Below are 111,089 nucleotides of genomic sequence, written 5' to 3'. Positions count from 1 at the left end.
GAGGGCGAGCGCTACAGCGCCACCCCCGACCTGGGCATCTTCCACGCCGTCACCGGCATGCACGGGGACATCCTGGTCCCCGAGGACCGGCTGCGGGCCGCCCTGGCGCGCTCCGCGCAGAGCGGCACCCCGCTGGAGGCCGAGATCGCCGGACTCCTCGGCAAGCCCTGGGACGACGAGCTGGAGCCCTTCCGGTACGCGGGCGAGGGCGCTCCGGTCCGCTGGCTCCACCAGGTCGTCTGAACGGCCCGCAGACGCGCGTGAGGCCCGTCCCCGTGGCGGGGGCGGGCCTCAGGCGGACGACGCGGCTCAGACCGTGCGGAACGCCAGGACCACGTTGTGGCCGCCGAAGCCGAACGAGTTGTTGATCGCGGCGATCGTGCCCTGCGGCAGCTCGCGCGGCTCGTCGCGGACGATGTCCGCCCCGACCTCCGGGTCGAGGTCGTCGATGTTGATCGTCGGCGGGGCGAGCCGGTGGTGGAGCGCCAGGACCGTCGCGACGGTCTCGATGCCGCCCGCACCGCCCAGGAGGTGACCGGTCATCGACTTCGTCGCGGAGATCGCGACGTGGTCCAGGTCGTCGCCCAGGACGCTCCGCAGCGCCTTGATCTCGGCGACGTCGCCCTGCGGCGTCGACGTGGCGTGCGCGTTCAGGTGGACGACCTCGGCCGGCTTGAGGTCCGTCGAGTCCAGCAGGTACCGCAGTGCGGCGGAGATGCCCCGGCCGGTCGGCTCGGGCTGCGCGATGTGGTGGGCGTCGGACGACACGCCCTGGCCGAGGACCTCGCAGTAGACCCGCGCGCCGCGCGCCCGCGCGTGCTCCTCGGACTCCAGGATCACGACGCCCGCGCCCTCGCCGAGCACGAAGCCGTCCCGGCCCGTGTCGTACGGACGCGACGCCTTCTCCGGCTCGTCGTTGTTCTTCGACATCGCCATCATGTTGGCGAAGGCGGCGATCGGCAGCGGGTGGATCGCCGCCTCGGTGCCGCCGGCGACGACCACGTCGGCACGGCCGGTGCGGATCATCTCGACGGCGTAGCCGATCGCCTCGGCGCCCGACGCGCACGCGGAGACGGGGGTGTGGACGCCCGCCCGGGCGTTCACCTCCAGACTCACGTTGGCGGAGGGGCTGTTGGGCATGAGCATGGGCACGGTGTGCGGGGAGACGCGGCGGACGCCCTTCTCCTTCAGCACGTCGTACTGGTCGAGCAGCGTGATGACGCCGCCGATGCCGGAGGCGATGACGGAACCGAGCCGCTCGGGCGCGATCTTCTCGTCCTCGCCGGCCGGGGCGGTGTAGCCCGCGTCGGCCCACGCCTCGCGGGCCGCGATCAGGGCGAACTGCGCCGAGCGGTCCAGCTTGCGGGCGAGCGGGCGGGGCAGGACGTCACCGGGGTCGACGGCGGCCGTCGCGGCGATCCGGACGGGCAGTTCGGCGAAACGTTCTCCCTCGAGGGGACGGACGCCGGAGCGCCCCGCGATCAGACCTTCCCAGGTCGATGCGGAGTCGCCACCCAGCGGTGTGGTTGCGCCGATACCGGTGACGACCACGGTGCGATTGGTCGAGCTCACAGGAATTCTTTCTCCATGTGTGTGATGGTCGAAATACGGCGCCACCGCCGGGTGGCTGACCGGGTCAGCGAGGGCTGATCAGCCCTGGTGCTTCACGATGTAGTCGACGGCGTCGCCCACGGTCTTGAGGTTCTTGACGTCCTCGTCCGGGATCTTGACGTCGAAACGCTCTTCGGCGGCGACGACGACCTCGACCATGGACAGCGAGTCGACGTCCAGGTCGTCGGTGAAGGACTTGTCCAGCTGGACGTCCTCGGTCGGGATGCCGGCGATCTCGTTGACGATCTCGGCGAGACCTTCGACGATCTGCTCCTGGGTGAAGGCCATGGTGGCGCTCCTTCTGTGATTGCTTCGGTGAGGGGCTTCCGGGAGATCCGGGTGCCTAGGGGAGGGTAACGACCGTCGCGGCGTAGACGAGACCCGCCCCGAAGCCGATGACGAGCGCGGTGTCGCCGCTCTTCGCCTCCCCGGTCGCCAGGAGCCGCTCCATCGCGAGCGGGATCGAGGCGGCCGAGGTGTTGCCGGTGGTCTCCACGTCACGGGCGACCGTGACGTGCTCCGGCAGCTTCAGCGTCTTCACCATCGAGTCGATGATCCGCATGTTGGCCTGGTGCGGGATGAAGACGTCCAGGTCGTCCGCCGTGATGCCGGCGGCGTCCAGGGCCTGCTGGGCGACCTTCGCCATCTCGAAGACGGCCCAGCGGAAGACCGCCTGGCCCTCCTGCGTGATGGCCGGGAACTTGATCGCGCCCTGCTTGTCGAGCGGGAGGTTCGAGGCGTCGCCGCCGTGGAACGCGTCCCACGGCACGGTCTGCCGGATCGTCGTCGCCTTGTCGCCCTCGGAACCCCAGACCGTGGGGCCGATGTGCGGCTCGTCGGACGGGCCGACGACCACGGCGCCGGCGCCGTCGCCGAACAGGAAGGCCGTCGCGCGGTCCTCCAGGTCCGTCAGGTCGCTGAGCCGCTCGACGCCGATGACGAGCACGTACTCCGCCGAACCCTCGACGATCATGCCCTTGGCGAGGGTCAGGCCGTAGCCGAAGCCCGCGCAGCCGGCGGAGATGTCGAACGCGGCGGGCTTGCCCGCGCCGATCCGGTCCGCGATCTCCGTGGCGATGGCCGGGGTCTGGTGGAAGTGCGAGACCGTGGAGACGACCACGGCGCCGATCTGCTCCGGGGAGATCCCGGCGTTCGCGATGGCCTTGCCCGACGCCTCCACCGACATCGCGGCGACGGTCTCCTCCGGGGAGGCCCAGTGCCGGGTGGTGATGCCGGAGCGCGAGCGGATCCACTCGTCGGACGAGTCGATCTTCTCGAGGATCACCTCGTTCGGCACGACCCGGGTGGGACGGTAACCGCCGACACCGAGGACGCGGGCGTACGGGGCGCCCCTGCTGGGCTTGATCTTCGACATGCTTCTCGACACTCCTTGTCAGACGGCCGCGTGCTCGGCGACGAGCGTACGGGCCGCGTCCAGGTCGTCGGGAGTCTTCAGGGCGACCGTGGCCACGCCCGGCAGGGCCCGCTTGGCGAGGCCGGTCAGGGTGCCGCCGGGGCACACCTCGATCAGCGCGGTCGCGCCCAGGTCCTTGAAGGTCTCCATGCACAGGTCCCAGCGGACCGGGTTGGCGACCTGGCCGACCAGGCGGGCCAGGACCTCGGCGCCGTCCATGACGACCTGCCCGTCCCTGTTGGAGACGTAGCGGGTGGTCGGGGCGGCCGGGGACAGCAGCTCCGCCGCCTCCTCCAGCTTCGCCACGGCCGGGGCCATGTGGTGCGTGTGGAACGCGCCGGCGACCTTGAGGGCGACGACCCGGCGCACGCCCTCGGGCTTGTCCGCCTCCAGGGCGGCGAGCTGCTCCAGGGTGCCCGCGGCCACGATCTGGCCCGCGCCGTTCACGTTGGCCGGGGTCAGGCCGAGCTTCTCCAGGTGCGGGACGGTCACCTCGGGGTCGCCGCCGAGCAGCGCCGACATGCCGGTCGGGGCGATCGCGGCGGCCTCGGCCATCGCGAGCCCGCGGGTCCGGACCAGACGCAGCGCGGCGGTGTCGTCCAGCACACCGGCGAACGCGGCGGCGGTGAACTCGCCGACGCTGTGGCCGGCGACGATGCCGGGCGCGAGGTCGTCACCGAGCGCGGCGGCCGAGAGCAGGCCGGCGGCGACGAGCAGGGGCTGTGCCACGGCGGTGTCGCGGATCTCGTCCGCGTCCGCCTTCGTGCCGTAGTGGGCGAGGTCGAGCCCGATGGCGTCGGACCAGGCCGCGATGCGGTCGGCGGCGCCGGGGAGTTCGAGCCAGGGGGTCAGGAAGCCGGGCGTCTGGGCGCCTTGGCCGGGAGCGACGAGTACGAGCACCCTCACACTCTCTCTTGGGGACGGCTCCGAGCGCCCGTGGGGACAAGGACGAAGAACCGTCGGGGGAATTGTCGGTGTTCGACAAAAGTCTAGGACTGCGTGTCCCCGTCGGCCAAGCGCCCGAGGATGAGCGCGATCCGCAGGGTGAAGGCGGAGCGGACGTCGGAGGGTGACCAGCCGGTGACGTCGGTCACACGTCGGAGCCGGTAGCGCACGGTGTTCGGGTGGACGAAGAGCATGCGCGCCGCGCCTTCCAGGCTGCTCGCCTGTTCCAGGTAGACACTGAGCGTTTCCAGGAGCGCCGAGCCCGCTTCCTCCAGCGGTCTGTAGATCTCCTCCACCAACTGCTCGCGCGCCGACGGGTCGGAGGCGATGGCGCGCTCCGGCAGGAGGTCGTCCGCGAGGACCGGGCGGGGCGCGTCCTGCCAGGCCGAGCACGCCTTGAGGCCGGCCGCGGCGGCCTGCGCGGAGCGGGTCGCGGCCAGCAGGTCGGGGACCACGGGACCGGCCACCACCGGGCCCGGCGCGTACGGCCCGATCAGGGCCTTCGCCACCGCCAGGGGGTTGTCGCTGCCGCCCGCGATGACGACGAGCCGGTTCCCGAGGACGCCGGTGAGGACCTGGAGCTTGGCGTGCCGGGCGGCCCGGCGGATCGCCTCCACCGTCAGTTCGCTGTCCCCGTCGGGGGCCGTGCCGAGGAGCACGCACACGTGCTCCGGGGAGCTCCAGCCGAGCGCGGCGGCCCGCGACACGGCGCCCTCGTCGGCCTCGCCGGAGAGCACGGCGTTCACCACGAGCGACTCCAGGCGGGCGTCCCACGCGCCCCGCGCCTCGGCCGCCTGCGCGTACACCTGCGCCGTGGCGAAGGCGATCTCCCGGGCGTAGACGAGCAGCGCCTCCCGGAGCACCGACTCGTCGCCGGGGGCGGCGACCTCCTCGATCGCGGACTCCATGACCTCGATCGTGGTCCGGACCATCTCCACGGTCTGGCGCAGGGTGATCGCCCGGGTCAGCTCGCGCGGCGCGGTGCCGAAGACGTCCGTCGAGATCGCCTGCGGGGTCTCGGGGTGCCGGAACCACTCGGTGAACGCGGCGATGCCGGCCTGGGCGACCAGACCGATCCACGACCGGTTCTCGGGCGGCATCGCGCGGTACCACGGCAGCGTCTCGTCCATGCGGGCGATGGCGCCGGCGGCGAGCCGCCCGGAGGACTGTTCGAGGCGTTTCAGGGTCGCGGCGTGCGGATGGGGGCGGTTCACGGGTTCAGGCACGGGGACAAGACTGCCTTATCGGGGCGTCGGCGTGCGGGGTCGGGGCGGGTTCGCCCCCGGCGGGGGGTACGGCGGGACGGTCGCGACGGGACGGCCCCGGAGCGCGGGCCCCGGCTACGGTGGGCCCCGTGATACGCATCCAGCGCGCGGCCGGACGGTACCCCGGGGGCGACCCGGCGGCCGGGATCGGAACGAGGCACGCCTTCTCCTTCGGGCCGCACTACGACCCCGACAACCTCCGCTTCGGTTCGCTGATCGCCTGCAACGAGGAGCGACTGGCGCCGGGGGCCGGTTTCGACGAGCACCCGCACCGCCACACCGAGATCGTCACCTGGGTGGTGGAGGGCGAACTCACCCACCGCGACTCGACGGGACGCGCCACGGCCGTCCGCGCGGGCGACCTCCAGCACCTGAGTGCGGCGGCGGGGGTCCGGCACGTGGAGCGCAACGACGCCGACGTGCCGCTGGTCTTCGTGCAGATGTGGCTCGCGCCGCTGTCGTTCGACGGGGAGCCGTCGTACGGGGTGGTGCGGGGGCTCGGGGACGCGGCCCCGTACGAGGTGGCGGCGGCGGGCGCGACCCTGCGCGTCCACCGCCCGGCGAAGGGCGGGCGGGTGCCGCTCCCGGACGTTGACTTCGTGTACGCGCACGTGGTGCGCGGCACGGTGCGCGTCGGCGACGAGGAGCTGGCGCCCGGCGACGCGGCCCGCGTCACCGACGCGAAGGGCCTGGCCCTGCTCGCGACCCGCGACGCGGAGGTGCTGGTGTGGGAGATGCGGCGGGCGTTCTGACCGGTCGTCCCGGAATCCCCGCGGGGCATCGCGTACGTGCTGCGCGAGGACGCGGGCCGAAGAGAAGGATCCGCCGAGCGGACCGGGGCGGCGGCCTGGCGGCGCCATCCGCTCGGGGCGACCCCGGACCCCTTCCGAAACGATCGCTTGGACTTGCTGTCCACTTCTGGATGATCCGTCTAGCATGGGAGGGCGGGCGCCGCCGGGCCGCGAGACCCGGCGGCACGACAGCGTGTCGAGCGAGGAGAAGCCGGAGCCGCCCATGAACGCCGAACAGCACTCGGCCGTCGCCACCCCCGGCCTCTACGACCGGTCCGGAAGGCGCTACTCCCTGGACGACCCCCGCTGGCGGGGCGAGGACGGCGGCCCCCTCGCCGTCAGCGCGCTGCCGGGCCTGCGGCCCGAGCAGATCGACACCGCCGAACGGTCCCTGTGGCGCTATCACGCGGCCCTGCCCGTCGAGGCCGCCCGCCGGGTGAGCCTGGGCGAAGGGTGCACGCCGATGGTCCCGGTCGACTGGGCAGGCCGACGCGTCCACTTCAAGCTGGAGTGGTTCAACCCGACCTCCAGCTTCAAGGACCGGGGCGTATCGGTGATGATGTCCCACCTCGTGGCACACGGTGCCGACCGCGTGCTGGAGGACAGTTCGGGCAACGGCGGTGCCGCGGTGGCCGCCTACGCCGCCGCCGCCGGCGTCCGCGCCAGGATCATCGTCCCCGCCGCCACCTCGGAGGCCAAGATCCTCCAGGCCCGCGCCTACGGAGCGGAGGTCGAACTCGTGGGGGGCACCCGCGACGAGGTCTCGGAGGAGGCGATCCGCCAGTCGGAGCGGATCCCCTACGCGAGTCACAACTGGCACCCCATGTTCATCCAGGGCACCAAGACCATCGCCTACGAGATGTGGGAGTCGCTCGGCTTCACCGCGCCCGACAACGTGGTCCTCGTGGCCGGGGCCGGCAGCAACGTCATCGGGTGCGACCTCGCGTTCGGCGAACTGCTCGCCGCCGGACAGATCGACAGGCGCCCGCGCCTGTTCGTCGGGCAGCCCGAGCACTGGGCGACCATCGCCGACACGTTCAACGGCATCGACCCGGCCGGCCGCGGCGAGCGGGTGCCGACGATCGCCGAGGGCGCGTCCATCGCCCACCCGGTCCGGCTGCCCGAGGCGGTGGAGGCCGTCCGCCGCTGTGACGGCGCCGCCTACGCGGTCCCCGAGGCGGAGATCCACGCGGCGGTCCGCGCCCTGAGCGCGCGCGGCCTGTACGCGGAGCCGACCAGCAGCGTCGCCGCGGCGACCCTCGACCACTTCATCGCGACCGGAGAGATCGCCCCGGACGAGACGACCGTGGTCGTGCTCACCGGCGCGGGGCTGAAGTCCGCCGAGACCATGGCCGCGGTGTTCGCCGGACCCGGTGATGGAGCGCGGGAACCGAGCGGCACCCGATGACCCGCCCCACCGGCCGACCGGATGACGAACGCGCCGACCGGACCGCCGTACCGGAAGACGAGCACCTCGTACGGGAAGCCGAGCGCATCGCCGTCGCGGTCGGCCGCATGTTCCCCGGTCTGTGCGAGGTCGTCCTGCACGACCTGCGCCGCCCCGACAACGCCATCCGCGTCATCGAGAACAACCTGTCCGGACGGCGGGTCGGCGACTCCGCCACCGAACTGGGCCTGCGCCGCATCGCGGACCCCGACTATCCCGGCGTCGTCCAGAACTACGGCAACCGGTTCCCCGACGGGCGTCCGGCCAAGAGCACCTCGATCGGCATCAAGAACGCCGAGGGACGTTACATCGCGGCCCTGTGCCTGAACCTGGACGTCAGCACGCTGTCCCCGCTGGCCCTGACCCTCGCCAACCTCGTCACCACGGATGTCCCGCACCAGGACGAGCCCCTGGAGACACTGCGCGACCGCACCGGACGCGAACTCCGTTCGGCCATCGACTCCTTCGCGGCGGAGCGCTCCAGCACACCGCGGGGCCTCAACCGCGATCAGAAGCGCGAGCTGGTCCGTCGACTGCACGGCGAGGGCTTCTTCGAGGCCCGGAGCTCCGCACAACTCATCGCCGACCAGCTCGGCATCTCCCGGGCGACCGTCTACAACTACACGAAGCGGCCACACCGGTGAACGCCCGCAGGAACCACGCCTCGTGCGGCCGGTTTCGGCGGGCTGATGACCGTGCTGCGGCGCCAGGGGGCGGACGCGGTCCGCAGGGGCCGACCGTGGAGCCTGCCGCTGGAGGGCCGGGCCCTGCCGGTGTCCGCGTACGGGCGCACGAAGCGGGTCACACGGCGGCCCACCACGCCCGAGGCGATCAGGAGATCGTTTACGGGACAGTCCTCAACGGAGCCCGTCCACGAACGCCTGCCACGCTCCGGCGCCGACGACCAGGGCCGGGCCGGTGGGGTTCTTGCTGTCGCGGACCGGGACGGTGCCGGGGAAGTGGTCGGCCACCTCGACGCACTCGCCGCCGTTGGTGCCGCTGTACGACGACTTCCGCCACCGCGCTCCGGTCAGGTCAGGACGGGTCTCCATGGCGTTCCTCCATCACACGGATGATTCAGTGCCTGGGTATGCGCGGCGGGCGCCCTAGCGGAGCCCGTCCACGAACGCCTGCCACGCCCCGGCGCCGATGATCAGGGCCGGGCCGGTGGGGTTCTTGCTGTCGCGGACCGGGACGGTGCCGGGGAAGTGGTCGGCCACCTCGACGCAGTCACCGCCGCTGGGGCCGCTGTACGACGACTTCCGCCACCGCGCTCCGGTCAGGTCAGGACGGGTCTCCATAGCGTTCCTCCATCACACGAGTGATCAGTGCTGCCGAGTCCTCGGGGGAGAGGGCCGTGGCTTGCAGCCGAGCGTAGCCGACCGAACGCTCCTTGATCACGGAAGGATTGGCGGTCATGTGCCCTTGGTCGTAGCTCTCGACGTAAAAGATGTCGGGGTCGTCGTCGAACCTGAGGATATTGAACGACCCCATCAATCCCGTGTGTTCCCCGGCGGAGAACGGAAGCACCTGAATGTGCACCCACGGGTTGTCGCGGAAGGCCAACAGGTGCGCCAGTTGCTCGCGCATGACCTCACGGCTGCTCACCTCCTGCAGTAGTGCGGCCTCGCTCATCACGACCCAGAGGGCCGGCGGCTCGGAACGCTCCAGGATGCGCTGGCGTTCGAGTCGGGCCGCCAGAAGTTCCTCGATCTCGTCCGCGTGGTCGATGGCGAGCATGGCCCGCGCGTACTCCGGCGTCTGCAGCAGGCCGTACACGACCTGTGTTTGGAACGCGGAGATGTAGGTGGCACGCGCCTCCAGGTCCGCGTACGGCTGGAACCACGACGGCAACCGGCTGCGCAGCACCAGGCCGATCAGTCGGGAGAACGTCCCGCCCGTGCCGAGCGCCGCGTCCACCCGCTCCGAGAACTCACGGGTGGGAAGCTTCCTCGCTGTTTCGATCTGGCCGACCAGGGAGCCCGTGCAGAAGATGACGTCCCCGAGTTGCTGTTGCGTGAGTGTGTGCGCCTCGCGCTGGCGGCGGAGTTCCCAGCCGTAGTAGTCCAGAGGGGAAGCGTTGGGGTCGAGTTGCTGAATGTTGACCATGGTCGGTACCTCCGGCCTGCGACGCGCGGCGTTCTTGTCGCCGAGCGTAATCAGGGGAATGCGGGCCGGAGGGGGGAATCGTCCAAACCACCCCTGGGGGTGGGCCCGGTGGAGACCGGTTCCCGGGCTCAGCCCAGCGCGCTCTTCGCCCGCCACCGCGTCCAGTCCACGTTCCACGCCCCGTAGCCGTTGCCCTCCGCTACCGTGCCCTTCGTGTCGCGGCCCGTGATCTCGAAGGGGTCTCCGACGTTCACCAGGGCGTAGAAGGACGCCGCGTCGGCGTCGCTCATGCCGATGCAACCGGAGCTCTTGTTCGCCCGCCCGAAGTACGCCGCGTTCCACGGCGCCGCGTGGGCGTACATGCCCGACCAGGTCAGGCGCATCGAGTGGTCGACCATCTTGTCGTAGGCGTCGCCCAGGCCCACCGTCTCCGAGTTCATGTTGATGGTGCCCTCCTTCGCCATCAGGACGGCCGTGCCCCGCCAGGAGCGCTTGTCGCCGCCGGGGGTGCCGCCGGAGACCGGGATCGTACGGACCGTCCTTCCGTCCTTCTCCAGGGTCAGGCGGTGCCGGTCCAGGTCGACCCGGACCACCTGCGCGGCGCCGACCGTGAAGCCCGTGCGGTAGTCCCGTATGAACCAACCCCCTCCCGAGTCCGTGCCGTTCAGGTCCGCCTCCAGGGTGACCTTCGTGCCGGGCTTCCAGTACTCCTTCGGCCGCCAGTCGGCCCGGTCCCGGCCCGACCAGTCCCTGACCCAGCCCCAGGAGCCCTCGGTGGCGTTCGAGGTCGTCACCCTGAGCTGCTTCTCGACGTCCGCCTTCTTCGTCACCGGGAGGTCGAAGACGATCGAGAGGGGGTGCCCGATGCCCACGGTGGTGTTCTTGCCGGGGGCCAGGGTCAGCTTGTTGACCTTCGCGGGGGCCGGGGTGGAGAAGGGCGAACGGGCCGTCGTCTCCTTGCCGTCGGCGGCGCGGGTGGTCGTCTCCACCGTGTACGAGGCGCCCGGGGCCGCCTTGCGGTCCGACGTCCAGCGCGTACCGCCCCCGTCCGCGCGGCCGGTGAGGACCGTGCCGTCCGCCGCCGTGACCTTCACGGCGACCAGCGTGCCGTTCGCGGCCGTCACCGTCACCGGCCGGCCCGCCGTCCGGTCCGCGACCGTCACCTTCGCCGGGGGCGCGGCCGGGGCCCGGTCCTCCGCCGGGCCCTCGTCCACCGCCTGTGCGGTGCAGGCCGTGAGGGAGACGGCCAGGGCGGCGGCCGCGAGGGCGGGACGGGGGGTGCGCATGGGCGGCACGGAAGCCTCCGCGTGGTGGGAAAAGGGGTGGGATGTCCTGGACTGTAGGGCCGGCCGGACGGGCACGGGCCCGTGTGACGGGGGCTGCGGCGGAACGGTCACCGTCCGGTCACACACGCCGTGCGGCTCCGTCGCATTCGGCTGTGAGCCTGCTGGGCGCCCCACCACCGAGGGGCGGAACCAGGAGGCCCCCGTTGTGTCAGCGTCGCTCGTGACCGCCGCACCCGCCGACCGCCGCGCCCCCACGGACCGCCGCGCCCCCGCCCGGCCGGTCCGGCTCGGTCCCGTCACCCCCGGGGCGTACCACGCCTTCCTCGCGTCCCGCTCCGGCGCGGACGGCCCCAGCTTCCTCCAGCTCCCCTCGTGGGCCGGGGTGAAGGAGGGGTGGGGCCACCAGCTCGTGGGGTGGGGGCCGGAGGGCGGCGACCTGACGGGTGTCGCGCTCGTGCTGCTGCGGACCTTCCCCGGGACCCGGAAGTACTTCGCCTACCTGCCCGAGGGGCCCGTCGCCGACTGGGCCGATCCCGGGGTGGACGACTGGCTCGACCCGCTCCTCGGCCATCTGCGCGCCTCCGGCGCCTTCGCCGTGCGCATCGGGCCCGGCCCCGCCCACCGCCGCTGGAACGCCGCCACCGTCAAGGCCGCCGCCGGACCCGGCCGGCGCCTCGCCGACGTCCTCGCCGACGAGGTCGATCCCCTCGGCACCGTCGTCGCCGAACGCCTCCGGGCCCGGGGCTGGCGCCGCTGCGGCGGCGACTCCGAGGACGGCGCCGACGCCCAGCCCCGGCACGTCTTCCAGGTCCCGCTCGCCGGCCGCAGCGCCGACGACCTGTGGTCCGGCCTCAACCAGGAGTGGCGGCGCAACGTCCGCAGGGCCCGCAAGGCCGGCGTCGAGGTCACCGTCGGGACCGCCGCCGACCTGCCCGAGTTCTACCGGCTGCTCGGGATCACCGAGGAGCGCGACGGCTTCCGGCTCGGCCGCTCCCTCGCGTACTACGAGCGCCAGTACGCGGTCCTCAACGCCGAGGAGCCCGGCCGGATGAGGCTCTACCTCGCCCGCCACGGGGGCGAGGTCCTCGCCGCCCACACCATGATCACCGTCGGCGGGCGCGTCTGGTACCAGACCGGCGCCTCCGCCGACCACCGCCGCGAGGTCCGCCCCTCCAACGCCCTCCAGTGGCGCATGCTGCTCGACGCCCACGCCCTCGGCGCCGCCGTCTACGACCTGCGCGGGGTACCCTCCACCCTCGACCCGGACGACCGCGCCCACGGCCTCCTCCGCTGGAAGCTCGGCACGGGCGGCCAGGTCGTCGAGACGCTGGGGGAGTGGGAGATTCCGATGCGGGGCACGACCAACCAGGCGCTGTACCGCGCCTTCCAGGCGTACCTGGCCCGCCGGTGACGGCCACCCTCGCCGCGCCGGGACGGAAGGCCGCGGCCCCGTCCGCCCTCCGCAGCGGCGCCCTCATGGCCGCCGGATCGCTCGTCTCCCGCGCCACCGGCTTCGTCCGCGCCTCCGTCGTCGCCGCCGCGCTCGGCGCGGCCACCGTCGCCGACGGCTACGCGGTCGGCAACTCCGTCCCCACCATCGTCTACACCCTGCTCCTCGGCGGCGCCCTCAACGCGGTCTTCGTCCCCGAACTGGTCAAGGCGGCCAAGGAACACGAGGACGGCGGCGTCGCCTACACCGACCGCCTCCTCACCCTCTGCGTGCTCGCCCTCGCCGTCCTCACCGCCGCCGCCGTCCTCGCCGCGCCGCCGATCGTCGACGCGTACACCGACTACACGGGCGACCAGCGGGAGATGACCGTCGCCTTCGCCCGCACCTGCCTTCCGCAGATCTTCTTCCTCGGCCTCTTCACGCTCCTCGGCCAGGTCCTCAACGCCCGGGGCCGGTTCGGCGCCATGATGTGGACGCCCGTCCTCAACAACGTCGTCGTCGTCGCCGTCTTCGGCCTCTTCCTGGTGGTGGGCGACGGGGGCGCGCTCACCCCGGGCGAGACCGCGCTCCTCGGCTGGGGCACCACCGCCGGCATCGCGCTCCAGGCCCTCGCGCTCGTTCCCCCGCTGCGCGCCGCCGGCTTCCGCTGGCGGCCCCGTTTCGACTGGCGCGGCAGCGGCCTCGCGGCCCCGCTGCGGTCGGCCGGCTGGCTGGTGCTGCTCGTCCTCACCAACCAGGGCGCGTACTGGGTGACCACCTGGGTCGCCACCTCGGCGGGCGACGCGGCGGCCGGCGGCGGCGCGGGCCTCGCCGCGTACAACAACGCCTACCTGCTGTGGACCGTCCCGCACGGCATCGTCACCGTCTCCCTCGTCACCGCCCTGCTGCCCCGGATGAGCGGCGCGGCGGCCGACGGCGACCTCGCGGGGGTCCGGCGGGACGTCTCGTACGCGCTGCGGACCAGCGCCGCCGCCGTCGTCCCCGCCGCCTGCGCGCTGTTCGCGCTCGCCGTGCCCCTGATGACCGTGGTCTTCCGGTACGGGGCGACGGACGACGACGACGTCCGCGCGATGTCCTGGATCCTGATGGCCCTCGCGCCCGGACTGGTCGCCCTCTCCGGGCAGTACGTGTGCACCCGCGCCTTCTACGCCCTGCGCGACACGCGCACCCCGTTCCTGCTCAACCTGGTGATCGCGGGGCTCAACGCGGGCCTCTCCCTCGCCGCGTACCGGCTCCTCCCCGACCGCTGGACCGTCGCGGGCATGGCGGCGGCGTACTCCCTCGCCCTGTGGGCGGGCTGGGGCGTCACGGCGTACGTGCTGCGGCGCGGGCTGCGGGGCGGCACCGCGCCGCCGGAGGGTCCCGGCGGCGCGTCCTCCGGGGACGGCCCGGTCCTCCCGGACGGGGGCGCCGTCTCCGGCGGCGCGGTGCCCGCCCTCGCACGGATGCTCGTCGCCGCCGTCCCGGCCACCGGGTACGGCCTCCTCGCCGCCGGCGCCGCGGGGCCGGCGGGGCCCGTCGCCTCCGGGCTCGCCGGGGCCCTCGCGATCCTCGCCGTCTTCGCCCTGCTCGCCCGCCCCCTCCGCCTCACCGAGGTGCGGAACCTCCTCGCGGCCGGGGGCGCCCGCCTCCGCGCCCTCACCCGCCGTGCGTGACCCCGCCCCGGGGAAGCCCCGCCCCGACGACCTTGGGATACTCCGCAGATGCCCCGCGTGCTCCTGATAGAAGACGACCCGTCCGTCCGCGAGGGCGTCGAACTCGGGCTCCGGCGGCGCGGACACGAGGTGCGGGCCGCCCCCACCGGGGAGGCGGGGCTCGCCGCGCTCGGGGAGTTCCGGCCGGACCTGCTCCTGCTCGACCTGATGCTGCCCGGCATGAACGGCGTCCAGGTCTGCCGCCGGGTCCGGGAGGACAGCCAGCTCCCGATCATCATGCTCACCGCCCGGGGCGACGACTTCGACATCGTCGTCGGCCTGGAGGCCGGGGCGGACGACTACATCGTCAAGCCCGCCCGCACCGAGGTCATCGAGGCACGGATACGGGCCGTGCTCCGCCGCATCGAGGAGCCCGGCGGCGCGCGGCCCGCCGTCGAGTTCCACGGCGAACTGGCCGTCGACCGGGCCGGGCTCACCGTCGCCAAGGCGGGTGAACGGATCGCCCTCGCCCCCTCCGAGATGAAGCTGCTGCTCCACCTCACCGCCGCCCCCGAGCAGGTCTTCAGCCGGCAGCAGCTCCTCGAACACGTCTGGGAGCACAGCTACCACGGGGACGCGCGGCTGGTCGACGCCTGTGTCCGCCGGCTCCGGAACAAGATCGAGGACGTCCCGGGCGAACCCCGCTACATCCAGACCCTGCGGGGCTTCGGCTACCGCTTCGGTCCGCTGTGAAGGCGTGCGTGCGGCCCGGGGCGACCGACCCCGGGGACGACGGGCCCCACGACCGGGCGTCCGGCCCCGGGACCGGTGGGCCCCACGACCGGGCGTCCGGCCCCGGGACCGGTGGGCCCCACGACCGGGCGTCCGCCCCGGACGGCGACGGGCCCCACGACCGCGCCTCCGCCCCGGAGAAGGCGGGGGCCCGCCGGAAGGCACGCCCCCCGCGCCTGCGCCCGCACCCCTTCGGCCTGCGCACCCGGCTCGTCCTGGCCTTCCTGCTCGTCGCGGCCGTCGGCTGCGGCACCACCGCCGCCCTCACCTACCGGGCCGCCCGCAACGCCATCCTGGAGCAGACCCAGAACACCGCCGTCTCCGCCTTCCGCGAGCAGGTCGACGAACTCGCCATCACCCTGCCCGTCGACACCGACAACCTGCGGGACGCGCTCCTCCGGATCGCCCGCCAGGGCAAGCCCCGTCCCTGGCGCGTCTACGCCGAGTACGGCACCGCCCGCGTCTCCTCCACCGACCGCCCCACCTCCTCCGTCGTCACCCCCGAACTCAGGGCCCGCGCCCGGGCCCGCGCCGCCACCCCGCACGGCAGCTTCCAGCGCGTGGTGAAGGACGGCGTCCCGTACCTGACCATCGCCGTCCCCGCCGTCTTCCGCACCCACGCGACCGAGGGCACCGCCCAGCACACCGGCCTCGTCCTCTACGCCGTCATGGAGCTGAACGAGGAGGAGGCCGGCATCGAGGCCATGGTCACCGCCGCCCGCGACGGGGCCCTCCCCGCCCTCGCCGTCGCCCTGATCCCCGCGCTCCTCGCCGCCCGGGGCGTGCTCCGCCCCGTACGGGAACTGCGGCGCGCCGCCCACAGCATGGGGCGCGGCCGCCTCGACACCCGCATCCACGCCAAGGGGAGCGACGAACTCGCGGGCCTCGCCCGCACGTTCAACGAGTCCGCCGCCCGGCTCGAACGCTCCGTCGCCGAACTCCGCGACGCCGAGGCCCGCGCCCGCCGCTTCGCCTCCGACGTCTCGCACGAACTGCGCACCCCGCTCGCCGGGATGCTCGCCGTCACCGAGGTCCTGGACGAGGACGCCGGGAGCCTCGACAGCGACACCGCCCGCGCGGTCCGCCTGATCAGCACCGAGACCGGCAAGCTCGCCCTCCTGGTCGAGGACCTGATGGAGATCTCCCGCTTCGACGCCCGCGCCGCCGAGCTGCACACGGACGAGGTCGACGCCGCCGACTGCGTCCGCAAGACCCTCCAGCACCGGCACTGGACCGACCCGGAGCAGGTCGTCCCGCACCTCGCGGAGGGGATCAGGACCCGGCTCGACCCGCGCCGCTTCGACGTCGTCGTGGCCAACCTCGTCGGCAACGCGCTGCGGCACGGGGAGGCACCGGTCACGGTCCGGCTGTACGCGGAGGGGCACGTGCTCGTGACGGAGGTCGCCGACCGGGGGCCCGGCATCGACCCGGAGGTCCTGCCGCACGTCTTCGACCGCTTCTACAAGGCGGACCGGGCCAGGGCCCGTTCGGCGGGCAGCGGCCTCGGCCTCGCGATCACCCTGGAGAACGTCCGGCTCCACGGCGGCACCGTCGCGGCGGCCAACCGGCCCGGGGGCGGAGCCGTGTTCACCGTGCGGATGCCGCGGTGAGGCGCCGGGCGGGCGCCGTCGCGGAGGGCCGCCACGCGGGCGGTCCCGCCGGGCGCCGCCGTACGGCCGCCGCGCTCCTCTCCGGCCTGGCCGCCCTGGTCGCCCTGGCCGGCTGCGGCATACGGGAGAGCGACGTCGTGGAGGCGGGCGGCGCCGCGACCGTCATCGTCGGACCGGTGCCCGAGGACCGGATGGTGCTCTACTTCCTCGGCCCCGACGGCCGCACGATGCCGGTGGTCCGCGACGTCGGCCGCTCCGGCCTCCCGCCGGTCGGGCCGGGGGACGGGCGGGCCCGGTACGACAGGTCCGGGCCCGGGTACGAGGGTCCCACCGCCTCCCCGGGCCCCGGGCGGATCCTCACGGACAAGACCCTCGCCGCGCTCCTCGCCGGCCCGCGGGACACGGAGACCGCGGCGGGCGTCACCACCGCCCTGCCGGGGGGCGGCACCCGGGCGCCGCGCGTGGAGGCGGACCCGGCCGGGTCCGCCTCGGCGCGTCTGCTCCGGACCCCCTTCGCCGTGCGGGGCCTTTCGGAGGGCGCCGTCCTCCAGCTGGTCTGCACGACGGCCTACGCGGAGCACCCGGCGGGCCGGATCGAGGTGACGGTCAGCGGCCCGGACGGCACGCTGCCCGCCGCCCGCTGCGAGGAGTGAGCGACGACGGCGTCCGCCGCGACGGGCCGGGGACGGGGGCGTCCGCCACTACGGACCGGGGGCGACGGCTTCCGCCGCGACGGGCCGGGGGCGAGGGCGTCCGCGGCTACCGGCCGGGCACGAGGACGTCCGCCGTGCGGAACCCCGGCGCCTAGCCCGCCGCCCGCAGGTCCGCCAGGACCGCGTCCGTGAACGCCGGCCAGGTCTCGACCGCCCACGGTCCGAAGGGCCGGTCGGTGAGCGCCACGCACGCGGCCCGCGCGTCCGGGTCGATCCACAGGAAGGTGCCGGACTGGCCGAAGTGCCCGAAGGCGCGCGGCGAGGAGCCGGCGCCCGTCCAGTGCGGGGACTTGCCGTCGCGGATCTCGAAGCCCAGTCCCCAGTCGTTCGGCCGCTGGTGCCCGTAGCCGGGCAGGATGCCGGTCAGGCCCGGGTACGCCACGGTCATCGCGTCCAGGACGGTCCGGGCGTCGAGCAGCCGGGGCGCCTGGACCTCGGCGGCGAACCGCGCCAGGTCGTCCACGGTGGACACGCCGTCCTTGGCGGGCGAGCCGTCGAGGGTCGTGGACACCATGCCCAGCGGCTCCAGGACGGCCTGGCGCAGGTACTCGGCGAAGGGGATGCCGGTGGCCCCGGTGACGTGGTCGCCCAGCACCTCGAAACCGGCGTTGGAGTAGATCCGGCGGGTGCCCGGCGCGGCCGTGACCCGGTGCTCGTCGAAGGCGAGCCCCGAGGTGTGGGCGAGGAGGTGACGGACGGTCGATCCCTCGGGACCGGCCGGCTCGTCCAGGTCGATCGCCCCCTCCTCGTACGCGACGAGGACCGCGTACGCCGCGAGCGGCTTGGTCACCGAGGCGAGCGGGAAGCGCCGCCCGGTGGGACCGTGGGCCCCGGCCCGGGTGCCGTCCGCGCGGACCACGGCGGCGGCCGCGGTGGGGACGGGCCAGTTCTCGATCGACGCCAGGCTCGGCAGGCCGTTTTCCACGTTGCTCTCCACGGGACTCTCCATGCGGCCGAGCCTACTTCCCGCCCGGGAACGGGCTTGCTTCGAGTGCGCTCCAACCCCCTAGCGTGGGGGCATGAGCGTGATCGCGAGCACGAGCGGTACGACCGGGGGCGACAGCCGGACGCACCACACCATCAGCGAGGTCGCCGCCCTCACGGGGCTCTCGGCGCACACCCTGCGCTGGTACGAGCGGATCGGCCTCATGCCGCACGTCGACCGCTCGCACACCGGGCAGCGCCGCTTCACCGCCCGCGACCTCGACTGGCTCGCCTTCGTCGGCAAGCTGCGGCTGACCGGGATGCCGGTCGCCGACATGGTCAGGTACGCCGAGCTGGTGCGCGAGGGCGACCACACCCGCGGGGAACGGCGCGCCCTCCTGGAGGCCACCCGCCGGGACGTCCTCGCCCGGATCACCGAGCTCCAGGACACGCTCGCCGTGCTCGACATCAAGATCGGCCACTACGGGACCGCATGCGGAGGAACCCCTTCATGACCAGCGCGACCAGGATCGACACCGTACGACTCGGCGGGCAGGACGGACCGGAGACCGGCGTCCAGGGCTTCGGCGCCATGGGCATCAGCGAGTTCTACGGCGACACCGACGAGGCCGCCGCCCGCGACACCCTCGACGCGGCCCTGGAGGCCGGCGTCACCCTGATCGACACCGCCGACATCTACGGCGGCGGTGCCAACGAGGAGTTCCTCGCCCCCTTCCTCGCCGCCCACCGCGACGAGGTCGTCCTCGCCACCAAGTTCGCCATAGAGCGGCGCGCGGACGACCCCGCGTACCGGGGCGTCCGCAACGACCCGGCGTACGTCAGGAGCGCCGTCGAGGCCAGCCTGCGCCGTCTCGGCGTCGAGACCATCGACCTCTTTTACATGCACCGCCGCGACCCGGCGGTCCCGTTCGCGGAGTCCGTCGGCGCGATGGCCGAACTCGTCCGGGAGGGCAAGGTCCGCTTCCTGGGCCTGAGCGAGGTCACCGGGCCCGAACTGCGCGAGGCCCACGCCGTGCACCCGATCACCGCCCTCCAGTCGGAGTGGTCGCTCTTCTCCCGGGACGTGGAGCGCAGCGCGGTCCCGGCCGCCGCCGACCTCGGCGTGACCGTCGTGCCGTACTCGCCGCTCGGCCGGGGCTTCCTGACCGGGGCGTTCACGGACGCCTCCAAGGAGCTGTCGGGCGACGACTTCCGTGCCCGGCAGCCCCGGTTCACCGGGGAGAACGCCGCGCGGAACGCCGCCCTCCTCGACCCGGTCCGGAAGATCGCCGCCGCCCACGGGGCCACCCCGGCGCAGATCGCCCTCGCCTGGGTCCAGCAGCGGGCCGCCGTCCACGGCCTCACGGTCGTCCCGATCCCCGGCACCCGCAGGCGCTCCCGCCTCCTGGAGAACGCCGCCGCCACCCGCATCACCCTCACCGGCGCCGAACTGGCCGAACTGGAGCCGATCGCCGGACGGGTGGCGGGCGACCGCTACCCGGACATGAGCTTCACGTCGGTGGGCCGGGAGGTCTGAGCGGACCGCCGGAGGACTCACACCGGCCCCAGGGCGAAGACCGCGAACCCCGCCGCGAGCAGTCCCGCCAGGACGCGGCGGGCCGGACCGGCCTTCGTCCACGGGGACTCGAATCCCCGGGCGTACCGGCCGATCAGGACGAGGAGCCCGGCGAAGACCGGCATCCAGGCGAGCCGGGCCAGGACCCATCCCGCCGAGTCGGGCGCGCCGACCAGGCCCGGGACCTCCCCGGCGTACGAGGCGGGGACCGCGGCGGCGAGCATCGCCGTCTGGTGCCAGCACAGGACCGTCATCGCGGAGAGGTTGACGACCACGACCGGCGCCCAGAGCGCGGGCCGCCGCAGGAGCGCGCCGAACCGGTCGCGGAGCAGGATCGCGGCGCCGCTCTGCGCGGCGGCGAGGGCGAGGACGAGCAGCGACGGCGGGTGCGAGTTGGTGCGGGCCTCGCCGGGGACGCCGACCATCGACGCCGGGTAGCCGAAGGCGAGCAGCAGCACGGCGAACAGGGCGGCCCCGCCGGCGAGGAGGACCCACGCGTGCCGCCGGGTGACCCGGCCCTCGCCCCACGAGACGCCGAGCTGGTAGGCGAAGAGCCAGCCGGGCAGGATGTTCAGCAGGCTCAGCCAGGACGGCACGGCGTCGGCCCAGGGCCCGTACCGCAGGAGGTCGACGACGGCGACCGAGCCGAGCAGCGGGGCCGCCGCCCACACCCCGAGGCGGCGGGCGGCCCGCACGCAGTACGGGGTGAGCGCGGTGACCACCGTGTAGACCCCGACGAACCAGAGCGGCTGGACCACCAGCGTGGACGCCGTCCGCAGGGTGTCCACGGGGACCCCGGGCCCGAAGCGGAGGAGGGGCAGGAGCACCGCCCACACGGCGGTGACCCCGAGCACCGGCCGTCCGAGCCGGGCGAGCCGCCCCTTGAGCCAGTCGCCCGTGGAGCCCTTCCGGCGCCGGTACGACAGGACGGAGGCGTAGCCGCCGACCAGGAAGAAGATCCCCAGCATCTGGAGGACCCAGCTGACCGGCGCGAGCCCGGCGAAGGTGCCCAGGGGGCTGGCGTTGTGGATCGCCCCGTCGGAGGAGAGGGTGAACCCGCCGAGCAGCCAGTGCCCGGTCGGCACGGCGAGCAGGGCGAGGGCCCGCAGCCCGTCGACCGCCCGGTCGCGGTGGGCGGGGGTGCCCGACTCGATCCGCCGGACCGTGCGCTTCACGAGGGCGGGGGCGCTCATCGCGCGTCCCCCTCGGCGATCGCGGCGAACGCGCGGAGCGAGGAGGTCCCGGCCGCGAAGTAGCCCCCGTGCCCGGTGGCGTCCCCGGCCGGGACGCGGCGCGCGCCGAAGGACGGCTCCGCCGGGTCGGCGCCGTGCCCGAGCCCCGCGAACGAGACGTTCGGCACCCGGTCGATCCAGTCGGTGGGGTCCTTCGCCGCCCAGACCCGGGCGGAGGTGCCGAGTTCGGAGACGTTCCCGGCGCGCATCCCCGGCGAGCCGAGGACCACCAGGTCCTTCGCCTTCAGCTCGCGGGCGGCGAGCCCGCAGACCACCGAGCCGTAGCTGTGGCAGAACACCGAGGGCTCGGCCGCCCCGACGGCCGCGAGCCCCTCCGTGAAGCGGGCGAGCCGCTCCGCCCCCGCCCCGGCGAGCCGGCCGGTGGCCGCGTCCAGGCCGACGCCGACGGGGGTGGTGTACCCGGCCCAGGCGACGACCGCCGTGCGGTTCCCGGTCGCCCGGCGCAGCGCGGTCGTCATGTCCACGAGCGGCCGGACGTGCCCGGCGTCCACGTCGGAGCCGGGGACGATCACCGCGACGTGCGCGGCCCGCGCCAGGTCCCCGTAGACCAGGACCACCTGGCCCCGGCCGCGCGGATCGTACGCGAGCACCCGCGCGTCCCCGAACCGCCCTCCCGCGGTGAGGGCGTTGGCCTCGTACCGCAGCTCCGGAGGAGCCCCGTCCAGATTCCCGACGACCGTGGGATGGGCGCGGGCCAGTTCCCTCCGTCGTACGGGACCGAGTCCCGCGAAGAACCGCGCGGTCCCGGCCGGCCCCATCCGCTCCGGGTCCGGCAGCCCCGCACCCCGCCAGGCCCCCGTCCCGGCCGGCGCTCCGGTCACGGCCTCCTGCGCGTCCCCGGCCGCCCACCCGGTCGTCCCTGAGACCACGCAGGCCACCAGCGCGGCGGTGATCAGGGTCCTCGTCGTACGGCGCATGCGGCCGCCCTCCCTCTCCGGTCCTCACTCGTCCGCCGTGCGTCCGGCGACGGGAGGAAGGTAGGAAGAGGAGGGGTGGCGGCACGTCACACCGGGGAGCCAACTCCCTTCCGATACCGGGGTAGGGGGTGGAGGAGCGGTGGGCCCCAGGACGGGGGTGGGGTTTCCCCCAGGGGGTGGCTTTTCCCGGGGTGGGGATGTCCCGGGGAACGGCTTTCCCCGGGGGTGGGGATCTTCCGGGGGCGGTTTTCCCCAGGGGCGGGGACCTTCCGGGGAGGTCCCCTGCGGCGCGGGTCGCCCCGGGGCCGTACCCGGGTCAGGCCGTGCCGGGCGTCACGAGCCCCGACTCGTACGCGAAGACCACCGCCTGGGCCCGGTCGCGCAGGTCCAGTTTGGCGAGGACCCGGCCGATGTGGGTCTTCACCGTCTGCTCGGCGAGGACGAGGCCGTCCGCGATCTCCTGGTTGGACAGGCCCCGGGCGATCAGCTCCAGGACCTCCGTCTCGCGCGGGGTGAGGCCGTTGAGGCGCAGGGCCGCGGTGTCCCGGCGCGGGGCCGGACGGGAGGCGGCGAAGTCGGCGATCAGACGGCGGGTCACGGAGGGCGCGAGCAGCGCCTCGCCCGCCGCCACCACCCGTACCGCCGCGATCAGGTCGGCCGGCGGCGCGTCCTTGAGGAGGAAGCCGGACGCGCCCGCGCGCAGCGCCTCGTACACGTAGTCGTCCACGTCGAAGGTGGTCAGCATCAGCACCTTCGGCCGGTGCGTGACCCCGGCCGGCGGACGCAGGATCTCGCGCGCCGCCGCGAGCCCGTCCAGCTCCGGCATCCGCACGTCCATCAGGACCACGTCCGGGTGCGCCGACCGCGCCACCTCCACGCCCAGCCGTCCGTCCGGGGCCTCCCCGACGACGTCGATGTCGGGCTGCGCGGCGAGCAGCGCGGCGAAACCGGCCCGCACCATGGCCTGGTCGTCGACGATGATCACGCGGATGGTCACTCGGGGTCCTTCGTACGCAGGGGGAGCCGGGCCGCGACCCGGAAGCCGCCGTCCGGCAGCGGCCCGGTGTCCAGCGTGCCGCCGGTCAACCGTACGCGCTCCCGCATGCCGACGAGCCCGTGCCCGGTCCCGGGGGCGCCCCGCTCGACGGAGGAACGACCTTCCAGGGAAGGTCCGTTGACGACGAGGACCGTCAGCCATCCGTCGTCGGCCCGGACCGAGACCCGGGTCGGGGCGCCCGGCGCGTGCCGGACGACGTTGGCGAGGGCCTCCTGCGCGATCCGGTACGCGGAGAGGTCCACGGCCTGCGGCACGTCCCCGAGACCCGCGGCGAGCCGCAGCTCGGCGGGCACCCCGGCCCGCACCGTCGCCTCCACCAGCTGCTGGAGCCGGTCGAGCCCCGGCTGCGGGGCCCGCTCGTCCTCGCCGCCGTCGCTGCGCAGGACGGAGAGCAGCCGGCGCATCTCCGCCAGCGACTCGCGCGCGCTCGCCGCGATGGAGACGAACTCCTCGCGGGCCGCCTCGGGGAGGTCCGGGACGCGGTACGGGGCGGAGTCCGCCTGCACGGTGATCACGGACATGTGGTGGGCCACGATGTCGTGCAGCTCGCGCGCGATCCTGGCCCGCTCCTCCAGGAGCGTGCGGCGGGCCCGTTCGGCCTCGCTGATGGTCTCCTGCTCCACGAGCCGCCGCTGTGCGTCGCCCCGGGCGCGGACGGCCGAGGTGAGCAGCAGCAGTACCCCGCTCAGGACGAGCAGCAGGGTGTGGACGCCGACCTGCCCGGCGGGCCGGAAGGCCCCCAGGAGGTACCCGGCCGCGCCGGTCGTCAGCCACACGCCGAACAGGACCCGCCGGGACTCGCGGAGGCCGAGCGCGAGCATCAGCGCGCAGTAGCCGATGACCGCCGGCGGCGTCCAGGGCCAGAGCCGCGCCGGGGGCAGGTCCGCGCCGAGCGTCGCGAGCGCGCCGAGCACGTCGGCGGCGAAGACGATCCACCACGCCTGGAGGGGGCGGACGACGGCGAGCAGCAGCGGCGCCGCCTGGGCGGTGCCGATCGCCCCGGCGAGGGCGCCGTTGAGCCCGTAGTCGTGGATGAGGAGGTGGATGGTGGTGGGGACGAGCGAGGCGGCGAACGCGAGGGCGACGGCGTACGGCAGCAGCCGCACCCACCGCGAGGAGGCGTCGGCGAGCAGCGGCGCGCCGGGTTCGGCGGGGGTGGTGAACGCGGCGCCGAGCCCCTGGAACATCCCGCTCGCCCGGACGGCCGACAGCGTGCCGGCGAGGGACCGGCGACCGGCGCGCGGGGGGACGACGGGCGGGGGGAGGGCGGGCGGTCCGGAGGGAGGAGGCGGCCCGGGCGGTGGGGCGGTGGGCGGTCCGGAGGGGACGGGTGGTTCGGGCCGGGCGGCCGTGGGCGGTCCGGTGCGAGGAGCGGGCGGCCCGGCCGGTGGGGCGGCGGGCGGTTCGGGCCGGGCGGCGGGCGGCTCGGGCCGCGGTTCGGTAGCCATGACCCGCTCAGGGTAGGCAGCGGTTCCGGGCCCCGACGTCATACCCGGGACCGGGATGCGGCCTGGTACCGGGGTATGACCCGGGAGGCGGGAAGCTCCCCGGGCCGACACCCCGGTCGTCGGTTTTCCGGCCTTCGTCGCCTCCGGCCGTCGGACTTCCTTTCCTGCCCCGGTCGTCGGCCACCCGACCCGGTCCCCGGCCGTCAGAGCTCCGCCAGCAGCTCGGCCTTCTTCGCGGAGAACTCCTCGTCCGTCACCAGACCGGCTCGGTGCAGTTCTCCCAAGTGCCGAATCCTTTCGGCCACCACTTCGGGGGTACGGGCCCCCACGGGCACGGGGGTGCGGTCGGAGGCCCGGATCGCCGCGAGGACCGCCGCCGCGAAGGGGAGGGACTCGTGGACCGGCCCGTAGCCGAGGCCGAAGACGACGGACGCCGGGTCGTGGTCGGGCCTGGCGGCCGGGGGCTCGCCGGACCGGGGGACGAGCCGCAGGTATCCGTCGAAGACGTCGGGCGTCCGCCACTCGACCCCGCACAGGCTCCGCACCGGGAAGGTCTGGTCGCCCGCCTTCCACTTGGCCGAGGACGCCCCCGTCGAGGACCAGCGGAACGTGACCTCGGAGCCGCCGTCGAAGCTCGCCCTCCCGTCGTACGCCTTGAAGGACATCGGCCCGGACGGCGGCGCCACGAGGAACCGGTCGGCGGGCGTCACGGCCCCGGCGCACCCGCCGGCCCCCTCGTCCGCCGTCCGGCCGGGTCCGTCGATTCCGCCGATCCCGTCGATCTCGTCGATCCCGTCGGGCGGACCGAACCCGCCGGACGGGCCGTGCCGCGCGTCACCGCCGGGGCCGTGGGCCCCCGCGACCCCCGGCTCCGGCGGCAGGATCGCCCGCAACGCGTCCCGGTAGTACTCGGCCCGCGTCTCCCGGTCCGCCGGGAGCACCAGCCGGTACGGGTCGCAGCTCTCCTTGAGCTGCCCCGCGGCCGCCTCCATCAGCGGATCGGCGCCCGGCCTCGGCGCGGCGTGCAGCACGACGGTGCCCCGCTTGCCGGGCGTGAGCGCCACGGACGCCAACGCCTCGTACGGTATGCGTCGTTCGCGCAAGGTCTGGAAGAGCTTCGGCGTTCGGATCCCCCGTTCGAAGCGGATGACGAGGGCGTCGCTCTCGAACTCCCAGGTGGCATGAATTCCGGCCAGCACATCACCCATGCGCCTCATCGTAAGCGGCGTCCGCTCCGGCGTCGCCCCTGTGAAAGGTCCGGACATCACGGGATCTCCGCGCGTCAGGACCCCTCCGTACCGGAAATTCCTTCGCGACAGGGGCTGTCGGCACGGACGCAGACCAGTCGCGGGTAGGCGCCGACGCCCAGTGCGGCGAGGTTGCCGAGGCTCACCGTCCCCGGCTCGAAATAGCCGCTGTGCCCGACGGCCCCGCCCGCCGAGAGCAGCCGCGCGCCGAACCCGGGTTCCACCGGGTCCGCGCCGTGCCCGATCCCGCCCACCTCCACGTGCGGCACGTCCGCTATCCAGTCGTCCGCGTCCCGCATCGCCCATATCCGGGCCGGGGCGGCGAGGTCGGCGGCCCGTTCCACCCGCATCCCGGGGCTTCCGGCCACGGCCACGTCCGTCACCCGGGCGGGCAGCCGGGGCGCGGCGGCCCCGCAGAGCACGGAGCCGTAGCTGTGGCAGAAGAGCGTCACCCGGGCGTCCCCGGGCAGCGCCTCGGTCAGCCCCACGAGCCGCACGGCGCCCGACGCGGCGAGACGGCCGGTCAGCGCGTCGATGCCCATTCCGGAGGGGGCGGTGTAGTCGGCCCAGGCGATCACCGCGACCCGGGCGCCGGGCGCGGTCCGCCGCTCGGCGTCGTAGAGGGCCCGTGCCATGCCGGCCGGGGCCCCGTACCGGCCGTGGGTCTTCTGGAAGGTGAGGAGGTTGGTGTCGACGCCGGGCACGACCACCGAGACGCGCCGGGCCCGCTCCAGGTCCCCGAACACCTCGGCGACCCGGCCCGTGCCCGTCGGGTCGAAGGCGAGGACCTGGCGGTCGGGCCGCAGCAGCGCGGCGAAGCGGTCGATCCGCCGCCGCGCCTCGTGACGGCCCTCGGGGGAGAGGCGGGGGTCGTCGGCCCTGCCGTGCTCGGCGGCGTACGCCCGCGCGAGCGCGATCCGGTTGGCGCGGTAGCGCAGGGCCACGGGAGCGCCGTCGAGGTTGCCGACGACGAGCGGATGCCGCTCGGCGAGCCGGACCCCGCCCGCCGGGCCGAGCCCGGCGAAGAAAGCGGCGACGGTACGGGCGGGGGCGCCCGGGGCGGGCGGCGGGCGGTGGCCGGTCCGGGCGTGCGTCCAGGCGGCGAGCGCGGCCTCGCGGGGGGTCCCCGGCGCCGGCCGGTGCCGGGGCGCGGTCCACCCGGTGGTCGTCAGGAGCACGAACACGACGAGCAGCGCGAACAGGGCGCGTGCGACGGGAAGGGCGGACGGGACGCCGGCGGGGATCACGGGCCGCCACCCTACGGGGCGGCACACCTCGCGAGACGGCCGGGGCGGGTCCGGTACGGGAGGCCGGGAGGCCGGGAGGGCGGGAGGGCGCGGTACGGGGGACGGGGACGGCCCGGTACGGGGACGGCCCGGTACCGGGACGGGGACGGCCTGGGACGGGGCCGGTCCGGTACGGGGCGCGGGGGCTACGCGCCGGCGTCGGCCCCGGTTCCGGGCAGGGACCCGGCATCGGTCCCGAACCCGGTCCCGTTCCCCCTCCCCCTCCCCTTCCCGTTCCCGGACGCGAGCCCGGCATCGGCTCCGCTCCCGCCTCCGTCCCGCCAGCGCGGTGTCAGCGCCGGGCCGAGGTGGTCGAGGTACTCCTCGGTGAGCGCCCGGATGGCCCCCAGGCTCTGGTCCGTCCCCCGGCCCCACATCTGGCCGGTCACCCGCATCACCCCGCTGAACGCCGCCACCACGATGCGGGGGCGGGGGTCCTCGTCCACGTCGACGCCCTCGCGCCCGGCGATGATCCGGGCGATGGTCTCCTCCATCTCGGTGGAGCGGCGCAGATGGACGGCGAGCAGCGCGGGCGTCGACTCGATGAGCCGGAAGGTGCGCAGGTACAACGCGACCGGGACGACCTCGATGATGGCGTCGCCGATGGTGTCCCAGGCGCAGAGGACGGCGTTGCGCATCGCGTCGAGGGGCCCCTCGGTCGGGGGCCGCTGTTCAAGGGCGCGAACGAAACGTTCCTCCACCATCTGCTGGACGGCGAAGGCGACCTCCTCCTTGGAGGAGAAGTAGCGGAAGAAGGTGCGCTGGGAGACCTCGACGGCCTCCGCGATCTCGTCGACCGTGGTCCGCTCGTACCCGTGGGCGGTGAAGAGTTCCAGGGCCACCCGGATCAACGCGTCGCGCGTACGCTGCTTCTTCCGCTCGCGCAGTCCGGGCAGGGTCACCTCGGGGTCCTCTTCTCACACGTGCCACAGGCGTTTTGCAAGCATTTGCTCCAGATCAGAGTACCTGTGAGCTACGTGACAGTTACCGGCGCGTGAATCGCTTTGTCAATTGTCAGCGACTGACATTAGCCTCGCTCGTATGACTAGTCAGACCACCGTGAAAAAGGCCCCGCAGGGTCAGGGGGACGCCCCGGGAGCCGTTCCGGCCCCGGCGAATGGACTGCGCGGCCATCCGTGGCTGACCTTGTTCGCCGTCGCCGTGGGCGTGATGATGGTCGCGCTCGACGGCACGATCGTCGCGATCGCCAACCCCGCCATCAAGGAGGACCTCGGCGCCACGCTCGCCCAGGTCCAGTGGATCACCAACGGCTACCTGCTCGCGCTCGCCGTCGCCCTGATCACCGCAGGCAAGCTCGGTGACCGCTTCGGCCACCGGCAGACCTTCCTCATAGGCATCACCGGCTTCGCCGCCGCCTCGGGCGCCATCGGCCTCTCCCACTCCATCGGGGCCGTGATCGCCTTCCGTGTCCTCCAGGGGCTCTTCGGCGCCCTGCTGATGCCGGCCGCGCTCGGCCTGCTGCGCGCCACCTTCCCCGCCGAGAAGCTGAACATGGCCATCGGCATCTGGGGCATGGTCATCGGCGCCTCGACGGCCGGCGGCCCGATCGTCGGCGGTCTGCTCGTCGAACACGTCAGCTGGCAGTCCGTCTTCTTCATCAACGTGCCGGTCGGCGTCGTCGCGCTCGTCCTCGGCCTGGTGATCCTCAGGGACCACCGCGCGGAGAACGCGCCGCGCTCCTTCGACATCCTCGGCATCGTGCTGCTCTCCGGCGCCATGGCCTCCCTGGTCTGGAGCCTCATCAAGGCCGGCGAGTCCTGGGGCTGGGGCAGCGGCAAGACCTGGGGCGGTCTGATCGGCGCGCTGGTGCTCTTCGCGGTCTTCGCCTTCTGGGAGACCAAGGTCAAGGAGCCGCTGATCCCGCTGGCCATGTTCCGCTCCGTGCCGCTCTCGGCCGGTGTGGTCCTGATGGTCCTCATGGCCTTCGCCTTCATGGGCGGCCTGTTCTTCGTGACCTTCTACCTCCAGGGCGTGAAGGGGCTCAGCCCGGTGGACAGCGGACTGCGCCTGCTGCCGCTGACCGCGATGATGATCGTCTCCTCGCCGCTGGCCGGCGTGCTGATCACCAAGTTCGGTCCGCGCGTGCCGCTCGTCGGCGGCATGGTCTGCACGGCCGTCGCGATGTTCGGCATGATCACGCTCTCCTCCGGCACCGGCCCCCTCGCCATGTCCCTCTGGTTCGCCCTCCTCGGCCTCGGGCTCGCCCCGGTCATGGTCGGCGCCACCGAGGTCATCGTCGGCAACGCGCCGCTGGAGCTCTCCGGCGTGGCCGGCGGTCTGCAGCAGGCCGCCATGCAGGTCGGCGGCGCCCTCGGCACGGCGGTCCTCGGTGCCGTCATGTCCTCCAAGGTCTCCGCCGTCTTCGCGGACAACTGGAAGGCGGCCGGCATCCCGACCCCGCCCAACCCGGCGCTGGAGCAGGCCGCCGAGTTCGGCATGGTCCCGGTGCAGCTGGCCCGGACGCCGGGGATGACCCCGGACCTCCTCGACCGGATCACCGGCGTCATCCACGACACCTTCCTGGACGGCATGGGCCTGGCCTTCACCGTCGCCGGTGTCGTCGCGGTCGTCGCGGCGCTCGTCGCCACGCTCACCAAGCGCGGTGCGAACGCGGAGGCGGGCATGGGCGGCGCCCACATCTGAGGGCCGCTCCTCGTTTCTCGGCCCCCCGCTGCCCGACTGCCCTGCCTTCCCGCTTCCTCGCACGGCCCCCTCCGGACCCGGTCCGGAGGGGGCCGTCGCCCGTTCGGGTGAAGAAGCTTTGGCCCCCTTCTCAACGGGTGGTGACGTCCGGCAGAGTTCTGGTGACAGAGAGTAACGAAAACGGGGGTTCAGCGCCATGCGTGACCTGTATACGAAGCGACTGCCGGCGACCGCCGCCCTGGCGGTCCTCCTTCTCGCCGTCCTGCCGGCCGCGGCCACCGCCGGAGCGCCGACCGGACCACCGGCCGGCGGCGGGGGCGCGGTCGCGGCCCCGGGGGCGAAGCTCGGCCCCTGCGGCCCCGGCCGGCTCTGCCTCTGGTCCAAGCCCGATTTCAAGGGCAGGACGCAGAGCCACGAGCTGGCCACGACCGACATCGACAGCTGCGTCGCCCTGCCGACCGGCACCTCGGCCCAGTCCCTCGCCAACCGCACCGGGAGGCCGGTCACCACCTACCAGTCCGCCGAGTGCGGGGAGACGGGGGAGTTCGAGACCTATCCGGGCAAGGGGACCTGGGTGCCGCAGACGCCGTACGAGGTCAGAGCGTTCAAGATCTGGGAGCGGTAGGGGCGCTCCGGGGAAGACGCGGGTCCCGGGAGCGGTGGGGGCCCCGGGACGCGGCGAGGGGCGGCGGGACCGCCGGTCCCACCACCCCTCGCCTCCCTCACGGGCTGCGGCGCCTCACGAGCCGCGATGCCTCACGGGCTACGCGTCGCCGCCTGCCGCGCCCGGGTCCGCCGCCGCCACGTCGAGCAGCTGGTAGCGGTCCACGGCCTGCTTCAGGGCCGACCGCTCGACCTTGCCCTCGCGGGCCAGCTCGGTCAGCACCGCCAGCACGATCGACTGGGCGTCGATGTGGAAGTGGCGCCGTGCCGCGCCGCGCGTGTCCGCGAAGCCGAAGCCGTCCGCGCCCAGCGAGGTGTACGGCCCCGGCACCCAGCGGGAGATCTGGTCCGGCACCGCGCGCATCCAGTCCGAGACCGCCACGAACGGACCCTCGGCGCCCTGGAGCTTGCGCGTCACGTACGGGACGCGCTGCTCCTCGTCCGGGTGGAGCAGGTTGTGCTCCTCGACGGCCACGGCCTCGCGGCGCAGCTCGGTCCAGGAGGTGGCGGACCAGACGTCGGCCCGCACGTTCCACTCCTCGGCGAGGATGCGCTGCGCCTCGATCGCCCACGGCACACCGACGCCGGAGGCCATGATCTGCGCCGGGATCGTGCCCGCCTCGGCCGGCTTGAAGCGGTGGATGCCCTGGAGGATGCCCTCCACGTCCACGCCCTCCGGCTCGGCCGGGTGCTGGATCGGCTCGTTGTAGACGGTCAGGTAGTAGAAGACGTCCTCGGCCTCGGGCCCGTACATCCGGCGCAGACCGTCCTTGACGATGTGCGCGATCTCGAAGCCGAACGCCGGGTCGTAGGCGATGCAGGCCGGGTTGGTCGAGGCGAGGAGGTGCGAGTGCCCGTCCGCGTGCTGGAGTCCCTCACCGGTCAGCGTCGTGCGGCCGGCGGTCGCGCCCAGCACGAAGCCGCGCGCCAGCTGGTCGGCCATCTGCCAGAACTGGTCGCCGGTCCGCTGGAAACCGAACATCGAGTAGAAGACGTACACCGGGATCAGCGGCTCGCCGTGCGTGGCGTACGCGGAGCCGGCGGCGATCAGCGAGGCCGTGCAGCCGGCCTCGGAGATGCCGTCGTGCAGCATCTGGCCGGTCGGCGACTCCTTGTAGGCGAGGAGGAGCTCGCGGTCCACCGCCTCGTACTGCTGCCCCAGCGGGTTGTAGATCTTGGCGCTCGGGAAGAAGGCGTCCATGCCGAAGGTGCGGTACTCGTCGGGGGCGATCAGCACGAAGCGCTTGCCGATCTCCTTGTCCCGCATGAGGTCCTTCAGGATGCGGACGAACGCCATGGTGGTGGCGATCGACTGCTGGCCCGAGCCCTTCCTGGCCGCCGCGTAGGTCTTGTCGTCCGGGAGGGCCAGCGGCTTCGCCCGCACGACCCGGGTCGGGACGTACCCGCCCAGCGCCTCGCGGCGGTCGTGCATGTACTGGATCTCCTCGGAGTCCCGGCCCGGGTGGTAGTACGGGGGCAGGCCCTCCTCCAGCTGCTTGTCCGTGACCGGGATGTGCAGCCGGTCACGGAAGCGCTTGAGGTCGTCGACCGTCAGCTTCTTCATCTGGTGGGTCGCGTTGCGGCCCTCGAAGTTCGGGCCGAGCGCCCAGCCCTTGACGGTCTGCGCGAGGATCACGGTCGGCTGGCCGGTGTGGGCCTTGGCCGCCGCGTAGGCCGCGTAGATCTTCCGGTGGTCGTGACCGCCCCGGCCCAGGTGCAGGATCTGCTGGTCGGACATGCCCTCGACCATGGCCCGCAGCCGGTGGTCGCCGCCGAAGAAGTGGTCCCGGATGTAGCCGCCGGTCTCCGTGGCGTACGTCTGGAACTGCCCGTCCGGAGTGGTGTTCAGCTTGTTGACCAGGATGCCGTCCCGGTCCTGCGCGAGCAGCGGGTCCCAGGAACGGTCCCAGATCAGCTTGATGACGTTCCAGCCGTTGCCCCGGAAGATCGACTCCAGCTCCTGGATGATCTTGCCGTTGCCGCGCACCGGGCCGTCGAGCCGCTGGAGGTTGCAGTTGACGACGAAGGTGAGGTTGTCCAGACCCTCGCGGGCGGCGATGGAGAGCTGACCGAGGGACTCGACCTCGTCCATCTCGCCGTCGCCGAGGAACGCCCAGACGTGCGACCTGGAGGTGTCGGCGATGCCGCGCGCCTCCATGTACCGGTTCATCCGGGCCTGGTAGATCGCGCCGAGCGGGCCGAGGCCCATCGACACGGTCGGGAACTCCCAGAAGTCCGGCATCAGCCGCGGGTGCGGGTAGGAGGAGAGGCCGTTCGGGAACTTCGAGCGCTCCTGGCGGAAGCCGTCGAGCTGGGCGTCGTTCAGCCGGTCGAGCAGGTACGCGCGGGCGTAGATGCCGGGGGAGGCGTGCCCCTGGAAGAAGATCTGGTCGCCGCCGTCGCCCTCGTCCTTGCCGCGGAAGAAGTGGTTGAAGCCGACGTCGTAGAGGGAGGCCGAGGAGGCGAAGGTCGCGATGTGACCGCCGACGCCGATGCCCGGACGCTGGGCGCGCGAGACCATCACGGCCGCGTTCCAGCGGGTGGCGTTGAGGACCTTGCGCTCGATCTCCTCGTTGCCGGGGAAGAAGGGCTCGTCCTTGGTGGCGATGGTGTTGACGTAGTCCGTGCTGCGCATCTCGGGCACGGCCACGCGCTTCTCGCGGGCCCGCTCGATCAGGCGGAGCATGAGGTAGCGGGCCCTCTCCCGGCCCCGCTCGTCGACGGCGGCGTCGAGGGAGTCGAGCCATTCCTGGGTCTCTTCCGGGTCGAAGTCCGGGACCTGGCTGGGAAGGCCGCCAATGATGATCGGGTTGCGATCTGATCCGGGAGCCACGCTCTTCCTTAGCTGTTCGGGGTGCCCACGGGGCCACGGGGTGGTCGGGATCTCCATCGTGTACCCCGCCGGCGCCAGACGTCATCTTTACCGAGAGGTAACCCTCGGGGGCGACCTCCCGCGTGCCTGGTTACGGTCAAATCGCAACCTTACGCCCAACCCGCGCATGCGTTCCGTCCGGGCGTTCGGCAGACTGAGGAGTCAGAAGTCCTCGAAAGCAGGACGAATCGCTCGCACCCGGTCGCGGAGGAGGACCGGAGGTGCCGGAAGTTGCGGCGAGACGGCCCCAAACGTCACCGTTTCGGCGGTCTCCGGGGCCGGGTACTTGCGCGATCCGCCCCGGCACGTGTGGACTACGGCCAGCGCCGCGCGCATACGCGTGGCCCACAGCATTTTCCGAATGAGCAGGAGGCAAGCCGTGAGCGCGACCGCGGACCACGCGGAGGAGCGGACCAACCCGGCAGCGAGGCTGGGGTTCGAGCCCGGACAGGTGGTCCAGGAGATCGGCTACGACGACGACGTCGCCGAGGATCTCCGTGAAGGCATCGAGTCCATCATCGGGGCCGATCTCGTGGACGAGGAGTACGACGACGTCGCCGACGCCGTCGTGCTGTGGTTCCGCGACGAGGACGGCGATCTCACCGACGCCCTGGTGGACGCCATCGGTCTTCTGGAGGACGGCGGCATGATCTGGCTGCTGACTCCGAAGACCGGCCGCGACGGCTACATCGAGCCGAGCGACATCAACGATGCCGCGCAGACCGCTGGTCTCTCCCAGACCAAGAGCATCAGCCTGGCAAAGGACTGGACGGGCACCCGTCTGGCCACCCCCAAGCGCTGATCACCGCACTGCGACGAGCCCCCGCCGGACCCGGTCCGGCGGGGGCTTTTCGCCCACGGGCGTAGGGTGGGGTCCACCGTTTCGGCCCACGCCCCGGTTCCGTCGACCGGGGGACCGGGCCCCGTCGAGAGGGACGCGCACGCGATGGCGATCGAGGTCGGCACCGAGGCCCCGGATTTCGAGCTCAAGGACAACCACGGGCGCACCGTCCGGCTCGCCGGCTTCCGCGGCGAGAAGAACGTGCTGCTGTTCTTCTACCCCTTCGCCTTCACCGGCGTCTGCACCGGCGAGCTGCGCGAGCTGCGCGACGACCTGCCGGCCTTCGTCAACGACGACACCCAGCTCCTCGCCGTCTCCAACGACTCGATCCACACCCTGCGCGTCTTCGGCGAGCAGGAGGGGCTGGACTTCCCGCTGCTCTCCGACTTCTGGAAGCACGGCGAGGTGTCCCGTGCCTACGGCGTCTTCGACGAGGAGAAGGGCTGCGCGGTGCGCGGCACCTTCGTCATCGACAAGGCGGGCGTCGTCCGCTGGAGCGTCGTCAACGCCCTGCCGGACGCCCGGAACGCCGACGCGTACCGGAAGGCGCTCGCCGCCCTCTGAGCCGCCCGGGACCGACACCCCCGTGTTCGACGGCGAATCGGCTGTTTCGAGCGGGAACCCGTCACTAGGATCGATTCGTTGATCCGATGCCAACGCACGACTGGGGGCGCTGCCCCTGGAAACCTATGGAGGGACTCGTGGGAGTCAGCCTCAGCAAGGGCGGCAACGTCTCGCTGACCAAGGAGGCCCCTGGCCTCACCGCCGTGACCGTCGGTCTGGGCTGGGACGTCCGCACCACCACCGGTACGGACTTCGACCTCGACGCCAGCGCCATCCTGGTGAGCGAGGAGGGCAAGGTCCGCAACGACCAGGACTTCGTCTTCTTCAACAACCTGAAGAGCGCCGACGGCTCGGTCGAGCACACCGGTGACAACCTCACCGGTGAGGGCGAGGGCGACGACGAGCAGGTCAAGGTCGACCTGGCCGCCGTGCCGGCCGACGTGGCCAAGATCGTCTTCCCGGTCTCGATCTACGACGCCGAGAACCGCCAGCAGTCCTTCGGTCAGGTCCGCAACGCGTTCATCCGCGTCGTGAACCAGGCCGGCGGCGCCGAGATCGCCCGGTACGACCTCTCCGAGGACGCCTCGACGGAGACCGCCATGGTCTTCGGCGAGCTGTACCGCCACGGCGCCGAGTGGAAGTTCCGCGCCGTCGGCCAGGGCTACGCCTCGGGCCTGCGCGGCATCGCGCAGGACTTCGGCGTCAACGTCTGAGCCGAACCGTTCGAACCGTCCGGCGCCGCACTCGGAAGTGCGGCGCCGGACGCGCCTCATCACCACCGGGGAGGAACAGAACCATGGGCGTCACGCTCGCCAAGGGAGGCAACGTCTCCCTCTCCAAGGCCGCACCCAACCTCACCCAGGTCCTCGTCGGACTCGGCTGGGACGCGCGCTCCACCACGGGAGCCCCCTTCGACCTCGACGCCAGCGCCCTGCTCTGCCAGGCCGGCCGGGTGCTCGGGGACGAGTACTTCGTCTTCTACAACCAGCTCAGCAGCCCCGAGGGCTCGGTCGAGCACACCGGTGACAACCTCACCGGCGAGGGCGACGGGGACGACGAGTCCCTCATCGTGGACCTCACCCGGGTGCCGGCCCACTGCGACAAGATCGTCTTCCCGGTCTCGATCCACGACGCCGACAACAGGGGCCAGAGCTTCGGCCAGGTCAGCAACGCCTTCATCCGCGTCGTGAACCAGACGGACGGCCAGGAACTCGCCCGCTACGACCTCTCCGAGGACGCCTCCACCGAGACCGCGATGATCTTCGGCGAGCTCTACCGCTACAACGGCGAATGGAAGTTCCGGGCGGTGGGACAGGGGTACGCGTCCGGCCTGCGGGGCATCGCTCTAGACTTCGGGGTCAACGTTTCGTAAAGCCATGTAATTTCACGATGGGGTAGACAGTGGTTCTGAAAACCTTCGGCTGGTCGTTCGCGATCACTGCGCTCGGCCTGGTCGTGGCAGTGCTCTACGGGGGGTGGAAAGCGTTCGGGATCGTCGCGATCCTGTGCATCCTCGAGATCTCGCTCTCCTTCGACAACGCGGTGGTCAACGCCGGAATCCTGAAGAAGATGAATGCCTTCTGGCAGAAGATCTTCCTCACGGTCGGCGTGCTGATCGCCGTCTTCGGCATGCGGCTCGTCTTCCCCGTCGTGATCGTCGCCATCAGTGCGAAGATCGGGCCGATCGAGGCGGTCGACCTGGCGCTCAACCAGCCGAACAGGTACGAGGAGCTGGTGACCGACGCGCATCCGTCGATCGCCGCCTTCGGTGGCATGTTCCTGCTGATGATCTTCCTGGACTTCATCTTCGAGGACCGCGACATCAAGTGGCTCGCCTGGATCGAGCGCCCGCTGGCCAAGCTCGGCAAGGTCGACATGCTGTCGGTCTGCATCGCGCTGATCGTCCTGCTCGTCACCGCGATGACCTTCGCGACCCAGGCCCACCAGCACGGCGGTGCGCACGCCGACAAGGCGCAGACGGTCCTGATCTCCGGCATCGCCGGCCTCATCACCTACCTCGTCGTCGGCGGTCTCTCCGGCTTCTTCGAGAACAAGCTAGAAGAGGAGGAGGAGCGCGAGCACGAGGCCGAGGAAGAGGCCCGGCGCAGCGGCAAGAAGGTCTCCGCGGTCCAGCTGGCCGGCAAGGCCGCCTTCTTCATGTTCCTCTACCTGGAGGTCCTCGACGCCTCCTTCTCCTTCGACGGCGTCATCGGCGCCTTCGCCATCACCAACGACATCGTCCTGATGGCGCTCGGCCTCGGCGTCGGCGCCATGTACGTGCGTTCGCTGACGGTCTACCTGGTCAAGCAGGGCACCCTCGACGACTACGTCTACCTGGAGCACGGCGCGCACTACGCGATCGGCGCCCTCGCCGTGCTCCTCCTGGTCACCATCCAGTACGAGATCAACGAGGTCGTCACCGGCCTGATCGGCGTCGTCCTGATCGCCTGGTCCTTCTGGTCCTCCGTCCGCCGCAACAAGGCGCTCGCGGACGCCGGGGGCGGCTCCGGCTCCCCGGGCGACAAGACGGAGGTGACCTCCGGGGTGTGACACCCCCGGCGGTGAGGAACGCTTCACTGCGGGGCGGCCGGAGCACCCGGCCGCCCCGCGGGCATGTGCGCGGTGCGGACGACGACCAGTGGGGGTGGAGGCGACATGGCCTTCTGGGACAACCTGTTCGCGGGGAGGACGGCCCAGTTCGACTCGGGCAACTCCGCGTCGAACGCGATCGACCTGACGAAACGGCGCCCGTCCGTCTCGCTCACCAAGCAGGGCGCCACCTCCGGCAACCTCCGGGTGAACCTCTCCTGGCGGATGCGGAGCTCCGACCTGGAGGGCCGTTCCCGCCAGGGCAGGCAACTGCTGCGGCACCCCTCCCAGCTCTTCAAGCCCGAGGTCGTCCAGGCCCACACCCAGGGCATGGTCAACGTCGACCTCGACCTGGGGTGCCTCTACGAGCTGACGGACGGCAGCAAGGGCGTGGTGCAGCCGCTGGGCAACTTCTTCGGCGACCTGAACGCGGCCCCGTACGTGAAGCTGAGCGGGGACGACCGCTTCGGCGGCTCCTCCGGCGAGACGATCTTCGTCAACCTGGACCACAAGGACGAGTTCAAGCGGCTGCTGTTCTTCGTCTACATCTACGACCAGACGCCGGCCTTCGACCGCACCCACGCCACGGTCACGCTCTACCCGAGCAACGGCCCCCGGATCGAGATCGAACTCGACGAGCGCGCCCCGCAGGCCCGCTCCTGCGCGGTCTTCTCCGTGGAGAACGCCAAGGGCGAGCTGACGGTGCGGCGCGAGGTGCGGTTCGTGTACGGCTTCCAGGCGGAGCTGGACCGGCTGTACGGCTGGGGCCTCCAGTGGGGCCGGGGCTACAAGACCAGGGCGTGAGCGCGGCCCGAGGGCTCAGGACCGCACGAACTGGGGGCCCATCGGCGGCATCCGGAACCCCGGGGACGGGTCCCGGTCGGGAACGCCCACCGGCTGCGGATAGCCGTACGCGGGGGCCGACGAGGCCGCGGGCTGCTGCGGGTAGCCGTAGGAGGGCGCCCGGTCCGGCCGCGGCGGCACCGCGGGAAGCGGCGGCACGGGGGCGTGGACCACGGTCGCCTCGAGGTCGGCGGAGCCGGTGACGGGCGCGTCGTGGGCCGGGGAGCCGGTGGCGGGGGAGTCGGGACCCGGGGCGCCGGGCAGGCCGTCCTGGACCCCTTCCTGGGCGTCCTCGTCGACCGAGATGCCGAAGTCGGTGGCGAGGCCGACGAGCCCCGTCGGATAGCCCTGCCCCACCGCGCGGAACTTCCAGCCGTCCCCGCGCCGGTACAGCTCGCCGCAGATGACGGCCGTCTCCTCGCCGGTCTCGGCCGTCACCTCGAACAGGGCCAGCGGCTCGTCCCCGGCCCCGGCGGACGCGTCGTACAGCAGGATCCGCAGGTCGGAGACGGAGCGGAAGGTGCCGCCGTCGGAGGAGGCCGCGAGCACCACCCGGTCGACGGAGGCGTCCAGGCCGCCGAGGTCGGCCTCCACGGTGTCCGTCAGCCCGGCGGCGTCCCGCTTCTTCGGCAGCCGCCGCACGCACCCCGAGGGGTGGCGCGGCTGGTTGTAGAAGACGAAGTCCTCGTCGGACCGCACGCGTCCGGACGGCCCGAGCAGCAGGGCCGAGGCGTCCACGTCGGGGACCCCGGGGCCCGGGGTCCAGCGGAGCACGGCCCGTACGGCCGCGGTGTCGAGAGGGACGTTGGAGCCCTTCAGCATCGCGTGCGTCATGACCGCAATCCTGCCCTCCCGGCCGTCCCGCGGACAACGCGGGGGGCGGCACCGATGCCGGACCGGGACGACGGACGCCGGCGGGTCACCCGGATTTCACATCGCGCGGGAACTGAGGACACCCCCGCCTACGTACTATTACCGGCCACGTGTCATCGGGGCACAGACGGGACATCGAGAGGCAGACGGTTACCCATATGCGTCATTTCGGGCACATCCCGTCCGTGAAGCGAGCCGGGCTGTTCCACCGGGAACCGGCCGAGTTCACGGCCGACTCGCCCGCGCGCACGCTCGCCGTGGCCCTGGGCGCCACGCTCTACAGCCCGGCCACCCGGCCCCGGCTCGCCGACGCCGTGCGCAAACAGGCTGCCCGGGGAGTGGTCTCCATGGTGCTCTGCCTGGAGGATTCCATCGGCGACGCCGACGTGGAGGCCGGTGAGGACAACCTCGTCCGGGAGTTCGCGGACCTCGCCGCCGGCGGGACGGACGTGCCCCTGCTCTTCATCCGGGTCCGTGAGCCCGGCCAGATCACCGATCTCGCCGACCGCCTCGGAAAAGCGATTCACCTGCTGTCCGGATTCGTACTGCCCAAATTCACCGAGAGCCGTGGACGCGCCTTCCTCGACGCGCTGGCCGAGGCCGGGCGCACCACCGGCAGGCGCCTCTTCGCCATGCCCGTCCTGGAGTCCCCCGAACTCCTCCACCTGGAGACCAGGGTCGAGACCCTCACCGGAATCGCCTCGATCGCCCGGGAGTACCGCGACCACGTCCTCGCCCTGCGCCTGGGCGTCACCGACTTCTGCTCCGCCTACGGCCTCCGCCGCTCGCCCGAGATGACCGCGTACGACGTCAAGGTCGTCGCCCACGTCATCTCCGACGTCGTCAACGTCCTCGGCCGCGCCGACGGCACCGGCTTCACCATCACCGGACCCGTCTGGGAGTACTTCAGGCCCGGCGAGCGCATGTTCAAGCCCCAGCTGCGCCGCAGCCCCTTCCTGGAGGGGCGCGCCGAGGACCTGCGCACGGCGCTCATCGAGCACGACCTCGACGGCCTGCTGCGCGAGATCGAACTCGACCGGGCCAACGGCCTGCTCGGCAAGACCTGCATCCACCCCACCCACGTGGTGCCGGTGCACGCGCTCTCCGTGGTCAGCCACGAGGAGTGGAGCGACGCCCAGGACATCCTGCGGCCCGAACGGGACGGCGGCGGAGTGCTCCGCTCCGCGTACACGAACAAGATGAACGAAGTGAAGCCGCACCGCGCGTGGGCCGAACGCATCCTCCTGCGCGCCGAGGTCTTCGGCGTCGCCAGGGAGGACGTCGGCTTCGTGGAGCTGCTCACCGCCGGACTCGCCGGCTGACGAAGGGACGGAGACGACGTGGTGTGGACCGGAACGTGGGTCGCGGAGCGACTGGGCGTCGAACTGACCGGCGGCGAGGAGCTGCGGACCCTGCTGGGCCTCGCGCTGCGCCGCAACCCCCGGCGCGCGCACCTGCTCGTCTCCGGCGTGCTCGGCAAGCACGTGCCGCAGCGCCCCTCGGTCGTGTACGGCGCCGGCCTCGACCTCGGCCGGCGCGTCCGCGCGCTCCTCGGCGACGAGGAGGCCGCGCGCGCGGTCGTCCTCGGATACGCGGAGACCGCCACCGCCCTGGGCCACGCCGTCGCCGACGGCCTCGGCACCGCCCCGTACCTCCACTCCACCCGGCGCCCGGTCCCCGGCGTCGCCCGCGCGGGCGGCTTCGAGGAGTCCCACTCCCACGCCACCTCGCACCTGCTGCTGCCCGAGGACCCGAAGCTGCTGGCCGGTGACGGCCCGCTGGTCCTCGTGGACGACGAGTTCTCCACCGGCAACACCGTCCTCAACACCATCAGGGCCCTGCACGAGAGCCACCCGCGCGAGCGGTACGTCGTCGTCGCCCTCGTGGACATGCGCTCGGCCGACGACCTCGGCCGTCTGGACGCCTTCGCGGAGGAGGTCGGCGCCCGCGTCGACCTGATCACCCGCGCGACCGGCACGGTACGCCTCCCGGAGGGGGTCCTGGAGCGGGGCCGCGCGCTGGTCGAGGAGTACGAGGCGGCGCACGCGCCCGCCCCCGCGCCCCCGGCACCCGGCCGGGCCCCCGTACGGATCGACCTCGGCTGGCCCCGGGGGCTGCCCGACGGCGGACGGCACGGGTTCACCCCCGCGCACCGGGAACTCCTGGAGGCGGCCCTGCCGTCCCTGGCGGACCGCGTGGGGAGGGCGCTGGGAGCGCCGGGGGCCCCGGAGGGCCGGAAGGCCCCGGCGACCGGGACGGACCGGACCCTCCCGGAAGCCACGGAAGCCACGGAAGCCACGGTCACCCCCGCCGCCCCCCGCCGCGTCCTCGTGCTCGGCTTCGAGGAGCTGATGTACGCGCCGCTGCGCCTCGGCACCGCCCTGGAGGAGGCCGGACACGACGTCCGCTGCTCCACCACCACCCGCTCACCCGTCCTCGCCGTCGACGACCCCGGCTACGCGATACGCACCCGGCTCGTCTTCCCCGCCCACGACGACCCGGCCGACGGCCCCGGCGAGCGCTACGCCTACAACGTGGCCGGCGCGGGCTTCGACGCCGTCGTCCTCGTGATCGACTCCGCCGCCGACACCCCGGCCCTGCACGCCCCGGACGGCCTCCTCGCCCAGCTCGCGGCGCACGTCCCGCACGTGTTCCTCGCGGTCGTGCCCTCGTACGTGCCCGGAACCGCCGCGACCGCCGGCGCCCCCCGAACCCCCGAAGCTCCCGAAAGGAGCTCCATGCTGCCCGAGCCCCTCCGCGGCCCCGCCTTCTCCTCGTACGCGCCCGACGAGGTCGGCTGGCTGCTCCAGGACCTCTCGGACGTCGAGCTGGAGGCTCCCACCGAGGAACGCGAGGAGGCCGTCCAGCGCGGCGGCGCCCACTACGCCGAGTCGCTGCCCGTCGAGTACCAGCCCAGCGAGGAGTACCAGGCGCTCTTCCACTCCGCCCTGGAGGCGTCCGCCGCCCGGATCGCCCGCGCGGTCGGCACGGTCACCGAGACCGTCCTCGCCGAACGGACCGACCGCCCCGTCCTCGTCTCGCTCGCCCGCGCCGGCACCCCCGTCGGCATCCTCATGCGCCGCTGGGCACGGACCCGCCACCGCCTCGACCTCCCGCACTACGCCGTGTCGATCGTGCGCGGCCGGGGCATCGACGCCAACGCGCTGCGCTGGCTCGCCGCCCACCACGACCCCGCCGACGTGGTCTTCGTGGACGGCTGGACCGGCAAGGGCGCCATCTCCCGCGAACTCGCCGAAGCCCTCAAGGACTTCGACGGGTTCGACCCCGACATCGCGGTCCTCGCCGACCCCGGCTCCTGCGTCCGCACCTACGGCACGCGCGAGGACTTCCTCGTCCCCTCCGCCTGCCTCAACTCCACGGTCTCCGGCCTGGTGTCCCGCACCGTGCTCCGCTCCGACCTGGTCGGGCCGGACGACTTCCACGGCGCCAAGTTCTACCGCGACCTGGCGGACTCCGACGTCTCCGGCGCCTTCCTGGACGCCGTCACCGCCCGCTTCGCCGAGGTCGCCGCGGCCGTCGACACGGACGTCGAGGAACTCCTCGCCGCCGACCGCGCCCCCACCTGGGAGGGCTGGGCGGCCGTGGAGCGGATCAGCGAGGAGCACGGCATCCACGACGTCAACCTGGTCAAGCCGGGCGTCGGCGAGACCACCCGCGTCCTGCTCCGCCGCGTCCCCTGGAAGATCCTCGCCGCACGGGGCGCCGGCACCGACCTCGCGCACGTACGGCTGCTCGCGGAACAGCGCGGCGTACCGGTCGAGGAGGTCGACGGACTGCCGTACAGCTGCGTGGGCCTGATCCACCCCCGGTACACCAGGGGAGCGACGGGCGCCGACGGCCGGACGGTGGCGACCCGGTGAACACGACGACGAACCCGGCCGTTCCCCGGACCCCGGACCCGGCGTCCGTACTGGTCGCCAGCGACCTCGACCGCACCCTCATCTACTCGGCCGCCGCCCTCGCCCTCACCGCGCCGGACGCGCTCGCGCCCCGGCTGCTCTGCGTCGAGGTCCACGAGTCCAGGCCGCTCTCCTACATGACCGAGGACGCGGCCGGCCTCCTCGCGCGGCTGGCCGACGAGACCCTCTTCGTCCCCACCACCACGCGGACGCGCAAGCAGTACCAGCGCATCCGGCTCCCGGGCACCGCGTCGAAGTACGCGATCTGCGCCAACGGCGGCCACATCCTCGTGGACGGCGTCACCGACCGCGACTGGCACGCCTCCGTCCTCGACCGGCTCGCCGACGAGTGCGCGCCGCTCGCCGAGATCCGCGCCTACCTCGCCGCCACCACGGACCGGTCCTGGGTGCGCAAGCACCGGGTGGCCGAGGACCTCTTCGCCTACCTGGTCGTCGAACGGGACCTGCTCCCCGAGGAGTGGCTGGGACTCTTCGGCCACTGGGCGGGGGAGCGCGGCTGGACCGTCTCGCTCCAGGGCCGCAAGGTGTACGCGGTGCCGAAGCCGCTCACCAAGAGCGCGGCCGTCCGCGAACTCGCCCGCCGCACCGGCGCCGCGCTCACCCTGGCCGCCGGGGACTCCCTCCTCGACGCCGACCTGCTGCTCGCCGCGGACCGGGCCTGGCGGCCCGGCCACGGCGAACTGGCCGACAGCGGCTGGACCGCCCCCCACCTCGACGTCCTCGCGGAACGCGGGGTCGCGGCGGGGGAGGAGATCCTGCGCCGCTTCCGGGCGGCGGCGGTCGGTTAGGGAACGCGCCGGAAGCCGAAAGCGGCGTCGTCCGCCCGGAGGGCGGACGGGCCCCCGGCACGCGCCCCGGTGCTCCGGAGGGTCAGCCGCAGCAGCCCCCGCCGCAGCAACCGCCGCCACCGCCCTGCGCGGGGGCGGCGGCGCCGCTTCCGCTTCCGCCGACGGCCACGGCCGACAGCAGCTTCACGGTGTCGTCGTGCCCGGCGGGACAGGCCGCCGGGGCGGAGGACTCGGCCATGGGCCGGCTGAGCTCGAAGGTGTCGCCGCAGGTGCGGCAGCGGTATTCGTAACGAGGCATGGGGACAGATTAGGCGGTGTCCCGCCCTCGGGGGCGCCCCGCCGACCGGCCCGCGGCGGCGGGAGCGACCGGGCCGAAGGGCCCGGCTGGGTCCGGCGGGGCGACGGGGCCGGTGAGGCCCGTGGGGCGGCGGAAGCGACGGTCCGGCGGGCCCGCCGGGATCAGTGCCCGGTTCCCGTCCCCGTTCCCGTCCCGGCTCCCCGCTCCTCCCGGATCTGCCCGACGACCCGGGCGGCGGTGGCGCGCACGGCCTCCAGCTCGGTCAGGAAGTGCCAGTAGTCGGGGTGGAGCCCCTCCAGCGTCCCGACGGCGCGGTCGATCCGCGCGACGGCCTCGTCGAGGGGCCGGGCGTGGCGCGGGTCGGGGGTGGTCCGCCCGTCCATCGCGAGCCGCTGGGCGTCCCGTACGGCGAACCTGGCGCGGTCGGTCTCGGCCTCCGGGCCCTTCGCGACGGCGTCCAGGCGGCGCAGCCGGTCACCGGCGGCCGAGACGGCCTCGTCGGTGGAGTCGAGGAGGGCCCGGACCGTGGAGAGCAGCGAGGTCGCGTCGGGCCAGCGCTGCTTGGCCCGCGCCCGTCCGGCCTCGGCGAGCCGCTCCTCCGCTTGGTGGAGGGTGTCGGCGGCCTGTTCGGGCACGTGCTGGAGATCTTGCCAGCAGGCGGCGGAGAACCGTCGCCGCAGCTCGGAGAGGACGGGCTCGACCCCTCCGGCGCGGGTGGTCAGCGCCTCGGCACGGGTACGCAGCGAGACGAGGCGCCGGTCGATCTCGGCGGCGCGTCCGGGCAGCCGTTCGGCCTCGGTCCGTATGGCCTCGGCGTCCCGCAGCACCCGGTCGGCGCGCTGCAGGGTCTCGGGGACGCCGTGCCGGCCCGCGCCCTCGTTGAGCCGGGTCAGCTCGGGGCCGAGCCGTGCGAGCCGCAGCGCGAGGTCGTCGGCGCGCAGCCCGCTCTCCCGTACGGAGTCGAGGGCGTCGCTCGCGCCCCGCAGGGACTGCCGGGCGCGCTCGACGGCGGGCGCGAGGCGGGCGAGCTGGGTCTCGGCGCGGCCGAGGAGCGGGGCGAGACCGGCCTCGAACCGGTCCAGTTCGCCCTTCACGCGGTCCAGCTCGTCCTTGGCCCGGGTGAGTTCGGCGCGGGCCCGGGCGGCGGTCGCCGCGTCCAGTTCGTCGCGGTCGAGGTCGTGGGCGTCGACGGCGGTGATGTACGCGTGGCTGACCTCGTCGATGCGTCGCCCCAGCGCCTCGAAGCCCTCGACGGCGCGGAGCGCCTCGGGGGAGCCGTCGACGGCCGTGATGGTCTCGACGGAGATCCGCAGCCCGCGCTGGGCGGTGTCCAGCTCGTAGAACGCGGCCGCGGCGGCGTCCTTCGCGGCCTGCGCCCCGGCCCGCTGCCCCTCCCCGCGCCCCCCGAACCACCGCCGGGTCCCCCCACCGGCGAACGCCTGCGGCAGCAGCGCCACCGCCACCAGCGGCAGCGCGAACGCCAGCCGGAACGCGGAGGAAACCCTGGGCGCCGACGCGCTCCTCGTATCGCTCGCCGCCACGTACCTCTCCCGTGCTGTGTCCGCCGTGCCCGGTCCGGGTCCATTCTCCCACCCGGTGAGGACGCGCACACGGGCCGGTCAGTTCGTCGTGCGGACCGTGATGTCGCCGTTGCCGCCGCGGACGCTCAGGGCGTGCTCGCTGCCGTCGCGGCGGGGCACGTCGAGGCGGACCCGGCCGTTGTCGCTGGTCCCGGTCACCGCGTACTCGGCCTTCGGCACCTCCAGGGTGACTCCGCCGTTGTCGGTGACCACGTCGACCCTGCGGGGTACGGCTCCGAGGGTGATCCGGACGTCCCCGTTGTCGGACCGGGCGGTGACGTCCCGCGAGGTGGTGCCGGCGTCGACGACCACGCGGCCGTTCCCGCTGCCGAGGTCGAGCGGCCCGCCGGCCTTCCGCACCCGGACGTCGCCGTTGCCGGACCGCACCTTCAGGGGCGTGGCGAGCCCCTCGGCGGTCACGCTCCCGTTGTCGCTCTCGACGGTGACGGCGACGTTCCGCGGCACCTGGACGCGGTGCACGGCGCCGCAGCGGGAGGCGACCGCCCCGCACTCGACCCGCAGCGTCAGCCGCCCGCCCTCCAGCTTCCAGGTCGCCTCGGGCCCCGACCCGATGAACACCCAGCCGTCGACCTGCCGCTCGACGCGCACGCCGTCGACGTCGGCGGGCGTCACCTCCAGGCGCGAGTCGTCCGAGTCGACGGTGAGCGCCGTTCCGGCGAAGGCGAAGTCCTTCCTCTCCACCGGCGCCCCCTCGGCGTCGGCGCTCCCGCACCCGCCGAGCACGAGCACGGCGGCCAGCGCCCCACCGGAGGCGAACAGCACACGGAACGGACGACCTGCGACCATGACGACCCAATCCCCAGAGGAACACGACGGCCCCCCGACGGTACGGACCGGCCACCCCGGGTCACGATCCGGCGACCCACCGTCTCCGGGGTGGGGACAACCCCCGCTCTCCCTTCGCCCGCCTCACCGGACTCGGGGGTTCACGGGTTCACGGGTTTGCGGCACCCGCCCACGGGCCATGTAGGCTGTTGCTTCTTCCACGGGTGCGTAGCTCAGGGGTAGAGCGCTGCTCTTACAAAGCAGATGTCGGCGGTTCGAAACCGTCCGCGCCCACCAGTAGGTAGATAGACAAAGGCCCAGGTCACCGGTACTGAACCGGGAACCTGGGCCTTTTCATTTCCCGGTGGGGAGGGAAGGGGCTCATGGGCGGGTGCCGGCCGGTGGGCCGCCCGGAGCCGGTCCGCGGGCATTCCGTACAGTGCCTGCCGAGGGGGTTGCCGTGCGTGATCAGGACTGGGACGACGACAGTGCGTACAGGTCGGCTGCGAGGCGTACGCGGATCACGATGGCGGTCGCGCTGGTCGTGACCCTGTTGGTGGCCGGGGCCGTAGCCGTCGCCGTCCTCGGCGCAGTGCTGTTCCTGGACTTCGCCGAGTCTCTCGGCCGGTAGCGGCGCCCCTCTCGTGCCCCGTGGAGCGGGACATCACGGGAAACGCCGGGCAGTCGTGGTGCGCGGACGTGCGAATGGCTCCGGTTCGGTGCGAGGGGCGTGTTGGGCGGCCGGGCGCGGTGGCCCGTGGCGTCCGTCAGCCGGGCAGGTCGCCGTCGCCGCCCAAGTTGGCGACCATGCGGCGCAGGACGTTGATCGTGGTCACGAAGTCGGCCGTGTCCACGCCTTCGTGCACCTGCCGGTGCACGCGCAGGTTGCGCTCCCTGGCCCGGACGCGTCCGGCCTCTCCCGCCCCGGTCAAGGTCATGAGCCCCGCGTCCTCCACCAGCCAGCCGCGGGCGACGAGGTCGTCGAAGACGTCGTCGAAGTCGATCCCGAGGTCGTCCCACTTCGCCAGCCGCTCGGTCAACGCCGCGCGGGTCCACGTGCCCGGCTGCCCGGCGACGTGGTTGAGCGTCCACCAGTGCGGCTGGGTGAGGTCCTCCACCGCCAGCTGCTCACGAAGGGCCCCGACCACCAGCCGGCACGCCATGCCCGTCCACGCCCCGATGGGCTGGGCGGCCACCTGCTCCTGCGTGTACTCCCTGAGCGTCACGCTCATGTGCTCCTCCTCGTGATCGGTGGAATGCGATCACCGTAGGAACTCAAGCTCGGTTGACATCAAGGCGGTTCCCGCAGCCCGCTCCCGGTTGCCCCCCGGCGGGACGGCAACCGGAAACCCCCTGGCCGAGGGCGGGGCGAACGCGCCCCGCGCCGGTTCGCGCCGCGCGGGCGGAGAGTTGACGGGCAGTGCGCGCGGCGGGTGTACTCCGGCCATGACCGAGGTGGGGGACGCGCCCGAACAGGGCGATCGGGGCGGCGAGATGACGCCGCAGCGGTACATCGAGACGAGACTCGCGCAGTACCAGGAGTGGTACGACGCCAAGGCGACCCGCGCGAAGGCGATGCACCAGCGGATGCGGACCCTGTCCGTCGTCGGCGGGTCGCTCGTGCCGGTGCTCGTGAACGTGGACCTGGACTCCGCGCGGGTCGCGGCCACGGTGCTGAGCGTGGTCGTCGTCGCCGCCGTGTCGCTGGAGAGCGTGTACCGGTACCGGGAGCAGTGGAAGAACTACCGCTCGACCGAGCAGCTCCTCGGCCACGAACGCGTCTACTTCGAGGCCAGGGTGGGGCCGTACCACGACCTGCCGAAGCGGCAGTCGTTCCAGCTGCTCGTCGCCCGGGTCGAGAAGGCCATCGCCAACGAGAACTCGGCCACCCTGAACGTCATGACGCTCGGCGGGCAGGTCGGTTCCGACATGCAGCAGTACGGGGTCCCCGCCGCCCGCGAGGCGGTCGGCGAGGTCCGCTCGGAGAGCGTCCGGGCCGAGTACGTACGGGTGGAGAGCGACGCCCGGGTGGAGAGCGGCGCCCGGACGGAGAGCGGCGCCCGCGAGGGCACCTGAGCCGGGTCGCCTGGCGGGACCCCGGGGTCCAGGAACCCCGGGACCCCGGGGCCCCGGGGTTCCTGGACCCCGGGGCCCCGGGACCCGTGACTCCCGGGACCCTTGGGCCTCTGAAGGTCAGAACCTCAGCACCCAGGACTCCGGAACCCGTCCGCCCCGGGCGCGACGGACTGCCGTCCCGCCCGGCGCGGTGCCCCCGCCCCGCCCGTCACGCCCCGAAGTCGTACTCCAGGACGTACGACGACGAGTCCAGCGTCATCTCGTTGAGTTCCACCGCCGCCCCCGTCTCCGTGAAGGCCGTGCGGTCGATGAGGACCACCGGCGTCCCGGGTCCCAGGGCCAGCCGCTCCGACTCGTCCGCCGTCGGCATCCGGCAGCGGACCTCCTCCCGGAAGCGCACCGGCCGCCTGCCCAGCTCGGCGAGCCGCGCGTAGGTGCCGCCCGGACCCGTGTCCGGGGCGGTGATCGGCGTACCGCGCACCAGCTCGGCGGAGAGGTACGAGACGGAGAGCAGCACCGGCCGGGAGTCCAGGACGAACCGGCGGCTGCGGACGCAGACGGGCGCGCCCGGCGGCAGGTCCAGGATCTCCGCGACCCGGGCGCCGGCCTCCTCCTCGGTCACCTCGATCCGGTCGACCACCAGGTCCCGGTCCCCGATGTCCGCCGACCAGACCGAACGGCCGCCGCCCCAGTGGTCGCCCGCGAGGCGGGGGACGCCCCGGCGGCGCAGCGGGGGGAAGACGCGGACGAAGACCCCCGCGCCCCTGCGCGCCTCGGCGAGCCCTTCGGCCCGCAGGACGGAGAGGGCCTGCCGGGCCGTCATCCGTGCCACGTCGTAGGTCGCCATGAGGTCGTTCTCGCCGGGGAGGCGGTCGCCCGGCGCGAAGGCGCCCGACCGGATCGCGGACCTCAACTCCTCAGCGATCTTTCGGTACTTGGGCCGCCGGGCACTGTCCTGGTCGGTCACGGGCGGACCACCCCCTTCCTCTGCGAGCACACCCTACGGCGCACTTCTCGGCGCGGAGGCACACGTGTACGCCTTCCCGCCCGGCCGATCCGTCCAACGGGGGACATCTCTAGAGATGCGTTGACAGGGCGGATCCGCCGCGCTTCCCTGAGTGTCCCCATGCTTCAGGTTCCGGGACGGAGGGGATGCGTGCAGTCATGGCCCGAGGTCGGTGACCTCGTCCGCGACACCGCCACCGGGCGGGTCGGTTTCTACGTGGACAGCGTCTCCGGGCGCTTCCGCATCCGCGCCGTCCACGGCGGTGCCGAGTGGGAGGCCGACCCCGTGGACATCCAGCTCGCCACGCCCCTGCACGAACTGCGGGCCCGCACCGCCGAACTCAACGCGCGGAGCAGGCGCGGTCTCGGCGCCTGAGCGCGGAGCGTGCGGAACGGACGCGCGGGGGCGGCGAGAGCGGGGCCGGCCCGGTCGTCAGTGGTGCGCGTCACACTGGAGGCATGTGCCGCAGCATCAAGACGCTCCGCCCGCCCGTCCTGCCCGAGGAGGCGACCGGGGACGACATCCGCGCCGCCGCCCTGCAGTACGTCCGCAAGGTCTCCGGTTTCCGCGCCCCCGCCGCCCACAACCGCGAGGTCTTCGAGCGGGCCGTGGAGGAGGTCGCGGAGGCCACCGCGAGGCTCCTCGACGGCCTGGAGGTGCGCGGGGCGCCCTCCGCCGTCAGGAAGCGGTCGCGGGAGCCGGGGCCGGGCGCTGTATGAGGTACGCGGCCAGGCCCCCCGCCAGGAAGAGCGCGAGGGTGGACACCCCCGCGCCGAACCAGGTCGCGCCCAGCCACTGACCACCCAGCCAGCCGAGCCCCACGCTGTACGAGGCCCAGGTCACGCCCGCGACCGCCGACCACGGCAGGAACTCCTCGATGCGCCGCTTCGACGCGCCCGCGCCCAGCGAGACCACGGAGCGGCCCGCCGGGGCGAAGCGCGCGAGCACCACGAGCAGCCCGCCGCCCCGGGCGAGCGCGGTGCCGAGACGTTCCTGCGCCAGGGAGAGGCGGCGCGAACGCGCTATCGCCCGGTCCAGCCTGGCCCCGCCCCGTCGGGCCAGGCGGTACGCGAGGAAGTCGCCGAGCACCGAGGCCGTGGCCGCGCAGAGGAGGAGCGGGAGGAGCGACGGCACGTCGGGGGTGGCCGCGGTGGCCGTCGCGGCGGCCGTGGCGGCGGTGACCACCAGGAAGCCGCTCGGCAGCACGGGCAGGAAGACGTCGAGCAGGATCGACGTCGCCACCACCGGGTAGATCCACGGACCGGCGGTGAGCGACCGCACCGAGCCCAGGCTGTCGAGCAGATTCACAGGGGCAGAGCCTACGCGGGGGAGGGCCCCCGGTGCCCGGTGGGTGTCCGGGCGGGGGCGACGGGACCTGCGGTGATGCCGGGACGCGCCGGTGTGCGAACGTGCGGAGGCCTGAGGGGACCTGAGGGAGCCTGAGGGGAATCGTCCGGTGCGGCGGCCGGCCGCCGCCGCGCACCGTACGCGGGAAAGGCCGGAAAGCGCGCTGCGGAGACCGGCCTCCTCTGTTATGGCGCCTCACGGGCGGGGCTTCCGGGGCCGATGGGGCGCGCCCGGCGCCTTGCGGGGGCGGAACTTCCGGGGTCGATGGCATGCGCCCGGCGCCTCGCGGAGTGGGGCTCCCGGGGCCCGATGGCGCGCGTCCGGCGTCTCGTGGAGCCCGGGGCCCGATGGTGCGCGCCCGGCGCCTCGCGGCCGGTGCTGCCGGAGCCGGACGGCGCGCGCCCGGCGCCTCACGCCTCCAGGCGGCTCAGGGCCCGCATGGCCTCGCGCTCCACGCGCGCGATGTCGCCGAGGACCGCGCCGGCCCGGACGAGGAGCCGTTCCTCGCCCGTCTCACCGGCCTTCCCGATCAGCGCCGCCACCTCCGTCCACAGGGTGGCCGCCTCGGCGTACAGCGCGTGGCCGGTGCGCAGGTGGCCGCTGTCGAGCAGTCCGGCGCATTCGGCGAGGAAGTCGCGGTAGAGGTTGCGGAACAGGGCGCCGCCGGTGCCGGCCTTCTCCATCAGGAGGGTGGTCCGGGGCAGGTCCCGCTCCGGGGCGTCGGTGCGCCGGAGCCACGTGGGCAGCAGCTTGGCGGCCTTCTCGATGCCCCGGTGGCCGAGGTTGGCGATGGGCGGGTGGAGGAAGGCGTCGGCGCAGGCGGTGACGGCGGGGACGATCCGGTCCCGCGGAGAGGGCGGGTCCGCCGGCGCGGCGAGGGTGAACGAGCGGTGCCGGGCGGTCATCGGGCCGCGTGCGGCCCTGGCGCGGGCGAGACCGGCCAGGCCGGTGGAGACCGCTCCGCCCTGCTGCTCGGTGTCCACCAGGTACGCCGTGTGGTCGTCGTAGCCGTACAGGGCCACGATGTGGCCGCCGAAGTGCGCCTTCGTGCCGAAGTAGTCCAAGTGGTAGCTGTCGAGCTGCAGTCCGACGGGGTGACCGGCGTCGACGGACGCCGAGACGTCGTCCCACGCCCTGCGCGGGGACGTGGTCTCCCGGACCCGGAGCTCCAGCCCGAGCCCGGCGGCCAGGTTCCTGGTGAGTTCGAAGGGCTTGACCCGGCCCCCGAGGAAGGGGAAGTCCATGTTCTTGCCGTCCCAGTAGAGGAAGGACAGGCCGGAACCGAGGCCGAAGAGCATGGGTTCGGACAGGTCGATCCCCCGGTGCCGCAGCAGCACCCCCAGGGTCGTCGTCTCGCAGTGCAGCGCACCCCGGGCGTCGATGTCGATCATCGTGGCCATGCCGTGTCCTCCCGGACGGGGACGACCGGGAGGGCCGTCGGTTCCTCTCGCGGTGCCTCCGCCGGTCCGGCGGGACGGGCCTCGCACGCCTTCACGCCGGACCCTCCCACGGGGGAAGGGTCCGGCGCCACGTCGGCGGGCCCGGCGGCGTTCCGCCCGCCGCTCAGGCCGCGGCCGGCGTGGTCCGCTCCTCGCGCGCCGCCTTCTCCGTCTCCTCCCGGGACCCGGTCCCGCTCCCGAGCAGCCGGTCGAGGGCCGGCGCGCCCGGACCGGTGAAGACGAGCAGGAGGAAGGCCCAGCAGAACAGGGCCGCGATCTCTCCGCCGTTCTGCAGCGGGAAGAGGGATTCGGGCTGGTGGACCTCGAAGTACGCGTACGCCATCGATCCCGAGGCGAGGAGGGCGGCGCTCCGGGTGCCGAGGCCGACCAGGACCAGGGCGCCCGCGACGAGCTGGATCACCGCCGCGTACCAGCCGGGCCAGGTGCCCGCGGGGATCGTGCCGCCGCCCATGGCTCCGCCGAGGACGCCGAAGAGCGAGGCGGCGCCGTGGCAGGCGAAGAGCAGGCCGACGACCATGCGGAAGAGGCCGAGCGCGTACGGCTGGGCCCGGTGCAGGCGGGCCGTGAGGCCGGCCGGGCCGCGCGTGCCGCCGGGGGCGCCGGCGGTGCCGGGGTTCTTCATGGGGGACTCCTTCGGTCTGGCCTCGTTCGTGGGGTGAACGGGGTGGGGGACGGAACCGATGAGTCGGTAGGTTAGGTTCACCTCATTAGTACTTGCAAGTTCAACATTGAGCCGCACGGGAAGTGTGTGGTCGTGTGTGCTTCCCGTGCGGCCGTGCAGTGTCGTTTCTTCGGTGCTGTTTCCCCGGCCGTGGTGCCGTGCCGTCAGCAGCCGTTGAGGACGGACTGAAGGGCGCTCTTCTCGGCGGAGTCGACGCTGAGCTTCCAGTAGTACTTCACGTGCACCCAGGCCCGGGCGTACGTGCAGCGGTAGGCCGTCCTCGGGGGCATCCACTTCGCCGGGTCGAGGTCGCCCTTCGCCTGGTTCACGTTGTCCGTGACGGCGATGAGCTGCGGCCGGGTCAGGTCGTTGGCGAACGCCTGGCGCTGGGAGGTGGTCCAGGAACTGGCGCCGGAACGCCAGGACTCGGCCAGGGGGACCACGTGGTCGATGTCGAGGTCCGAGGCGGCCGTCCAGGTGGCGCCGTCGTACTCGGAGTACCAACTGCCGCTGGTGGCGGCGCAGCCGGCGTCCGTGACGACGTCGCTGCCGTCCCGCTTGAGGACGGTCTCGCGCGTGTTGCAGGTGCCGGACTGGGTGATCCAGTGCGGGAAGAGGTCCCGGCTGTAGCCCGAGGTGGAACCTTCCGCCCGCACCGTGAGGGCGGCCAGGTAGGTGCGCGCGGTCGCGGCGCTGACCGGGGTCGGAAGGGCGGCCTGGGCGGTGGGCGCGGTGGCCAGCAGGCCGGTGGTGGTGAGGGCGGCGGAGGCGGCGAGGACGGCGATTCGACGCGCGTAGACCTTGTGTATGGACATGTGAACTCCCTTGACGTGGCGGAACCTTGGCGGACGCGTCCCCGCGGGCCGCCGGACGGCGGCCCGGCCATCGTGGCGGCGCCGGGTTTCCGTGGGGGGTGCGTCAGGTAACAGAGTGGCGTCATGGGCACGACACATCAAGAGGTGCGACGTTCACTAACGGAGCGTCAGATTCCGCCCGGCGTCCGGGGGTTGCGGGGGCGTACCGACCGGTGGTGAACCGTTTCCTCGCGCGCGGGGGCCTGTGCGCCGGGGGCGCGAAGGGCGTGAGGGGCACGAAGGGCGTGAAGGAGGGGCGCTCCGGAAAGCACGCGCGCGCGGCCGGAGGGTCCGGTCGCGCGCGGAGGGCGGGGTGCGTACGCGGAGGGTCGTCGCGTACGCGCGGGTGCTACGGCAGGGCGGTCAGCGTGATCGAGCCGTCCCCCGCCTCGACCCGCAGGTGGGTGAGGTCCGGCACGTACGCGTCCGGCGCGAAGGCCGCCGCGCGCGGGCCCACGCCCACGACGCGCATGCCGGCCGCGCGGCCCGCCCGGATGCCGGCCTCGGAGTCCTCGAAGACCACGCAGTCCGCCGGGTCGAAGTTTAGCGCCGCCGCGCCCTTCAGGAAGCCCTCGGGGTCCGGCTTGCTGGCCCCGACGCTCTCGGCGGTGACCCGGACCGCCGGCATCCGCAGCGCCGCCGCGCCCATGCGCGCCCGGGCGAGGGCCTCGTCCGCCGAGGTCACCAGGGCGTGCGGCAGGTCCGCGATCGCGGCCATGAAGGCGGGGGCGCCGGAGACGGGCACGACCCCGTCGAGGTCGGCGGTCTCCTCGGCGAGCATGAGCCGGTTGTCGGCGTGGTTCTCCTCCATCGGGCGGTCCGGGAGGAGCAGGGCCATCGTCGCGTACCCCTGGCGGCCGTGGACCACCCGGAGCGCGGCGTCCCCGTCGAGACCCTGTCGCTCGGCCCAGCGGCGCCAGCAGCGTTCGACGACGGCGTCCGAGTTGACGAGGGTGCCGTCCATGTCGAGGAGGAGGGCGCGGGCGGTGAGCGTTGCCGGGGTGGTGGCAGGCATCGGGTCTCCAGAAGGGGTGGTGCGGAGAACAAGGCGGACCCGCCCACCGGTCAGGGAGTGCGGGCGGGACCACTTTGTTTTTCAACGATACAAAACCGGGGGCCGTCTTGGCCAACCGGACCGTCCGGTGTCCGCATCCTGGGACCGCCGGTACCCCGCGCGGTACCGGCCGCGCCTCAGAAGTCGGACCCTCCGCCCTCCAGGGCCGCGCGCGTGTTCGGTCCGTAGACGCCCGGCGCGTCCCCCCGGACCGACTGCCACCGCTGGAACATCCGCACGGACTCCCTGACCTCGTCGTCGAAGCGGCCGCTGATCGGCCCGTAGTAGGCCCCCACGTTCCTCAGCCGCCACTGGAGCTCCCTCACCTCGGGGCCCTGGTCGCCGTAGGCGAGGGTGGGGGCCTCCTGGTCGGGCTTCCGCGTCTCCTCCGGGGTCCGGGAGGGGGTCGCGGACCCCGTCGTCGGCGCGGTCGTCGGCACCGGAGGGGTGGTGACGGCCGGGGGGACGGCCGGCCGGGTCGAGGCGCCGGGACCCGGAGCGGTGGTGCGGGCCGGGGCGGAGGGGGTGACCGTACGGGACGGGGAAGCGGTGGCGGAGGCGGAGGCGGAGGGCTTCCGGCGCGGGGTCGGCGACGACGTCGTCGGCTCCGGGCCCGTGGAGGAGGGGGACGGCGCCTCCGACACGGCGGCGTTCAGGGACGCGCTCGTGGTCACCTCGGGCGGGACCGCCCGGTCGTCCGTCTCGTTCCCGCCGCCGAGGACGGCGGCGGCCAGGGCGGCGGTGCCCGCCACGGCGGCCGCGGCCACCATCACGACCACCGTGCCCCGCCCCCGCCTCCGCTTCCCGCCGGACGGCGGCGTGCCGCCGGTCCCGCGCAGCAGCAGGGGCATCGTCTCGGAGGGGTCGTCCCCGGCACCGGGGTACGCGTCCGGACGCGCTCCCGTCGCCGGCGCGGCGGGACCCGCTCCCGCGCGGCCCCCGGGGCGAGAACCCCGAGGGGGGACCCGGGGGTCCGCCGGGGGGACCGCGGCGAGGCGGGCGGTCGGCGGGTCCGCGTCCGCGCTCCCCGCCCCGTACCCCCGCGTTCCCGCCCCGGGGTACGTCCCGGTCCCGGCCCCCGTCCCGTACGCCCCGGCCCCGGGCCCGCCGTACGCCCCGGTCCCGGCCCCCGTTCCGTCATGGGCCCCCGTTCCGTCATGCGTCCCGTACGCCCCGGCTCCCGAGCCGCCGTACGTCCCCGCCTCCGCCTCCCGCGGCGCGTCCAGCGTCACGTACGGCCTGATCCGGAGCGGATCGAAGTCCTCGGCCGCCGCCGGCTCCGCCCGGGCGCAGGCGCAGCCAGGTCTGTGTACACCGCATTCAGGACAGACGTGTCCGGTCATGATGGAGTCCCCTCCCGATACCAATGCGAGCGATTATGCAGCCCACCCCCTCCCTGCGGGGGAACGGGCGTGCCCTTCCGCAGGCCATAACCGGACATTCGGACCAGGATGGAGGAGCTGTCCGAGGTGAACTCTCCGGGGACCCGTCCCGGGAGACGTACGAGGAGACGAGACGACCATGGCCCAGGACCTACGCCCGTCCCCGCCCGGCGCCCCCGCGCCGGGAGAGGCGCAGAGCCACCGCACCGTCCTCGTCGCGATCGGCGCGCTGCTGCTCGGCATGCTGCTCGCCGCGCTCGACCAGACCATCGTCTCCACCGCGCTGCCGACCATCGTCAGCGAGCTGGGCGGCATGGAACACCTCTCCTGGGTGGTCACCGCCTACATGCTGGCGTCCACCGCCGCCACCCCCCTCTGGGGCAAACTGGGCGACCAGTACGGACGCAAGAAGCTCTTCCAGTCGGCCATCGTCATCTTCCTGATCGGCTCGGCCCTCTGCGGCATCGCCCAGAACATGCCGCAGCTCATCGCCTTCCGCGCGGTGCAGGGCCTCGGCGGCGGCGGGCTCATGGTCCTGTCCATGGCGATCGTCGGCGACCTCGTCCCGCCCCGGGAGCGCGGCAAGTACCAGGGTCTCTTCGGCGCCGTCTTCGGCGCCACCAGCGTCCTCGGCCCCCTCCTCGGCGGCCTCTTCACCGAGCACCTCTCCTGGCGCTGGGTCTTCTACATCAACCTGCCGGTCGGGGTCGTCGCCCTCTTCGTGATCGCCGCCGTGCTCCACATCCCGGTCCGCTCCACGAAGCACACCATCGACTACCTCGGCACCTTCCTCATCGCCTCGGTCGCCACCTGCCTGGTCCTGGTCGCCTCCCTCGGCGGCACCACCTGGGCCTGGGGCTCGGCGCAGATCATCGGCCTCGCCGTCCTCGGCGTCGTCCTCCTCGTCTGGTTCGTGCGCGTCGAGCGCCGGGCCGCCGAGCCCGTGCTGCCGCTCAAGCTGTTCCGCGTCCGGACCTTCACCCTCGTCTCGCTCATCAGCTTCGTCGTCGGCTTCGCGATGTTCGGGGCGATGACCTACCTGCCGACCTTCCTCCAGGTGGTCCGGGGCATCACCCCGACCATGTCCGGCGTGCACATGCTGCCCATGGTCCTCGGCCTGCTGCTCACCTCGACCGCCTCCGGCCAGATCGTCACCCGCACCGGCCGCTGGAAGGTCTTCCCGATCGCCGGCACCGCCCTCACCGCCGTCGGACTGCTCCTCCTCCACCGCCTGACGGAGACCAGCTCCACCTGGGAGATGAGCGTCTACTTCTTCGTCTTCGGCGCCGGGCTCGGCCTCGTCATGCAGGTCCTCGTCCTCGTCGTGCAGAACGCCGTCTCCTACGAGGACCTCGGCGTCGCCACCTCCGGAGCCACCTTCTTCCGCTCCATCGGCGCGTCCTTCGGCGTCGCCGTCTTCGGCACGATCTTCACCAACCGGCTCACCGGCAAGCTCGAAGACGTCTTCGCCGCGGCGGGACCGAACGTCCCGCCCGGCACCGGCCCCGGGCAGGTCGCGGCCGACCCGCGCGCCCTCACCCAGCTCCCGCCGAGCCTGCGCCCCGCCGTGCTCCACGCGTACGCCACGTCCATCACCGACGTCTTCCTGTACGCGTCGCCCGTCGTCCTCGTCGCCTTCGTCGTCGCCTGGTTCCTCAAGGAGGACCGGCTCCGCACCTCGGTCACCGCGCCCGACACCACCCAGACCCTCGCCTCCAACCCGGTCGAACGCTCCTCGTACGACGAGTGCGCCCGCGCCCTCTCCGTCCTCGGCTCCCGCGAGGGGCGCAAGGCGATCTACGAGAGGATCACCGCCCGCGCCGGACTCGACCTGCTGCCCGCCGCGAGCTGGCTGCTGCTGCGCATCCGCCGGCACGGCACTGTCGAACCGGCCCGGCTCGCCGAGACCACCCCCGTACCGCTGCGGGTGATCACCGAGGCGTCCCGGCAGGTGGAGGAGCGCCACCTGGTCGCCCGGGAGGGCGTCCAGCTGTTCCTCACCGAGGAGGGCGTACGGGTGACGACGCTGCTCGCCGAGGCGCGGGAGGAGTCGCTCGCCGAACTCCTCGGCGACTGGTGGGGGCCCGACCGGCCCACCGACCTGGTGAAACTGGTGGAGGAACTGACGTCCGAGCTGAACGGCTCGGACAGCGACCGCCCCCACACCCCGCAACCGCCCCGCGACCACCGCGGGTGAACGGACGGCCGCCGCCGGGACCACCGCCGTACCGGACGTCACCGCCCGGACCGCCGTCGTACCGGACGCCCGCCGCCGGACCGCCGCCGCGCCGGGCGCCCGCGCGGGGACCGGCTCGGTGCGTCAGAGCTCCTTGCCGTACCAGACCTCCATGTACGGGCCGGTGCAGTACGCCGGTATCTCCGCGTACCCGTGCCGCACGTACAGGCGTCGCGCCTCGATCAGGTCCAGGCGCGTGTTGAGGACCGTCCGGCGGGCGCCGAGCGCGCGGGCCGCGTCCTCCAGGCCCTCCATCAGGAGGCCGGCGCCGCCGAGGCCGCGGAACGCGTGGCGGACGAAGACCCGGGTCAGCTCGGCGCGCTCCCCGTCCAGGAGCAGCACGCCGCCGCAGGCGGCCGGCTTCCCCCCGTAGTGCCCGACGAGGAACTGCCCGGTGGGCGGGGCGAGCAGGTCGAGCCCCTCGTTCAGCATCTCGTCGTCGTACTCGTCCTCGGCCAGGACACGGCGGAAGTACCGCCCGGCGACGTCGCCGTAGTAGTCACGGCGGAGGGCGGTGGCATCGGGGGTGCCGACGGGCTCGGGGGCGAAGGACCAGGTCATGCGCGCCATTGTGCGGCGCGCACGACCGGCGACGCACCCGGATTGAACCGCCGGGCGCGGCTCAGCCCTTGGGGGCCGCCTGCTGGACGACCTCGAACGACCACAGGGTGGACCCGGACGCGGCGGGCTTCGGCCGCTCGCCGCCCTCGCCGCCGCCCTGGTGGGCGGCGCGCATGGAACCGTTCATCCAGTTCTGGAAGTCCTCCTCGCTGCGCCAGCGGGTGTACACCAGGTACTGGTCGGTGCCCTCCACGGGGCGCAGCAGCTCGAACCACTCGAAGCCGTCGGAGCCCTCCACGGCCCCGGCCCGCGAGGCGAAGCGCCGCTCCAGCACCTCGCGCTGCTCGGCCGGCACGGTCAGGACGTTGATCTTCACGATGCTCATGAAGGGCAGGATATGACTCCTCCTCCCGTTCCCCGCGCGGACGCCGTCCGCGCCCTCGCCGCGCGCTGGCTGCCCCGGCTCGGGGACGGTGACTTCGTCGTCTCGCCGGCCGGGCTGTGGCTGGCGCTCGGGGCCGTCGCGGCCGGGGCGCGGGGGCGTACCGCCGAGGAGTTGCGCGGTCTGCTCGGGGTCGCGGGGGAGGAGGCCGCCGGGGCCGTGACCGTCGCGGGGCGGCGGCTCGCGGCCACGGGCGGGCTCGCGGTGGGTACGGGGGTGTGGGCCCGGGTGCCGGTCCGCGAGGAGTACCGGCGGGGGCTGCCCGGCGTGCGGTTCGGGGAGCTGCGCGGGGACGCGCAGGCCGTTCTCGACGCGTGGGTGCGGGAGGCCACCGGCGGCCGGATCGACGGACTGCCGCTCGGTCTCGACGGTTCCGAGGCCCTCGTCCTGCTCAACGCGCTCGCCCTCAAGGCGTCCTGGCGGACCGCCTTTCCCGCGCACCTCACCCGCGACGAGCCCTTCACCGACGGCCGTGGTGCCGTCCGGCCCGTGCCGACCATGCGGCGGCGGGTTCCCGCCGCGTGGGCCTGGCGCGTCGGCGGGGCCACCGTGGTCGAGCTGCCCTGTGCGGGGGAGGACGCCGCCCTGGTGCGGTTCGTGCTCGGCGCGGAGGGGGCCGGGCCCGCCGGGACGCTGCCCGCCGCCTGGGCCGCGCCCGGCGGGCGGGAGGGGTTCGCCGCCGACGCCGTCGACCTCTCCCTGCCGCGCTTCACCCTCCGCACGCGGACCGGGGTGGACGCGCACCTGGCGGCGCTCGGCGTCGTCCGGGCCCTGCGCCCCGGCGCCGACTTCGCGGGCCTGACCCCCGACCCGGCCGGTCTCTTCGTCGACGAGGTGGTGCAGGAGGCGGTGGTCGAGGTCGCCGAGGAGGGCGTCGAGGCGGCGGCCGTCACCGCCGTGCGGATGGCCCGGAGCGCGTCCGCGCCCCGGCGGGAGGCGGTGGAACGGATCGCCTTCGACCGGCCCTTCGGCGTCGTCGTCCTCGACGCCACCGGCGAGGTGCCGCTCTTCGCGGGGTGGCGGTCGGGCACCGGCCCGTCGTGACCCCGCCGGCGGGGCGACCGGCCGCCCGGCCGCCCCGCCCGCGCGAGCCGCGCCCTGCTCCACCACCCGCGCTCCTACTCCACCACCCGCGCGAGCAGCAGCCCGTCGTGGCCCTTCGTGCCGACCGTCTGGAACGCCGTGGCGTCCAGGCGCGGTTCGCGGGCGATCAGGTCGAACATCTCGCGGATGCCCGTGACGGCCGGGTCGTCCGGGTGCTCGGTGGCGACCCTGCCGTCCCGCACCACGTTGTCGACCACGATCAGGGTGCCCGGCCGGGAGAGCTTCAGGGCCCACTCCACGTAGCGCGGGTTGTTGGCCTTGTCGGCGTCGACGAAGACGAGGTCGAACGGGCCCGCCCCCTCCGCCCCGATCTCCGGCAGGCTGTCCAGGGCCGCGCCCGTCCGCACCTCCACCAGCCCGTCCAGGCCGGCGCGGGCGATGTTGGCGCGGGCCACCTCCGCGTGGGCCGGGTCGTACTCCAGGGTGATGAGCCGGCCGTCGGCGGGCAGCGCGCGGGCCAGCCAGATCGTGCTGTAGCCGCCGAGGGTGCCGATCTCCAGGATCTTCCGGGCGCCCTGCGTCCGGGCGAGCAGGTGGAGCAGTTTGCCCTGGTTGGGGGCGACGGCGATCTCCGGCAGTCCGGCCGCCGCCGAGTCGGCGAGCGCGGCGGACAGCGCCTCGTCGTCCGGGACGAGCAGGTCGGTGACGTACTGGTCCACGGCGGTCCATCGGGGGTTCGTCATGCGGCCGAACGTACACCCGCGCCGGCGTCCGCACGGCGCCGTGACGCCCGTACGAGCAGGAGCGCCGTGACGGCCGCGAGCAGCAGGCCGCCGCCCACCGTCAGGAGCCAGGCGGGAACGCCGGCGACGGTCAGCAGCCGGTCGGTGTACACGACCCGGCGGTACGGGGTGTCGGCCACCCGCCGCAGGTGGTGGTCGTCGTCGATCCGCTCCGGGTGCGGGAACCGCTGCTCCAGGACGGTCAGATGGACCGGTCCGCCGCCCGCGAGCGCGGCCACGGTGCCCCCGGGACGCTCGATCCGGCCGGCGAAGGTCACCTCGGGGCGGTCGCCGCCGATGGGGGAGCGGGGCTCCATCCGGTGGTCCGCGAGGACGGAGAGGCCGAGGGACTGGGGGGTCTTCGCGAGCCGGGAGAGCCGCATGGGGTAGACGAGTTCGGGCGAGGCGAAGACGATGCGCAGCGGGGTGAGTTCGCCGCGCAGGACCGCGCCCTTCTCCCGGGGCGCGAGGCGGACCGCGACGTACTCCCACTTCCGCTCGACGTACGGCCGGAGTTCGGCGGTGAGCCGGTCGGGCAGGGCGAAGCCGTTGGTGCGGAGCCAGTCGCCGAGGGCGTCCGGGTCGGTGGCGGTCAGCCGGGCCACGTCGAAGGGGCCGAGCCGTTCGCGGCCGACGACGCCGACGCCCCCGCCGGGGGGCGCGCCGGCCCCGACCCCGTCGCCGCGTCCGCCGCCGAAGGGCCAGTCGTCCTCGCGCGGCCAGAAGTGGAAGCGGTCGCGCCGCTCGGGCGCGGTGAGCCGGGCCAGCTCGCCGAAGAGCGCCGGGTCGCCGAGGGTGACGCCGGCCCGGCTCGGCACCGGCATGACCCAGGCGGCCCGTTCGGCGTCGCCGTTCACCCGGAAGCGCATGACGACGGTCTCGGTGCGCCCGTCCCAGCGGACGGCCGACTCCTCGCGGTCGACGCCGATGCGCCGGGACGCGTCCGGGATCATGGCGCCGCAGCCGCAGGCGTACGCCGGTGCGACGAGCGAGCCGAGCTGGAGCGCGAGCAGCGCGACGACGAGCGTCAGGATTCTGGTGGCCGGGCGGCGGCGTGTCTCCCCCATGGCGGCTCAGACGCGGCGGGCGGGATTCCGGTTCCGTACGGGCGTTCGGCGCCCGGGAACGCGGCAGGCCCCGCTCCTCCGTGCGGAGGGCGGGGCCGTGCGGGTGCGCGGTGCGGCGGGTTTCTCAGTACCAGCCGTGGGTCTGCCAGAACGCCCAGGCGGCGTTCGGGGAGCCGTAGCGCTCGTTCATGTAGTTGAGGCCCCACTTGATCTGGGTGGCGGGGTTCGTCTTCCAGTCGGAGCCGGCCGAGGACATCTTCGAGGCCGGCAGGGCCTGGACCAGGCCGTAGGCGCCGCTGGAGGAGTTGGTGGCCTTGTGGTTCCAGCCGGACTCGTGGGCCACGATCTTGCTGAAGGAGGCGTACTGCGAGGAGGGGACGATCTGTCGCGCGACATCCTGCGGGCTGGCGGCCGAGGCCGCGCCCGTCGTGCCGAGCACCGCACCCGACGCGCCCAGCAGCACGGCTGCGGAGGCGGCGAAGGTCTTCTTGCGGGCGGCGACACGGGTGGTGAGCGAGCGGATCAAGGTTTCTACCTAACTTCGGGGACAAGGTCGCGCCGGGCGTTCCGGGCCGTCCGGAACCAGACCCCGGAGGACCCGGGAACTGGAGGGAACCGGTCGACCGGGGCGGTGCGGTGGGCACCGGCTGCCTGGCGACGTCCACCAGAGAAGCAGGACGGGAACCCCCGGCGCAACGACCCCCTGTACGAGGAAGCCTCGGACCCGGGAAGAAGGTCCCGGGAGGGCTATGGGGTATTTCAGCAGGTCGCGGGCGGTTGCATGGGCATTTGTACCGTTATGCCCCCTACTAGGGCCGGTCGTACGTGACCTGGGTCCTATGGCACGGCTCACTCCGGGAGGGCTCTTCCGGGCCCTCGAATGTGACCCGGGCCTCGAAGTTCGCCCGCCGTGTGGCCCGCCGCAGCGCCCTGAGGAGGGTGCCGCCGACCGTGAGCGTGAGGACGACGGTGAGCACGGCCCGGCCGAGGTCCCAGCCGAGGGAGGTGGTGGTGACGTACGCGAGGAAGCGGACCAGGTTCTCGTGGAGCGGGGCGCCCGGCCGGAAGGAGATGCCGCTGCCCAGGCCCTGGAGCAGGACCCAGCCCTGGAGGTTCATGACCGTTCCGTACGCGAAGGCCGCCGCGAACCCGTACGCGGAGAGCATCAGCAGCTCCGCCCGGCCCCGCAGGCCCCGCTGCCCCGGCAGCAGTCCGGCCCCCATCGTGAACCAGCCCATCGCCAGCATCTGGAACGGCATCCAGGGGCCCACGCCGCCCGTGAGCAGCGCGGACGCGAACATCGTCACCGCGCCCAGGACGAAGCCGAAGCCCGGACCCAGGACCCGGCCGCTCAGCACCATCAGGAAGAACATCGGCTCCAGGCCGGCCGTCCCCGCCCCCAGCGGGCGCAGCGCCGCCCCCACGGCGGCGAGCACGCCCAGCATCGCGACCGCCTTGGCGTCCATGCCGGAGTCCGCGATCGTCGCCACCACCACCGCGACGAGCAGCGGCAGCAGCGCGGCGAACAGCCACGGGGCGTCACCGGCGTGCGACGTCACCGCCGAGCCGGCGTCCGCGAACAGGGGCCAGCAGAAGGCGCCGATCCCGATCAGGGAGACGAGGGCGAGGGCGGCGACCGAACGGGGGCCGAGGCGGAGGGGGCGGGCGCTCATTCCGCTCCCTCCGGCCCCGCCAGCGCCCGCTCCACCTGCTCGACCGTGAGCCACGGCCGCGGGGCCAGGATCTTGGCCACCTGCGGCGAGAACGCGGGCGAGGAGACGACGACCTCGGCCGTCGGGCCGTCCGCGACGACCTCGCCGTCCGCGACGATCACCACCCGGTGCACCAGCTCGGCCGCCAGCTCCACGTCGTGCGTGGCGAGCACGACGGCGTGCCCGTCCGCCGCGAGGGCGCGCAGGTGCGCGACCAGGCGGGCCTTGGCCGCGTAGTCCAGGCCCCGGGTCGGCTCGTCGAGGAGGAGGAGCGGCGGGCGGGCGGTCAGGACGACGGCGAGCGCGAGGGCGAGCCGCTGGCCCTCGGACAGGTCCCGGGGATGGGTGTCGTCCGTGACGCCCGGCAGCAGCTCGGACACCAGGGCCCGGCAGGTTCCGTCCGCCGCGCCCGCGTCCGCGTCGGCCGCCGCGCACTCGGCGGCGACGGTGTCCGCGTAGAGGAGGTCCCTCGGCTCCTGCGGCACCAGACCGACCCGGCGGATCAGCTCGCGCGGGTCGGTGGCGTGCGGGGCCCGGCCCGCGATCCGGACGGTGCCGGAGGTGGGGGCGATCATGCCGACGAGGGCGGAGAGGAGGGTCGACTTCCCGGCGCCGTTCCGTCCCATGAGCGCGACGGTCTCGCCGGGGGCGACCCTCAGGTCGATCCCGCGGAGGGCTTCCACGCGGCCCCGGCGGACGCCGAGGGAGTCGACGAGGACGAGGGGGGCGGGAGGGGAGGAAGGAGTGAGGGGGGAGGCGGGAGCCCCGCCCGTCCGTGCCCGTTCCGGCCGCCACCGTCGCGAGAGGAAGGGGAACCCCCCGCCCCGCTTCCCGCCGGGCCCGGAGTCCGGGACGGCACCCCGGCCGGAGTCCGGGACGGCACCCCGGCCGGAGGAGGAAGAAGAGGAAGAAGAAAGGGAGGAGACGGGACGGGGAGCGGGGTCCACCGGGACCCGGCCCTCCAGGCGGGCCTTCAGGTCCCCCGCCCTCCGCCGCGCGTCCCGCACCGTCAGGGGGAGCGGTGACCACCCCGCCACCCGGCCCAGCGACACCACCGGCGGACGGACCGGCGAGACGGCCATGACCTCGGACGGCGGACCCATCAGCGCCTCCGGCAGGAGGAGGACCCGGTCCGCGTACTGGACGACGCGTTCGAGGCGGTGCTCCGCGAGGAGGACCGTCGTGCCGAGGTCGTGGACCAGGCGCTGGAGGACCGCGAGGACGTCCTCCGCCGCCGACGGGTCGAGCGCGGAGGTCGGCTCGTCGAGGACGAGGACCTTGGGGTGCGGGGTGAGGACGGAGCCGATCGCGACCCGCTGGCGCTGGCCGCCGGAGAGCGTGGCGATCGGCCGGTCGCGGAGCTCGGCGAGGCCGAGGAGGTCCAGGGTCTCCTCGACCCGGCGCCGCATGACGCCGGGCGCGAGCCCCAGGGACTCCATCCCGTACGCCAGCTCGTCCTCGACCGTGTCGGTGACGAAGTGGGCCGACGGGTCCTGGCCGACCGTGCCCACCACGTCCGCCAGCTCGCGCGGCGGGTGCGTGCGCGTGTCGCGGCCGTCCACCGTCACCCGGCCGGTCAGGGTGCCGCCCGTGAAGTGGGGGACGAGACCGGAGACCGCGCCGAGGAGGGTCGACTTGCCGACGCCCGAGGGCCCCACCAGGAGGACGAGTTCCCCCTCGGGGACGGTGAGGTCGAGGTTCCGCAGCGTGGGCTCGGCGTCCTCCTCGTACCTCACCGAGACGTTCTCGAAGCGGATCACGGACTCTCCTCGGGTACGGGGGCCACGAACGCGGGCACCAGGCCCACCAGGACCGACACGGCCGGCCAGAGCGGCAGGGCGGGGGCGACCAGGGGGACGACCCCCGGGTGCAGCGCCTCCGGGGCGTACGCGTTCGCCCGGATCATCAGGACCGCGACCGCCACCCCCGAGCCCGCCACCAGCCAGGCCCGCGCACCCCACCGGTCGGGCCGGTACCGGGTCCGCACCGTCCGGCGCCCGCCGAGCCGGAGCCCGGCCACGGCGGCGAGGACCCCGGCGCCGAGCAGCGGGAGGCCGTACCCCGCGCCCTCCGCCGCGAGCAGCCCGTACGAGCCGGCGCAGATGCCGAGGAGACCGCCGAGGGTCAGGACGTTCGTGGTGCGGCGCACGGACGCGGGGACGCGGGCCGTCCGCCCGTAGCCCCGCGCGTCCATGGAGGCCGCCACCGCGATCGAGCGTTCGAGGGCCCCCTCCAGGACCGGCAGGCCGATCCGGAGGACCGCCCGGACCCCGCCCGTGGGGCGGCCCCGCAGCCGGCGGGCGGTCCGCAGCCGGGCCACGTCGGCGACCATGTTCGGCGCGAAGGTCATCGCCACGACGACGGCGACCCCCGCCTCGTACAGCGCTCCCGGCAGCGACTTGAGCAGCCGCGCCGGGTTGGCGAGCGCGTTCGCGGCGCCCACGCAGATCAGCAGGGTCGCCAGCTTCGCGCCGTCGTACACCGCGAACAGCAGCTGTTCGGCCGTCACCCGGCCCCCGATCCGCACCCCCCGCGCCCAGTCGGGCAGCGGCACCTCGGGCAGCGTGAACAGGGGGTGGGTGCCCGGGACCGGGGAGCCGAGGAGGAGGGAGAAGAGGACGCGGAGGGCCACCACGAACAGGCCCAGCTTCACGAACGCGCCGTACGAGCGGGCCCACGGCGCGTCCGTGCGGCGGGCCGCGACGACGTACCCGGCGACCCCGACGACCAGGCCGAGCAGGAGCGGGTTCGTGGTGCGGGAGGCGGCGACGGCCAGACCGAGCGCCCACAGCCACCACGCCCCCGCGTGCAGGGCGTTGGCCCGGCTCGCCACGGGGGCCGTGAGCGCGCCGCGGAACGCGCCGCGACGGGGTGCGGTGCTGCGGGGGGCGGTGCTCATCCGCGGTGGCGGGCCTTCCAGATCGCCGCCCCGCCGAGGGCCAGGACGGCCGCCCCGCCGGCCAGCACGCCGACGGACGGGCCGCCGCCCGGCTTCCCGGCGGCCGTGGGCGCGGCCGGGGCGGGGGACTCCTCGCCGACCGGCTCGCCGCAGCCCCGCGCCGGGTAGCCCGCGATCCCGCAGAGCATGCCCCCGCTGTCGTACCGCAGCGGTTTCACCACGGCGGCCAGCGCCTCCGCGCCCGTCGCGCCGTCGCGGACCCGCGCGCAGCCGGTCCTGACCGGCCGCGCCGGGGGGGCCTCGCCCGGCGGGGCGTCGGCCGGGCCGCCGAAGTCGACGACGACCGCGATCCGCCGCGTGCCGTCCTTCTCCGCCACGCCCGCGCAGATCCCCGCGAAGTCCGGGGCGGCGGAGGGCCGGGAGGCGCTGTCGGCCTCCCGGCCGACCGCGAAGCGGAAGCCGATCGTGTCGCCGTCGGCGGGACGGGCGGTCGCCGGCCCCTGGGTGGCGTACGCCCAGGGCCTGCCGGTCCCGCCCTCCCAGAACGACCAGTAGCGGTAGCCGGTGGCGTGCGCCGGGGCGGCCACCGCCCCGGCGAGGGTCAGGAGCACTCCGGCGGCGGCGCCCGCGGCCCCGGCCCTGCGGAAGGCGACGGCGGTCACTTCTTGCGGCCGCTCACGTAGAAGCCGATGCCGACGCCGACGAGCGTGCCGATGCCGATGATCCACCAGAGGTCGAAGCCGCGGCCCTCGTCGTCGCTGGTGGAGGAGGCGGAGGTGTCGGGGCTCTTGGGCGCGGGGCCGACGGCGTTGAGCTGCTCGACCAGGTCGGCCGTGCCGAACTCGCGCGGGTCGGTCTCCGTCGCGCGGGCGGCCAGGATCAACTGGGCGTAGGCGGCCGGGCCGCCCTCCTTCGCCCAGGCGGCGGAGTTCTTCTCCAACCACTCCAGGGCGGGCTTGGCCTGCTTGGCCGCGCCGGCGGCGGCGAGCGCCACGACGGCGTCGGCGGTGTTGCCGACGTCGGGCTGCCCGGTGGTGGCGGTGGTGCCGGTGGCGCCCGGCATCGGCGGCAGGGTGAGGTGGCCGGTCTTCGCGAGGGCCCCGGCCAGGTAGGAGGCGCCGTTCAGGGCGGCCCGCTCGGCGGTCGGCTTCGTCAGGTCGGCGCAGGCCGGCGGCTGGTCGGGGGACGCCTTGGTGGCGACGAGGCTCTTGCCCAGCCCGGCGAGGGTGGCGGCGGCGGTCGCGTCGGCGTTGGCGACCAGCTTCCCGTCCTTGTCCGGCTGGTAGGCGAAGGCGCCGGGACCCTCCTTGTCGGTGCAGGGCAGTGCGAAGGAGAGGAGCGCGTCGTAGGGGGTGCGGCCCTTGGCGGAGACGAACGAGACGGGCCGCACGCCGGTCGCGGCGAGCGCGCCGACGACGACCGAGGTGGAGTTGGCGTCGCCGGCGCCACCGGGGCTGTAGCTCCAGCCGCCGTCCTCGTTCTGCACGGTCTTCAGCCAGTCGGTGCCGGCCTTGACGGCCCGGTCGGCCTTCTCCGGGGCGGCGGCCTGGCCGCGGACGGCGGCGAGCGCCTGCACGGCGACGGCGGTGGCGTTGGTGTCCCGCATCGTCTTCGCGTCGCAGGGCTTCGCGGTGTCCGCGCGGTACGAGGGGAAGGCGCCGTCGGCGCACTGCTGGCCGAGCAGCCACTCCACGGCCCGGTCGGCGGGCTGGTAGCCGGTGGCGCGCTGGGCGAGGAAGGCGAGCGACTGGCGCCAGACGCCGTCGTACGTCGGGTCCTTCGTGCCGTACAGGCCGGAGCCGGCAGAACTGGAGGAGGGGGCGGAGGCGGCGGAGGGGGCCGGGGCGGGCGCGGCGGAAGCGTGCCCGGCGGCTCCGGCGCCGAGTACGGCGACGGCGGCGGTGAGCGCGGCGGCGCGGCGGACGGTGTTCATGGAGCCCTCTCCTGCGGCCGGGCACGGCACGCCTCGGGGCACCGGGCTCGGCTCCGTATTCCTCGACGGTGCCGGCGGTCACGTCCCGGACGGGGCATTCCGGCTCGTCCCCCCGGACGGAGGGCCTCACGGCTGCGGGTCAGCGCCGGACTCGCACCGGCTTCCCCCCGCACGGGCATGATGACGACCCGCTCACTCTACCGGCCCTTACGCGCTGCTCACCCGGGGTGTGCACGGCCCCGCACCGGCCCGTGCGGACGGCGGCGGGCCCGCCGTCCCGGGGTCCGGCTTCCGCGTCCCGGCCCCTCCGCCCCTACGCGTCCCCCGCCGTCACGTCGATCAGCCGGCACACCGTCTCGATGTCGATCTTCACCTGGGCGATCGAGGACCGTCCCGACAGCCACGTGATCAGCGCCGAGTGCCAGGTGTGCTCGATCACCCGGACCACCGAGCGCCGGGCCGGCGTCGGGTGCCCGGTCCCCATCGCGTCCAGGACGATCGCGGTCGTCAGCCGCGAGACCTCGTCCACCTCGGCGCTCACGCTCCGGTCCGCGAAGATCAGCGCCCGCACCATCGCGTCGGCCAGCTGCGGCTCCCGCTGGAGCGCCCGGAAGGCCCGCATCAGGGTCTCCGCGACCCGCTCCGCCGGGTCCGCGCCCGCCGGGGGCCGCTTGCGCAGCGTGGTGTGCAGGTGCCGGAGCTGGTCCTGCATCACCGCGACGAGCAGGTGGACCTTCGACGGGAAGTAGCGGTACAGCGTGCCCAGGGCCACGCCCGCCTCCTCGGCCACCTCCCGCATCTGCACGGCGTCGAAGCCGCCCCGCGACGCGAGCCGCGTGCTGGCGTCCAGGATGCGCCGCCGCCGCTCCTCCTGGCGCTCCGTGAGGGGCGCGGCGGGGCCGTGGTCCGTGCCGTGGTCCGCTCTGTTCTCTGCGGTCATGGGATCCCGTTCCGTGCGGTGGGGAGCGGCGGTACGGCGGTGGCGCCGTGGCGCGAATCACCCGCTCCGGATCTCACCGCGGCACTACCTGCCGGTAGATTCTGTCCTCCCGGACGACCGGGCGGCGGCCGGGTCTGTAACTTGTTCTAGGTTAACGCCAGCGGTTACGCTCCGGCGAAACGCACGCTCGAAGAGGGGTCGCGCATGACCGCTGAGGCCATAGAGGCGGGCCCCCGTCCGGGCGTCACCGGAGACGGTGACGGTCCGTTGCGGATCGCCCTCCTCACGTACAAGGGGAATCCCTTCTGCGGGGGCCAGGGCGTCTACGTCCGGCACCTCTCCCGCGAACTCGCCCGCCTCGGCCACACCGTCGAGGTCATCGGCTCCCAGCCGTACCCGACGCTCGACGAGGGCGTGCCGCTCACCGAGATCGCCAGCCTCGACCTCTACCGCTCGCCGGACCCCTTCCGGACCCCGAAGCGCGACGAGTACCGCGACTGGATCGACGCCCTGGAAGTCGCCACCATGTGGACCGGCGGCTTCCCCGAGCCGCTCACCTTCTCCCTGCGGGCCCGGCGCCTGCTCGCCGCCCGCCGCGGCGACTTCGACGTCGTCCACGACAACCAGACCCTCGGGTACGGCCTCCTCGGCGGCCCCCGCGCGCTCGGCGCGCCCCTGGTCACCACGATCCACCACCCCATCACCGTCGACCGGCAGCTCGAACTCGACGCCGCCGCCGGCTGGAAGCGCCGCGCCTCCGTCCGCCGCTGGTACGCCTTCACCCGCATGCAGAAGAAGGTCGCCCGCCGCCTGCCGTCCGTGCTCACCGTCTCCGGCACCTCCCGCCAGGAGATCGTGGAGCACCTCGGCGTACGGGAGGACCGCATCCGGGTCGTCCACATCGGCGCCGACACCGGCCTCTGGTCCCCGGACCCGTCCGTCGCCGAGGTCCCCGGCCGGATCGTCACCACCTCCAGCGCCGACGTCCCCCTCAAGGGCCTGATCCACCTGATCGAGGCGCTGGCCAAGCTCCGCACGGAGAACCCCGACGCGCACCTCGTCGTCGTCGGCAGGCGCGCCGAGGACGGCCCGGTCGCGCGGGCCATCGAGCGGTACGGCCTCGAAGGCGCCGTCGAGTTCGTCAAGGGCGTCACCGACGCCGAACTCGTCGACCTCGTCCGCTCCGCCCAGGTCTCCTGCGTGCCCTCCCTGTACGAGGGGTTCTCGCTGCCCGCCGCCGAGGCCATGGCCACCGGCACCCCGCTCGTCGCCACCACCGGCGGCGCGATCCCCGAGGTCGCGGGCCCCGACGGCGAGACCTGCCTCGCGGTGCCGCCCGGCGACGCGGGCGCGCTCGCCGCCGCCCTCGGCCGGGTCCTCGGCGATCCCGGCCTGCGGGCCCGCCTCGGCGCCGCCGGCCGGGAACGGGTCCTGGAGCGCTTCACCTGGGCCCGCGCGGCCCGGGGCACCGAGGAGCTCTACCGCGAGGCCGTCGCCCGCCGCGCCCGCCGGTGACCACCGCGCACGAACCGAACGACCCCCACCCGCGCCACCCCCGTCCCGATCGCGAAGGCAGGCCCTCGTGCTGACCGTCGACTTCACCCGCTTCCCGCTCGCCCCCGGCGACCGCGTGCTCGACCTGGGCTGCGGTGCGGGCCGGCACGCCTTCGAGTGCTACCGGCGCGGCGCCCGGGTCGTGGCCCTCGACCGGAACGGCGAGGAGATCCGCGAGGTCGCCAAGTGGTTCGCCGCCATGAAGGAGGCCGGGGAGGCCCCCGCCGGGGCCACCGCCACCGCGATGGAGGGCGACGCCCTCAACCTGCCGTTCCCCGACGAGTCCTTCGACGTCGTGATCATCTCCGAGGTCATGGAGCACATCCCGGACGACAAGGGCGTGCTCGCCGAGATGGTCCGCGTCCTCAGGCCGGGCGGCCGGATCGCGGTCACCGTTCCTCGTTACGGCCCCGAGAAGGTCTGCTGGGCGCTCTCCGACGAGTACCACGAGGTCGAGGGCGGCCACATCCGCATCTACAAGGCCGACGAACTCCTCACCCGGATCCGGGAGGCCGGCCTCAGGCCGTACGGCACCCACCACGCGCACGCGCTGCACGCGCCGTACTGGTGGCTGAAGTGCGCCTTCGGCGTGGACAACGACAAGGCGCTGCCGGTCCGCGCCTACCACAAGCTCCTGGTCTGGGACATCATGAAGAAGCCCGCCCTGACCCGGGTCGCCGAGCAGCTGCTCAACCCGGTGGTCGGCAAGAGCTTCGTGGCGTACGCGACCAAGCCCCACCTGCCCGGGGCCGAGCCGTCCGGAGCCGACACCCCGTGACCTCTCCCGAGCACATCGCCGAACACCTCCTCCTGCCCGGCGTGCTCACCGCCGAGCAGGCCGCCGGGACCGTCGCCGGAATCCTCGCCGTGCAGCGCGAGGACGGCGCCATCCCCTGGTTCCGGGGCCACCACCTCGACCCGTGGGACCACACCGAGGCCGCCATGGCCCTGGACGCCGCCGGGGAGCACGCCGCCGCCGCCCGCGCCTACGCCTGGCTCGCCCGGCACCAGAACGACGACGGCTCCTGGTACGCGGCCTACGACGACGGCGACCCGGAGCGGGTCACCGACCGGAGCCGGGAGACCAACTTCGTCGCGTACGTCGCCGTCGGCGTCTGGCACCACTACCTGTCCACCGGCGACGACGCCTTCCTCGACCGGATGTGGCCCGTCGTCTACGCGGCCGTGGAGTTCGTCCTCCGCCTCCAGCAGCCCGGCGGCCAGATCGGCTGGAAGCGCGAGCCGACCGGCGAGGCCGTGACCGACGCGCTCCTCACCGGCAGCTCCTCGATCCACCAGGCCCTGCGCTGCGCCCTCGCCGTCGCCGAGGCCCGCGAGGAGCCGCAGCCGGACTGGGAGCTGGCGGCCGGTGCGCTCGGCCACGCGATCCGCCGCCACCCCGAGCGCTTCCTCGACAAGTCCCGCTACTCGATGGACTGGTACTACCCGGTCCTCGGCGGCGCGGTCACCGGCGAGGAGGCGAGGACCCGCATCGACGCGTCCTGGGACGCGTTCGTCGTGCCCGGCCTCGGCGTGCGCTGCGTGATCCCGAACCCGTGGGTCACCGGCGGCGAGAGCTGCGAACTCGCCCTCGCCCTCTGGGCGGTGGGGGAGTCCGACCGGGCCCTCACGATCCTCCAGGACATCCAGCACCTGCGGGCCCCGAACGGCATGTACTGGACGGGGTACGTCTTCGAGGGCGACCGGGCCGTCTGGCCGGAGGAGCAGACGAGCTGGACCGCCGGCTCCCTGCTGCTCGCGGTGGCGGCCCTCGGCGGCGACGAGGCCACGGTCGCCGTCTTCGGCGGCGAACGCCTCCCCACCGGCCTCGAACCCGACTGCTGCGGGGGCTGATCCCCGCCCGGACCGCCCGCGTACGGCCCGCTCGCGCGGGAACAGGGCGACGGCCCCCGACCGGAAGGGATTCCGGTCGGGGGCCGTCGTGCGGGGCCGTGCGCGAGTGCGGTCAGCCGCGCTGGATGCTGGTGGTGTCCTGGAGGACGCCGCGCCGCCCGTCCTGCGTCTGGGCCACCAGGGCCTGGCCGCGCTGGTCGACCGCCAGGTACCAGGTGCCCGGCGCCAGCTCGGCGATCGGGGCCTGGGAGCCGTCCTCCGCGTACAGCGGACGGGCGACCGGGACGGCGAACCAGAACGGGGCGAAATCCGACGACGGCTGCGCCTGTGCCTGCGGCTCGGACGGCCTCGGGTCCTGCTGCTGCGGGGCGGCGGCCGCCTGCGCGCCGAACGGCTGGCCCGCGCCGTGCGAGGCGTCCGGCTGCGCCCCGTACGGCTGCGGCGCGCCCGGGTAGCCGTAACCGCCGGGGACGCCCTGCACGCCGTGCTGGCCCCCCTGCGTGCCGTACGGCTGCGGGGCCTGCGGACGCGGCGCGCTCACCAGCGGGGCCTTGAGGGCCGGGACCAGCGGGCCGGCCACCGCGGCGGCGGCGAGGACCAGGGAGGCGATCAGGCCGAGGATCAGGGCCGGGCCGGCGTTGCCCGCCTCGAAGACCCACATGAGCAGGGTCCAGGCGGAGGCGATGGTGAACGCGGCACCGACCTGGCCGAGTTCCAGGCCGGCCACCTTGCGCTGCTGCGGCAGGGCGCGGGAGGCGACGACCAGGGCCGCGCCCGCGATGGCGAGGAGGAAGGTGCCCCAGCCGAGGTAGGACAACTCCCACGGGTTGGGGTACTCGACCTGGTCGCAGACCGCGTTGGGACCGTCACAGCCGTAGACGTCCAGGAACGAGGCGATGAACAGCACCACCGCTGCGCCGATCAGCACGCCATCGCCTCGGGTGAGGGAGCGGATATTCACGTAAGAGTCCTTCGTCGGTTCGTCGTCGCGTCGGGTGGCGCTCAAGGCCGTGGCACGGGGGGGGCGGCCCCATGGTACGGAGCGAATCTATCGCTCGCGGGTTCTACCCCACGAGGTAGGTGGCGATGCCGTCCGCGATGCCCTGGGCCGCCTTCTGCCGCCACGCCTCCGACGTGAGCAGCAGCGCGTCCTTCGGATCCCGCATATTGCCGCATTCGACGAAGACCTTGGGGACGGTCGAGAGATTCAGTCCGCCCAGATCGTCCCGTACGTCCAATCCCGTACCGGAGCCGAGGTAGTTGGCGGGGGCCGTTCCGGTGGCGCGCGCGAACCGGTCCGCGATCCGTTCGCCCAGCTCGCGGGAGGGGCCGACGATTCCCGCGGTGTCGGCGGAGCCCTCCCGGACCGGTGCGGGCAGGATCACATGGAATCCGCGGTGCCCGGCGGCCGAACCGTCCGCGTGGACGGAGACCGCGGCGTCCGCGCGGGCCTCGTTGCCGGTCCGGGCCCGCTCGTCGACGCACGGGCCCCAGGGGCGGTCGGCGTCGTGGGTGAACACCACCTCGGCGCCGCGCGCGGTGAGCAGGTCCCGCAGGCGGCGGGAGACGTCGAGGGTGAAGGCGGCCTCGGTGTACCCGGCGTTCGTGGACGTGCCCGTGGTGTCGCACTCCTTGCTCTTCGTCCCGATGTTCACCTTCCGGTTGATCTCCTCGGGGTGCCGGAAGTTGCCGGGGTTGTGCCCGGGATCGACGAGCACCGTCCGCCCGGCGAGGGGGCGGCTCCCCGGAGCGGCCGGCGGGGCGGAGGAGACCGGCGACGAGGGGGACGGGGAGGGCGTACGGCCCGGTCCCGGGCCGTTCCCGGCGCCGGAGGACTCCGGGGAGCCCGGGGCCTTCCCCGGGGACGGGAGGGTCTGCGGGGCCCCGCACCCGGCGAGCGCGGCGCAGCACCCGGCGGCGGCGAGGGCGAGGGCGAGGGTACGGCGGGCGGTCTTCCGGTGGTCGTTCGGCACCCGGAGACTTTAGGCCCTGGGCGTGGCGGAAAGCCGCAGGGGCAGGTCGCAGGTTGGTCACCGCCCGCCCATATCGGTGGACGCGTGTGCGCGGAGGGTGAAGGGTGTCCACAGGAAGCGACGGTGGGTGCCACCGTGCATGGACCCACGAGGGGGACCCGTGGTGGGGGAAGAACCGAACGACGCACGTCCCGAGCCGCAGGACGAGATCCCGCGCGCGAAGGAACCGGACCGGCCGGACCCGGCGGACCGGCCGGACCCCGGGCAGGACCGGCAGAGCCCGGCGGACCGGCCGGACCCGTGGGCCGCGCCGGCCTCCGGGACCCCGGCCCCCGATCCGCGCGTGGCCCCGCCGGCCGCGCCTCCGGCGGCCCCACCGGCGCCGGACCGGGCCCCGGCGGCACCCACGCCCGCCTTCGGACCGCCGCCCGGTACGGCGGACGCGGGGACGGGCACGGGGGCGGCCTCGCCCGGTGCCGACGCCACGGCGTCGGGCTCCGCGACCGCGCCCGCCTACGGTCCCCCCGGCTACGGCCCGCCCCCCGGCTACGGTCCCCCCGGCTACGGTCCCCCCGGCTACGGCCCGCCGCCCGGCTACGGCCCCCCGCCGCCCGCGGGGCCGCCCGCCCAGCCGCCCGGCCCCGCGAACCCGGCGCAGGCCGCCGCGATCGGCCTGCTCAACCTGTCCGGCCTCGGCCTGGGGTACGTGCTCCTCCGCAACTGGATCGGCGCCGCGCTCTGCTGGCTCGCCACCGCCGCCCTGTTGGTGGCCGCGCTCCCCGCCGACGTCGACGGCGTGCCCGCCGGCGTCCTCGTCGGCTACGGCGTCTTCCTGCTCGCCGTCGCCGCCGACGGGGCCCGGCGCGGACTGCGCGCCACCCTCCGCGCCGGCGCCTCCTTCCGGCGCCTCGCGCTGCCGCTCGCCCTGGTGCTGCTCGCCGTGCCGGCGGGCGGCTCCCTGGCGTACGGCGCGGCCCGCGACGAGGCGAGGGAGCAGGCCCTCCTCGAACGCCTCGCCGCCGCCGACACCCTGGTGAAGTCCGCCGAGGGCCTCCCCTTCGACAAGGCCGAGCCGACCTACCGCAAGGCGCTCGACGCCTACGAGGAGCTCGGCACGAAGCACGCCGGGTCGCGGGCCGGGAAGCTCGTCCCCGCGCGCCTCGACACCTACTACGAGCGGCTGTCCGCCCCGTACGGGAAGAAGGAGTACTGCGAGGCGGTCCCGCCGCTCAAGCACCTGCGGAACCTTTCCGAGACGGTCGACGAGGACCTGCTCGGCTCCCGGCCCGCCAAGACCGACGAGCCGCTGGCCGAGTCGCTCTACGCGTGCGGGACGGCCGCCCTGGGCGTCCAGACCGCCCGTCCGACCGCCAGCGAGAGCCTCAACGCGCTCTACGACACCTTCCCGAACTCCCCCCAGGCCGCCCGCGTCGAGCCGGCCGTCCGGGCGGCGATCAGGACGCGGACCACCGCCCTCGACGGCGGCTCCTCGCCCTGCGACACCACGGTCGAGCTGCGCACGCTCCGCTCCTCCCTGGACAACATGCCGCACCCGGTGCTCGAAGCCGCCACGAAGGAGGCCGCGGAGTCGGTCCAGAAGGGCGACTTCGCCTGCGGGACCGCGCAGTTCAGGAACAAGGACTACGACGACGCGGTCACGACCATGACGCAGTTCGCCAAGGACTACCCGTCCAGCCCGCAGGCCGCGTACGCCCGCACGATCGCCATCGCGGCGGAGATCGCGGACGAGGAGCCCGAGGCCGGCAAGAGCCTGCCCCCGGCGTCGCCTCCGGGCGGCACCCGGATGGTCATGGTGGTGAGCAACGACGGCCCCGGCGAGGTCGAACTGCTCTACACGGGCCCGATGACCGGCAGGGTGACGCTGAAGGCGTGCACGACCTGCACCAAGTACCCGGGCTCGCTCCGCCTGGGCGGCGAGAAGGTCAAGGCGTGCACCGGACCGTCGTCGAAGTACCCGAAGGCGACCCTGATGCTGCCCGCCGGTGACTACCACTTCCTCCAGAAGCGGGCCGCCGTCGGCACGTCGTCGGCCGGGGACACCAAGGCGAGCAAGGCGAAGATCGAACCGGGCTACACCTACACCAACTGCCTGTACGTGACGTCCGGCTTCTGACCCGGACGCGACGCGGACCCCGTGGCCGCCCCCTCACGCCGAGGGGGCGGCCACGGGCGTCCACCGGAACCGGACCCGGGCTCAGCGGCGGCGCAGCACCCGCAGCGAGCCGGTGACCGAGGCCTCCTCGAAGTCGCCCGACTCCAGGGCGCGGAGGTAGATCCGGTACGGGGCCTGGCCGCCGTCCGCCGGGTCCGGGAAGACGTCGTGGATGACGAGGAGCCCGCCGGGGGCGACCTTCGGGGCCCAGCCCTCGTAGTCGTTCACGGCGTGCTCGTCGGTGTGCCCGCCGTCCACGAAGACGAGACCGAGCTGCCCGGCCCACACCTTCGCCACCTGCGGCGACCGCCCGACGACCGCGATCACGTACTCCTCCAGACCCGCCTTGCGCAGGGTCCGCCGGAAGGTCGGCAGCGTGTCCATGAGCCCGACCTCGGGGTCCACCACGGTCGGGTCGTGGTACTCCCACCCCGGCTGCTGCTCCTCGCTGCCCCGGTGGTGGTCCACGGTGACCGCGACCGTCCCCGCCTCCCGGGCCGCCTCCGCGAGCAGGATCGTGGACCGCCCGCAGTACGTCCCGACCTCCAGGAGCGGCAGCCCCAGCTTCGCGGCCTCGGCGGCGGCCCCGTACAGCGCCAGCCCCTCCCCGACGGGCATGAACCCCTTCGCGGCCTCGAAGGCGGCAAGGATCGCGGGGGAGGGCTCGGACATGGTGACTCCTACTGGCGGGTACGCGGGTACGGGCGCCCATCGTGCCCTACGCGTCGCACTCGAACCACACCGTCTTCCCGCCGGCCGTCTCCGTCACCCCCCACCGGTCCGTCACGGCCTCCACCAGGACGAGCCCCCGGCCGCCCTCGTCCAGCGGATCGGCGGCCTTGGCGAACACCGCCCCGGACACGCCGTCCGAGACCTCCACCCGCAGCCCGTGCGGCTCCCGCAGGATGAGGACGCCGCAGCGGCGCCCCGGCACGTGCCGGACGACGTTCGCGACCAGCTCCGTGAGCGCGAGCGTCGCGGAGTCCGACAGCCGGACGAGGTCCCAGCGCGTGAGGAACATGTGCAGGATGCGACGCATGTGACCGGCGGAGTGCTCACCCACGGTGAAGCCCATGCGGTAACTCGTCGTAAGTTCCGCAGGGTAGAGGTCTGTTCCCTGATTCATGGCACCAGAGTGGACGCGTTTCGTTACGCTCGGCTACAGCCCGAACACAACGCCTCGTCGCGTCGATCTGGGGGTGACCTCGTCGTGGTCAACATCCGCAGCCTCGATCCCAGTGCCTCGCCGCTGGACTACTACGGAGCGGAATTACGCCGTCTGAGGGAGGAGGCCGGACTGAACCAGGGGCAACTCGGCTCGATCGTCTACTGCACGGGTTCGCTCATCGGCCAGATAGAGACGGCGAAGAAGGTCCCCACCAGGAAGTTCTCGGAACAACTGGACGCCGCGTTGATGACGGGCGGGACGTTCTCGCGGCTGGTGGGCCTCGTGCTGAAGAGCCAGTTGCCGACGTGGTTCCAGCCGTACGCGGAGATGGAGGCGCGGGCGACGTACATCTACTCCTTTCAGGCGGGAGTGGTGGACGGTCTGCTCCAGACACCGGAGTACGCGCGGGAGGTTCTGCGAACCCGTTCGGAGGGGGAGGACCTCGACGCCAAGGTCGCCGCTCGCGTCGAGCGACAGCGAGTGTTGGGTCGTGACACGCCGCCGTTGTGTTGGGTGGTGATGACCGAGGCAGTCCTGCGACAGGAGGTCGGCGGACGCGAGGTCATGCGAGCCCAACTCGCCCACCTCTTGCGCATGCAGGAACAGGAGTGGGTGAAGATCCAGATCCTTCCGTTCGAGGCCGGTGCGCATGCGGGGTTGATGGGCTCGTTCAACCTGCTGCGCTTCGACGACGACCCGGACATTGTCTACACCGAGGACTTCATCCAGGGGCATATGACCGCCAATCCGTCCGCCGTTCGGGAGGGGTTCCTCCGTTACGATCACTTGCGAGCGGCTGCCCTCTCCGTAGAGGAATCGGCTCAACTGATCGCCCGCATCATGGAGGAGCAGTATGGGGACCAACCAGAACCTGACGGGCGCGCCTTGGCGTAAGTCCTCGTACAGCTCGGACACCGGCGGCCAGTGCATCGAGTGCGCCCCGCTCGGCACCGCCGCCTGGCGCAAGTCCTCGTACAGCGGCGACACCGGCGGCCAGTGCGTCGAGGTCGCCGATCTCGCCGCCCACGTCGCCGTCCGGGACTCCAAGAACCCCGAAGGCCCCGCCTTCCTCGCCGCCCCGGCCGCCTTCACGGCCTTCGTGGCGGCCGCCGCCGAGGGGCGTCTCGGCCGCTGACGGTGGCGACCGTCATGGGAGTGGTGATCCTCGCCCTGGCGCTACCCGCCTGGGCGGGGATCACGTACGTGGGCCTCGTCCGGGCCCGCGGGGGCGACGAACCGCCCCCGCTCCAGTCGCCCCGGCCCCCGCGTGCGCCCGCCAGGAAGGCCGCCCGGATCGCCGCGTTCGCGTACCTCGCGGGCGGCGCGCTGCACCTCTACGGCCTCTCGTACGTGCCGTTCCTCTTCCCCGAGGACGCCTGCTGGTTCAAGGCGGGAATGAAGGTCCGTCCGGACCGCAGCGGTGCGCTCCCCGTCAGCCTGGTGTGCCGGGGCATGGAGATCGTTCCGTGGTGGGTGAACCCGGGGCTCCTCGTCCTGGCGGTCACCGCCGTCGCCGCGACCGCCACGAGCGTCGTCCTGGCGCTCAAGTACCCTCCCGGGAAGCCCTCGTGAAAGGAACCCCTGAGTGGCGACGCTTCCGGAGATAACGGCCCTGCTGGGCGAGCCCCGGTTCCACTGGTCCGACCCGGCGCCCTGGACCGCACTGGAGCGGGAGATCGGCGTCGAACTCCCGTCGGACTTCCGGGAGATCGTGGACGCCTACGGTTCGGTCCAGATCAATGACCAGCTCTACCTGAAGCACCCGGCCGGTCACCTCCTGCACAGTCTGGGGAGGAACATCGGGGAAGACCTCGCGTTCTGGCGCGAGGAGGACATGGCGGAGTTCCTGCCGGCTCCGGTCGGGGGAAACCCGGGTGAGCTGCTGCCGGTGGCGTCGGCCACGACGGGGGAGGCGGTCTTCCTCCGCGTCCCCGACGGGCCTTCGGCGCCCTGGCGGGTCGTGGTCCAGGAGATGGACAGCCCGTCCTGGACGCTCTACGAGATGACGTTCGGCGCGTGGCTGCTGGCCTACCTGGAGGGCAGGGACGTGACGCTGTGCTCCCGGAACCTCGCGCCGGACGGGCCGTTCTACGCGTTCCTGCCGTGACGGGGGCGGGGCGGGGAACCCGTACCGCTCACAGGGACGCCACGTACGCGTCGACGACGGAGGCGGGGATGCGCCCCCGGTCGTTCACGGGGTGACCGTGCGCGCGGGCCCACCGGCGTATCGCCCCGGTGTCGTGGCCCCGGACGCGCACGGGACCGTCGGGGGTTCCGCTCCGGTCTTCCGGCGGGATCCCCTCCAGCCGGTCCGCCACGGCGTCGAAGAAGGCGGACAGGGACGCGTACTCGCCTTCCACGGGGCCGGACCCCTCGCTCCAGCGTCCGACGCGGCCGGTGCGCGCGTCGAGGAACCTTCCGTGGAAACCGTCGCTCTCGGAGGAGACCGGGACCCACTCGCGGCGCCAGGAAGGGTGGCCGGGGTCCCCGGACGGTTCCGACTCCTCCGCGGCCGTCATGTGGAGGTGGACGCGCTCGACGCCGGCGAGTCCCAGCAGGAGGCCCCCGTCGGGGAGGACCCCTTCGCGGCCGGACGCGAGCGGGCCCGCGGTGTCGCCGGACCGCCCGGCGGGGCCGACGTCGTTCGCCAGGAGCCACTGCCGCATCTCCTCCGGCAGCCGCACGCCCATGCGTTCCTCGGCGGCGGCGAGGGCCGCCGGGTCCCCGGGGCCGCCGAGGGAGGCGAAGACGGCGGGGGAGTGCCGCTCCAGCCACCCGGTGATCCGCCCCCACGCCCGCCGCACGTCACCGGCCGGGGGGAGCGGCGGTCTCTGCTCGTCCATGGGCGGAGCGTACGCGGGGCCCCGGAGCGGCATCGCCCGGGGGCGCCGGGCCGGTCGGGGTGACGGCCGTCCCGGCAGGCGTAGAAGGCGACCGTGCGGTCGCCTCACCAGCGGCCCGTGTCAGGAATGGTTACCGGCCAAACTGTGGCCGATAACCGTCCTTATGCGTGGCGTTCCTTCACAGCTTCCCCACAGACCGCACCGCTCGTGAGCTTGTCGAATGCGCGTTCCCCGGGCGGGGGGTCCACGCAAACGGTTTTCCGTCCCGCCTTCCGGATGCCGAACCGACCCTTGCCGGGCGAGGTTTACTCGGGGTTAAGTAACGCCGCGCGTACCGGAGCTGACCACTCCGTCGTGGTGCGCGCACGTCATCGGCGGTCGGGGGACAGTGCCGCCACGGGGAGAAGGGCACCGCCATGCCGCGGTGCCCGTTCGCTGTGAACGTCGCCCGGGTCACCCCTGCCCGCTCCCGTTCGCTGTGAAGGAAGCTCCCCTTGCGGTTCACCACGGGGTTGTTCAGCCCCCGACCACGCTCGTCCCCCCTCCTCTCCACCACCTTCACCACCGCCGTCACCTCCGTCGCCGCCCTGGCCGTCCTCGGCGGCCTCGCCGTGCGGCCCGGTGCCGTGCCGGACCCGGTGCCCGTGGCCGCGGCGGCCGACTCGTACGACGGCTACGACCCCACGGCCGCCCAACGGCTGCGCGAAGACCAGTGCATGGGCACCGAGGGCCTGCGCATGGGCGGACCCAACGTCTACGCCCTCGCGCAGAACGCCCTCGTCCTGCCTCCCGATCAGATGCACAAGCAGCTCGAACGGGACATGTACAACGACAAGACCCCGTTGCACGCGGCCTGGAACGCGGATGACGTCGTCAAGGGCCAGTGGCTCGACAAGATCCAGAAGCAGGGCTACGCGTGGAACAGCGCGGCGAGCCTGGAGTCCTACCCCAACGAGCCGAAGGACCCGGACGAAATCTTCGACCGGACCGGGCTGGTCCCCTGGCTCTACCAAGGCTTCTCCGACCCGCTCAACCTGTTCAACCCCTTCTACGACTCATCGCCCACCGCCGACGACAAGACGAAGGCCGCCGCGCTCGCGATCGGTGACCCGCTCTACACCACCGGCGGGACGCCGCAGGAGCGGGAAGCGTGGGCGCTGTGGAAGAAGAACTCCGGCAAGGTCGAGCCCAATCAACTCTTCCTCCCGAGGGTGTTCGCCGATGACGCCCGCATCTTCCTCGCCTCCGGCGGCTTTCCCCGTACGGCTCCGGAACCGGACAGTCCCGAGTTCCGGATCGCCGTCGAGGACCTGAAGGCCCGCTTCGGGGCCTGCGGCTGGCACGATCCGATCGATCCGAACCGGGTCCTCGGAAAACAGGTGGCGCAGGCCGACGCCGAGTGGCAGCGGGAGATCGCCGGCCAGACCGCGCAACGGCAGCAGATCCTCACCGCCGGCAAGGACGCCGCAAAGGCGCTGCAGGACGGCACCTATGCCCTCAGCATGCTCCTGGGCCAGTCCTGGCTCGCGGACTACTACACCCGTTGGCAGGACCACTGGACCCCCGGTGGTGTGGGTTGGCTCGGCGACGGCTACACGGTGATCGAGGTGCCGGGCGCGAAGGGCATGTGCCTGGATGTCCAAGGCGGTGGAAAGACCAACGGCACACCGGTCCAGATCCACACCTGCAACAACACAGCCGCGCAGAAGTGGCTGCTGGAGGGCAGTGAAGAGGACCTGCACCTTCGCAACGTCAACTCGTACAAGTGCCTGGACGTGGCCGGGAACGCGTCTGCCAACGGCACGAAGATCCAGATCACGGACTGTTACAGCACCAAAGGCCAGTCCTGGAAGGGCGACGTCCGCGCCGCCTCTCCCCTCAAGAGCCTGACCACGGGCAAATGCCTGGACCTGAGTGCATTCACCGCCGGTACGGACACGCGGCTGTTCGACTGCAAGGGCACCAGCGCGCAGAAGTACCTGATCAAGCCGACCGGGGAGAAGGGGCCCGGCAGCACGACCCAGCCGGCCAAGTCGGATTTCGACGCGGCGAAGAAGGGCATCACCGACGCCCAGACGGCGGCGAAGACCCACCTCGCCGCGATCAGGACCCAGCTGGAGAAGGCCAAGACGTCGGCCACCTCCTCCGACGCGGCCCTGCAGGCCTCGTACGGCATCGCGGACGCCGCGGGCGCCCCGCGCGGCCGGGGCCTCCTGGTCGGGCAGCAGAAGGCCCAGGTCACCAAGGGTGCCGTCGCCGCGCTGACGGCGATGGTGAAGGCCGGCGAGACCGCCGAGGCGGCCACCCGGGCCGCCGCGGGCGACAGCGCCACCATCACCCAGCGGGCCCTCGCGCAGACCGCGCAGGTCAACGCCGAGTTCCGCAAGGAGGCCGCGCACGCGGCCGAACTGCAGGCGAAGGCGGCGGCCGACGCCGCCAAGATCCACCGCGACAACGCCAAGAAGGACAAGGAGACGGCGGAGGCCAAGCTGGCCCTCGCGCTGAAGGCCGAGGGCGACGCCAAGGCGGCCGCCGCCGACGCGCACGCCAAGCGGCTCGCGGCCGAGGCCGAGGAGGCCAAGGCTAAGGCGGAGAAGGACACCGCCGCCGTCAAGCAGAACGAGGCCGCCCAGCACAAGCAGACCGCTCAGGCCGAGGCGGGCAAGGCCCAGACCGCCAAGGAGAATGCCGAAGCCGCCGAGGCAACCGCCGTCGCGCGCAAGAACGACGCGGTCAAGGCGCGCGACAACGCCCGCGACCTCAACGCCGACGCGTGGGACGCGGCGCAGAAGGCGGACGCGGCCCGCGCCAAGGCCGACGCCAAGAAGGCGTACGCCGAAGCCCACGAATCCGACGAACAGGCCCAGGCGTCCAGGGCCGCCGCCGACTCGGCCAACGCCTACGCGAACGACGCCGAGGCAGCTGCGGGCCGGTCCCGTGCCGCCGCCGACGCCGCCACGCAGGCCGCCGCCGAGGCCGACGCCGCCGCCACCCGCGCCGAGGCCGCCGCCAAGCGGTCCCGCGCGCACGCGGACGCCGCCCAGGCCGCCAAGCTGAGGGCCGACGCCGCGGTGCGGACCGCGACCAGCGCCGCCGCCGACGCCATCAAGGCGTCCCAGCACGCCGCCGAGGAGGCCCGGACCGCCGTCAGGCTGGCGGAGGAGGCCGAGAAGCTGGCCAAGACCGCCATGACCCAGGCGGACGAGGCGAAGAAGGAGGCCGCCAAGGCCCTCGCCGCCGCCGCGAAGGCCGCGGGCTTCGCCCACGTCACCGCGCAGGCCGCCGAGGACGCGGGCAACGCCGCCGTCCAGGTCGCCAAGCCGGCCAACGACGCGATCCAGCTCGGCTCGCCCTACGTCACCACCGACTCGGCCGCCGGCCTCGTCGTCCTGACCGGCCAGGCGTCCAAGACCATCGCCGACCAGCAGAAGGCCGTCGCCGACGCCCACGCCCAGAACGCGCGGGCGGAGGCGGCTGCCGCCAAGAACGTCGCCGACCAGGCCGTCGGCGACGCGAAGATCGCCTACCAGTACGCGGCCAACGCCGCCGGACACGCGGCCGACGCCCGCGCCTACTCCAAGGAGGCCCTGGGCTACGCGGCCGACGCCGCCGCCGCTGCCGCGAAGGCGTCCCAGTCGCTGGCCCGCACCGTCGAGTACGACCGCAAGGCCACCGAGGACGCGGCCGCCGCCGACAAGGCCGCCGGGCGCGCCGAGGGTTACGCCCAGCAGGCCCGCGCCTCCGCCGACCAGGCCGCCCTCGACGCCCAGGCCGCCCGCGAGGCCGCCGCCGCCGCCGAGCAGTCCGCCAAGGACGCCCGCGCCGCCGCCGACCGCGCCGACGCCGCCGCCACCGAGGCCGAACAGGCCGCCAAGGACGCCCTCAAGTACGCCCAGGAGGCACAGAAGGCGGCCGAGGAAGCGGCCCGCAACGCCGCGAACAAGCAGGTCTCGACCGGTGCCGGAACCGGGGTCGGCGGCACGTGGTACGTCGTCGACGAGGACAGCATCGAGATCACCGAGGCCAAGCAGCACGAGCCCTGCGTGATCACGATCGGCTTCGAGGGCTGCACCACCACCTTCACCGTCACGTTCAGCGCGGTGGTCGACTTCTTCCTCTGCACCGACCCCGCCATGGCCACCGGCGGGGGCAGCTGCCCGAGGGCGGACACCCTGCTCATCGAGAGCAAGCGCATCCCGGGCCTGAAGAAGGACGTCACCCGCTACTTCTCCAAACTGGAGCTCATCCAGGAGACCCTCACCTACAAGCTCATCAAGGCAGTCCTGGTCCAGGACTTCGTCGACTGCTGGCACGGCAGCGCCACCGGCTGCGCCTGGGCGGCGAGCAACTTCATCCCCGGCAAGGCATTCGGCAAGGTCTTCGAAGGCATCCGCGCCCTGGACGCCGCGATGAAGACCGGCACCGGCATCCGTGACGCGTTCAAGGCCCTCCAGGCCCTCGACCTGGACCCCGGGACCCTCGCCAAGCTCAACGCCATGGTCAACGCCGAGGAAGCCCTGTACACCGCCTGCAAGGTCAACAGCTTCCCCGGCACCACCCGGGTGCTGATGGCGGACGGCTCGCAGCGGCCCATCAGCCGGGTGGGCGTGGGCGACCTCGTCCGGGCCACCGACCCGGCCACCGGCCGGGTGGAGGCGCGCCGGGTCACCGACACCTTCGTGCACGACACCCGGCGCCTGGTGGACGTCACCGTCGCCGGCGGAGGGAAGCTCTCCAGCACCGCCGGCCACAAGTTCTACGTGGTGGGCCGGGGCTGGACGCTGGTCTCCGACCTGAACACCGGCGACCGCCTGCGCACCCCGGACGGCTCCGTCCGCGCGGTGACCGCCCTCCTCGACCGCCCGGGCCTGGCCCCGAGCACGGTCCACGACCTCACCGTCGACGACCTGCACACCTTCTTCGTGGTGGCGGGCGTCACCCCGGTCCTCGTCCACAACTGCAACGTGGCCCTGGGATGGCAGCGCGGCGACGAACTCGACAAGTGGGCCAGGGCGAACAAGTTCGCCACCTTCTCCATCGCGTCCCCGAGGGACTTCGCCCAGATCGTGGAGAAGGCCGTCGCCGACCCGAAGGTGATCCTGCACGTCAACATGACGGGACTGAGCCAGTACGGAACCTTCGTGGACGCCGCCCAGCGCGGCCTGAAGTACGGTGAGGCCGGACGGGCCACGGACTACGAGATGTCCATGATCGCGAGAGCCCTCGTCAACGGCCAGCGACCGTGGAGCTCGATCCAGTTCTACACGCCCACCGGACCGGACGGGGCCATGGAGCTCGTCGCTCCGACGGCGATGCCGGACCTGTCGAAACTCACCGGGGACCTGTCCCCGGTGAAGGGTTCGGTCATCGGCTACTGCCACTGCTGAGGAGTCGGACGTGGACGCGCACCAGGAAGACCGGTACCCGGACGTGACCGCCGCCGGCGGTCTCGTCACGGCCCTGCGGCGGACGGCGGAGCGGCGCGGCCGCGACATCGGCCTCTCGCCCTGGGCCACCGACGCCGACGAAGCCGTCATCGACACGCCGAGGGGCTACCTGACGGTGACGGCCAACACCGCGACCGGGGAACGCTCGTTCCGGCTGCGCGTCCACATCCCCGAGGCCGGCTGGGACATCGGCGCCACGGACGACCTCGGAACGCTCGTGGACGCGGTCGCCGCGTGGCGGGAGGGCGTGCCCAACGGGGAACTGGAGGCGAGGTTCGGCTTCCTGAACCTCACCGCGTTCACCGCGGCGCTCGAAGCCGGAGAGCCCACCGCCACGCAGTGGGCCGACCTCCTCTCGTCCGCGTACCACCGGGGACTGCGGGACCTCCTGCGCCGCCTCCACGCGGACGCGGTGCTGCGGAACGCGTTCCCGACGGTGACGCACCGTGCCGTCCGCCTGCGCGTGGACCCGATGCACTGGGAGAGCCGACAGGTCCTGGTGCGGGAAACGGAGGAGGGACGGTACGAGGTCCTGCGTACCGGGGTGCCCGGGGCGGACTGGACCGAGGTGCCGGGCGAGGACCTGACCGTCCGTCTGCGCGCCGCCCTGTACGACGGGTGAGCGGGCCGAACCGATGAGAACCAAGCCCCGCCGGACGTTCTCCGGCGGGGCTTCCTCGTGCCGCCCGGGGCTCCGGCCGGGCTTTCCCGTGCCGCCCGGGGTCCCGGCGCGCGTGCGGGGGACCCCGGCGTATGTACGGGGCTGAAGGCGTCTGCGACCATGACATCCATGCCCCGGACCGACTCCGCCACCAGCACGTCCACCACCCCCTCCATACCCCCCTCCCGCCCCTGGGCGGTCGTCCTGATCGCCTGCGCGGGACAGTTCCTCGTCGTGCTCGACGTCTCCGTGGTGAACGTGGCGCTGCCGTCGCTGCGGGCCGACCTCGGGCTCTCGTCGCTCGGCCTGCAGTGGGTGCTCAACGCGTACGCGATCGCCTTCGCCGGGTTCATGCTGCTCGGCGGACGGGCCGCCGACCTCTACGGGCGCAAGGCGATGTTCCTGCTCGGGCTCGCGGTGTTCACCGCCGGATCCGTCGCGGGCGGCCTCGCCCAGGAGGGCTGGCAGCTCGTCGCGGGCCGTGCCGTGCAGGGCCTCGGCGCGGCCGTCCTGTCGCCCGCCACCCTCACCCTGATCACCGACGCGGTCGCCCCCGGGCCCGCCCGGACCCGGGCCATCGGCACCTGGACGGCGGTCGGCGCGGCCGGCGGCGCGGCGGGCGGCTTCGTCGGCGGGCTCCTGGTCGACCTGCTGTCCTGGCGCTGGGTCCTCCTCGTCAACGTCCCCGTCGGCGTCCTCGTCCTCGTCGGCGCGCTCCTCTCGCTCCGTGAGAGCCGCCCCGGCACCGCCCGCCGCCTCGACCTGCCGGGCGCGGTCCTCGTCACCGGCGGGCTCGCCACCCTCGCGTACGGCATCGTCCAGACCGAGGAGGCGGGCTGGGGCGCCCCGAAGACCCTCCTGACGCTCCTCGGCGCGCTCGTCCTGCTCGGCGCGTTCGTCGCGGTCGAGGCCCGTACGGCGGCCCCGCTGATGCCCCTGAAGATCTTCCGCACGCGGACGGTCGCGGCGGCCAACGCGGCGATCCTGCTGTTCGGTTCGAGCTCCTTCGGCATGTGGTTCTTCATGACGGTGTACGCGCAGAACGTCCTCGGCCACACCCCGCTCCAGGCCGGTCTGGCCCTCGTCCCCAGCTCCCTCGCCGTCGTCCTGGGCTCCAAGGCCGCGCCCCGCCTGATGCCGGCCCTCGGCGCCCGCCGCCTCGCCGTGGCCGGCGCCCTCGTCGCCGCCTCCGGCTTCGCCTGGCAGTCCACGATGACCGCCGACGGCACCTTCCTGACGACGATCCTGGGCCCCGGCGTCCTGATGATGGGCGGCATCGGCCTGGCCACCACCCCGCTGGCCACCCTCGCCACCTCCAGCGCCGCCCCGGGCGACGCGGGCCTGGTCTCGGGCCTCGTCAACACCTCCCGCACCATGGGCGGCGCCCTCGGCCTCGCGACCCTCTCCACGGTCGCCGCCGCCGTCACGGGCCCGGTCCACGGCACCCCGGACCCGGTCGCCCTCACCGCGGGCTACGCGGCGGCCTTCCGCGTCTCGGCGGCGATCCTGCTCGGCGCGACGCTCCTGATGCTGCTGTGGCTGCCGAGGGGGGACGCCGGGAAGACCTCCTGACCGGACCGGCCGGAGCCGGGGACCCGCCGGGCGGGGCGACTCCTCGGAGCCGGCCCTGCCGGCGGGCCGCCCGCGCCGCCTCCACGCGGTTGCGGGTGCCCGTCTTGCCGATCGCGGAGGACAGGTGGTTGCGGACCGTGGACTCCGAGAGGTGGAGGGCGGCCGCGACGCCGCCGGGCGTTTCCCCCGGCCAGCCCGGCCCCGTACCCCGGCCCCGTACCCCGCCCGGCCCGGCCCGGTGACGGACCCGGTGGCCCGTCCGGCCCGGTGACGGACCCGGTGGCCCGTCCGGCCGCGACCGGTGCTCCGGCCGGTGCCGGACGGGACCCGGCCCGGAGTTCCCGCCGCTGCCGGATAGGCTGAACGGGCCCCGGAGGGCCGGGGCGTGAGTTCGGATGGGGTGGGAAATGCCGAAGCACCGGCTGTCCAGAAGAGGCCGCTACATCGCCCTGGCGACGACCGGCGTCGCCGTCGTCGCCGGCGCCGGGATCGCGGCGCAGACCTCGACGGCCGCCCCGGCGTGGCCCGCGCAGAAGACCTACACCGGCAGGGCGTTCGACACCTGCGCCGCGCCCTCGCTCACCGCGATGAAGGCGTGGAAGAAGGACGGCTACTACGGCGGCGTCGCGGTCTACGTCGGCGGGAAGAACCGCGGCTGCGCCCAGCCCAACCTCACCAAGTCCTGGGTGAAGTCGGTGGACACCCTCGGCTGGCGGGTCGTCCCGCTCTACGTCGGCGCCCAGCCGCCCTGCCAGAAGAGCGGGAACAAGGAGCGGTTCACCGCGGCCACCGCCGCCTCGGTCGGAGCGAGCAACGCCAACGACGCGGTCGCCAAGGCGTCGGCGCTCGGCATGCGGGCCGGCAGCCCGATCTACCTCAACCTGGAGTCGTACAACACCGCCGACAAGGCGTGCAACGACGCGACCCTGGCCTACGTCCGGTCCTTCAGCAAGACCCTGCGCGCCAGGACCTACCGCGCCGGCCTCTACGGCTTCAGCAGCTCCGGCGCCAAGGCGATCGCCACCGCCCAGAACCGCACGGACCTGCCGGGCAACCTCTGGTACGCCCAGTGGAACGGCCAGGAGACCACCACCAGGGACTGGCCCTGGAACCCGAGGCTGTACACCGACCACAGCCGGGGCCACCAGTACAAGGCCAACAGCAGGGAGACCCGCGGCGGCCACACCATCAACGTCGACCGCAACGCCTGGGACGCCCCGGTCGCCATCATCGGCTGACCGGCTCCTCCGGCGGGCCGGGGGCGCCGGGCCCCGGCCCGCCGGTCTCCCCGGGGAGTTCCGCGACGACCTCGAACCCGCCGCCCGGGACCGGCCCCTGGCCGTGCGGGCGGCGGGGCGGGTGAGCGGGCTCCGCGAGGAGACCTTCCACGCCCTCGCGGACTCCCTCCTCGCGGCCGCGACACCACGGAGCGGAGGCCCGTCCGGGCGGGCGCGAACGTACGGGGCCGGCCGTGGCGGATGTTCCGACGGCCTTTCCCCGTACGGTTGCTGACGTGCCGTCACGAGGGTTCCCAACATCCCGGGCCTCGGCTATACATGGGGACCACCGGCCTAGAACGCGTTCTAGAACAGCCGCGTGCGGGACGGTTCCCGGCCGGACCCGGCACGGACGGCCGCGCCGGGTTCTCCCACGTCACGAGGAGCAGCAGCCCGATGCCCATCGACGCAGCCAAGGCCGTCGCCGCCGAACCCCGCAGCACCGAGATCTCCTGGGACCACAAGGACGTCCAGCTCTACCACCTCGGCCTCGGCGCCGGAGTGCCCGCGACCGATCCCGCCGAACTCCGCTACACCCTGGAGTCCCGGCTCCACGTCCTGCCCAGCTTCGCCACCGTCGCGGGCGGCGGCATGGGGATCGTCGACGGGCTCTCCGCCCCCGGCGTCGACGTCGACCTCATGGCCGTCCTGCACGGCGCCCAGTCGATCACCCTCCACCGGCCCCTCCCCACCGGCGGACGCGCCGTCTCCACCTCCCGCGTCGCCGACGTCCACGACAAGGGCAGCGCCGCCGTCCTCGTCCTGCGCTCCGAGACCGCCGACGCCGACGGCCCGCTGTGGACCAGCGAGGCCCGGATCTTCGTGCGCGGCGAGGGCGGCTGGGGCGGCGACCGGGGCCCCTCCGGGCGCCTGGACACCCCGGACCGCGAGCCCGACCGGACCGTCGAACGGCACGTGCGCGAGGAACAGGCCCTGCTCTACCGCCTCTCCGGCGACTGGAACCCGCTGCACGCCGACCCCGAGTTCGCGGCCCTCGCCGGTTTCGACCGGCCCGTCCTGCACGGCCTGTGCACCTACGGCATGGTCCTCAAGGCCGTCGTGGACACCCTGCTCGGCGGGGACGTCGCCCGCGTCCGGGCGTACCACGCCCGCTTCGCCGGAGTGGTCTTCCCCGGCGAGACCCTGCGGATCCGGATGTGGGCGGAGGAGGGCCGCGTCCAGGTGACGGCCACCGCGGTGGAGCGCGACGACGCCCCCGTGCTCACGGACGCGCTCGTGGAGCACGCGTAGGACGTCCGGGGACGCCGGAGGGCCCCGGGAGACCCCGGGGCCCTCCGGCCCGCTCGACCGTCAGAACGCTCCGGTCACTGCGCGTCGGGTTCGCGGCGGTGGCGGCCGTGCGGGGAGGACGAGGAGTCCTCCGCCGGCGCGGCCACGCCACGATGCCGTCCGGAGCCGTTCGACTCCGTACCCTCCGTGCTTGCTTCCGACATGGTGCGACTCACCCCGTAGAAATCGATCTTGCCGTGCGGCCCGCGATTCTAGCCAACGGGTCCGCGGTCGGTGAGGGGAGCCTGCTGGAGCGGTACGGGGCGGCACACGCGGGGCTCCTCGGGGACCTCCACCGGCTCCGGCCGGGCCTCCGGCTCCTCGGGAACCTCCAGGGCCGCGAGGCCGCACGGCACCTCGGGCGTCGCGTACGGCAGCCGCAGCACGCCCCCGGCCGTCCACAGGCCCGTGCCCGCCACCCAGCCCCGGGGGGCGGCCAGCTGGTCCATCCGGCGGGACGAGGGGCGCCAGATCCCCACCCAGCTCCCGGCCGCCGCGTCGATCCGCAGCGCCACCGCGCAGCTCTCCGGCATCAGCACCTGCCCCGGCTGCACCGCGAACGGCGTCACCGCCGCGTCGTCGAGCCGCAGGCACTCCGGGAAGCGCACCGGCAGCAGGCTCCCGAGGACGCCCCAGCCGAGCCGGTCGTGCCCCGGCGACGGCGCGTCCGAGCGGATCAGGAGCAGACCGCTGTCCGGGTCCGCGAGCAGCAGCCGGTCGTCGCTGTCCTCGGCGATCTGGAGCAGCGGCGTCACCTCGCCGCCCCGCTCCAGGTCCACGGCGACCGCCTTCACCGGTCCGTCGCCGAGCCGCCGGTCCAGGGCCAGCATCCGGCCCGTGCGGTCGAGCCAGACGCCGCCCGCGCAATGGCCCCGGACCTCCGCCACCCGCTCCGGGCCGAAGGCCCCGCCCGCCACCAGCCAGAGCGTCGTGGTGTCGGGACCGACGCACATCGCGTACGCGCAGATGCCGTCCGGCGAGGGCGGGAGCAGGACGAGCCGCTCGGAGCCGGGCGCGTCCACCGAACCGAGCCGCAGCTCGCCGGTGGCCGGGCCGGTGGGGTAGAGCAGCGAGAACGTGTGCCGCCGTCCGTCCACGCGGCGGCAGACGAGGACCCGGCCGTCCGCGAGGGGCAGCAGTTGCGTGTGCGGTTCCTCCGGCTGGTCGAGCGGGAGCGGCACGGCGTACGGTTCCGGGCCGTCGAGGGTCCACCTCTCCGCGTACAGGGCGTCCCCGGTCCCCGCGAGCCCGGCGGCGTACGCGCCGTTCGCCGTGATCGCGAACCCCGCCGGCCGGCCGGCCCTCCCGTCGTCCTTCCCTTCGGCGTCGTCGTCCTCGGCCGGGATCTCGATGGCACAGGCTGTCATCGACTCGTCACCTCCGGCGACGAAGCTAGTTTTCGCGGTTCCCGGCGGACAACACGAGCCCGGTCACTTCACACATAAGGGTGGCCCTGCGGCGGTTCGGCTGAGCGGAGGGGGCCGTGTGTGCTGGAGTGACGCGCGGTGAGGGGGAGTAAGGGGAGCCTCACCGAAGCCGGACGCCCGGCGGGGGCGCGGCGGAGATGCGGCGGGACGCGGACCGCCCGGTCGTGGGACGCCCCGGGGCGGGGCCCTTCGCGGGCCGGGGACGCCCACGGGGCGGGACTCTTCGCGGGCCGGAGGTGACGGCGGGGCGGGGTCGTCCACAGGCCAGGACGGCGGGGCGCGGGGGACAGGTAGCCTTTCCCCCGTGCCCCGTCTGTCTGAAGTCATCGCCGAGCTCGACGCCCTCTGGCCGCCCGACCGGGCCGAGCAGTGGGACGCCGTCGGGACCGTCTGCGGCGACCCCGACGCCCGGGTCGGCCGCGTCCTCTTCGCCGTCGACCCCGTCCAGGAGATCGCCGACGAGGCCGTCGCCCTGGGCGCCGACCTGATCGTCACCCACCACCCGCTCTACCTGCGCGGTACGACGACGGTCGCGGCCGGCCACTTCAAGGGCCGCGTCGTGCACGACCTCATCAAGCACGACATCGCCCTCCACGTCGCGCACACCAACGCCGACACCGCCGACCCCGGCGTCTCCGACGCCCTCGCCGGCGCCCTCGGCCTGCGGGTCACCGGCCCGCTCGTCCCGGAGAACGGCCTCGGCCGGATCTGCGAGCTCGACCACCCCGAGACCCTCGCCGAGTTCGCCGCCCGCGCCGCCGCGCGGCTGCCCGCCACCGCGCAGGGCATCCGGGTCGCCGGCGACCCCGGCACGACCGTGCGCCGGGTCGCCGTCAGCGGCGGTTCCGGCGACAGCCTCTTCGACGCCGTACGGGCCGCGGGCGTGGACGCCTTCCTCACCGCCGACCTGCGCCACCACCCCGCCTCCGAGGCCGTCCTGCAGACCCCGCTGGGCCTGGTCGACGCCGCCCACTGGGCCACCGAATGGCCCTGGTGCGAGCAGGCCGCCGCCCAGCTCGACGCGATTTCCGACCGTCACGGCTGGGACCTCCGCGTCCACGTCTCGAAGACGGTCACCGACCCCTGGTCCTCCCACCACACCTCCCCTGGAGCCCCCAACTGAACGCCGCGCCCGCCGACCAGATCCGCCTCCTCGACGTCCAGGCCCTGGACACCCGCCTCCAGCAGCTCGCCCACAAGCGCCGCTCGCTGCCCGAGCACGCCGAGATCGAGGCGCTCACCAAGGACCTCAACCAGCTGCGCGACCTGCTCGTCGCCGCGCAGACCGAGGAGAGCGACTGCGGCCGCGAGCAGACCAAGGCCGAGCAGGACGTCGACCAGGTCCGCCAGCGCGCCGCGCGCGACCAGCAGCGCCTCGACTCCGGCGCCGTGTCCTCCCCGAAGGACCTGGAGAACCTCCAGCGCGAGATCGTCTCCCTCGCCAAGCGCCAGGGCGACCTGGAAGAGGTCGTCCTGGAGGTCATGGAGCGCCGCGAGTCCGCGCAGGAGCGCCTCACCGAACTGACCGGGCGGGTCTCCGCCGTCCAGGCCAAGACCGACGACGCCGCCGCCCGCCGCGACGCCGCCCAGGCCGAGCTGGACGCGGAGGCCGCCTCCGTCGCCAAGGAGCGCGAGCTGATCGCGGGCTCCGTCCCGGCCGACCTGCTCAAGCTGTACGAGAAGCTGCGCGAGCAGCAGGGCGGCGTGGGCGCGGCGCGGCTGTACCAGCGCAAGTGCGAGGGCTGCCACATCGAGCTCAACATCACCGAGCTGAACGAGGTCCGCGCCGCCGCCCGGGACGCGGTCGTCCGGTGCGAGAACTGCCGCCGGATCCTGGTCCGCACCTCGGAGTCCGGCCTGTAATGACCCCTGCGCGCGAACTCGTCGTCGAGGCGGACGGAGGCTCCCGGGGCAACCCGGGGCCCGCCGGCTACGGGGCGGTGGTCCTGGACGCGGCGACGGGCGAGACGCTCGCGGAGACCGCCGAGTACATCGGAGTGGCGACGAACAACGTCGCCGAGTACAAGGGCCTGGTCGCCGGCCTCAAGGCGGCCCGGGAGCTCTTCCCGGACGCCACCGTGCACGTCCGCATGGACTCCAAGCTGGTCGTCGAGCAGATGTCCGGCCGCTGGAAGATCAAGCACCCGGACATGAAGCCGCTCGCGGCCGAGGCCGGCCGGGTCTTCCCGGCGGGCCGGGTCCGGTACGAGTGGATCCCGCGCGAGCGGAACAAGCACGCGGACCGGCTCGCGAACGAGGCGATGGACGCGGGGCGGCTCGGCCGGCGGTGGGAGCCGTCCGGATCCACGGCGGCCCTCGACGCCTCCGCCGCCCGCAACGCCGCCGCCCCGCCGCCGTCGGGCCCTCCGGGCGACGCGGCGGCGGGAGCCGCGCGGGCGCGGGCGGCGCTGTTCACGGGTGCGGGGTCCGGGACCTCCGGCCCGGGCCCCTCCGCCGGGACTCCCGGTGCCACGACGGGCACGGGTACAAGCACGGGCACGGGCACGAGTGCGGGCGCCTGGCCGGGGTCTGTTCTTTGGCCGTCGGGCCCCTCGGGAACGGCCCTTCCCGACCGGCCCGACGACGGCCTGTTCCCGCCCGGCGGGGCCACCGGCGACTTCGAGGCCGAGGCCGCCGCCGTGACGCACGCGGAGCCCGCCGCCCCGGCCGCGCCGGGACAGGGCTGGGCCGCCCCCGACATGGGAGCGCCCGCGACCTTCGTGCTGCTGCGGCACGGGGAGACCGCGCTCACGCCCGAGAAGCGGTTCTCGGGGAGCGGGGGGAGCGACCCCGGGCTGTCGGCGGCCGGACTGCGGCAGGCCGAGGCCGTGGCCGGGGCGCTCGCCGCGCGGGGCACGGTCCAGGAGATCGTCAGCTCGCCCCTGACCCGCTGCCGCCAGACCGCCGCCGCCGTCGCCGCCCGGCTCGGACTGGACGTCCGGATCGACCAGGGGCTGCGGGAGACCGACTTCGGCGCCTGGGAGGGACTGACCTTCGGCGAGGTCCGCGCCCGGTACCCCGAGGACCTCGACGCCTGGCTGGCCTCCCCGAAGGCGGCGCCGACCGGCGGCGGCGAGAGCTTCGCGACCGTCGCCCGCCGCGTCGCCGCGACCCGGGACCGGCTGACCGCCGCCCACGCGGGCCGCACGGTCCTCCTCGTCACCCACGTCACGCCCATCAAGACCCTGGTCCGGCTCGCCCTGGGCGCCCCGCCGGAATCCCTGTTCCGCATGGAGCTGTCGGCCGCCTCGCTCTCGGCCGTCGCCTACTACGCCGACGGCAACGCCTCCGTGCGCCTCCTCAACGACACCTCGCATCTGCGGTAGGCCCGGCGGGGGGCTCGACCGCCGCCGGGTGACCGTCCGGCTCGGCCGCCGTGCTCAACGGCCGCCGAGCGGTGCCCGCAGCGCCGCCGCCCCGCGCGCCAGGGACTCGACCCGGGTCCAGTCGCGGGCCGCGAGCGCGTCGGGCGGCAGCATCCACGTACCGCCGACGCAGCCGACGTTCGGCAGGGCGAGGTAGGCCGGGGCGGAGGCGGGCGAGATGCCGCCGGTCGGGCAGAAGCGGGCCCCCGGGAGCGGGCCCGCGAGGGACTTCAGGTACGGGACGCCGCCCGCCGCCTCGGCGGGGAAGAACTTCATGGCGTCCACGCCCCGTTCGAGCAGGGCCACGACCTCCGAGACCGTCGAGACCCCCGGCAGGAACGGCACCCCCGACTCCTCCATGGCGCCGAGCAGCCGCTCGGTCCACCCGGGGCTGACCAGGAACCGGGCCCCGGCGCCGACCGCGTCCGCGACCCCGGCCGCCGAGACGACGGTCCCGGCGCCGACGACCGCCTCCGGCACCTCGTCCGCGACGGCCCGCAGGGCGTCGAGCGCCGCCGGGGTGCGCAGGGTGATCTCGATCAGCGGCAGCCCGCCGGCCACCAGGGCGCGGGCCAGGGGGACCGCGTCGGCCGCGTCCTCGATCACCACCACGGGGACGACGGGGCACTCCGGGGCAAGGTCGAACACGCTCGTCATGGCCTCATCCTGACGAGGGTGATCGCCCTCCGCAACGAGCGTTGCGCAGGGCGCAACGGCGTCTCAGTGGATCTCGTCCACCAACACGTCCAGGGCCCCCGGCTTCCCGCCCTCCTCCACCACGTACCGCAGGTCCCGCAGCGCCTCCACCAGCTCCGCCGGGGAGTCCGGCACCACGCCCGCCTCCAGGAGGCTCCGCACGATCCGGCCCTTCGTTGCCTTGTTGAAGTGGCTGACCACCTTCCGGGTCGGCGCGTGCAGGACCCGTACCGTCACCGTCCGGGCCGCGACCTCCCCCTTCGGCCTCCACGCCGCCGCGTACGCCGCCGAACGGAGGTCGAGGACGAGACCGTCCCCGGCCACCCCGGGCAGCACGGAGGCCATCGCGCCCCGCCAGTGCGCGCCGAGCGCGCCGAGGCCCGGCAGCCTGACCCCCATCGAGCAGCGGTACGACGGAACGCGGTCGGTCACCCGCACCGCGCCCCACAGCCCCGAGAACACGAGCAGCGAGTCCGCCGCCCGCTCCCGGGCCGTCGCGTCCAGGGACGCCAGGCCCAGCGCGTCGTACAGGACACCGGTGTAGATCTCCCCGGCCGGCCGCGCGCCCGCCGTCCGCAGCTCCGCGTTCTTCGCGACCTCGCCGCGCAGCCCCTCGCTCAGGCCGAGCACCTCGCGCGCCTTCTCCTCGTCGGCGGCGCACAGCTCGACCAGCTCGTCCAGGACCGCCGCCCGCGCCTCCGCGAGCCCCGGCAGGGACAGCGCCTCCGGCTTGAGCGGGGCCCCGCTCCCCGACGGGGCCTTGCCTTCGGAGGGCGGCAGCAGCACGAGCACGGTGGTTCTCCTTCGTACGGGCGGGGGCGGGGGCGCGACCCCGGCGGTCAAGCCTACAAAGGGTCCGCGGGCGGCTCCGTACGGCGGGCGAACGGCCGTGGGCGCCTTCGTGCGGCGAACGCCCGTGGACGTCACCGCGCCGTGGAAGGCCCGGCAGCGCCTTCGTACGCGGCGGCCCGGGACCGCCTTCATACGCGACGGGCGCCGCGAACGCCCCGTACCGCGGGGGAACGGCGGAGCCTCCCGCGCGACCTCCTCCCGACATGACGGAACCGCCCCCGCCCCCTACGCTCTCTCCATGCCCCGCCGCCCCATCCACGTGACCGGCGCAGCCGAGGCTCCCCTGCGGGCCGCCCTGCGCGCACTCCGGACCGAACTCGCGATCCCCGAGGACTTCCCGCCCGCCGTCCTCGCCGAGGCCGAGGCCGCCGCGAAGGCACCCCGTCTCCCGGCGCACGACGCCACCGACCTGCCGTTCCTCACCGTCGACCCGCCCTCCTCCACCGACCTCGACCAGGCGATGCACCTGTCCCGCAGGGCCGACGGCGGCTACCGCGTCCACTACGCCATCGCCGACGTCGCCGCCTTCGTCGCGCCCGGCTCCGCGCTCGACGCCGAGGCCCACCGGCGGGTCCTCACCCTCTACTTCCCCGACGCCAAGGTCCCCCTCCACCCCGCCGTCCTCTCCGAGGGCGCCGCCAGCCTCCTCCCCGGCGAGGTCCGCCCCGCCGTGCTGTGGCGGATCGACCTCGACGCCGAGGGCCGCAGGGTCGCCACCGACGTCCGCCGCGCCCTCGTCCGCAGCCGCGCCAAACTCGACTACGCGGGCGTGCAGCGGCAGATCGACTCCGGCACGGCCGAGGAGCCCGTCGCCCTGCTCCGCGAGATCGGACGCCTCCGCGAGGCCCTCGAAACCGAGCGCGGCGGGATCTCCCTCGACGTCCCCGAGCAGGAGGTCGTCGAACGGGACCGCGGCTACGACCTCGCCTACCGGGCCCCGCTCCCCTCCGAGGGCTGGAACGCACAGCTCTCCCTGCTCACCGGCATGGCCGCCGCCGACCTGATGACCGCCGCCGGCACCGGCGTCCTGCGCACCCTCCCCGCCGCGCCCGACGGCGCGGTGGCCCGGCTCCGCCGCTCCGCGCGGGCCCTCGGCGTCGACTGGCCGCCCCACGTCCCGTACGCGGACGTGGTCCGCTCCGCCGACCCGTCGAACCCGCGCCACGCCGCGTTCCTCCAGGAGTGCACCACCCTCCTGCGGGGCGCCGGGTACACCGTCTTCACCGACGGCCACGTCCCCGTCCCGGCCGTGCACGCCGCCGTCGCCGACGAGTACACCCACTGCACCGCCCCGCTGCGCCGCCTCGTCGACCGGTACGCGAGCGAGCTGTGCGTGGCGGCGGTGGCGGGGGACGAACCGCCCGAGTGGGTACGGGCCGCCCTGCCGGCCCTGCCGGAGGAGATGGCCGCGGGCTCGCGCCGCGCCGGCACCGTGGAGCGCGAGAGCGTGGACATCGTGGAGGCGGCGCTCCTGAAGGACCGGGTCGGCGACCTCTTCGACGCGTACGTGATCGACGTCAAGGAGCGCGAGCCGTCCACCGGCACCGTCCACCTGGAGGACCCGGCGGTGGTCGCCCGGATCGAGGGCGGCGACTCCGCGCTGCCGCTGGGGGAGTGGATGCGGGTCAGACTGGCGGAGGCGGACCCGGGGCGGGCGAAGGTGCTGTTCGCGCCCGCGTGAGCGCGTCGGACACGGTCCGCACCAGAGCGGCCGGGTCGTCCGCGTGACAGCGGATCAGGCGTACGGGCCGGGGCGCGCCCAGCAGCCGGGGCGCGTCGACCGGCGCGTCCAGCTCGATCGTGACGGAGGTCTGCGAACCGACCGCCAGGTTCAGCTCGTCCTCGGCCTTCTCGTGGGTGAACAGCGTCTCCCGGCGGACGGCGGCGATCCGTTCCAGGGGCACCCGCACGTCCACGTGGGCCGCCTGCCGCAGCCGCAGCTCGCCCCCGGTCGTCAGCAGATGGGGGCGGGTCACCGAGGCTGCGTGCAGCCCGAGGACGAACAGGACGGTGTACACGTCCAGGAAGAGGACCACGGCGTGCACCGCGGGCAGACCGGCCAGCAGGTACGACATGCCGACCGTCTCGACCACGCACACGAACGCGAAGCCGTACATCAGCGCCGCCTGGTCCCGGGCGTGCGGGAACGCCACCCGCGCGTCCCCGAGTCCGTGCGGCCGGCGCGCCGCCCACCGGCCGAGGCTCGCCATCAGCCGCAGCTCGTGCCCGATCAGCCGCAGCACGGCCTCGGGCACCAGCTCCGCCAGGGCTTCCCGCCGCGACAGCCCCCGCCGTCGCAGCCGCACCCACACGGACACCTCGGCCACGAGGAGCATCACCACCAAGAGCTCGGCGGCGGCCAGGACGGCCCCCGGTACGCGTACCCCGCCCACCAGACAGACGGCGAGCACCGCCTCGGCGGGCAGGGCGGCGTACGAGACCGCCCGCAGCACCCGTACCACCCGTCCCCGGACCCGCTCGCCGTCTCCCACCGCCACCCCTCCGCCGTCCACCGCCACCCCTCCGTCTCCCACCGTCACCCCGCCGCCACCCACCACGACCCCTCCGTCGCTCACCGCCGCCCCTCCTTCCGCTCCCGCACCAGACGCATCGCGAGCCGTACCGCCGCGGCCTGCCCCGGGGAGAGGTCCCCGAAGAAGACGCCCGCGAGGCCGCCCGAACCCTCCACCGGCAGCTCCGTGCCGATTCCGTCCGGCAGACAGGCCGCCGGCATCCGGGCGGCCTCCGTGACCCGCGGATCGCCGGCCGCCGCCCCGGAGAGACCGTCGAGCCGTCCGTACACCTCCCCCGCGCCACTCGCCGCCCGCCCCACCAGCTCCATCAGCCGGGCCCGCTCCTCCGCCGGGACGACGCTGTCCAGCAGGACCAGGATCTCCCGGTCCTTCGCCGCCATCGGGGAATCGGGCACCTCGCCCAGTCCCGCGAGCAGCCCGGACAGCTCCGGCGACACGGGCCCCTCCGCGGGCAGCCGGCCCGCCCGCGCCTCGGCCAGCAGCTCCGCGAGCCGCGCCCGCCGCTCCCGTACGACCGCCTCCTGCCGCGCCAGGTCCTCGTCCAGTTCCTCCAGGACCTCCACCAGCTCCCGCCCCGCGTCGTCCGCGAGCACGTCCCGCACCTCGTCGAGGCCGAGGCCCAGCTCGGTCAACCGCCGGATCCGCGCGAGCAGCACCGCGTCCCGCACCCCGTACTCCCGGTACCCGTTGGCCCGCCGTCCGGGCTCGGGCAGCAGCCCGAGATGGTGGTAGTGCCGCACGGCCCGCGGGGTGACCCCGATGAGCGCGGCGATCTCGCCGATCCGCATGGCCTCAGTGGAAACCCTGACGTCGCGACAAGGTCAAGCGGTGCTCCCCGGCTCCGTCGTCCCGAAACGGCGGGTAGCATGGGCGGCACGGCAGACGAGCCGGGCGGGCGGCCGCGTGGAGATCTCCGGATCTTCCCGAGGAACGTCCGGGCTCCACAGAGCAGGGTGGTGGCTAACGGCCACCCGGGGTGACCCGCGGGACAGTGCCACAGAAAACAGACCGCCGGGGACTCCGGTCCCCGGTAAGGGTGAAACGGTGGTGTAAGAGACCACCAGCGCCTGAGGTGACTCAGGCGGCTAGGTAAACCCCACTCGGAGCAAGGTCAAGAGGGGACACCCCGGTGTCCCTGCGCGGATGTTCGAGGGCTGCTCGCCCGAGTCCGCGGGTAGACCGCAGGAGGCCGGCGGCAACGCCGGTCCTAGATGGATGGCCGTCACCCCGACGACCGCGAGGTCCCGGGGGACAGAACCCGGCGTACAGCCCGACTCGTCTGCCCCTCAGGGCCTCTGACCAGCGAAAGAGCGGGTCAGGGGCTCTTTCTCATGAGCGGGTGGCTGAGACTTCGCCCCGGCCCGTACCGATTCGTACCGGACCGCGCCGCTGCGAAAGCAGCCGCGCCGGGCGGTCGGCACGAGACGGGTCGGCACTCCGGCGGAGCCGTCAGGGCGCCGGAGGTTTCCGGTGTCTGCCGGTCCCGGGGCCGAGCTTCGGCGCTGCCTCGGGGGCGGCGGCGGGCTCGGCGTCGGGAAACAGGACACGCCTGGCTTCCGTCAGATTCGCCGCGAAGCCGTGCGGCTCCCACAGATGGCCGTTCCACCGCTGGATCGCGCGGGGCGCGTCAGGGTGCAGATGCGATGCCCTCGGGCCGTCTCCGGTCACGAGGGGCACGGCGCGGAGCTGCCCGATCCTCGCATCCCGGCGCTCGGCCCATCGGGAGAGCGATTCGTCGTCCATGGCCGGAGGGTAGTGGGTCGGGCGATCCGGTGCTCCCAGCGCAGGGAAGGGGCATGCCCGATCCCGTACCGGTGGGATTCGGGCGTCACGCGGAGCCGTACGGAGTCGATCTCCGGTGCGCCGGCGTCCTGCCAGGCGACGAGCGAACGTTCCACGTCGTCCCACAGGGCCACAGGGCCGCCTTGCCGGACGGTCCAGTTCTTGCCGTCGTGGAGGAACTCGGCGAACGACTCCTTCTCCGGATCGAACAGGTATCGCAAGGGTGAGCCGTTGCCGTCCGTCGCGCGGACGAACTGAACTCCCGGTGCGGCCAACTGGGCGAGGAAGGCGGGCATCCACTCCTCCAGGACGAGAGGGGACACCCGGGTGCGCCGTCGGCTGTCCGCGTACGCGGTCCGGGCGGAGAGGTCACCTGCCACGGGGGCCATCGTCTGAGCCCGTGCCTGCATGAAGGAGGAGCGCCCGACGATCACGCCATCGGCGATGCCGTCGTCGCCGACGGTCAGCTTCGCGAGGCCGGTTCCCCACGGCCACGATCCGACCGTGCCGAGGACGACGCCTCCCGGTTTCGTCTGCCTGATCCAGGCGTACGGGATGCGGCGGACCGCGCAGGTGGCGATGACGCGGTCGTACGGGGCTCGGTTCGGGTGGCCGAGGAGGCCGTCGCCCGTCACCGTCCACGTCGAGAAACCGACGGCTTCGAGAGCGGCATCGGCGCGTGCGGCCACCTGTGGATCGACCTCGACCGTGGTGACGTGGTCCTCGCCGAGGTAGTGGCACATCAGGGCTGCGGAGTAGCCGGTGCCCGTGCCGATCTCCAGGACGCGGTGCCCCGCCGCGAGGTCCAGGGCCTCGATCATGCCGACGACGGTGGCCGGGTCGGTCGAGGAGGACGTGGGCACGCCCGCGACGGGTCCGCCGGCCTGGTCGGCGGTGAGGTGGCCGTCGAGCTGGGTGGTGAGGGTGTCGACGCTGTATGCGATCTTCATCCACTCGTCCGGATCCGTGCCGGCGGCGGTGACGGGACGCCAGGTTCGCCCCTCGTCCAGGAACACTCCTGGGCGGAGGAACCGCTCGCGGGGGACGGTCTCGACGGCCGTACGCAGCCAGGGGGATTTCAGGACGCCTTCGTTCACGAGCACGGTTGCCATGCGGCGTCGCTCGGATGCCGGGTCGGTCATCGGCTGTCTCCTCGTGCGAGTAGGTCGGCGAAGGCGGTGGACATCGGGAGGCCGGTCTCGGTCTCCAGCCACCCCCACTGTCCGTTGGGATTCAGTTCCAGCCACCAGTAGTTCCCCTCGCGGTCGACCGCGAGGTCGAAACTTCCCGACACCAGATACAGCCGGTCCAGGTAGGCATGCAGTCCCTTGACCACCCGGTCGGGAAGGTGTTCCACGGTGTAGGTCAGGGCGCTGTAGTCCTTTCGCCAGTCCAGGAGTTCGGACTCGATGCGTACGGCGAAGACATGCCGACCCACGAGCAGTACGCGAACGTCGGCGACCTTGTCCACGCGGACCTGGAACAGGTGGGGCGCGACCCTCACGCTGTCGTCGATCTCGTCGGGGGTGACGGGATCGGCCCATCCGGTCACCGGCACTCGGTCACGCGTGTAGGGGGTCCAGCGCAGCGTCTTGAAGATCGCATCACCGTGAGTGCGGATGAACTCCTGTGCTTCGTGCGGGCTGTTGGTGACCAGAGTCGGCGGGACGTTGAATCCGAGCCGCTGGGCGAGGGCGAGCTGGGCGGGTTTGTAATCGGCTGCGGAGACACGTAACGGGTGGTTGACCCAGAGCGGGCCGTCCAAAGCGTAGAGCGTGCCTCCGAGTCCGTAGCGGACCTGCGCCGCCGCGAAACGGGAATCGTCCGGCGACAGGTGGGGGAATGCGGGCCACTCCGGGCGGCGCCAGTACACCGATCGAACGCACGCCAGGTCGGCAGTTCTCGACGGGGTGCGCACTTGCCCGACCACGGGGGCCGGGCAAGTGCCGAACCGAGCCGAGACCGTGAGGTCCTCGCCGATGTCGGCGGGGTTGAACCGGACCACCGGCACATCGCGCCGGTTGAGTTCGGTGATCACCATGTCGGCGGTGATGTCGTCCGCCTCGGTGGCCAACAGAACCGGCCTCTTCTCGGTCATGGTCATCAGTCCTGGTTGCTGTCCTGGTCGTGTCCCTGGTCGTTGCGGGAGTCCGAGTTCGTCGTCGTGGAGGTCTCGGTCCCGGAGCTGGTGCCGTGCTTGCCCATCTCGACCACGTGGCCGGCCTGATCACGGAAGACCCCCAGCTGCGTCCGGGGGTCGATGGCGACCGTGGCGTGAGGTCGGCGGATGACCGTCGGGTAGGGCGCGAGTCGGCTCGCGCCCCACGGCCGCGCGAGGGCGGAAAGTGCGACGGAGGTGGTCATGGGGCTCCTTCGGTTGCCGTGGGTGGGGAAAACCGCACGCGCTGACAGGGCGCGGACATTCGTATTCAGGAACGGGTGGCGCTCGGGCCGTTGGAACCGACCGGGTTCACTCCTCCGGCTCCTGCCGGGCCTCGACACGGCGCATGAACCTCTCCCGGCCGCCGGCCGCCCGTACTCGCAGGGCCCGGCTCGGCGTACCGGGCGGGGGCTCCGGCGGCATGTACGTACGGCCGCCGACGCCAGGGTTCCTGCGGGGCAGCCCGAAGGACGTCACGCGCTCGCTCCTTTTCGTGGGGAGCCGCCCGGAGGGTTCTTCGGCATCCGAACGGCGTGTGACCAGTGAACGACGATCCGTTACGTTCTTCCAGAGCGTGCCCCGCGCAATGCGCAGGCGTTTTCCAGGCGTTGTCGGATGGCGGATGCGAGCGCGTGAAAGAGTTCTCGTGAGGGGAGACCGATGACGTTGAGGCGTAAGCACTTCGCGGAACGACGCGCGGCGCGGGGTTACTCTCAGGAGGAATTCGCAGAAGCACTCTCGGTGGCCGCGTCCACCGTGGTCCGTTGGGAAAGCGGTCGCGCCACCCCGCGTCCTCACCAACGGTCGAAGATGGCAGAGCTGTTGGGGGTGACCCTCCCCGATCTGGAAGCCCTTCTCTCCGACGAGCAGCCGACCGAGAAAGTCAAGCTCCCCGCTACCCCACCCCTCCTCCATGGTGATGATGACGACATGAAGCGCCGCGAGGTCCTGGGCCTGCTCGCCGTCACGGGTGCACTGGTCGCTCTTCCCGATTGCGGCGAGACGGTCCGAGAATGGGCAGTGCCGACGTTCCCGGAGGCGGGAGACTCCCTGCACCGCAGCCTCTGGCGGGTCTACGCGCTCTCGGATTCCAAGCAGGTCGTCTTCCCTGCCGTACGCGCACAGCTCGACGTGATGGCGAAGGCGCTGACCGAACCCCGAACCGCTGCGGAGCGGTCCCGTTTGTGCCGGATGACGGCCGACCTCTACCAGCTTGTCGGCGAGCTGTTCTTCGACGCCAACCGGTACACCGACGCCGCCCAGTGCTACACGCTGGCCGCCAACGCGGCCCACGCCGGTGGTGGTTACGACCTGTGGGCCTGTGCCATGACCCGCCACGCGTACGTCGAGTTGTACGCGCACCGCGCGCACGCCGCCCGCCCCCTGCTCGCGGCGGCCTTCCACATCGCCCGGAGGGGCGACGACGTTCTCTCCACCCGTCACTGGGTCGCGGCCGTCCAGGCGCAGACGTACGCGGCCATGGGCGATTTCGACGCGTGCAACCGGGCGCTGGACGAGGCCGAGAAAGTGCACGCCCTCGACGGCGCTCATTCCCACAACGGCGGCTGGCTCCGCTTCGACGGCTCCCGTCTCGCGGAGGAGCGAGGAGCCTGCTACCTCCAACTGGGTCGCCCCGATCTCGCCGAGGAAGCGCTCACCACAGCCCTTGCCCAGCCTCTTTCCCTGCGTCGCCGCGCTGCTGTTCTGAGTGACCTCGCCGTGCTCGGGGTGCACAGGCGGGACATCGACCAGGTCGTGCACTATGCGGAGCAAGCACTCGGACTGGCCGACCGGTCGAATTCGGGATTCATCGGCAAGAAGCTGGACGGGCTTCGGGGGCGTCTTGCCCCGCTCATGTCCGATGACCGAGTCTCGACTCTTGATCACCGAATCGCGGCGCTTCCGCGCACCGCATGATGAGAGGGACACGCGCATGAATGACGGCCGGATCTTCCGCGAGGCGTGGATCGACGGCGTGAACAAGCACTACCCCGGCGAGCCGAAGCCCGGCTACGTCACGCCGTGGGACGAGACGCCCGCGTGGGAGCGCGAAGCCGCCACCGCCGTGTACGGGCAGGTGCGCGACTTCATCGAGGTCAGCGGCGGACATGCGGCCCGGCTCACCCGCGAACAGAAGGGCCGCTTCGTCGCGATCTGCTGGACCGCCCAGATGTTCAAACACTTCGAAGACCCGAAGCCCGGATACGTCGCCGACTGGTCCGACCTGCCGGTCTGGCAGCGGGAGACGGACGCGGACATCTTCGAACGCATCGAAGAGACCGTCTGAATCTCGGGAGTGACGACGTCCCCGTCCGGGCCGATCCGGGCGGGGACGTCTTGTTACGTAGCCACCAAAGTAGCCACGGAAGCGCCATCCCTACGTCTTTGTGCAGGTCATAGCGTTGCGCCGACAGTCCCCGGCGTACAGCCCGACTCGTCTGTCGGTAGGCGTGGAAGGGCCCTTGGGCAGACGTTGCGCCTGTTCAAGGGCCCTTTCACGTTCCAGGCGAGCGGAAGGACTGCTCACTCTTCGTGACTGCCTCCCGGGGACCTGGATGGCCGTCGAGCTGAAGACGCCCGAAGCCCACTGACACTGCGGTACCCCCGGGGCCGCCGCACCGGCCCCTCACCACCCCGGCCGCACCGGACCTGAGGGCGCCGAACGGGGTGCCAGACCGCACCGGGCCGTCCTCTGCTCCCGCGACTCCACCGGGACAGGCTCCGGCTTGGGAACCGGCATCGGCGCGCCGGAACAGGACACTCCGAATGTGGGCCTGCATTTCCCTCGCTGGGCACCCCGGAGCGAAGAAGGTCGCCCTGTCGGCTCTCCAAGAAGAGAGGCCGGCGGGGCGGTTCTACCGCCGGCTACCGCACCCGGGCCTGGACGATCAGCGTGCCCAGGTTCTCGGGGTCGGGGGCCTCCAGGACACGCGCTTCGGTCTCCAGGAAGCCGTAGTTCATCAGGATCCCGTGCCACATCTCCTTGGAGTAGGCCCAGCGCTGGACCGGCAGGACCTTGCCTGTGAAGCCGTTGCCGTACATGCCCTGGGCGCCGTAGCAGCCGTCGACGGCCGGCGCCTGGGAGAAGACCAGGACGCCGCCGGGGTTGAGGCGCTCGCGGATGGCGGGCAGGAGGCGGTGGGGGTCGGTGAACCAGAAGGCGCCCCAGACCGAGTAGACGGCGTCGTACGTCTCCTCGGTGGTGGTCAGGAAGTCGACGGCCTCGCGGAGGTGGAAGCGGGCTCCCTCGATGTCGCCCCAGCGTTCCTCGGCGTACCGGATCTGGACGGGGGAGAGGTCGATGCCCGTGGCGGCGATGCCCTTGCGGGCGAGGTAGGCGACCTCGTTTCCGCTGCCGCAGCCCAGTTCCAGGGCGCTCTCGGGCTGGCAGAGCAGTTCTTCGGCGGGGCCGTGGTGGTCGTACTGTGTCCAGCAGAATCCCTTGTCGATGGAGTCCTGCACCGAGCCGATCTTCGTCACGGCCCCGGTCGCGTAGCGATCCCAGTAGTTCTCAACGCTCATGTGCGACGTTCCTCGTTGGAGTGGGTGTTGAGCATCCGTACCGTCCGGCTCCGACGACACCGCACGCTACTCGTCCGGCTCTCCGGCCGGGTCGGTGACGCCGGTTCTTCCCCCGAACGTGACGGCCGGGGCCGCCCCGAAGGACGACCCCGGCTTCGTGTCCCCGCCGGCCAGTGGCAGCTCGTGCCCTGGGCGCAGGGGGAGCACTTCGACGAGTCCCGCTCCCACAGCGGCCAGTCCACCTCGAACCCGTGCTGCTCGACGACGGCCGCGGTCCGCATGACGGTGCCGTCGGCCTTGCGGTCGATCTCGGGGATGTGGTGGAGGAACTGCCCGTTGTTGTACTTCTCGCAGAACGCGGCGTAGTTCGCCGTGTCGAGGATGAGCGTGTGCACGGCCACGTCGACGAGTTCGCCGCAGCCGAGCTCCAGACCCTCGCCCATGGTCTCCATGGCGGTGATCAGGTACGCGACGGCCTGGCCGAGGAGCCGGCCCGCCATCACGCTGTCCATGAGGTAGTCGCGGGTCAGGAGCTTGATCTCCCGGTCCCAGACCTCCTCGCCCAGCAGTTCCTTCGGATCGCGTACCGCTACTGCCGTACCCATACGGGACACCTCCAGCTCGAACGGATCTTGCGGAACCCTCCCCGTCCGTCGGACGCGGTTTCGTCGGAGCGGACGACGAACGGGGAGGGGACTTGCCCCCGCCTGGGCGCCCCTGCGGCTGTTGGGCCGTGGGGCGGACAGCGACTGCCGAGGCGGGGTGTCATGGGGGCGGGACGGTGCCGTGCCCCTGGACGATCTCGCCCGTGAACACGTTGCCGGGAAACCTCATGACCTGAAGTGCCTGCCGCACTTCCGGCAGGGCGTTCCTGGAGATGGTCCGGGCGGATTCCTGCGGGGTTCTGACCGCTGCGTCCATTGCTTCCCCTCGGCGTCACGTGGTGTGGCTTCCCGAACGACGTTAGGGCGGTCTCCGGCCAACTCCCAAGAAGGTTGCGCGAGTTTGCGGCAACGCGGTTGACGAGCTCGAACGACTCACCGACCATCGACGAGATCGCGCAAACCTGAGCAAGGACGCGGACGGGAGAACCACCATGAAGTTACGGTTCCTCGGGAAGAACTCCACCCCGGGAGACAGCCCCACCCTGTACGCCAGCGACCGGGACAGTTACGTCGTACAGGGCTGGAAGGTCTTCGCGAACGATCTGCTCATGCGGCTCGACGTGCCGGACGGCCACACGGTCGTCGAGGTTCCGACCGAGCTGTTCGAGCACCTGACCAAGGACGGGCTGCCGGCCGGCGAGATCAAGACCTACGAGCCCCCGATCATGCTGGTGACCGAACAGGGAACGTGCATCGTCCAGGGGCCGCAGATGCACGACCCCGAGGCCCTGAGCCAGATGCGGATCCCCGACTACGAGACCTGCGTCGAGGTCCCCAAGTCCTCGATCACAGCCCTATTGGAGGAGAGCGGTGGAGCTGATCACCAGCGCCCAGCGTGACGAACTGTTCGACAGCTTCGCGCGCGACGCGTTCCATCTGGAGCTGAGGGACGACTACGGCTCCCCCGTCGAGGACACGCCGTACGCCCGATGGCAGCGCGGAGAGCCCGACGACTACGCGTGGCTCGACCCGTGGATGACGCTCATGAAGCGCGTCACGGGGGAGGGCAAGACCGTACGGCGGATCCGCGTCGTCACGGAGCCGCACTCCCGGTACGTCGGGTGGGAGCACTCTCTGACGCGCCTCAACCTGGAGGCCGGCGAGGACATCCGATGGCTGCCCCGGCACCGTCTGCCCGACGGCATCGTCTTCCCCGTGGCGGGCAACGACTGGTGGCTCTTCGACGACCGGCTCCTCGCCGTGGGCCACTTCGGCGCCGACGGCCGGGTCCTGGGCTCCGAGCTGGTCACGGACCCCGAGACCGTGGCAGAGTGCGTCCGCGTACGGGACCGGCTCTGGTCCCTCGCCGTCCCCCACCCCGAGTACAAGACCTGACCCACCAGTGAGCGACGAAGCACAGGCACAGCGAGAAGCATTGGGTGCCCGGCTGCGAGGATTTCGCAAGGACGCGGGCTACTCGAGCGGTCGGGCATTCGCCGCTGCGACCGGGTGGCAGGAGTCGAAGGTCTCCCGAATCGAGAACGGGCGGCAGAACGCCAGCGAGGACGACATCCGCGTCTGGTGCGAGCTGACCCACACACAGGACCAGGCCGGTGACCTGATCGCCACCGTCCGGCACATCGAGGAACTGTGGCTGGAATGGCGCCGGCAGCTCCAGGCCGGTGCCGAGCCCCGGCAACGCAAGGCACTCCCGGTCTACGCGAGGACCAAGGTCTTCCGCATCTGGCACCCCACCGTGGTCTGGGGCACCCTCCAGACGGCCGAGTACGCCGCCGAGACCTTCCGCCAGGTCGTCGACTACTACGAGATCCCCGACGACATCGACGCCGCCGTGGCCAAGAGGATGGAACGACAGCGGTACCTCTACGAGGGGGACCGGATCTTCAACGTCCTCCTCGCCGAACAGGCCCTCTCGACCAGCTTCGGCGGGCCGGACGTGATGCGAGGCCAGCTCGACCGCCTCCTCGCCGTCATGTCCCTCCCCCGCCTGAGCCTCGGACTCATCCCCGCGAGGGCGCCGATGCACATCTGGCCGGGCAACTCCTTCTCCATGTTCGACAGCAAGCTCGTCCTCGTGGAGACCTACTCGGCGGAGCTCTCCGTCACCCAGCCCCGCGAGATCGCGCTCTATGCCAAGGCGTTCGACCTGCTGAAACGGTCCGCCGTGTACGGGCAGTCGGCGAGAGCGCTGATTGCCCAGGCTCTCGCACGGCTGGACGGCTGACCACGGACCGAAAGGCTCCGACCAGCGAAACCGCAGTTCGGAGCTCTTCTCGATGGAGGGCCGACTGTGGCCCGGCCCTGCCCGTACCGGTTCGAACCGGGCTCCGCTGCTCATGGGGCCCTTGCGCCGTCGGGAGTCCACCGGGCGGAACCGGTTCCGGGCGCACGGCATGACCCACCACCCTCTGGCCGGGTTGTCAGGGTGCCGGGGGCTTCCGATGCCTGCCGGCCCGGGGCCGAGCTTCGGTGTCGCCTCAGGAGTGGGAGCGGCCTCGGCGCGGGGAAATCAGTGGCCGGCGGGGATCGCGGCCACCACCCGGCCGCCCCCGAGGAAGTGCAGCCGGTCCGCCTCGTCGGGGTACGGCCAGTCGTTGTCCCGGTAGAAGCACAGGTCGCCCGGTACGGGGGCGGTGCGCAGGTCGGCGGCGGGGGGGGGCCCCGGGCGCCCCCCCCCCCCCCCCCCGCCGGGCGCCCCCCCCCCCCCCCACACCGGCACCACCACCGGGGGCGGGCCCCGGGTGGCGGGGGTTGAGAAGAGCCCCACGCCCCCCCGGGC

The 111,089-nt window shown here is 73.5% G+C and carries 107 protein-coding genes, 1 tRNA gene, 1 other RNA gene, 3 pseudogenes and 1 riboswitch (1 of these 113 running past the window's edge); of the genes and pseudogenes, 53 read left to right on the top strand and 59 right to left on the bottom strand.

Features of this window, described 5'->3' with window-relative positions; genetic code table 11:
- Positions 1-243 carry the final stretch of a DUF3145 domain-containing protein gene (locus ACFYZY_RS17495; RefSeq protein WP_388694613.1) on the top strand. 252 nt of this gene lie to the left of the window's left edge, so only the last 243 of its 495 coding nucleotides appear in the window; the start codon falls outside the window, past its left edge; it ends in the stop codon at positions 241-243.
- A gap of 66 nt (positions 244-309) precedes the next feature.
- On the opposite strand, the gene fabF is transcribed toward ACFYZY_RS17495, so the two are convergent.
- The 5 genes from fabF to fasR all read right to left on the bottom strand — a co-directional run bounded on the left by fabF (position 310) and on the right by fasR (position 5,196).
- Positions 310-1,572 carry a beta-ketoacyl-ACP synthase II gene (fabF, locus tag ACFYZY_RS17490; RefSeq protein ID WP_388694610.1) on the bottom strand — a complete coding sequence of 421 codons (1,263 nt, stop codon included), beginning with the start codon at positions 1,570-1,572 and terminating at the stop codon, positions 310-312.
- 78 nt (positions 1,573-1,650) lie between these two features.
- Positions 1,651-1,899, bottom strand: coding sequence for an acyl carrier protein (locus ACFYZY_RS17485; protein ID WP_388694609.1), 249 nt, complete (start codon positions 1,897-1,899; stop codon positions 1,651-1,653).
- A 55-nt stretch (positions 1,900-1,954) separates the two neighbouring features.
- A complete protein-coding gene (locus tag ACFYZY_RS17480) occupies positions 1,955-2,986 on the bottom strand; it encodes a ketoacyl-ACP synthase III (protein WP_388694607.1) in 1,032 nt (343 codons plus the stop codon).
- 18 nt (positions 2,987-3,004) lie between these two features.
- Entirely contained in the window at positions 3,005-3,925 is a 921-nt protein-coding gene (locus ACFYZY_RS17475; RefSeq protein ID WP_388694604.1) for an ACP S-malonyltransferase, read from the bottom strand.
- Between the two features lie 89 nt (positions 3,926-4,014).
- Positions 4,015-5,196: a fatty acid biosynthesis transcriptional regulator FasR gene (gene fasR / locus ACFYZY_RS17470; RefSeq protein ID WP_388694602.1), complete on the bottom strand. Its 1,182-nt coding sequence runs from the start codon at positions 5,194-5,196 to the stop codon at positions 4,015-4,017.
- A 119-nt stretch (positions 5,197-5,315) separates the two neighbouring features.
- Between fasR and ACFYZY_RS17465 the strand changes: the two genes are divergently transcribed.
- From ACFYZY_RS17465 to ACFYZY_RS17450, 4 genes and pseudogenes are all read left to right on the top strand, one after another.
- Positions 5,316-5,987 (top strand): pirin family protein, encoded by a 672-nt coding sequence (locus ACFYZY_RS17465; RefSeq protein ID WP_388694599.1) that lies wholly within the window; start codon positions 5,316-5,318, stop codon positions 5,985-5,987.
- 262 nt (positions 5,988-6,249) lie between these two features.
- Complete coding sequence (locus ACFYZY_RS17460; protein WP_388694788.1) at positions 6,250-7,434, top strand: pyridoxal-phosphate dependent enzyme; 1,185 nt, start codon at positions 6,250-6,252, stop codon at positions 7,432-7,434.
- Positions 7,431-8,117 carry a transcriptional regulator gene (locus ACFYZY_RS17455; RefSeq protein ID WP_388694596.1) on the top strand — a complete coding sequence of 229 codons (687 nt, stop codon included), beginning with the start codon at positions 7,431-7,433 and terminating at the stop codon, positions 8,115-8,117. Before ACFYZY_RS17460 ends, ACFYZY_RS17455 begins: the two co-directional genes overlap by 4 nt.
- Positions 8,118-8,123: 6 nt before the next feature.
- Positions 8,124-8,285 (top strand): annotated as a pseudogene (locus ACFYZY_RS17450) (IS5/IS1182 family transposase); the annotation flags it as partial.
- Positions 8,286-8,330: 45 nt separating this feature from the next.
- Here the strand turns inward: ACFYZY_RS17450 and ACFYZY_RS17445 are convergent.
- The 4 genes from ACFYZY_RS17445 to ACFYZY_RS17430 all read right to left on the bottom strand — a co-directional run bounded on the left by ACFYZY_RS17445 (position 8,331) and on the right by ACFYZY_RS17430 (position 10,868).
- Positions 8,331-8,525: a DUF397 domain-containing protein gene (locus ACFYZY_RS17445; protein WP_388694594.1), complete on the bottom strand. Its 195-nt coding sequence runs from the start codon at positions 8,523-8,525 to the stop codon at positions 8,331-8,333.
- A 54-nt stretch (positions 8,526-8,579) separates the two neighbouring features.
- The gene (locus tag ACFYZY_RS17440; RefSeq protein WP_388694592.1) at positions 8,580-8,774 is read right to left on the bottom strand and encodes a DUF397 domain-containing protein; all 195 of its coding nucleotides are present in this window, start codon (positions 8,772-8,774) and stop codon (positions 8,580-8,582) included.
- Positions 8,758-9,582, bottom strand: coding sequence for a helix-turn-helix domain-containing protein (locus ACFYZY_RS17435; RefSeq protein ID WP_388694589.1), 825 nt, complete (start codon positions 9,580-9,582; stop codon positions 8,758-8,760). The genes ACFYZY_RS17440 and ACFYZY_RS17435 overlap by 17 nt, the downstream gene beginning before the upstream one ends.
- Positions 9,583-9,710: 128 nt before the next feature.
- Complete coding sequence (locus ACFYZY_RS17430) at positions 9,711-10,868, bottom strand: Ig-like domain-containing protein (protein ID WP_388694585.1); 1,158 nt, start codon at positions 10,866-10,868, stop codon at positions 9,711-9,713.
- Between the two features lie 205 nt (positions 10,869-11,073).
- On the opposite strand from ACFYZY_RS17430, the gene ACFYZY_RS17425 reads away from it, so the two are divergent.
- The 5 genes from ACFYZY_RS17425 to ACFYZY_RS17405 are packed head-to-tail and all read left to right on the top strand — an operon-like array spanning position 11,074 to position 17,007.
- Positions 11,074-12,279, top strand: a complete 1,206-nt coding sequence (locus tag ACFYZY_RS17425) for a lipid II:glycine glycyltransferase FemX (RefSeq protein ID WP_388694582.1) — start codon at positions 11,074-11,076, stop codon at positions 12,277-12,279.
- The gene (gene murJ / locus ACFYZY_RS17420; protein WP_388694579.1) at positions 12,276-13,973 is read left to right on the top strand and encodes a murein biosynthesis integral membrane protein MurJ; all 1,698 of its coding nucleotides are present in this window, start codon (positions 12,276-12,278) and stop codon (positions 13,971-13,973) included. Before ACFYZY_RS17425 ends, murJ begins: the two co-directional genes overlap by 4 nt.
- A gap of 48 nt (positions 13,974-14,021) precedes the next feature.
- Positions 14,022-14,705 carry a response regulator gene (locus ACFYZY_RS17415; protein WP_388694576.1) on the top strand — a complete coding sequence of 228 codons (684 nt, stop codon included), beginning with the start codon at positions 14,022-14,024 and terminating at the stop codon, positions 14,703-14,705.
- 8 nt (positions 14,706-14,713) lie between these two features.
- Positions 14,714-16,354, top strand: coding sequence for an ATP-binding protein (locus ACFYZY_RS17410; RefSeq protein ID WP_388694573.1), 1,641 nt, complete (start codon positions 14,714-14,716; stop codon positions 16,352-16,354).
- The gene (locus ACFYZY_RS17405) at positions 16,351-17,007 is read left to right on the top strand and encodes a hypothetical protein (protein ID WP_388694571.1); all 657 of its coding nucleotides are present in this window, start codon (positions 16,351-16,353) and stop codon (positions 17,005-17,007) included. Before ACFYZY_RS17410 ends, ACFYZY_RS17405 begins: the two co-directional genes overlap by 4 nt.
- Positions 17,008-17,158: 151 nt before the next feature.
- Here the strand turns inward: ACFYZY_RS17405 and ACFYZY_RS17400 are convergent, their stop codons facing one another.
- Positions 17,159-18,016, bottom strand: coding sequence for a serine hydrolase domain-containing protein (locus tag ACFYZY_RS17400; RefSeq protein ID WP_388694569.1), 858 nt, complete (start codon positions 18,014-18,016; stop codon positions 17,159-17,161).
- Between the two features lie 70 nt (positions 18,017-18,086).
- Here ACFYZY_RS17400 and ACFYZY_RS17395 point away from each other — a divergent pair, with 70 nt between their 5' ends.
- Complete coding sequence (locus ACFYZY_RS17395; protein WP_388694566.1) at positions 18,087-18,506, top strand: MerR family transcriptional regulator; 420 nt, start codon at positions 18,087-18,089, stop codon at positions 18,504-18,506.
- Complete coding sequence (locus tag ACFYZY_RS17390; protein ID WP_388694563.1) at positions 18,503-19,528, top strand: aldo/keto reductase; 1,026 nt, start codon at positions 18,503-18,505, stop codon at positions 19,526-19,528. The genes ACFYZY_RS17395 and ACFYZY_RS17390 overlap by 4 nt, the downstream gene beginning before the upstream one ends.
- A gap of 17 nt (positions 19,529-19,545) precedes the next feature.
- On the opposite strand, the gene ACFYZY_RS17385 is transcribed toward ACFYZY_RS17390, so the two are convergent.
- The 7 genes and pseudogenes from ACFYZY_RS17385 to ACFYZY_RS17355 form a co-directional block, all read right to left on the bottom strand.
- On the bottom strand, positions 19,546-20,760 hold the full coding sequence (locus ACFYZY_RS17385; RefSeq protein WP_388694561.1) for an acyltransferase: 1,215 nt from the start codon (positions 20,758-20,760) through the stop codon (positions 19,546-19,548).
- The gene (locus tag ACFYZY_RS17380; protein ID WP_388694558.1) at positions 20,757-21,737 is read right to left on the bottom strand and encodes an alpha/beta hydrolase; all 981 of its coding nucleotides are present in this window, start codon (positions 21,735-21,737) and stop codon (positions 20,757-20,759) included. Before ACFYZY_RS17380 ends, ACFYZY_RS17385 begins: the two co-directional genes overlap by 4 nt.
- Positions 21,738-22,053: 316 nt before the next feature.
- Positions 22,054-22,734, bottom strand: a complete 681-nt coding sequence (locus ACFYZY_RS17375; RefSeq protein ID WP_388694555.1) for a response regulator — start codon at positions 22,732-22,734, stop codon at positions 22,054-22,056.
- Positions 22,731-24,242, bottom strand: coding sequence for a sensor histidine kinase (locus ACFYZY_RS17370; RefSeq protein WP_388694552.1), 1,512 nt, complete (start codon positions 24,240-24,242; stop codon positions 22,731-22,733). The genes ACFYZY_RS17375 and ACFYZY_RS17370 overlap by 4 nt, the downstream gene beginning before the upstream one ends.
- Positions 24,243-24,445: 203 nt before the next feature.
- A complete protein-coding gene (locus ACFYZY_RS17365; protein WP_388694551.1) occupies positions 24,446-25,450 on the bottom strand; it encodes a DUF4429 domain-containing protein in 1,005 nt (334 codons plus the stop codon).
- A 74-nt stretch (positions 25,451-25,524) separates the two neighbouring features.
- Entirely contained in the window at positions 25,525-26,736 is a 1,212-nt protein-coding gene (locus tag ACFYZY_RS17360; protein WP_388694549.1) for an alpha/beta hydrolase, read from the bottom strand.
- Positions 26,737-27,047: 311 nt separating this feature from the next.
- A pseudogene (locus ACFYZY_RS17355) lies at positions 27,048-27,677 on the bottom strand (TetR family transcriptional regulator); the annotation flags it as partial.
- Positions 27,678-27,816: 139 nt separating this feature from the next.
- Between ACFYZY_RS17355 and ACFYZY_RS17350 the strand changes: the two are divergent.
- Positions 27,817-29,439, top strand: coding sequence for an MFS transporter (locus ACFYZY_RS17350; protein ID WP_388694547.1), 1,623 nt, complete (start codon positions 27,817-27,819; stop codon positions 29,437-29,439).
- 196 nt (positions 29,440-29,635) lie between these two features.
- Positions 29,636-30,064, top strand: a complete 429-nt coding sequence (locus ACFYZY_RS17345; RefSeq protein WP_388694545.1) for a peptidase inhibitor family I36 protein — start codon at positions 29,636-29,638, stop codon at positions 30,062-30,064.
- A 138-nt stretch (positions 30,065-30,202) separates the two neighbouring features.
- On the opposite strand, the gene aceE is transcribed toward ACFYZY_RS17345, so the two are convergent.
- A complete protein-coding gene (aceE, locus tag ACFYZY_RS17340; RefSeq protein WP_388694543.1) occupies positions 30,203-32,935 on the bottom strand; it encodes a pyruvate dehydrogenase (acetyl-transferring), homodimeric type in 2,733 nt (910 codons plus the stop codon).
- Positions 32,936-33,353: 418 nt separating this feature from the next.
- Between aceE and ACFYZY_RS17335 the strand changes: the two genes are divergently transcribed.
- From ACFYZY_RS17335 to ACFYZY_RS17310, 6 genes are all read left to right on the top strand, one after another.
- Positions 33,354-33,776 carry a DUF3052 domain-containing protein gene (locus ACFYZY_RS17335; protein WP_388694541.1) on the top strand — a complete coding sequence of 141 codons (423 nt, stop codon included), beginning with the start codon at positions 33,354-33,356 and terminating at the stop codon, positions 33,774-33,776.
- Positions 33,777-33,920: 144 nt separating this feature from the next.
- Positions 33,921-34,379 carry a peroxiredoxin gene (locus ACFYZY_RS17330; protein ID WP_388694539.1) on the top strand — a complete coding sequence of 153 codons (459 nt, stop codon included), beginning with the start codon at positions 33,921-33,923 and terminating at the stop codon, positions 34,377-34,379.
- A gap of 137 nt (positions 34,380-34,516) precedes the next feature.
- The gene (locus ACFYZY_RS17325) at positions 34,517-35,092 is read left to right on the top strand and encodes a TerD family protein (RefSeq protein WP_388694537.1); all 576 of its coding nucleotides are present in this window, start codon (positions 34,517-34,519) and stop codon (positions 35,090-35,092) included.
- 83 nt (positions 35,093-35,175) lie between these two features.
- A complete protein-coding gene (locus ACFYZY_RS17320; RefSeq protein ID WP_388694535.1) occupies positions 35,176-35,751 on the top strand; it encodes a TerD family protein in 576 nt (191 codons plus the stop codon).
- A 29-nt stretch (positions 35,752-35,780) separates the two neighbouring features.
- Positions 35,781-36,929, top strand: coding sequence for a DUF475 domain-containing protein (locus ACFYZY_RS17315; protein ID WP_388694533.1), 1,149 nt, complete (start codon positions 35,781-35,783; stop codon positions 36,927-36,929).
- A 105-nt stretch (positions 36,930-37,034) separates the two neighbouring features.
- On the top strand, positions 37,035-37,772 hold the full coding sequence (locus ACFYZY_RS17310; RefSeq protein ID WP_388694530.1) for a Tellurium resistance: 738 nt from the start codon (positions 37,035-37,037) through the stop codon (positions 37,770-37,772).
- A 15-nt stretch (positions 37,773-37,787) separates the two neighbouring features.
- Here the strand turns inward: ACFYZY_RS17310 and ACFYZY_RS17305 are convergent, their stop codons facing one another.
- Positions 37,788-38,645, bottom strand: coding sequence for a TerD family protein (locus tag ACFYZY_RS17305; protein ID WP_388694528.1), 858 nt, complete (start codon positions 38,643-38,645; stop codon positions 37,788-37,790).
- Positions 38,646-38,842: 197 nt separating this feature from the next.
- Here ACFYZY_RS17305 and ACFYZY_RS17300 point away from each other — a divergent pair, with 197 nt between their 5' ends.
- From ACFYZY_RS17300 to ACFYZY_RS17290, 3 genes are read left to right on the top strand one after another with little or no spacing between them, the layout of a single operon-like run.
- The gene (locus tag ACFYZY_RS17300) at positions 38,843-40,006 is read left to right on the top strand and encodes an HpcH/HpaI aldolase/citrate lyase family protein (RefSeq protein ID WP_388694526.1); all 1,164 of its coding nucleotides are present in this window, start codon (positions 38,843-38,845) and stop codon (positions 40,004-40,006) included.
- An 18-nt stretch (positions 40,007-40,024) separates the two neighbouring features.
- Positions 40,025-42,565: a phosphoribosyltransferase gene (locus ACFYZY_RS17295; protein ID WP_388694524.1), complete on the top strand. Its 2,541-nt coding sequence runs from the start codon at positions 40,025-40,027 to the stop codon at positions 42,563-42,565.
- Positions 42,562-43,413, top strand: coding sequence for an HAD family hydrolase (locus ACFYZY_RS17290; protein ID WP_388694522.1), 852 nt, complete (start codon positions 42,562-42,564; stop codon positions 43,411-43,413). Before ACFYZY_RS17295 ends, ACFYZY_RS17290 begins: the two co-directional genes overlap by 4 nt.
- 82 nt (positions 43,414-43,495) lie before the next feature.
- Here ACFYZY_RS17290 and ACFYZY_RS17285 read toward each other — a convergent pair whose 3' ends face one another.
- The 3 genes from ACFYZY_RS17285 to ACFYZY_RS17275 all read right to left on the bottom strand — a co-directional run bounded on the left by ACFYZY_RS17285 (position 43,496) and on the right by ACFYZY_RS17275 (position 46,098).
- Positions 43,496-43,711 (bottom strand): zinc ribbon domain-containing protein, encoded by a 216-nt coding sequence (locus ACFYZY_RS17285; RefSeq protein ID WP_388694519.1) that lies wholly within the window; start codon positions 43,709-43,711, stop codon positions 43,496-43,498.
- Between the two features lie 161 nt (positions 43,712-43,872).
- On the bottom strand, positions 43,873-45,195 hold the full coding sequence (locus ACFYZY_RS17280) for a hypothetical protein (protein WP_388694786.1): 1,323 nt from the start codon (positions 45,193-45,195) through the stop codon (positions 43,873-43,875).
- A gap of 135 nt (positions 45,196-45,330) precedes the next feature.
- On the bottom strand, positions 45,331-46,098 hold the full coding sequence (locus tag ACFYZY_RS17275) for a DUF4097 family beta strand repeat-containing protein (RefSeq protein WP_388694517.1): 768 nt from the start codon (positions 46,096-46,098) through the stop codon (positions 45,331-45,333).
- Between the two features lie 201 nt (positions 46,099-46,299).
- On the opposite strand from ACFYZY_RS17275, the gene ACFYZY_RS17270 reads away from it, so the two are divergent.
- Both ACFYZY_RS17270 and ACFYZY_RS17265 read left to right on the top strand, forming a co-directional pair.
- Positions 46,300-46,374 (top strand) — tRNA-Val (locus ACFYZY_RS17270).
- Between the two features lie 163 nt (positions 46,375-46,537).
- Positions 46,538-46,708: a hypothetical protein gene (locus ACFYZY_RS17265; protein ID WP_388694514.1), complete on the top strand. Its 171-nt coding sequence runs from the start codon at positions 46,538-46,540 to the stop codon at positions 46,706-46,708.
- Between the two features lie 136 nt (positions 46,709-46,844).
- On the opposite strand, the gene ACFYZY_RS17260 is transcribed toward ACFYZY_RS17265, so the two are convergent.
- The gene (locus tag ACFYZY_RS17260) at positions 46,845-47,309 is read right to left on the bottom strand and encodes a MarR family transcriptional regulator (protein ID WP_388694512.1); all 465 of its coding nucleotides are present in this window, start codon (positions 47,307-47,309) and stop codon (positions 46,845-46,847) included.
- 214 nt (positions 47,310-47,523) lie between these two features.
- Here ACFYZY_RS17260 and ACFYZY_RS17255 point away from each other — a divergent pair, with 214 nt between their 5' ends.
- Entirely contained in the window at positions 47,524-48,153 is a 630-nt protein-coding gene (locus tag ACFYZY_RS17255; protein WP_388694510.1) for a DUF4231 domain-containing protein, read from the top strand.
- Positions 48,154-48,361: 208 nt separating this feature from the next.
- Here the strand turns inward: ACFYZY_RS17255 and ACFYZY_RS17250 are convergent, their stop codons facing one another.
- Positions 48,362-49,120, bottom strand: a complete 759-nt coding sequence (locus ACFYZY_RS17250; RefSeq protein ID WP_388694508.1) for a GntR family transcriptional regulator — start codon at positions 49,118-49,120, stop codon at positions 48,362-48,364.
- Between the two features lie 189 nt (positions 49,121-49,309).
- Between ACFYZY_RS17250 and ACFYZY_RS17245 the strand changes: the two genes are divergently transcribed.
- Entirely contained in the window at positions 49,310-49,534 is a 225-nt protein-coding gene (locus tag ACFYZY_RS17245; RefSeq protein ID WP_388694505.1) for a hypothetical protein, read from the top strand.
- Between the two features lie 83 nt (positions 49,535-49,617).
- The gene (locus tag ACFYZY_RS17240) at positions 49,618-49,878 is read left to right on the top strand and encodes a DUF2277 domain-containing protein (RefSeq protein ID WP_388694504.1); all 261 of its coding nucleotides are present in this window, start codon (positions 49,618-49,620) and stop codon (positions 49,876-49,878) included.
- Here the strand turns inward: ACFYZY_RS17240 and ACFYZY_RS17235 are convergent.
- The 6 genes from ACFYZY_RS17235 to ACFYZY_RS17210 form a co-directional block, all read right to left on the bottom strand.
- Positions 49,838-50,461, bottom strand: a complete 624-nt coding sequence (locus tag ACFYZY_RS17235) for a DedA family protein (RefSeq protein ID WP_388694784.1) — start codon at positions 50,459-50,461, stop codon at positions 49,838-49,840. The two genes, ACFYZY_RS17240 and ACFYZY_RS17235, sit on opposite strands and share 41 nt — an antisense overlap.
- A 455-nt stretch (positions 50,462-50,916) precedes the next feature.
- On the bottom strand, positions 50,917-51,906 hold the full coding sequence (locus tag ACFYZY_RS17230; RefSeq protein ID WP_388694502.1) for a BtrH N-terminal domain-containing protein: 990 nt from the start codon (positions 51,904-51,906) through the stop codon (positions 50,917-50,919).
- Between the two features lie 163 nt (positions 51,907-52,069).
- Positions 52,070-52,588: a DoxX family protein gene (locus ACFYZY_RS17225; protein ID WP_388694500.1), complete on the bottom strand. Its 519-nt coding sequence runs from the start codon at positions 52,586-52,588 to the stop codon at positions 52,070-52,072.
- A 203-nt stretch (positions 52,589-52,791) separates the two neighbouring features.
- Positions 52,792-53,436: an HNH endonuclease family protein gene (locus ACFYZY_RS17220; RefSeq protein ID WP_388694782.1), complete on the bottom strand. Its 645-nt coding sequence runs from the start codon at positions 53,434-53,436 to the stop codon at positions 52,792-52,794.
- A 394-nt stretch (positions 53,437-53,830) separates the two neighbouring features.
- Positions 53,831-54,496: an HAD-IA family hydrolase gene (locus tag ACFYZY_RS17215; protein WP_388694498.1), complete on the bottom strand. Its 666-nt coding sequence runs from the start codon at positions 54,494-54,496 to the stop codon at positions 53,831-53,833.
- A 176-nt stretch (positions 54,497-54,672) separates the two neighbouring features.
- Positions 54,673-55,386, bottom strand: a complete 714-nt coding sequence (locus ACFYZY_RS17210; protein WP_388694496.1) for a peptidoglycan-binding protein — start codon at positions 55,384-55,386, stop codon at positions 54,673-54,675.
- Positions 55,387-56,056: 670 nt separating this feature from the next.
- Between ACFYZY_RS17210 and ACFYZY_RS17205 the strand changes: the two genes are divergently transcribed.
- Positions 56,057-58,114: a DHA2 family efflux MFS transporter permease subunit gene (locus ACFYZY_RS17205; RefSeq protein WP_388694494.1), complete on the top strand. Its 2,058-nt coding sequence runs from the start codon at positions 56,057-56,059 to the stop codon at positions 58,112-58,114.
- Between the two features lie 123 nt (positions 58,115-58,237).
- On the opposite strand, the gene ACFYZY_RS17200 is transcribed toward ACFYZY_RS17205, so the two are convergent.
- Together ACFYZY_RS17200 and ACFYZY_RS17195 are read right to left on the bottom strand one after the other, a co-directional pair.
- Complete coding sequence (locus tag ACFYZY_RS17200) at positions 58,238-58,714, bottom strand: GNAT family N-acetyltransferase (protein ID WP_388694492.1); 477 nt, start codon at positions 58,712-58,714, stop codon at positions 58,238-58,240.
- A gap of 61 nt (positions 58,715-58,775) precedes the next feature.
- A complete protein-coding gene (locus tag ACFYZY_RS17195) occupies positions 58,776-59,099 on the bottom strand; it encodes an antibiotic biosynthesis monooxygenase family protein (RefSeq protein WP_388694490.1) in 324 nt (107 codons plus the stop codon).
- 12 nt (positions 59,100-59,111) lie between these two features.
- On the opposite strand from ACFYZY_RS17195, the gene ACFYZY_RS17190 reads away from it, so the two are divergent.
- Entirely contained in the window at positions 59,112-60,200 is a 1,089-nt protein-coding gene (locus ACFYZY_RS17190) for a serpin family protein (RefSeq protein ID WP_388694488.1), read from the top strand.
- 74 nt (positions 60,201-60,274) lie between these two features.
- Here ACFYZY_RS17190 and ACFYZY_RS17185 read toward each other — a convergent pair whose 3' ends face one another.
- From ACFYZY_RS17185 to ACFYZY_RS17145, 9 genes are all read right to left on the bottom strand, one after another.
- Positions 60,275-60,943 carry an O-methyltransferase gene (locus tag ACFYZY_RS17185; protein ID WP_388694486.1) on the bottom strand — a complete coding sequence of 223 codons (669 nt, stop codon included), beginning with the start codon at positions 60,941-60,943 and terminating at the stop codon, positions 60,275-60,277.
- Positions 60,940-62,049: a DUF2330 domain-containing protein gene (locus tag ACFYZY_RS17180; protein ID WP_388694483.1), complete on the bottom strand. Its 1,110-nt coding sequence runs from the start codon at positions 62,047-62,049 to the stop codon at positions 60,940-60,942. Before ACFYZY_RS17180 ends, ACFYZY_RS17185 begins: the two co-directional genes overlap by 4 nt.
- 124 nt (positions 62,050-62,173) lie before the next feature.
- Positions 62,174-62,575 carry a transglycosylase SLT domain-containing protein gene (locus ACFYZY_RS17175; RefSeq protein ID WP_388694480.1) on the bottom strand — a complete coding sequence of 134 codons (402 nt, stop codon included), beginning with the start codon at positions 62,573-62,575 and terminating at the stop codon, positions 62,174-62,176.
- A gap of 283 nt (positions 62,576-62,858) precedes the next feature.
- Entirely contained in the window at positions 62,859-63,722 is an 864-nt protein-coding gene (locus tag ACFYZY_RS17170) for an ECF transporter S component (protein ID WP_388694477.1), read from the bottom strand.
- Complete coding sequence (locus ACFYZY_RS17165; RefSeq protein WP_388694474.1) at positions 63,719-65,521, bottom strand: ABC transporter ATP-binding protein; 1,803 nt, start codon at positions 65,519-65,521, stop codon at positions 63,719-63,721. The genes ACFYZY_RS17170 and ACFYZY_RS17165 overlap by 4 nt, the downstream gene beginning before the upstream one ends.
- Positions 65,518-66,660 (bottom strand): energy-coupling factor transporter transmembrane protein EcfT, encoded by a 1,143-nt coding sequence (locus ACFYZY_RS17160; protein WP_388694472.1) that lies wholly within the window; start codon positions 66,658-66,660, stop codon positions 65,518-65,520. The genes ACFYZY_RS17165 and ACFYZY_RS17160 overlap by 4 nt, the downstream gene beginning before the upstream one ends.
- Positions 66,657-67,322, bottom strand: coding sequence for an SCO2322 family protein (locus ACFYZY_RS17155; protein ID WP_388694469.1), 666 nt, complete (start codon positions 67,320-67,322; stop codon positions 66,657-66,659). The genes ACFYZY_RS17160 and ACFYZY_RS17155 overlap by 4 nt, the downstream gene beginning before the upstream one ends.
- Positions 67,319-68,593 (bottom strand): prenyltransferase/squalene oxidase repeat-containing protein, encoded by a 1,275-nt coding sequence (locus tag ACFYZY_RS17150; protein WP_388694467.1) that lies wholly within the window; start codon positions 68,591-68,593, stop codon positions 67,319-67,321. The genes ACFYZY_RS17155 and ACFYZY_RS17150 overlap by 4 nt, the downstream gene beginning before the upstream one ends.
- Before the next feature lie 92 nt (positions 68,594-68,685).
- Positions 68,686-68,760, bottom strand: a riboswitch (cobalamin riboswitch).
- Between the two features lie 146 nt (positions 68,761-68,906).
- Entirely contained in the window at positions 68,907-69,533 is a 627-nt protein-coding gene (locus tag ACFYZY_RS17145) for a TetR family transcriptional regulator (protein WP_388694464.1), read from the bottom strand.
- Positions 69,534-69,737: 204 nt separating this feature from the next.
- Here ACFYZY_RS17145 and ACFYZY_RS17140 point away from each other — a divergent pair, with 204 nt between their 5' ends.
- The 3 genes from ACFYZY_RS17140 to ACFYZY_RS17130 all read left to right on the top strand — a co-directional run bounded on the left by ACFYZY_RS17140 (position 69,738) and on the right by ACFYZY_RS17130 (position 72,941).
- A complete protein-coding gene (locus ACFYZY_RS17140; protein ID WP_388694462.1) occupies positions 69,738-71,048 on the top strand; it encodes a glycosyltransferase family 4 protein in 1,311 nt (436 codons plus the stop codon).
- A 67-nt stretch (positions 71,049-71,115) separates the two neighbouring features.
- Positions 71,116-71,865, top strand: a complete 750-nt coding sequence (locus ACFYZY_RS17135) for a class I SAM-dependent methyltransferase (RefSeq protein WP_388694460.1) — start codon at positions 71,116-71,118, stop codon at positions 71,863-71,865.
- Positions 71,862-72,941, top strand: coding sequence for a prenyltransferase (locus ACFYZY_RS17130; RefSeq protein WP_388694458.1), 1,080 nt, complete (start codon positions 71,862-71,864; stop codon positions 72,939-72,941). The genes ACFYZY_RS17135 and ACFYZY_RS17130 overlap by 4 nt, the downstream gene beginning before the upstream one ends.
- Positions 72,942-73,053: 112 nt before the next feature.
- Here ACFYZY_RS17130 and ACFYZY_RS17125 read toward each other — a convergent pair whose 3' ends face one another.
- The gene (locus tag ACFYZY_RS17125) at positions 73,054-73,902 is read right to left on the bottom strand and encodes a DUF5336 domain-containing protein (RefSeq protein ID WP_388694457.1); all 849 of its coding nucleotides are present in this window, start codon (positions 73,900-73,902) and stop codon (positions 73,054-73,056) included.
- Between the two features lie 103 nt (positions 73,903-74,005).
- A complete protein-coding gene (locus tag ACFYZY_RS17120; protein ID WP_388694455.1) occupies positions 74,006-74,914 on the bottom strand; it encodes an N-acetylmuramoyl-L-alanine amidase in 909 nt (302 codons plus the stop codon).
- 163 nt (positions 74,915-75,077) lie between these two features.
- Between ACFYZY_RS17120 and ACFYZY_RS17115 the strand changes: the two genes are divergently transcribed.
- The gene (locus tag ACFYZY_RS17115) at positions 75,078-77,048 is read left to right on the top strand and encodes a hypothetical protein (protein ID WP_388694452.1); all 1,971 of its coding nucleotides are present in this window, start codon (positions 75,078-75,080) and stop codon (positions 77,046-77,048) included.
- A gap of 81 nt (positions 77,049-77,129) precedes the next feature.
- Here the strand turns inward: ACFYZY_RS17115 and ACFYZY_RS17110 are convergent, their stop codons facing one another.
- Together ACFYZY_RS17110 and ACFYZY_RS17105 are read right to left on the bottom strand one after the other, a co-directional pair.
- Positions 77,130-77,759: a class I SAM-dependent methyltransferase gene (locus tag ACFYZY_RS17110; RefSeq protein ID WP_388694451.1), complete on the bottom strand. Its 630-nt coding sequence runs from the start codon at positions 77,757-77,759 to the stop codon at positions 77,130-77,132.
- Between the two features lie 46 nt (positions 77,760-77,805).
- On the bottom strand, positions 77,806-78,162 hold the full coding sequence (locus ACFYZY_RS17105) for an ATP-binding protein (protein ID WP_388694448.1): 357 nt from the start codon (positions 78,160-78,162) through the stop codon (positions 77,806-77,808).
- Positions 78,163-78,297: 135 nt separating this feature from the next.
- Here ACFYZY_RS17105 and ACFYZY_RS17100 point away from each other — a divergent pair, with 135 nt between their 5' ends.
- Genes ACFYZY_RS17100 through ACFYZY_RS17085 form a run of 4 tightly spaced genes read left to right on the top strand, consistent with a single transcriptional unit; the run spans position 78,298 to position 80,362 of the window.
- Entirely contained in the window at positions 78,298-79,149 is an 852-nt protein-coding gene (locus tag ACFYZY_RS17100) for a Scr1 family TA system antitoxin-like transcriptional regulator (RefSeq protein WP_388694446.1), read from the top strand.
- Complete coding sequence (locus tag ACFYZY_RS17095) at positions 79,109-79,390, top strand: DUF397 domain-containing protein (RefSeq protein ID WP_388694443.1); 282 nt, start codon at positions 79,109-79,111, stop codon at positions 79,388-79,390. The genes ACFYZY_RS17100 and ACFYZY_RS17095 overlap by 41 nt, the downstream gene beginning before the upstream one ends.
- 14 nt (positions 79,391-79,404) lie before the next feature.
- The gene (locus ACFYZY_RS17090; protein WP_388694441.1) at positions 79,405-79,827 is read left to right on the top strand and encodes a hypothetical protein; all 423 of its coding nucleotides are present in this window, start codon (positions 79,405-79,407) and stop codon (positions 79,825-79,827) included.
- Positions 79,828-79,840: 13 nt separating this feature from the next.
- The gene (locus ACFYZY_RS17085; RefSeq protein WP_388694439.1) at positions 79,841-80,362 is read left to right on the top strand and encodes an SMI1/KNR4 family protein; all 522 of its coding nucleotides are present in this window, start codon (positions 79,841-79,843) and stop codon (positions 80,360-80,362) included.
- A 28-nt stretch (positions 80,363-80,390) separates the two neighbouring features.
- On the opposite strand, the gene ACFYZY_RS17080 is transcribed toward ACFYZY_RS17085, so the two are convergent.
- Entirely contained in the window at positions 80,391-81,098 is a 708-nt protein-coding gene (locus tag ACFYZY_RS17080; protein ID WP_388694436.1) for a histone-like nucleoid-structuring protein Lsr2, read from the bottom strand.
- 716 nt (positions 81,099-81,814) lie between these two features.
- Between ACFYZY_RS17080 and ACFYZY_RS17075 the strand changes: the two genes are divergently transcribed.
- The 3 genes from ACFYZY_RS17075 (at position 81,815) to ACFYZY_RS17065 (ending at position 88,778) form a co-directional block, all read left to right on the top strand.
- Positions 81,815-86,485: an RICIN domain-containing protein gene (locus ACFYZY_RS17075; protein WP_388694781.1), complete on the top strand. Its 4,671-nt coding sequence runs from the start codon at positions 81,815-81,817 to the stop codon at positions 86,483-86,485.
- 10 nt (positions 86,486-86,495) lie between these two features.
- Positions 86,496-87,167 carry a hypothetical protein gene (locus ACFYZY_RS17070; RefSeq protein ID WP_388694435.1) on the top strand — a complete coding sequence of 224 codons (672 nt, stop codon included), beginning with the start codon at positions 86,496-86,498 and terminating at the stop codon, positions 87,165-87,167.
- A 159-nt stretch (positions 87,168-87,326) separates the two neighbouring features.
- Complete coding sequence (locus ACFYZY_RS17065) at positions 87,327-88,778, top strand: MFS transporter (RefSeq protein WP_388694433.1); 1,452 nt, start codon at positions 87,327-87,329, stop codon at positions 88,776-88,778.
- A 46-nt stretch (positions 88,779-88,824) separates the two neighbouring features.
- On the opposite strand, the pseudogene ACFYZY_RS17060 reads toward ACFYZY_RS17065, so the two are convergent.
- Positions 88,825-88,965 (bottom strand): annotated as a pseudogene (locus tag ACFYZY_RS17060) (LuxR C-terminal-related transcriptional regulator); the annotation flags it as partial.
- Between the two features lie 220 nt (positions 88,966-89,185).
- Between ACFYZY_RS17060 and ACFYZY_RS17055 the strand changes: the two are divergent.
- Together ACFYZY_RS17055 and ACFYZY_RS17050 are read left to right on the top strand one after the other, a co-directional pair.
- On the top strand, positions 89,186-90,016 hold the full coding sequence (locus ACFYZY_RS17055) for a glycoside hydrolase domain-containing protein (RefSeq protein ID WP_388694431.1): 831 nt from the start codon (positions 89,186-89,188) through the stop codon (positions 90,014-90,016).
- Positions 90,017-90,451: 435 nt separating this feature from the next.
- On the top strand, positions 90,452-91,306 hold the full coding sequence (locus ACFYZY_RS17050; protein ID WP_388694428.1) for a MaoC/PaaZ C-terminal domain-containing protein: 855 nt from the start codon (positions 90,452-90,454) through the stop codon (positions 91,304-91,306).
- A 251-nt stretch (positions 91,307-91,557) separates the two neighbouring features.
- Here ACFYZY_RS17050 and ACFYZY_RS17045 read toward each other — a convergent pair whose 3' ends face one another.
- Positions 91,558-92,712, bottom strand: a complete 1,155-nt coding sequence (locus ACFYZY_RS17045; RefSeq protein ID WP_388694426.1) for a hypothetical protein — start codon at positions 92,710-92,712, stop codon at positions 91,558-91,560.
- Between the two features lie 364 nt (positions 92,713-93,076).
- Between ACFYZY_RS17045 and ACFYZY_RS17040 the strand changes: the two genes are divergently transcribed.
- From ACFYZY_RS17040 to ACFYZY_RS17030, 3 genes are read left to right on the top strand one after another with little or no spacing between them, the layout of a single operon-like run.
- Positions 93,077-93,895, top strand: coding sequence for a Nif3-like dinuclear metal center hexameric protein (locus ACFYZY_RS17040; RefSeq protein ID WP_388694423.1), 819 nt, complete (start codon positions 93,077-93,079; stop codon positions 93,893-93,895).
- Positions 93,892-94,635 (top strand): zinc ribbon domain-containing protein, encoded by a 744-nt coding sequence (locus tag ACFYZY_RS17035; protein WP_388694779.1) that lies wholly within the window; start codon positions 93,892-93,894, stop codon positions 94,633-94,635. The genes ACFYZY_RS17040 and ACFYZY_RS17035 overlap by 4 nt, the downstream gene beginning before the upstream one ends.
- Positions 94,635-96,098: a bifunctional RNase H/acid phosphatase gene (locus ACFYZY_RS17030; protein ID WP_388694421.1), complete on the top strand. Its 1,464-nt coding sequence runs from the start codon at positions 94,635-94,637 to the stop codon at positions 96,096-96,098. Before ACFYZY_RS17035 ends, ACFYZY_RS17030 begins: the two co-directional genes overlap by 1 nt.
- A gap of 54 nt (positions 96,099-96,152) precedes the next feature.
- Here the strand turns inward: ACFYZY_RS17030 and eda are convergent, their stop codons facing one another.
- Positions 96,153-96,794: a bifunctional 4-hydroxy-2-oxoglutarate aldolase/2-dehydro-3-deoxy-phosphogluconate aldolase gene (gene eda, locus ACFYZY_RS17025; protein WP_388694419.1), complete on the bottom strand. Its 642-nt coding sequence runs from the start codon at positions 96,792-96,794 to the stop codon at positions 96,153-96,155.
- Positions 96,795-96,857: 63 nt separating this feature from the next.
- Positions 96,858-97,625, bottom strand: a complete 768-nt coding sequence (gene yaaA / locus ACFYZY_RS17020; protein ID WP_388694416.1) for a peroxide stress protein YaaA — start codon at positions 97,623-97,625, stop codon at positions 96,858-96,860.
- 298 nt (positions 97,626-97,923) lie between these two features.
- On the opposite strand from yaaA, the gene ACFYZY_RS17015 reads away from it, so the two are divergent.
- The gene (locus tag ACFYZY_RS17015; protein ID WP_388694414.1) at positions 97,924-99,366 is read left to right on the top strand and encodes an RNB domain-containing ribonuclease; all 1,443 of its coding nucleotides are present in this window, start codon (positions 97,924-97,926) and stop codon (positions 99,364-99,366) included.
- Here ACFYZY_RS17015 and ACFYZY_RS17010 read toward each other — a convergent pair.
- Both ACFYZY_RS17010 and ACFYZY_RS17005 read right to left on the bottom strand, forming a co-directional pair.
- Positions 99,311-100,261 carry a hypothetical protein gene (locus ACFYZY_RS17010; protein ID WP_388694412.1) on the bottom strand — a complete coding sequence of 317 codons (951 nt, stop codon included), beginning with the start codon at positions 100,259-100,261 and terminating at the stop codon, positions 99,311-99,313. The two genes, ACFYZY_RS17015 and ACFYZY_RS17010, sit on opposite strands and share 56 nt — an antisense overlap.
- Positions 100,258-101,007, bottom strand: a complete 750-nt coding sequence (locus ACFYZY_RS17005) for a MerR family transcriptional regulator (RefSeq protein ID WP_388694409.1) — start codon at positions 101,005-101,007, stop codon at positions 100,258-100,260. The genes ACFYZY_RS17010 and ACFYZY_RS17005 overlap by 4 nt, the downstream gene beginning before the upstream one ends.
- A gap of 95 nt (positions 101,008-101,102) precedes the next feature.
- On the opposite strand from ACFYZY_RS17005, the gene rnpB reads away from it, so the two are divergent.
- An RNA gene (rnpB, locus tag ACFYZY_RS17000) (RNase P RNA component class A) lies at positions 101,103-101,501 on the top strand.
- 167 nt (positions 101,502-101,668) lie between these two features.
- On the opposite strand, the gene ACFYZY_RS16995 is transcribed toward rnpB, so the two are convergent.
- The 5 genes from ACFYZY_RS16995 to ACFYZY_RS16975 form a co-directional block, all read right to left on the bottom strand.
- Complete coding sequence (locus ACFYZY_RS16995) at positions 101,669-101,962, bottom strand: DUF6087 family protein (RefSeq protein WP_388694408.1); 294 nt, start codon at positions 101,960-101,962, stop codon at positions 101,669-101,671.
- Positions 101,884-103,143, bottom strand: a complete 1,260-nt coding sequence (tgmC, locus tag ACFYZY_RS16990) for an ATP-grasp peptide maturase system methyltransferase (RefSeq protein WP_388694405.1) — start codon at positions 103,141-103,143, stop codon at positions 101,884-101,886. The genes ACFYZY_RS16995 and tgmC overlap by 79 nt, the downstream gene beginning before the upstream one ends.
- Complete coding sequence (gene tgmB / locus ACFYZY_RS16985; RefSeq protein WP_388694778.1) at positions 103,140-104,099, bottom strand: ATP-grasp ribosomal peptide maturase; 960 nt, start codon at positions 104,097-104,099, stop codon at positions 103,140-103,142. The genes tgmC and tgmB overlap by 4 nt, the downstream gene beginning before the upstream one ends.
- A 5-nt stretch (positions 104,100-104,104) precedes the next feature.
- Complete coding sequence (gene tgmA, locus ACFYZY_RS16980) at positions 104,105-104,365, bottom strand: putative ATP-grasp-modified RiPP (RefSeq protein ID WP_388694403.1); 261 nt, start codon at positions 104,363-104,365, stop codon at positions 104,105-104,107.
- 106 nt (positions 104,366-104,471) lie between these two features.
- On the bottom strand, positions 104,472-104,639 hold the full coding sequence (locus tag ACFYZY_RS16975; protein WP_388694401.1) for a hypothetical protein: 168 nt from the start codon (positions 104,637-104,639) through the stop codon (positions 104,472-104,474).
- A 183-nt stretch (positions 104,640-104,822) separates the two neighbouring features.
- Here ACFYZY_RS16975 and ACFYZY_RS16970 point away from each other — a divergent pair, with 183 nt between their 5' ends.
- Positions 104,823-106,079 carry a multiprotein-bridging factor 1 family protein gene (locus ACFYZY_RS16970; protein WP_388694400.1) on the top strand — a complete coding sequence of 419 codons (1,257 nt, stop codon included), beginning with the start codon at positions 104,823-104,825 and terminating at the stop codon, positions 106,077-106,079.
- A gap of 16 nt (positions 106,080-106,095) precedes the next feature.
- Positions 106,096-106,449 carry a hypothetical protein gene (locus ACFYZY_RS16965; RefSeq protein ID WP_388694397.1) on the top strand — a complete coding sequence of 118 codons (354 nt, stop codon included), beginning with the start codon at positions 106,096-106,098 and terminating at the stop codon, positions 106,447-106,449.
- 578 nt (positions 106,450-107,027) lie between these two features.
- Here ACFYZY_RS16965 and ACFYZY_RS16960 read toward each other — a convergent pair.
- Together ACFYZY_RS16960 and ACFYZY_RS16955 are read right to left on the bottom strand one after the other, a co-directional pair.
- A complete protein-coding gene (locus ACFYZY_RS16960; RefSeq protein ID WP_388694395.1) occupies positions 107,028-107,684 on the bottom strand; it encodes a class I SAM-dependent methyltransferase in 657 nt (218 codons plus the stop codon).
- Positions 107,681-108,289: a glycine-rich domain-containing protein gene (locus ACFYZY_RS16955; RefSeq protein ID WP_388694393.1), complete on the bottom strand. Its 609-nt coding sequence runs from the start codon at positions 108,287-108,289 to the stop codon at positions 107,681-107,683. Before ACFYZY_RS16955 ends, ACFYZY_RS16960 begins: the two co-directional genes overlap by 4 nt.
- 491 nt (positions 108,290-108,780) lie before the next feature.
- Between ACFYZY_RS16955 and ACFYZY_RS16950 the strand changes: the two genes are divergently transcribed.
- From ACFYZY_RS16950 to ACFYZY_RS16940, 3 genes are read left to right on the top strand one after another with little or no spacing between them, the layout of a single operon-like run.
- Positions 108,781-109,188: a hypothetical protein gene (locus ACFYZY_RS16950; RefSeq protein WP_388694390.1), complete on the top strand. Its 408-nt coding sequence runs from the start codon at positions 108,781-108,783 to the stop codon at positions 109,186-109,188.
- Complete coding sequence (locus tag ACFYZY_RS16945; protein ID WP_388694388.1) at positions 109,160-109,684, top strand: DUF6879 family protein; 525 nt, start codon at positions 109,160-109,162, stop codon at positions 109,682-109,684. Before ACFYZY_RS16950 ends, ACFYZY_RS16945 begins: the two co-directional genes overlap by 29 nt.
- Before the next feature lie 7 nt (positions 109,685-109,691).
- Positions 109,692-110,534: a helix-turn-helix domain-containing protein gene (locus ACFYZY_RS16940; protein WP_388694385.1), complete on the top strand. Its 843-nt coding sequence runs from the start codon at positions 109,692-109,694 to the stop codon at positions 110,532-110,534.
- Positions 110,535-111,089 lie beyond the last annotated feature (555 nt).

Source organism: Streptomyces sp. NPDC001744, from assembly GCF_042892575.1.
In the GTDB taxonomy this organism is placed as follows: Bacteria; Actinomycetota; Actinomycetes; order Streptomycetales; family Streptomycetaceae; genus Streptomyces.
This window is presented reverse-complemented; position numbering and strand designations above follow the sequence as displayed.

Excerpts from the sequence above, each read along its gene's own strand:
- ACFYZY_RS17445 (WP_388694594.1), bottom strand. The coding sequence starts at position 8,525 with ATGGAGACCCGTCCTGACCTGACCGGAGCGCGGTGGCGGAAGTCGTCG.
- ACFYZY_RS17030 (WP_388694421.1), top strand. The coding sequence starts at position 94,635 with ATGACCCCTGCGCGCGAACTCGTCGTCGAGGCGGACGGAGGCTCCCGG.
- ACFYZY_RS17305 (WP_388694528.1), bottom strand. The coding sequence starts at position 38,645 with ATGACGCACGCGATGCTGAAGGGCTCCAACGTCCCTCTCGACACCGCG.
- tgmC (WP_388694405.1), bottom strand. The coding sequence starts at position 103,143 with ATGACCGACCCGGCATCCGAGCGACGCCGCATGGCAACCGTGCTCGTG.
- ACFYZY_RS17185 (WP_388694486.1), bottom strand. The coding sequence starts at position 60,943 with ATGACGAACCCCCGATGGACCGCCGTGGACCAGTACGTCACCGACCTG.
- ACFYZY_RS17150 (WP_388694467.1), bottom strand. The coding sequence starts at position 68,593 with ATGAACACCGTCCGCCGCGCCGCCGCGCTCACCGCCGCCGTCGCCGTA.
- ACFYZY_RS17365 (WP_388694551.1), bottom strand. The coding sequence starts at position 25,450 with ATGGGTGATGTGCTGGCCGGAATTCATGCCACCTGGGAGTTCGAGAGC.
- ACFYZY_RS17310 (WP_388694530.1), top strand. The coding sequence starts at position 37,035 with ATGGCCTTCTGGGACAACCTGTTCGCGGGGAGGACGGCCCAGTTCGAC.
- ACFYZY_RS17330 (WP_388694539.1), top strand. The coding sequence starts at position 33,921 with ATGGCGATCGAGGTCGGCACCGAGGCCCCGGATTTCGAGCTCAAGGAC.
- ACFYZY_RS17370 (WP_388694552.1), bottom strand. The coding sequence starts at position 24,242 with ATGGCTACCGAACCGCGGCCCGAGCCGCCCGCCGCCCGGCCCGAACCG.
- ACFYZY_RS17080 (WP_388694436.1), bottom strand. The coding sequence starts at position 81,098 with ATGGACGAGCAGAGACCGCCGCTCCCCCCGGCCGGTGACGTGCGGCGG.
- ACFYZY_RS17440 (WP_388694592.1), bottom strand. The coding sequence starts at position 8,774 with ATGGAGACCCGTCCTGACCTGACCGGAGCGCGGTGGCGGAAGTCGTCG.
- ACFYZY_RS17045 (WP_388694426.1), bottom strand. The coding sequence starts at position 92,712 with ATGACAGCCTGTGCCATCGAGATCCCGGCCGAGGACGACGACGCCGAA.
- ACFYZY_RS17400 (WP_388694569.1), bottom strand. The coding sequence starts at position 18,016 with ATGGAGAGTCCCGTGGAGAGCAACGTGGAAAACGGCCTGCCGAGCCTG.
- ACFYZY_RS17240 (WP_388694504.1), top strand. The coding sequence starts at position 49,618 with ATGTGCCGCAGCATCAAGACGCTCCGCCCGCCCGTCCTGCCCGAGGAG.
- ACFYZY_RS16965 (WP_388694397.1), top strand. The coding sequence starts at position 106,096 with ATGAATGACGGCCGGATCTTCCGCGAGGCGTGGATCGACGGCGTGAAC.
- ACFYZY_RS17180 (WP_388694483.1), bottom strand. The coding sequence starts at position 62,049 with ATGGGGGAGACACGCCGCCGCCCGGCCACCAGAATCCTGACGCTCGTC.
- tgmA (WP_388694403.1), bottom strand. The coding sequence starts at position 104,365 with ATGACCACCTCCGTCGCACTTTCCGCCCTCGCGCGGCCGTGGGGCGCG.
- ACFYZY_RS17215 (WP_388694498.1), bottom strand. The coding sequence starts at position 54,496 with ATGCCTGCCACCACCCCGGCAACGCTCACCGCCCGCGCCCTCCTCCTC.
- ACFYZY_RS17390 (WP_388694563.1), top strand. The coding sequence starts at position 18,503 with ATGACCAGCGCGACCAGGATCGACACCGTACGACTCGGCGGGCAGGAC.
- ACFYZY_RS17455 (WP_388694596.1), top strand. The coding sequence starts at position 7,431 with ATGACCCGCCCCACCGGCCGACCGGATGACGAACGCGCCGACCGGACC.
- ACFYZY_RS16995 (WP_388694408.1), bottom strand. The coding sequence starts at position 101,962 with ATGGACGACGAATCGCTCTCCCGATGGGCCGAGCGCCGGGATGCGAGG.
- ACFYZY_RS17110 (WP_388694451.1), bottom strand. The coding sequence starts at position 77,759 with ATGTCCGAGCCCTCCCCCGCGATCCTTGCCGCCTTCGAGGCCGCGAAG.
- ACFYZY_RS17285 (WP_388694519.1), bottom strand. The coding sequence starts at position 43,711 with ATGCCTCGTTACGAATACCGCTGCCGCACCTGCGGCGACACCTTCGAG.
- ACFYZY_RS17055 (WP_388694431.1), top strand. The coding sequence starts at position 89,186 with ATGCCGAAGCACCGGCTGTCCAGAAGAGGCCGCTACATCGCCCTGGCG.
- ACFYZY_RS17005 (WP_388694409.1), bottom strand. The coding sequence starts at position 101,007 with ATGCGGATCGGCGAGATCGCCGCGCTCATCGGGGTCACCCCGCGGGCC.
- ACFYZY_RS17380 (WP_388694558.1), bottom strand. The coding sequence starts at position 21,737 with ATGCGCCGTACGACGAGGACCCTGATCACCGCCGCGCTGGTGGCCTGC.
- ACFYZY_RS17160 (WP_388694472.1), bottom strand. The coding sequence starts at position 66,660 with ATGAGCACCGCCCCCCGCAGCACCGCACCCCGTCGCGGCGCGTTCCGC.
- ACFYZY_RS16955 (WP_388694393.1), bottom strand. The coding sequence starts at position 108,289 with ATGGGTACGGCAGTAGCGGTACGCGATCCGAAGGAACTGCTGGGCGAG.
- ACFYZY_RS17095 (WP_388694443.1), top strand. The coding sequence starts at position 79,109 with ATGGGGACCAACCAGAACCTGACGGGCGCGCCTTGGCGTAAGTCCTCG.
- ACFYZY_RS17485 (WP_388694609.1), bottom strand. The coding sequence starts at position 1,899 with ATGGCCTTCACCCAGGAGCAGATCGTCGAAGGTCTCGCCGAGATCGTC.
- ACFYZY_RS17170 (WP_388694477.1), bottom strand. The coding sequence starts at position 63,722 with ATGAGCGCCCGCCCCCTCCGCCTCGGCCCCCGTTCGGTCGCCGCCCTC.
- ACFYZY_RS16960 (WP_388694395.1), bottom strand. The coding sequence starts at position 107,684 with ATGAGCGTTGAGAACTACTGGGATCGCTACGCGACCGGGGCCGTGACG.
- ACFYZY_RS17075 (WP_388694781.1), top strand. The coding sequence starts at position 81,815 with ATGGGCACCGAGGGCCTGCGCATGGGCGGACCCAACGTCTACGCCCTC.
- ACFYZY_RS17145 (WP_388694464.1), bottom strand. The coding sequence starts at position 69,533 with ATGACCGCAGAGAACAGAGCGGACCACGGCACGGACCACGGCCCCGCC.
- ACFYZY_RS17140 (WP_388694462.1), top strand. The coding sequence starts at position 69,738 with ATGACCGCTGAGGCCATAGAGGCGGGCCCCCGTCCGGGCGTCACCGGA.
- ACFYZY_RS17345 (WP_388694545.1), top strand. The coding sequence starts at position 29,636 with ATGCGTGACCTGTATACGAAGCGACTGCCGGCGACCGCCGCCCTGGCG.
- ACFYZY_RS17200 (WP_388694492.1), bottom strand. The coding sequence starts at position 58,714 with ATGACCTGGTCCTTCGCCCCCGAGCCCGTCGGCACCCCCGATGCCACC.
- ACFYZY_RS17480 (WP_388694607.1), bottom strand. The coding sequence starts at position 2,986 with ATGTCGAAGATCAAGCCCAGCAGGGGCGCCCCGTACGCCCGCGTCCTC.
- ACFYZY_RS17050 (WP_388694428.1), top strand. The coding sequence starts at position 90,452 with ATGCCCATCGACGCAGCCAAGGCCGTCGCCGCCGAACCCCGCAGCACC.
- ACFYZY_RS17260 (WP_388694512.1), bottom strand. The coding sequence starts at position 47,309 with ATGAGCGTGACGCTCAGGGAGTACACGCAGGAGCAGGTGGCCGCCCAG.
- ACFYZY_RS17350 (WP_388694547.1), top strand. The coding sequence starts at position 27,817 with ATGACTAGTCAGACCACCGTGAAAAAGGCCCCGCAGGGTCAGGGGGAC.
- ACFYZY_RS17460 (WP_388694788.1), top strand. The coding sequence starts at position 6,250 with ATGAACGCCGAACAGCACTCGGCCGTCGCCACCCCCGGCCTCTACGAC.
- ACFYZY_RS17275 (WP_388694517.1), bottom strand. The coding sequence starts at position 46,098 with ATGGTCGCAGGTCGTCCGTTCCGTGTGCTGTTCGCCTCCGGTGGGGCG.
- tgmB (WP_388694778.1), bottom strand. The coding sequence starts at position 104,099 with ATGACCGAGAAGAGGCCGGTTCTGTTGGCCACCGAGGCGGACGACATC.
- ACFYZY_RS17210 (WP_388694496.1), bottom strand. The coding sequence starts at position 55,386 with ATGCCCCTGCTGCTGCGCGGGACCGGCGGCACGCCGCCGTCCGGCGGG.
- ACFYZY_RS17320 (WP_388694535.1), top strand. The coding sequence starts at position 35,176 with ATGGGCGTCACGCTCGCCAAGGGAGGCAACGTCTCCCTCTCCAAGGCC.
- ACFYZY_RS17195 (WP_388694490.1), bottom strand. The coding sequence starts at position 59,099 with ATGAGCATCGTGAAGATCAACGTCCTGACCGTGCCGGCCGAGCAGCGC.
- ACFYZY_RS17015 (WP_388694414.1), top strand. The coding sequence starts at position 97,924 with ATGCCCCGCCGCCCCATCCACGTGACCGGCGCAGCCGAGGCTCCCCTG.
- ACFYZY_RS16970 (WP_388694400.1), top strand. The coding sequence starts at position 104,823 with ATGACGTTGAGGCGTAAGCACTTCGCGGAACGACGCGCGGCGCGGGGT.
- ACFYZY_RS17300 (WP_388694526.1), top strand. The coding sequence starts at position 38,843 with ATGCGTCATTTCGGGCACATCCCGTCCGTGAAGCGAGCCGGGCTGTTC.
- ACFYZY_RS17065 (WP_388694433.1), top strand. The coding sequence starts at position 87,327 with ATGACATCCATGCCCCGGACCGACTCCGCCACCAGCACGTCCACCACC.
- ACFYZY_RS17190 (WP_388694488.1), top strand. The coding sequence starts at position 59,112 with ATGACTCCTCCTCCCGTTCCCCGCGCGGACGCCGTCCGCGCCCTCGCC.
- ACFYZY_RS17230 (WP_388694502.1), bottom strand. The coding sequence starts at position 51,906 with ATGGCCACGATGATCGACATCGACGCCCGGGGTGCGCTGCACTGCGAG.
- ACFYZY_RS17415 (WP_388694576.1), top strand. The coding sequence starts at position 14,022 with ATGCCCCGCGTGCTCCTGATAGAAGACGACCCGTCCGTCCGCGAGGGC.
- ACFYZY_RS17430 (WP_388694585.1), bottom strand. The coding sequence starts at position 10,868 with ATGCGCACCCCCCGTCCCGCCCTCGCGGCCGCCGCCCTGGCCGTCTCC.
- ACFYZY_RS16950 (WP_388694390.1), top strand. The coding sequence starts at position 108,781 with ATGAAGTTACGGTTCCTCGGGAAGAACTCCACCCCGGGAGACAGCCCC.
- eda (WP_388694419.1), bottom strand. The coding sequence starts at position 96,794 with ATGACGAGCGTGTTCGACCTTGCCCCGGAGTGCCCCGTCGTCCCCGTG.
- ACFYZY_RS17435 (WP_388694589.1), bottom strand. The coding sequence starts at position 9,582 with ATGGTCAACATTCAGCAACTCGACCCCAACGCTTCCCCTCTGGACTAC.
- ACFYZY_RS17225 (WP_388694500.1), bottom strand. The coding sequence starts at position 52,588 with ATGAAGAACCCCGGCACCGCCGGCGCCCCCGGCGGCACGCGCGGCCCG.
- ACFYZY_RS17255 (WP_388694510.1), top strand. The coding sequence starts at position 47,524 with ATGACCGAGGTGGGGGACGCGCCCGAACAGGGCGATCGGGGCGGCGAG.
- ACFYZY_RS17205 (WP_388694494.1), top strand. The coding sequence starts at position 56,057 with ATGGCCCAGGACCTACGCCCGTCCCCGCCCGGCGCCCCCGCGCCGGGA.
- ACFYZY_RS17385 (WP_388694561.1), bottom strand. The coding sequence starts at position 20,760 with ATGAGCGCCCCCGCCCTCGTGAAGCGCACGGTCCGGCGGATCGAGTCG.
- ACFYZY_RS17090 (WP_388694441.1), top strand. The coding sequence starts at position 79,405 with ATGGGAGTGGTGATCCTCGCCCTGGCGCTACCCGCCTGGGCGGGGATC.
- ACFYZY_RS17395 (WP_388694566.1), top strand. The coding sequence starts at position 18,087 with ATGAGCGTGATCGCGAGCACGAGCGGTACGACCGGGGGCGACAGCCGG.
- ACFYZY_RS17105 (WP_388694448.1), bottom strand. The coding sequence starts at position 78,162 with ATGGGCTTCACCGTGGGTGAGCACTCCGCCGGTCACATGCGTCGCATC.